The organism is Asticcacaulis sp. W401b (genome assembly GCF_046503825.1).
Taxonomy (GTDB): Bacteria; Pseudomonadota; Alphaproteobacteria; order Caulobacterales; family Caulobacteraceae; genus Asticcacaulis.
The window spans coordinates 221,839-332,840 of sequence record NZ_JBKFEE010000003.1; the positions used below are offsets into that span (position 1 = coordinate 221,839).

Genomic DNA, 111,002 nt, shown 5'->3' on the forward strand with positions numbered 1-111,002 from the left:
ACCGAACCGCCCTGACGGCGCAGGCGCTCGGTGGCCTGATTGAGGCGATCGGTGAACAGAGTGCGGTTGGGCAGGCCGGTCAGGCCGTCGTGCAGCGCCATGTGCTTGGCGCGCGCTTCCGAAGCGATCAGGCTGCGCGCAGTCTTCTGGCTGCGGTGCAGCAGCGCCAGCGCCACGCCCCCCAGACCGGCCGAAACCAGCAGGGACGGGATCAGGGCGCGCATGAACAGGTCAAGCCCCGGACGCGACGGCTGCCACGTCAGTTCGGCCTTTTCCTGACCGGTCGAGTCGGTGAACACGGCGCGCGCCGAACCGGGCTGCACGTTCTGACCGCTGCGCAGTTCGGTGATGGTGCTCAGCAGATGCCCCTGCGACAGGGCCGCCAGTTCGCCATAGCTCAGCCGGTGCACGCCTACCACCAGATAGGGGGTGTAGCGCGCCAGGTCCTGTCGCGTGCTGTCGGGCAGGATCAAGCTGGCCCCCAGCAGATAGACGTGGCCATCCAGCACGGTCAGCCGCGCAATGGCGTTGGTCTTCGACGTGAAGCCTATGCCGGAGGCGGTATAGACATAGTGGCGTTCACGCAGGTCTTTCGACAGGCGGGTGATTTCACCGCTCAGGCGGTTATAGGCGGAAAGCGAGGTTTCCTGCTTGCCTTCCCACGCCAGCACCGGACGATTGAGACCGTCCAGCACGAAGGTCTGCTCGTAATTCAGATATTCGGAAAAATAGCTGCCGTAATTGTCGGCGACGAACTGATGATCGAATTTGACCACCGTCCGGTTGACCGCTTCGTTCCAGATGGTCATGGGAGCCATCAGGCGCGCCTGCGTCTCCGCCAGATGCATCAGCCCGCTGCGCACGTAATTTTCTTCGCGCTCGCGGCTCGACTTGTCGATTTCGGCGGCCCAGATCCACAAGGACCCGATCAACGCACACACGGCCCCGACCACAACAATGGTCATGGGGGCCAAAAGTCTTAATTCACTCCGGTCTCGTTTCACGAGGCGTACTCATTCTGAGGGCGGTTACCTGAGGTGCCACCATACGGTAAAAGCCTTAAATTAAGGCAAATGGAAAACTCTTTTGTAATGAAGGGGTTGCGTGCCTATGTGCAGATGTGTGCAATGGTTTTTCCCTTGACCATCAACAGGTTGGGCTGCATCTATGCAGGGCTGTAACGGAGGCTGTTATGCGGTTGTTCATCAATTCAGGTTCGCCTTTTGCGCGAAAATGCAGAATTCTGGTTCGGGAAATGGGGCTGACCGACCGCGTGGAGGACGTGCCAACGGTAACTTTGGACAGCGTTCCGGAGCACGTCGCCGTTAACCCTTTTGCGCAGGTGCCGGCCTTGGTGACCGATCACGGGGCGTTTGTGGACTCGACGCTGATCTGCGAATGGCTGGCGGCGCATTACGGGCCTTACCCGCTCTATCCCGAAGGCGAGGCGCAGTGGGCGGCGCGTCAGGCGGAGGCGCTGGCCGACGGGATTCTCGAAACCGCCGTAAAGATGGTGATCGAACACCGCCGCCCGGAACACGAACGCTCCGCCGCCTGGCTCAAGCGCTGGGAAGAGGGGCTGCGCCGGGCCCTGAAGGCCGTGGATGGGTTGTGCGTACTGTCCGACGCGCCGCCGGGGCTGGCCGAAATCACCCTGGCTTCGGCGGCGACCTATATTGATTTCCGTTTCCCCAAACTCGACTGGCACGCCGAGGCTCCGCGCCTCGTGGCCGTGCGCGATCAACTGGAAAAACGCCAATCCTTTATCGACACCTATCCGTCTTAAAGGTAAGAAGCGCGTTTTCCCCCTCCCGGCATTGCGGGGGAGGGAGCCACGAAGTCTTTTGAGGTCGTTCCTTTGATACGTCTGCCGCAGGCCAAGCTCGATCAGGTCGTCGATCGTTTCCGCATGATCGAAGCGCGCATGGAAAGCGCCACCGATGGCACAGAGATCGTCAAGCTGTCGAAGGAGCACGCCGAGCTGAAACCCGTGGTCGATGCGGTCTCGGCCTTGCTCAAGGCGCGCGCCTCCGGGCCTGAGCTGGAAGAACTGATTGCGCTCAATGATCCCGAACTGTCGCCGCTGGCGCAGGAGGAGTTTCAGGAGCTGAAAGAACGCCTGCCGGAGCTGGAACGCGGGGTGGCGCTGCTGCTGGCGCCCAAGGACAAGGACGAAAACGCCTCGGCCATCCTCGAAGTGCGCGCCGGGACCGGCGGTGACGAGGCGGCGCTGTTCGCTGGCGACCTGTTCCGCATGTATTCGCGTTATGCGGCGTCGCAGGGCTGGCGTGTTGAGATTGACTCCATCAGCGAAGGTGATGCGGGCGGCTACAAGGAAATCATCGCTTCGGTGACGGGCGACGGCGTGTTCGGCAAGCTGAAGTTCGAATCGGGCGTGCACCGCGTGCAGCGCGTCCCGGCCACCGAAGCGGGCGGCCGCATCCACACCTCGGCGGCCACCGTCGCCGTGCTGCCCGAAGCCGAGGATGTCGAAATCGACATTCAGGACAAGGACATCCGCATCGACACCTACCGCGCGTCGGGCTCTGGCGGTCAGCACGTCAACAAGACCGATTCGGCGGTACGTATTACCCACCTGCCGACGGGGATCGTGGCGACCTCATCGGAAAAGTCGCAGCACATGAACCGGCAGATCGCCATGCGCAACCTCAAGGCGCGCCTGTACGACATCCAGCGTCAGGCGCTCGATGCCGCGCGCTCCGATGCCCGCAAATCGCAGGTTGGCTCCGGCGACCGCTCGGAACGCATACGCACCTATAACTACCCGCAGGGTCGGGTATCCGATCACCGCATCAACCTGACCCTCTATAATCTGGCGCAATTTATGGAAGGCGAGATGGATCAGATGATCAACGCCCTGATCGCCGACGATCAGGCGGCGCGTCTGGCTATGCTTGAAGAGGAACTGGGGTAAATATCTCCTCCCTGCGCGTGAGCGTGGGGAGGTGGCATTTTGAGCGCTAGTGAAAAATGACGGAGGGGGGTAACACCAGAATTACAGGCGTCGCAGCGCCTTGAGGTCGTGTCGCCGCCCCCCTCCGTCGCCTCGCTTCGCTCGTCGCCACCTCCCCATTGCTGCGCAACAGGGAGGAGAATGCCGCGTCACTTACGCAAGGATATAGTAGCAAGGCTCATCCATGCACCCGACTAATGGTAAAATCGACTCCCTGTGGCGGCACCCGGTCAAGGGCTTTACGCCCGAACCTGTGGCCGAGACCTGCCTGACGGTCGATGGTTTTTTCCCTTTCGATCGCCTGTTTGCGCTGGAGGTCGGGCCATCGGGCTATGACCGCGACGATCCGCAATTCCTGTCGAAGATGAAATACGCCGTGCTGGCGCGCTTTCCCGCCGTGGCGCGGTTGCGCACCCGCTATGATGAGATCACTGAGCGCCTGTTCGTCGATGATCGCCCCTTCGATATCGCGCAACCCGCCGGGCGTCACGCGCTGGAGCGGCATATCGAAACCGTGCTGGCGGCGCATGAGGATTACGACCCGGTGGCGCAACCCCTGCGGTTTCTCGATATCCGCGAAGGTGCGGTTGATCATTACCGCTTCACCGACTCCTCGAAAGGCTTTGTCTCGATTCTCAACCTGAACAGCGTGCGCGACCTGTCCGAGCGCATGGGCATCGACCTCGATCCGTTTCGGCTGCGCGCCAATATCTGGGTCGAAGGGTGGTCAGCGTTCGAAGACCACGCCTTTGTAGGCAAGACGCTGCGCATCGGCGAAGAGGGTCCGCTGCTGGAGGTGCTGAAACCCATTGTGCGCTGTGTGGCGACGCACGTGAACCCGCAGACGGCGCAGCGCGATGCAGAGATGGTGCAGGCGCTGTGGACCCACTATGGTCACTGCGACTGCGGCCTTTATTGCCGCGTTGTGTCGCCGGGGCTGATCCGCGTCGGTGATGCGGTTGACCCGCAGGTGGCCTGATCCTATAGCAGAGACATTCTTTATGTTTTTAAAGGTGTCCGGATGCCCAAACTCATTCTCCTCCGTCACGGCCAGAGCCAGTGGAACCTCGAAAACCGCTTCACCGGCTGGGTGGACGTCAATCTGACGGCCGAAGGCGAAGCGCAGGCGGTCAAGGGCGGAGAGCTGATCAAGGCCGAGGGGATCGAGATCGACCGCGCCTTTACCTCGGTCCTGACGCGCGCCATCCGCACCTGCAATCTGGCGCTGGACGCGGCCGGGCAATCCTACGTGCCGGTGATCAAGGACTGGCACCTCAATGAGCGCCACTATGGCGGGCTGACGGGGCTGGACAAGGCCGAAACCGCCGCCCTGCATGGCGACGAGCAGGTGAAGATCTGGCGCCGGTCCTACGACGTGCCGCCGCCCGAACTGTCGGCCGACAGCGCCTATGACTTCTCGAAGGATCGCCGCTACGCCGGTTCGGTCCTGCCGCTGACCGAGAGCCTGAAGACGACGCTTGACCGCGTGCTGCCCTTCTGGGACGGGTCGATCGTGCCGGCGCTGAAGGCCGGGGATACGGTGCTGGTGGCGGCGCACGGCAATTCGATCCGTGCCATCATCAAACTGCTGTTCAACCTCGGTGAGGCCGAGATTCTGGAGGTCGAAGTGCCGACCTCGAACCCGCTGGTCATCGACCTCGACGCGGCGCTGAAGCCCATTTCGGCCAAGTATCTCGATGCTGAGCGTGCCAACCCCGTGCCCGTTTTACAAGGGTAGGGGAAGGGCGGGGCGATGAGCGACTCCCGCCTTATGGCGCGTGCCATCGCGCTGGCCACCGCACAACTTGGACGCACCGTGCCCAATCCGCCGGTCGGCTGCGTCATCGTCAGGGACGGCGTGGTTATCGCCGAGGCGGCCACAGGTGACGGCGGACGGCCGCACGCCGAAGAGGCGGCGCTGGCGCAGCTCGATAACCGCGCTGACGGTGCGACGGCCTATGTGACGCTGGAACCCTGTGGCGCGCGCTCTCATGGTGGCCTCTCCTGTTCGCAGCGACTGGTCGAAGCGGGCGTAAGCCGCGTCGTCTTCGCCTGTCATGACCCGTCGCCCTATGCCTCGCACCTCGGCATTGCGCGCATGAGCGAGGCCGGCCTTACGGTCGAAACCGGACTGATGGCCGCAGAGGCCGCGAGCCTGATTGTTGATTTTGTGAATAATCTGCCGGTTAAGCCCTGATTTAGGCTTTTTCAGTAAGGTTAACCGTAAAATCTCATCGAAAGGTCCGTCCCCGCGCATGAGCGCCACCACCGGACAGTCACGCTACACCCGCCTGACCCAGGCGCAGGTGGACGCGATCTGCCAGAAGCACGAGCGTCTCAAGGCCATGAAGCCCGGAGGTGCGCGGGCTGTTTTCGCGTGGATGGACGTGTCGGGGCTGGATTTTCGCGGGCGTGACCTGCGCGACGCCGACTTCACCGCCGCCATCATGGTGGGCGCGGATGTGTCCGGCGCGCTGCTTGATCAGTCGAACCTCTATTGCGTCGATATGCAGATGGCCAATCTGACCCGCGCCTCCTTGCGCCGCACGGATTTGCGCGGGGCCTGCCTGCGCGGGGCCAATCTGGCCGATGTGGACCTGTTTGAGGCCGACCTGCGCGAAGGGGCGCTGGCCTTGCCGGACAAGGCGGCGGGGCTTGCCTATGTCGAAGTCTCCACGCGCGTGTCGGACGCCGGGTTTACCAATCTGCGCGGGGCCAATCTGGAGCGCTCCAAGCTGTCGGGGATTCAGGCCATGAAGGCCGATTTCACCGACGCCATCCTTAAGTCGTGCAAGCTGGTCCGCGCCAACCTCAAACAGGCGATCATGGACAATTGCGACCTGTCCGGGGCCGATATGTCGGGCTGCGACGTCAGCGGCGCCTCGCTGAAAGACGCGGTGATGATCGGCACCAAGACCGAAAGCTGGAACGCCTCACAGACCAATCTGAGCGGCGTTTTGACCGAAAAGGCCGCCGGTACGGACGTCAGCCGTCTGCCCTATGATGAGATGATCCGCGACCACGCCGAATGGGTCGATAGTGTGGGCAAGGCGGGCAAGCCGTCGGCCTTTGACAAGGCCGATCTGCGCGCGCTCAAATCCATCAAGGGGCTCAATCTGGCGGCGCTGTCGGCCAAGGGGGCGGTGTTTTACGGTCTCGATATGCGCGGCATCCAGTTGCAGGGCGCGCACCTCGAAGGGGCGGACCTGCGCAATTGCGATCTGAGCGGGGCTGACCTGCGTGGCGCGCAGATGAAGGGCGTGCGGATGGATGGCGCCAATCTGGAGGGGGCCAATATCGGACCGCTAAAGCTCTCCGGTGACCGCCTGTTCCCGGCGGACCTCAGAGAGGCGCGCATCCGCGGGGCCAATCTGCAACGCGCCGATCTGCGTCAGGCGCGCCTCGACGGGGCCGACCTGTCGCGCTCTGACCTCGACAAGGCGCAGATGACGCTGGAAAGCCTCGTCAATGTCGTCTGCGTCGGCCTTAAGGGCAAGATCGCGGAAAAGCAGAAAAGTTTAACCACGGATACACACGGATGACCGCCTTCGGCGGCCCCACGGATATCAGCGCTTAAAACGGACACACATGTCTCTGTTAAAACGGACACATATGTCTCTGTGACGTATATCCGTGTCAGGACCCGCGCAGCGGGTCCATCCGTGTCTATCCGTGGTTCAAAACCTAAAACGCTTCAGAAACAATATCGCCATCGCCGCTGAAATAAGCGCGCTTCATGCCCGCCGAGCGGAAGGGCGCGTGCACCTCACCTGAGCGGGTGACGACGATCAGCCCGCCTTCGCCGCCCATGCGCGCGATCTGCTCCAGCACCTGACCGGCGCTTTCAAACGCGCCCTGTCCGGCCCCGATGCGGAAGGCCACCTGTGCGGCGGCCTGAACGCGCAGGAAGTATTCGCCCTGACCGGTGCAGGAAATGGCGGCGTGGTCGTCGGCCCAGGTGCCCGCGCCGATGATCGGCGTGTCGCCGACGCGGCCCGGCAGCTTGCCGAACACGCCGGCCGTCGAGGTCGCCGCCGCCAGATCGCCATAGGAATCGAGACATACGCACCCGACCGTCCCGTGCGCCAGCGTCCCCGGCGGATAGTTGGATTCAAAAGCCCCGGCGCGGGTGAAATAGTCGTCGGTCACCGTCTCAAAGCCCTGTGCCTCGGCAAATTGCCGCGCGCCATCGCCGGCCAGCAGGACGTGCGGCGTCTTTTCCATCACGGCGCGGGCGATAGCGACAGGGTTCCTGTACCCGGCCAGCGCCGCCACGGCCCCGGCGCGGCGATCGGCGCCGCTCATCAGGCTGGCGTCCAGTTCAAACACACCGGCGGCATTGGGCGACGCGCCTTTGCCCGCCACATAGAGGCCGGAGTCTTCGAGCGAGCGCACGGTCTCGGTGACCACATCCAGTGCGCGGGCGCCGTTATGGAGGTTGTGCCGCGCGATCTTGGCCAGCCCCTTCATGTGGGTGATTTCGCGGCCATAGTCGCGGCCGGCCTTGGCCCCGGCGCCGCCATGCAGGGCGAATGCGATCATCAGACGTGTCCTTCGGGTCGTTTCGCGGGGTTTTAGGCGAAGAGACGGGCGAAAGCTACCCCTGTACCTCTCCGACGTGTCGGGGGAGAAGGAAGGCCGCGTCAATGGCGAGGTCCTGATCGCACAGCCGTCGCGGACCCGGACGGTGACTTATGAGGATCAGGCCCTGACCGGTGCGCTTAAGATGCGCCTCGACCGCCTCGGTGACGGCGGCTTCGGTGGCGGCGTCCAGCCCCTCGGTCGGCTCATCCAGCACCAGCACATCGGCCTGACGCAGCAGGGCGCGGGCGAGGCTGAGACGTTTGCGCTCCCCACCGGACAGGGTCACGCCACCGTCGCCGATCCATTGGTGCAGACCCTTGGGCATGGCCGCGACGCGGGCCTTCAATTGTACCGCCTCCAGCGCGGCCCACACGCGCGCCGTCAGGGTTTCCGGCGTTTCCGCCGCGATCTCTTCCGGTGACAGGGCCATCAGCAGAGTGTCGCCAATCGTGCCATTGAGCACCGGCGCGTCCTGCGGTGACAGGCTGAAACGCAGGGCGGGCAGGGCGGTGAGTCCCGGCACCTCGTCCATCGGGCGCAGACCGATCAGGGCTTCGATCAGGCGCGTCTTGCCCGATCCCGACGCGCCGTGGATCAGCAGGCGTGTCTGGGGGCCGAGGTCGTACTCGTACCCGCCAAAGCGCAGAACCGACCCCGTGAGCGGGGCGAGTTGTGCGGCCTCTGCGTCGCCCAGTTCCGCCACCCGCGCCTCGGCCTCGGCGAACAGGCGTTTTTGCGCCATGGCTTTCAAGAGGGGGCCGGTCGCTTCGAAGGCCACCGTCGTCACCAGCAGACCCAGCGCCAGCATCGGCATGGCCGCATGCGTATGGGTGAGAACGATCAGGCTCAGGGTGGCCGCCAGCACGCTGAGGTTCAGCAGGACCGGCAGGCTTTCGGTGTGCGCCTGCGCCTCGCGGGCGGTGCGCAGGGCGGCCTCCTGCTCTGATAATCGCGCCATAAACCGCTCCGACAACCGATAGGCGGCGATGTCGGGCAGGAAGGGCAGGGTTTCGTGCACGCTGTTTTTCAACGCCCCCAGTTCGGGCAGGCCGGTCGTTGACGTGGGCGCGACACGGCGCGACAGGCCGATCAGCGCGCCGATGCCCGCCGCCACGATCAGGGTCGCCCCCGGCGACAGGAGCAGGGTCAGGATCAGCGCGGCGATCAGCCCGCCCAGCGCCGAGGCCCAGTGGCTTTGTGCCACCAGCGCGTTTTCCAACTGCCCGACATCCTGCACCAGCCGCGCCGAGGCCTCACCGCGGCTGAGCCGCAGCGGCGTATGGCTCACCCGCTCAAACAGCCACGGGCGCAACTCCGCCAGGGTGCGCAGGGCCGCCGTATGGCCGCTCAGGCGCTCGAAATAGCGCATGACGGTGCGCGCAATGGCCAGCCCGCGAATGGCTGCCGACGGCAGCAGATAGTTGAAAGCCATCATCACCGCGCCGCCCGCTGCCCCGGCTATGGCCGCCCCGGCCAGAAACCAGCCGGACAGGCCGAGCAGGGTGGTGGCCGCGATGGACACCCCGGCGGCACAGACGGATGCGACGATCAGGGACGAACGCTGACGGCGTTTCAGGTCGGCAAAATAGACTTTGAACGCGCTCACAGCCGCACCTCCTGCGTGGCGATGGCGGCCAGCGCCTCGGAATGGGTGGCCATGATCACCGTGCGGCCCGTGGCGGCGCTGCGGATGGCGGCGATCAGGGCGGCCTCGGCCTCCGGGTCGAGATCGGCGGTCGGCTCATCGAGCAACAGAAGCGGCGCGGGCTTGAGCAGGGCGCGCGCCAGACCGATGCGCCGCCGCTCACCGCCCGACAGGCCGGAGCCGCGCTCATCCAGCGGCGTTTCAAGCCCGCGTGCCGACACCAGCGCCTCCAGCCCGGTCAGGCCGATCACCCGCTGCACCTCGGCGTCGCTGGCCTGCGGGTGCGACAGGCGCAGATTGTCGGCCAGGGTGCCGGGCAGGATCGGCGTGTGCTGCGACATCCACGACAGGCCGGGCGACAGATCGTGCGCGGGCGTCAGCGGCTGACCGTCGATTTCGATGAGGCCGCACGCCTCCACATCACCGCCGCGCCCCAGCAACAGGCGCAGCAGGGTGGACTTGCCCGACCCCGTTTCGCCGCGCAGGGCGATGATGGCTCCGCTGTCGGCGCTGAAACTGACCGGGGCGAAGACCGGCGCCGGATCGTCGGCAAAGACGGCGCTGACCTGATCAAAGCGCAGGGCGGGGGCGGTCGTGAGCGTCAGCGGCACCGGGTCTGGTGTTTCCAGCCGTGCCTCCAGCGCCATCAGGGCTTCGGCGGCGGCGCGCGCCTGCTGCTCCTCGTGATAGGCGGCGCTCAGACGGCGCAGCGGGAAATAGACTTCGGGGGCCAGAGCCAGAGCGAAGAAGGCCGGGGCAAAGGCATCGCCACCGAACAGGCCTCTGTTGAAATCGAGAATAGCCGGCACGGGGAAGGGCAGCAGGCCCAGCAGGGCAAACCCGCAATAGACGGCAATCAGGGCCACGGAAAGGGCGGCGAAAAATTCCAGTATGGCTGACCCCGTGAAGGCCATGCGCAGGACCGACAGGGTGCGCTCTGACACATCGCGGGCGGCGCGCCGCACCTTTTCGACCTGCGCGGCTTCGTTATCAAAGGCGCGGATCAGGGGCAGGTGGCGCAGGCGGTCGGCGAACAGGCCCGACAACCGCGTCAGGGCCGCAAGCTGACGCCGCGATTCCGCAGCCGTGGCCATGCCGGACAGGGCCATCAGTGTGACAAAGGGACACAGGGTGAAGAGGATGATGGCGGCCGCCAGAGGCGAGGCCACACCAATGGCCAGCGTCACAAGAAGCGGCGTCAGGGCGGTTGCCTGCCGCGCCGGAACGAAGCGCGCATAATAGCCTTCGAGCGCTTCGGTATGCTCAAACAGCGCCGTCATGCGCCCCATCTGCGAGGCTCCGACGCCGCGTCCGGACAGGGCCTTGCGCATCAGAGACAGGCGCAGATTCTCGATGATCAGGCGCGCCGATTTGAGGCTAAGGACCTGATTATAGTAGGAAAGAACGCCTCTGAGGCACAGGCTGATGAGCAAGAGGGCCAGGCCCGTCAAGGGAAACTGACCGCCGCGCACCGCCTGAAGGATCAGGGCCAGTCCGGCGGCAAAGCCTGTAGCGCACACCACTGACCCGACCTCAAGCTGTCGCACAAGTGTGACTTGTCTTTTCGCCGGATCGGCCCATAGTTTCAGCGCCTGACGCACAGCCCTGGCGCGACTCTGTTCGGCGTCGCGGGCAGCATCCTTAAAGGTCTCAGGGGTACGGGGACGTGGGTGCGACATTTGGTGCGATAGGGCGTTTCAGGGGCGGGGCATATACTCAGGCCCAGCTTAGTTGTTATGGCAAGTAAGCCGGAATGGGTTTTCTCCTAGCCCATTTCGGACATCAAGGGGCAAATTTCCACTCCACTGCTGCACCTTGCCGCAGGAGAGCGCGATCTAAAAACCCCAATAACCCGAGGGATATATCTCAAATGGATATGATGACGGTCGATCTATCAAGGCTACAGTTCGCCTTGACGGCGCTGTATCACTTTCTGTTCGTCCCGCTGACGCTTGGCCTTTCCTTCATGCTGGTCATCATGGAAAGCGTCTATGTGCTGACGCGGCGCGAAATCTGGCGCACCATTACCCGTTTCTGGGGCACGCTTTTCGGCATCAACTTCGTGCTGGGCGTGGCCACGGGTCTGACCATGGAATTCCAGTTCGGAACCAACTGGTCCTATTATTCACACTTTGTCGGCGACATCTTCGGCGCGCCTCTGGCGATTGAAGGCCTGATGGCCTTCTTCCTCGAAGCGACCTTTGTCGGCCTGATGTTCTTTGGCTGGGACCGCCTGTCGCGCGTCGGGCACCTGATGGTGACCTTCCTTGTGGCGCTGGGCACCAACCTGTCGGCCCTGTGGATCCTGATCGCCAATGGCTGGATGCAGAACCCGGTCGGTGCGGATTTCAACCCGGCCACCATGCGTATGGAAGTCTCTGACTTCATGGCCGTGCTGTTCAATCCGGTGGCACAGGCCAAGTTCGTGCACACCGTGTCGGCGGGCTATGTGATCGCGGCGGTCTTCGTGCTCGGCATCTCAGCCATCTATCTGCTCAAGGGCAAGTGGGTGTCGGTCGCCAAGCGTTCGATGGCGGTGGCGGCGGCCTTTGGTCTGGCCTCCTCGCTGTCGGTCGTCGTTCTGGGCGACGAGTCGGGCTATGCCCTGACCGATAACCAGAAGATGAAGCTGGCGGCGCTTGAAGCCATGTGGCACACCGAGCCGGCCCCGGCGGGTCTGACCCTGTTTGGCATCCCCAACCTGACGACCCAGCACACTGATATGGAAGTCAAGGTGCCCTATGTTCTGGGCCTGATCTCCACGCGCTCGCTCGACCGTCCGGTCATCGGCATCCTTGACCTCGTCGAAACGGCGGAACACCGCATCCAGTCGGGTGTGGCGGCCTATGACGCCGTGGAAAAGCTGAAGGTCAACCCCGAAGACCTCGCCGCCCGCGCGCAGTTCGAAGCGCACAAGCGCGACATCGGTTATGGCTATCTGCTGAAAAAGTACGTAGCTGATCCGCGCACGGCGGACGCAGCCCTCATCCAGAAGGCCGCCCTTGATACCATCCCCAACGTGCCGGTGATGTTCTGGACCTTCCGTCTGATGGCCGCGATTGGCTTTGCCATGATCGCCCTGTTCGCGGTGGCCTTCGTGCTGGTTAGCTTGCGCAAGGCCGAGCATAGCCGCTGGTTCCTGCGCCTGTGCGTGCTGGCCATCCCGCTGCCGTGGCTGGCGGCGGAAGCCGGGTGGGTGCTGGCTGAGCTGGGGCGTCAGCCCTGGGCCGTCGAAGGCGTCCTGCCCACCTTTATGGGCGCGTCCAGCCTCACCGTCGGGCAAATCTGGGTGACCATAGTCGGCTTCACCCTGCTGTACGGCACGCTGGCCGTCATCGAGGTCGGCCTGCTGGTCAAGACGATCAAGACCGGTCCCTATGCGTCGAAATTCGGTCGTATGCACGATGCCGAAGAAGCCAGCCCGCTGCAAAGCGGCGGCCTCGCCGGTCCGGCAGAATAACGCGCAGACAAAGGAGTAACCCTTATGGAACTACCTATCGACTACATGACCTTGCGGGTCATCTGGTGGCTGCTCATGGGCGTGCTGCTGATCGGCTTCGCCATTATGGACGGCTATGCGCTGGGCACGCTGGCGACCCTGCCGTTCGTCGCCAAAACCGACGAAGAACGCCGGGCGGTGATCAACACCGTCTCGGCCACCTGGGAAGGCAATCAGGTGTGGCTTATCCTGGGGGGCGGCGCCATCTTCGCCGCCTGGCCCTACGTCTATGCGGTGAGCTTCTCCGGCTTTTATCTGGCTATGTTCCTTGTGCTGTCGGCGCTGATCCTGCGTCCGGTCGGCTTCAAATACCGCTCCAAGCGGCCGGGCAAGGCGTGGCGCAACAACTGGGACTGGGCGCTGTTTGTCGGCGGCTTCGTCCCGGCTCTGGTCTTCGGCGTGGCCGTCGGCAATGTGCTTCAGGGCGCGCCGTTCAGCCTCGATAGCGACCTGCGCATCACCTATCACGATCAGTTTCTGGGCGGCCTGCTCGGCCTGTTCAGCCCCTTCACCGTCCTGTGCGGCCTGACCTCCGTGGCCATGCTGCTGCTGCAAGGGGCGACCTGGGTGTCACTGAAGATCGAAAAGGGTGCCCTGCGTGACCGCGCCATCACCTACGGCGTCTATGCGGCTCTGGCGGTGATCGTCCTCTATGCGCTGGGTGGCGTCTATCTCGCCTATGGCGGTCTGGGCTTCAAGGTCGTGGGCGACGTCGCCGTAAATGGCCCGTCCAATCCGCGCAATGCCGAGGTCGTCAAGGAGGCCGGCGCGTGGCTCCTCAACTACGGCACCTATCCGTGGATGATCGCGGCTCCGGTGCTGGGCTTTGTGGGCACGCTGCTGGCGCTTCTGGGCCTGAAGACCAAGGCCGATCCGTGGGCCTTCATCGGGTCTTCCATCGGCGTGCTGGGCATTATCGGCAGCGTGGGCGTTTCGATGTTCCCCATCATCCTGCCCTCGACCATTGACGCCCGCTCCAGCCTGCTGGTGTGGACGGCCTCCAGCTCGCACACCACCCTGTTCATCATGCTGGGTGTGACGCTGGTCTTCCTGCCCATCGTTCTGCTCTACACGGCGTGGGTCTATAAGGTGCTGTTCGGCCGCATCGAAGTGAAGGCGTTGAAGACGAATCCGGACCTCTATTGAGAGCATGGGGGAAACCCGGTTTCCCCCATGTGCCCCCTTCTCAGGATGGCGAAAAATTTTCTTGGGGCGGCCCTGCGAAAATTTTTCACATCTTTCTTGAGCCTGACGTCGTCAGGCAAGGAGTTGCAAAATGTGGTATTTTACCTGGGTGCTGGGCCTCGGTCTGGCCGTGACCTTCGGGATTTTGAACGGGATCTGGTTCGAATTCCTCACCACCGATGATCCCGATGCCGAAGACCCGCATAAGGATTGAGATGCAAAAACCCCGCTGGCGACAGCGGGGTTTTTCTAAACCTCTTCGGTGTGTGGCGTCGGCGGAGGCGGGGAGTAGTCGCGCAGGGTTTTGACGAAGCGGAAGACCTGCGCCTTGACGATTTCGTCCTCGCCGCGTTCGGCCAGCGTGAACAGTTCGCTCATCAGATTGGGCGGCAGGTGCAGGTCCATGGCCTGATTGACCACCTTGAAGATGCCCGGCCGCAACGGCTCACGGATTTCGTTGTCGTCCAGCAGCGCCTCGGTGATCTTTTCGCCGTCGCGCAGGCCGGTCAGGACGATCTTGATGTCCTTATCGACCTTGAGGCCGTACATGTCGATCATGCGCTTCGCCAGATCGTAGATACGGATCGGCTCACCCATTTCGAGGATGTACAGGCTCGATTTTTCCGACAGGTTTGTTGCGTTGTGCATGGCCGCCGTCATGACCAGCTGCACCGCCTCGAAAATGGTCATGAAGAAGCGCTCGACCTTGGGGTCGGTCAGCGTAATCGGCCCACCGCGGTCGATCTGCGCGCGGAACAAAGGCACCACGGACCCTGTCGAGCCCAGCACATTGCCAAAGCGCACAACGCAGGCCTGATTGAGATGGCCCATTTGCGACGAAATCAGGTGTTCGGCCAGACGCTTGGTCGCCCCCATCATCGAGGCCGGGGCCACGGCCTTATCCGACGAGATAAGCACCAGTTGTTTCACATTGGCGGCCTGAGCCGCGTCGATGACGTACTGCGTGCCCATGACATTGGTCAGCACGCCTTCCGACGGATTGATCTCGACCATCGGCACGTGTTTGAGCGCCGCCGCGTGGAAGATGACGTCGGGCTTCTGCGCCACGAAAATGGCCTCAAGGCGCGCCTTGCGCCGGATGGAGCACAGGATCAGGCTGACCGGCGGCTTGCCAAACTCCAGGTTCAGCGACTGCTCGACATCGTAGAGCGCCAGTTCGCTGTGGTCGATCAGGGTGACGTGCGCCGCCCCCAATCGCAGGGCCTGACGCGCGATCTCAGAGCCGATGGAACCACCGCCGCCGGTAATCAGGATGCGCTTGCCGGCATAGAAGGCGTTCAGCGCCGCGTGGTCCAGATGCACCTGCGGGCGTTGCAACAGCGACTTGTACGAAATCTGATCATTGGGATCAGCCAGCGTCAACTTCACGTTGCGCCGTCCCATCAAGCCGGACTTGGCCAGAAATCGCAAAATACGATAATTAAAAATGGCCATACGAACCTAATACCGGCCCCGAAAAAGAATAAAACCTACAGGCATTGACACCCCCCGCGTCGTGCGTGCATGGCGATAAAAAAAGCGTTCACCCACACACAACTTACAGCTTTTCGTGAAAAAAGAATAAGGTAATTTTGTGGGCGGCCGATTTTCCCCAACAGTTTTCCACCGGTAGCTTTATGAAGGTCACAGTTCTCTTTTTTGGCAAGGTGGCCGACGTGATGGGCGAGCGGCGGCGCGTGTTGGACCTTGCTGATACGTCGGGGCGGCTGTTTGACCTGCGCCAAAGCGTTCTGGAACCTGCCTTTGCGTCTGGCGGGCTGGAGGCGCAGCGGGTGCTGATGAGCGTCAATCAGGTGCTGACCAACGATGACCGCGCGTTGCAGGATGGCGATGAGGTGGCCTTTTTTCCTGTCTTTTCCGGAGGCTGAGGGCATGGCGGTGGTCGAAACCCTGTTGCTGCCGCAGGCGCTGGACGGGCAGGCCCTCTATGGCCGCTTTGTCGAGGCCAATCGCGGGGCCGGGGCCATTGTCACCTTTTCGGGCCGGGTGCGCGGTGAGACGACCGCGGGCGCGGTGTCGCACCTGTGGCTCGACTGGTATCCCGGCATGAGCGAGCAGAGCCTCAAGGCTATTGCTGAGGCCGCCGCTGAGCGTTTCGATGTGCAGGCCCTGCTGGTGGCGCATCGCTGTGGCGAGGTGAAGGCCGAAGACGAGATTGTGTTTGTGGCGGCCGCTTCTGCGCATCGGCGGGCGGCCTTTGAGGCGGCGGACTATCTGATGGACCGGCTCAAGTCCGAGGCGGCCCTGTGGAAGCGTGAAGTCGGTGAGGGCTTTGCGCGCTGGGTGGAACCGACGGCCAAAGACGCCGAGGATCTGAAACGGTGGACATCATGAGCGAAAACAGTCTGTCACACATAGGCAAGGATGGCCGCGCCCACATGGTCGATGTCGGCGCGAAGGCTGTCACGGTGCGCAAGGCGCGGGCTGAGGGGCGGCTGATCTGCGCCGCTGAGACGCTGAGTATTGTGCGCGACGGCAAGGCCCCCAAGGGGGCGGTGATCGCCACGGCCGAGATCGCGGGCATCATGGCGGCCAAGAAGACGGCGGACCTGATCCCCCTGTGCCACCCTTTGAGCCTGTCGAAGGTCGGGCTGGAGATCGTGATGGATGAGGCCCTGCCGGGCTTTCGCCTCAGCGCCGAGGTGAAGACGTCGGGGCTGACGGGCGTCGAGATGGAGGCCCTGACCGCCGTCTCGGTGGCAGCCCTGACCCTCTACGACATGCTGAAAGCCGTCGATAAGACCATGCGGATCGACGGCATAGAGGTGGTGGCCAAGGCCGGCGGCAAGGCCGATTACGGGTATTAACCGCCGCGCCGCATAACCAGCGTGCACCACGCATCACGATGGATGCGGCGCACGACGCGGAAGCCCTTGGACAGGTAGGCGGCTTTGACGAAGCGCTCCTGCGTGCGCAGCAGGCCCGACAGGATGACCGTGCCGCCCGGCTTGAGCGCTGACTTGATCGACTGCGACAGACCGACCAGCGGACGTGCCAGAATATTGGCGAAGACCAGATCGTAGGGAGCGTCCTTGCGCACGTCCTTGTGGTTCAGGCCGTTGGCCCACACAAAGCGCGCGGCGGCCGAATTGAGCTTGGCATTTTCGTTGGAGATGCGCACGCTGATGGCGTCGATATCGGTGCCGACGGCGTATTTGGTGCCGGTCTTGGCGGCGGCGATGGCCAGCACGCCGGTGCCCGCACCGACATCCAGCACGCGCTCATAACGGTGCTTTTTCAGCAGGTCATTATAGGCCCACAGGCAACCGACCGTCGTGCCGTGATGCCCTGTACCGAAGGCCGCTCCGGCTTCGATGCGCAGATTAACCGCATTGAGCGGCTTTTTGCCGCGATCGTGAATACCGTACACGAAGAATCGTCCGGCGCGCACGGGCGGCAGACCCGACAGGGCCATGGCCAGCCAGTCGGCATCGGCCAGTTGATCCGCCGTAACGACCAGTTCCGGATATCCTGCCAGAAGCTCTTGTAAACGCTGATCTTCTTCCTCAGTGGTGGGGAAGGCGTCGATGCGCCAGATATTGCGGTCCTCATCCTCTTCGAGGATCGAATAGGTCGCGCCTTCGAGCCAGGCATCGTTGTCGATGGCCTCCGCAGCGGTTTCTGCCACCAGACGGGGGCCTTTTGCGATGATTTGTTGTGGATTATAAGTCATTGTAGGCTTTGCAGATCGTCCGATTCGATGTGACGGAAGCGTTTCAACGGTCTTTTATGCGTAAGGGGGCCCTTACGCCAATGGGAAAGTAGGCAATGGCGACGGAAAAAAAGACGAAGACGGTAAAAGCGGCGGAAATTCCGGCGGATGCCGGGGTGAAAAAGACCATCGCCCGTAAGGCTCCGGCGCCGAAGCCTGCGGCGGAAGCCGCTGTGAAGGCAGCGACCGAAAAGACCGTCAAGGCTGCCGATGCTACGGCCAAGAAGGCGGCAAAGACGGCCGCCGCTGTGACGAAGAAGGCCGAAACCGCCACCAAGGCCGCAACGGCCAAGATCGAAAAGGCCGCCAAAACCGCCAAGGCCAAGGTCGAGAAGGCCGAAAAGGTTGTCGAGGCTGAGGTGAAGAAGGCTGCCCGCTCCACGACCCGCGCCGCCAAGACCGTTGCCGCCGTTGAGCCCAAGGTGACAAAGGCCCGCACCCGCGCGGCTAAGGCTGTCGAAGCGGCACAGGGCGAGATCGACAAGGCCGTCAAGCGCGCCAAGCCGGCGCTCGACAAGGCTGCCCAGACCGCCAGCGCCGCCGCCGCCGTGGCTAAGGAAAAGCTGGAAGACGCCGCCGAGGCTGCCAAGCCCGTCGTGGAACAGGCGAAGGCCAAGCTCGACGACGTCGTCGAGGCTGCCAAGCCGAAGATCGAGGAAGCGGTACACAAGGCCGAAGAGGTCGCCGCCGCCGCCAAAGACAAGCTGGATGAGGCCGTGGAAAAGGCCAAGCCGGTGCTGAACGAAGCCAGGGAGGCGGTCGAAGAGGCCGTGGCCAAGGCCCAGACCGAAGCCCATAAGGTGCAGGAAGAGGTCAAGAAGGCGCAGGCGCAGGTCAAGAAGCGCGGGTTCTTCGACTGGCTGTTCGGCCGCAAATAGGCAAGGGGGCAGAGCGGCGGATGCACGAAGCCCTGCCGGTCATCGGTATCACCTGCTGCCATCGTGACTTCGGCGTCGAAATGGCGCAGGCGGTTATGGACCGTTATGTTCGCGCCGCCACCACCTACGCTGAATGCTCTGCCGTGCTTATCCCGGCCATCACTGGTTTCTTTGACGCCCGTTCCGTCGCTACGCGACTGGACGGGCTTTTGCTGACCGGGTCGCCTTCCAACATCGAAGCGCGCCGCTATGGTCAGGCCGAAGGGGAGGGGCCGTTCGACGCCGAACGCGATGCGGTGTCGTTGGCGCTGATCGAAAGTCTGACCCTTATGGGCAAGCCGGTCTTTGGGATTTGCCGCGGCTTTCAGGAGATCAATGTGGCGCTGGGCGGCACGCTGCGCCGGGATCTGGGGACGGCATCTGAGGGCTCCGGGCGGCTTGATCATCATGCGCCCGCAGAAGCCCGTTTCGCCGACATGTTTGACCACGGGCATCCGGTGGCCCTCACCCCAGACGGCGTGCTGGCGCGGTCGGTCGGTCGCGAGACGCTGACGGTTAATTCGGTGCATTTTCAGGGGGTTGACCGGCTGGCCGAGGGCTTAAGCGTCGAAGCCGTGGCCCCGGATGGCGTGGTCGAGGCCTTCAGCGCCAATATCGGCGGCGCGCAGGTACTGGGGGTGCAGTGGCACCCGGAATGGCAGCCGGAGCTTTATCCTGACCGTCAGGCCTTTTTCCGCTTGCTCGGCGCCGCGGTGCGCGGAAACGCGATTTAACTTGGCCTCCTCTGATAAGGCTTGCAGCGTTCAGTTTAGAGCTAGCGCCAGTAAGGTTAGAACCACAGATTACACAGATTGCACAGATGGGCGCTGCGCGCCGGTGCGGGGCCCGAACGTCCATTTATCTGTGAAATCTGTGTAATCTGTGGTTCCTATCATTTCCAGTAAACCCCTTCCGCAAATTGTGATCACAATTTTGCGCGGCCCGTGATTTGGCCATTCCGCTTTTAGCGGGGCGGGGCTATAGTCCCGTGAAAACCTTTCCGCCACGGAGCGCCCGTCATGAATCTTCCGCTCAAAAACAACGACTCCGCCGAACTGAAGGCGCTCGATCTGGCGCACCACCTGCCGGCGCAGGCCGACTATGCGCTGCTGGAGCAACTGGGCGGCAGCCGTATTATCACCCATGCCGAAGGCTGTGTGATCACGGATATTGACGGTAAGTCTCTGCTGGACGGCATGGCCGGGCTGTGGTGCGTCAATGTCGGCTATGGGCGTAGCGAACTGGCCGAAGCGGCCTATAAGCAGATGCTGGAACTGCCCTATTACAACACCTTCTTCAAGACGGCGACCGCCCCCGCCGTGCGGCTGGCGGCCAAGATCGCCGAGAAGATGGTTCTGGGCAATCCGGACCTCAAACACGTCTTCTTCAACTCGTCGGGGTCTGAGGCCAACGACACGGTCTTCCGTCTGGTGCGTCACTACTGGACGCTGAAAGGCGAACCGGGGCGTCAGGTTTTCATCTCGCGCCGCAATGCCTATCACGGTTCGACCGTCGCCGGCGCGTCGCTGGGGGGCATGACCTTTATGCACGCGCAGGGCGGTCTGCCCATTCCCGGCATCGAGCACGTGCGTCAACCCTATCTGTTCGGCGAAGGCTTTGGTCAGGACCCGGACGCCTTTGCCGACGCCTGCGTTCAGGACATCGAAGACCGCATCCTCAGCGTCGGGCCGGACAAGGTCGCGGCCTTTATCGGTGAGCCGGTGCAGGGTGCCGGCGGCGTGGTCATCCCGCCGGAAAGCTACTGGCCCAAGGTCGAAGCCCTGTGCCGCAAGTACGGTATCCTCCTGATATGCGACGAAGTGATCTGCGGCTTCGGGCGTCTGGGTCAGTGGTTCGGCCATCAGCATTACGGCGTCAAGCCGGATATCATCGCCATGGCCAAGGGGCTGTCGTCGGGCTATCTGCCCATTTCGGCGGTGGGCGTGTCGTCGCATATCGTCGAGGTGCTGAAAACCGGCGGCGACTTCGTGCACGGCTATACCTATTCGGGTCACCCGGCGGCCTGCGCCGTGGCGTTGGCGAATATCGGCATTATCGAGCGCGAGGGCCTGATCGAGCGCACGCGCGAGGTGACCGGCCCCTATCTGGCAAAGGCCCTCAAGCGCCTCGACGGCCATCCGCTGGTCGGCGAAGCGCGCTCCATCGGGCTTCTGGGCGCGGTGGAAATCGTCGCCGAAAAGGGCACCAACCTTCGCTTCAAGGGCGCCGAAGGTCATGCCGGTCCGGTGGTACGCGACATCTGTATCAAGAACGGTCTGATGGTGCGCGGCATCCGTGACACCATCGTCATGTGCCCGCCGCTGATCATCACCGACGCCGAGATCGACCGCATCGTCGATATTCTGGAGGCTTCGCTGAACGAGGCCGAGCCGGTATTGCGCGCGCTCTGATCGCTTTCTTATGAAGCGGTAACGCCTCGCCTCGCGCCTTTTGATGCCAGGCAGCCTAAGCTGTCGAGGCATGAAACGAGCAACCCTGTCCTGCGCACGCCGCCTCTGACAGCGCGTGCAACATAATCGGCCCGGTCTGAGTGTCCCCCGGCTCAGACCGGGCTTTTTTGTCTCAATCGTAAGCAAGGAAACGCCTATGACCGCCCCACATAAGACCGACGATCCGCAAAAGGCCGAAACCGCCGATGTCCGCGAGCACTTTTCACGCGATAAACCGTCAAGTGGCGAAGCGGGCGAATCCTATGGCGACGAAAAAGACAGCAAGGACGAGCGGATGCAGCCCAAGACGCCGAACGGCAAGGGGCTGGCCAACGAGCACTATGTCAAAAGCGACTCTGATCAGCCGCGCGTCGCCGAGGAACCCGGCTCCTTAAGTGGCCGCAGCTAACCCCGCATACGTATTCATCCACCGGGTGTCTGTTCGCGAATGAGCGCCTGTGTTTTCCTGCGTCAAAAGACAGGGAGACAGAGCATGGTATTTAAATCGCTGACAGGCGCGGCGCTGGCGTGTGCGCTGCTGGCCACGGTCGCGCAGGCGCAAACCGCCAAAATCGACGTATCAAAGGTCGCTGCTCAGCCGCGCGACAATGGCCTGCCCGTCCACTGGAACCGCAGCGCCACCTTTATGGAGATCTTCGTTCGCTCCTATCAGGACTCCGACGGCGACGGCATCGGGGATTTCAACGGCCTGACCTCCCGGCTCGACTATTTGCAAAGTCTGGGGGTGACCGGCATCTGGCTGATGCCTATGCACCCGTCGGCGGACAAGGACCACGGCTATGCCGTCAGCGACTATCGCGCCGTTAATCCGGCCTATGGGACGATGGCCGATTTCGAGCGCTTCGTAGCCGAGGCGCACAAACGCGGTATCGGCGTCATCATCGACTATGTGATGAACCATTCGGCCAACGACAACCCGATCTTCCTCAGCGCCGCGCAATCGAAAACCTCGCCCTATCGCGACTGGTACATCTTCGCCGACAAGGACCCGAAGTGGGAGGGTTTTTCCTGGGGGCCGTGGCGCCAGAACAAGGTCGGCAAAGGCTATTTCTATGGGCTGTTTGACGATCAGATGCCGGACTTCAACCTGAAAAATCAGCGGGTGATTGACTATCACGCCGACAATTTCCGCTTCTGGCTGAACAAGGGCGTGGATGGCTTCCGCATCGACGCCGTGACCATGCTGGTCGAAAACGGCCCCACCGCCTATATGGATCAGCCGGAAAACCTTGAGGTGCTGAAACAGGTCAATGCGGTCGTCAAGTCCTACCCCAACCGTTACCTGATCTGCGAAGCCTCCGAACAGCCTGCTCTCTATGCCGGTGAAGCCTGTACGAACTCCTTCGCCTTCGGCACGCAGAAGGAAATCAAGTCCAGCGCCCGCGACGGCAAGCTGTCGGCAAAGCTGGCGACGCAACTGGCCTCGGACACGCGCGCCCTGATGCCGCTGGTCCTGCAAAGCCATGACTCCTATGTCGGCGACCGCCTGATCCACGACCTTGATGCCGGCAGCTATCGCGTGGCGGCGGCCGTGTCGGTGCTGGCGTCTGACACGCCGTTTTCCTACTACGGCGAAGAGATCGGGCTGGCCAATAATGGCAAGTATGACGACCCCGGCCTGCGCGCCCCGATGAGCTGGGACGGCGAGGCCGGGCACGGCTTTACTACGGCGGCTAGGCCCTATCGCGCCTATGCCACCAATGCGGCCAGCCATAATGTCAAGGCCCAGACCGGCGAAGCCGGCAGCCTGCTGGAATATTACCGCGCCCTCTATCTGGCGCGGCAGGCGCACCCGGTGCTGGCCGACGGCACCTTTACGCTTCTGTCGAAGGCCGGGGATGAGACGCTGGTCTTTGCACGTCAGAAGGCCGGGCAGAAGGGGCTGGTCTTCATCAACCTGTCTGCCACGCCGCAGACGATTGAGACGAAAGGCGAGGGGGTGTGGACCTCGGCTCTGGACCTCGGCGCGCCGGCGCAACTGACGGCGCAGGACGGTCGGCTGCGCCTTGTCCTGCCGCCCAAGAGCGTGGCCGCCTATGTGGCGGCGGGCAGGCCGTAGTCGTCCTGCCCGTGCCCGCCGCCCTTTGGTGGTCCCGGCGTGAATCCCGCTTGACCCGTCGGGGGGGCTCCTGTATAGCCCCCCAATCTTTTTTGAGGCGGGACCTGCAAGGGTCCGTTTTCAGAGCGATTGAGACAAGGGCCTGCGTGCCCGCCGTAACCCCCAAAGCGCGGGTTGCGGCTTTTGTGTTTGTCGTTTCCGATGCTTCTGAAGGCTACATCCCAACCGAGGTCGCCCGGCCAAACGGCACAGGCCTCCCCATCTAAGGCAAGAGATTAAATGCCCACGATTAACCAGCTTATCCGCAAGCCGCGCAAGCCGAACCCGAAGCGCAACAAGGTGCCGGCCCTGAAGGGCTCGCCCCAGCGTCGCGGCGTTTGCACGCGCGTTTACACCACGACCCCGAAGAAGCCGAACTCGGCTCTGCGTAAGGTCGCCAAGGTCCGTCTGACCTCCGGCATCGAATCGGTGTGCTACATCCCCGGCGTCGGCCACAACCTTCAGGAACACTCCGTGGTTCTGATCCGCGGCGGCCGCGTGAAGGACCTTCCGGGTGTCCGTTACCACATTCTGCGCGGCGTGCTCGACACGCAAGGCGTCAAGAACCGTAAGCAGCGCCGTTCGCACTACGGTGCGAAGCGTCCGAAGTAAGGATAGACTCATATGTCCCGTCGTCACCGCGCAGAGAAGCGTGAAGTTCTGCCCGATCCCAAGTTCGGGGATCTGGTTGTCACCAAGTTCATGAACTACGTCATGTACGAAGGTAAGAAGGCCGTCGCCGAAAACATCGTTTACGGTGCCTTCGACATCCTCGAAGCCAAGAAGAAGGACGCGACCGCGGTCGAGACCTTCCATGCGGCTCTCGACAACGTCGCCCCGTCGATCGAAGTGCGTTCGCGCCGCGTCGGCGGTGCCACCTATCAGGTGCCCGTCGAAGTCCGTCCGGACCGTCGCCGCGCCCTCGCCATCCGCTGGCTGGTCAACGCCGCGCGCAAGCGTGGTGAAAACACCATGACCGAAAAGCTGGCCGGCGAGCTGCTCGACGCCTCCAACAACCGCGGCACCGCGGTCAAGAAGCGCGAAGACACGCACAAGATGGCCGAAGCCAACCGCGCGTTCGCGCACTACCGCTGGTAATTCCTTGCGGGACAGGGCTGTCACGGTCCTGTCAAAAAAGGTCTATAAGGCGCGGGCGACTTTATTCATTAAGTCTCCCGCGCTTACGCATAGTGCCTACACACTTTTTTTAAATCCCCTTTTTGTCTGAGGCCCGTACAATGCCCCGCAGTCACAAAATCGAGGACTACCGTAACTTTGGTATCATGGCGCACATCGACGCCGGCAAGACCACGACCACGGAACGTATCCTCTACTATACCGGCAAGAGCCACAAGATCGGCGAAGTCCACGATGGCGCTGCCACCATGGACTGGATGGAGCAGGAGCAGGAGCGCGGCATCACCATCACGTCCGCCGCGACGACCGCCTTCTGGCAAGGCAAGCGCCTGAACATCATCGACACGCCGGGCCACGTGGACTTCACCATCGAAGTCGAGCGTTCGCTCCGCGTCCTCGACGGCGCTGTGGCCGTGCTCGACGGTAACGCCGGTGTTGAGCCGCAAACCGAAACCGTCTGGCGTCAGGCCGACAAGTACAACGTGCCGCGTATCGTCTTCGTCAACAAGATGGACAAGATCGGCGCCGACTTCGACAAGTCGGTCGAGTCGATCCGCGACCGTCTGGGTGCCAAGGCTGTGCCGATCCAGTTCCCGATCGGTGCCGAATCCTCGCTGAAGGGCCTTGTGGACGTCGTCCGCATGAAGGCCGTGGTGTGGGACAATGACGGTCTGGGCGCGTCGTACCACGACGAAGAGATCCCGGCGGATCTGGTCGAAAAGGCCAACGAAGCCCGTCAGTACCTCATCGACAACGCCGTCGAACTCGACGACGAGGCGATGGAAGCCTATCTCGAAGGCAATGAGCCGTCGGAAGAAACCCTGAAGAAGTGCATCCGTAAGGCGGTTCTGACCTCGGCCTTCTTCCCGATCCTCTGCGGTTCGGCGTTCAAGAACAAGGGCGTTCAGACGCTCCTCGACGCCGTTGTGGATTATCTGCCGTCGCCGGTCGATATCCCCGCGACCAAGGGCATCGACTACAAGACCGAAGAAGAAGTCACCCGCAAGGCCTCGGACGATGAACCCCTGTCGGTTCTGGCGTTCAAGATCATGGACGACCCCTTCGTCGGCTCGCTGACCTTCTGCCGTATCTATTCGGGCAAGCTCGAAGCCGGTATGGGCCTGCTGAACTCGACGCGCGACAAGCGTGAACGGGTTGGCCGCATGCTGCTCATGCACTCCAACAACCGTGAAGACATCAAGGAAGCCTTCGCGGGCGACATCGTCGCTCTGGCGGGCCTGAAGGATACCCGCACGGGCGACACGCTCTGCGATCCGCTGAAGTCGCCGGTCATCCTGGAGCGCATGGAGTTCCCGGCCCCGGTTATCGAAATCGCCGTCGAGCCCAAGTCGAAGGCCGACCAGGAAAAGCTGGGCGTCGCCCTGTCGAAGCTGGCCGCCGAAGACCCGTCCTTCACCGTTTCGACCGACCACGAGTCGGGCCAGACGATCCTGAAGGGCATGGGCGAACTGCACCTCGACATCAAGATCGACATCCTGAAGCGCACCTATAAGGTCGAAGCCAATATCGGCGCGCCGCAGGTGGCCTATCGCGAATCGATCACCCGCAAGGCGGAAATCGACTACACGCACAAGAAGCAAACCGGTGGTACCGGCCAGTTCGCCCGCGTCAAGCTGGTGTTCGAACCGGGCGAGCCGGGCACGGGCTTCGTGTTCGAGTCGGCCATCGTCGGCGGCGCGGTGCCGAAGGAATATATTCCGGGCGTCACCAAGGGCCTCGAATCGGCCAAGGAAAACGGTCTTCTGGCCGGCTTCCCGCTGATCGACTTCAAGGCCACCCTGATCGACGGCGCCTTCCACGACGTTGACTCGTCGGTCCTGGCCTTCGAAATCGCCTCTCGCGCCGCCTTCAAGGAACTGCGCGAAAAGGGCGGCCCGAAGCTGCTTGAGCCGATCATGAAGGTCGAAGTCGTGACTCCGGAAGAGTATCTGGGTTCGGTCATCGGCGACCTCAACGGTCGTCGCGGCATGATCCAGGGTCAGGACATGCGCGGTAACGCCATCGTCGTTGACGCCTTCGTTCCGCTGGCGAACATGTTCGGTTACGTGAATACCCTGCGTGGTATGTCGCAAGGCCGTGCGCAGTTCACCATGGTGTACGACCACTACGAGCCCGTGCCGCAGCACGTCGCCGACGAAGTGATCAAGAAGTACGCCTAAAAACCATTTGGCCCGTAGCAAAGACTATGCTACGGGCCTTCCCCACTGCGCCCCGAACCGGAAATCCGCAAGGATGACGACACGGATTTCCGGGGCGGAGTGCCCCCAGTTTCCAACCCCTAACCGAGTGAAGGCCCGCATATTTGCGGGGATTTGAAATGGCCAAGGAAAAATTTAACCGTACAAAGCCGCACTGCAACATCGGCACCATTGGTCACGTTGACCACGGCAAGACCACCCTGACCGCCGCGATCACGATGACGCTGGCCAAGTCGGGCGGCGCTACCGCCAAGAAGTACGAAGACATCGACGCCGCTCCGGAAGAAAAGGCCCGCGGCATCACCATCAACACCGCCCACGTTGAGTATGAGACGGAAAACCGTCACTACGCTCACGTTGACTGCCCGGGTCACGCCGACTACGTGAAGAACATGATCACCGGTGCCGCTCAGATGGACGGCGCTATCCTGGTCGTGTCGGCCGCTGACGGCCCGATGCCGCAAACCCGTGAACACATCCTGCTCGCCCGTCAGGTTGGCGTGCCGGCTCTGGTCGTGTTCATGAACAAGGTTGACCTGGTTGACGACGAAGAGCTGCTCGAGCTCGTCGAAATGGAAGTTCGTGAACTTCTGTCGTCCTACCAGTTCCCCGGCGACGATATCCCCATCACCAAGGGCTCGGCCAAGGCCGCGACCGATGGCGTGAACCCGGAAATCGGCGAAACCCAGATCCTCGCTCTGATGAAGACCGTGGACGAGTACATCCCGCAGCCGGCTCGCCCGGTTGACCAGCCGTTCCTGATGCCGGTCGAAGACGTGTTCTCGATCTCGGGCCGTGGTACGGTTGTGACCGGCCGCGTCGAGCGCGGTATCGTGAAGGTCGGTGAAGAAGTCGAAATCGTCGGCATCCGCCCGGTTCAGAAGACGACCTGCACGGGCGTCGAAATGTTCCGCAAGCTGCTCGATCAGGGTGAAGCCGGTGACAACGTCGGCGTTCTGCTGCGCGGCACGAAGCGTGAAGACGTTGAGCGCGGTCAGGTTCTCTGCAAGCCGGGCTCGATCACTCCGCACACCAAGTTCGTTGCCGAAGCCTACATCCTGACGAAGGAAGAAGGCGGCCGTCACACGCCGTTCTTCACCAACTATCGTCCGCAGTTCTACTTCCGCACGACCGACGTGACCGGCATCGTGACGCTGAAGGAAGGCGTTGAGATGATCATGCCGGGCGATAACGCCGAGCTGAACGTCGAACTGATCACCCCGATCGCCATGGAAGAGAAGCTCCGCTTCGCTATCCGTGAAGGTGGCCGCACCGTCGGCGCCGGTGTTGTGGCGAAGATCCTTGCTTAATCGCAAAGGTCTCGGACCCTGCTCTTAGTCGGGCAGGCCACACCGATCAGACTAAGGAAACCCCCTGAGGCAACTCAGGGGGTTTTTCGTTGTGTCCCAGCAAGCGTCCATTTCCGCAAGATCGGGAACGACGCCCCGCACAGAGCGTGGCACAGTGAGGCCTGATGTTTTCAGGGGAGCCTTATATGACCGCTCAATCTCAACTGACGCCGTCCGTTGACTATGCTCAGCGCATCGAACGGGTGCTAAAACACCTCGAAGCCACTGATTTCACAGAGGTCCCGGACCTTGATGAAATGGCAGGTATTGCGGCCCTGTCGCCCTTTCATTTTCACCGCATATACCGGCTCATGACCGGTGAGACGCCGGCGGAGACAATCCGGCGTATCCGTCTGGCACGGGCGACGGGCGCCCTTGAACACTCTATCGGGGAGGCGACACAGGCGGCGGGCTATGCCACTTCGCAAGCCTTTGCCCGTGCGCTGAAATCCGAAACCGGCCACACGGCCAGCGAGATACGTCAGTCCGAGTCCCTGCGCGAAGGCCTGAGCCATCAGTTGCGCCGCCCCGCGATTGCGCAATCTCCGCTGGCCGTCGAAATCGTCGAAGCCGAACCCCTGACGCTTACCGCTTTGCGCAACACCGGGGCCTATCCGCAACTGAACGCCGTCTATCAGCGTTTGTTCGATCTGGTTTTTTCACAGCTTCCCATCGAAGACCTTGGCGGCCTTTATGGCTATCAGCACGACGATCCGCGGTGTACGCCGCTGGAAGCCTGCCGTGCCGAAGTCGCCGTCGATGTCGGGGGCAAGGCGGAACTGATTGAAGACCTTTATCACATCGTTGTACCCGGCGGCCTCTATGCCCGCCTGCGTCATTACGGAGACTATGATGCGGTGCAGCCGACGATGGATGCGCTCTACCTCGCGGCTATAGACGCGGGCTATGCACTGGCTGACCAGCCGCTGCACCTGCATTTCCTCGATGATCCGGAAGAGGTGGCGACGGCGGATTTGCGCTGCGATCTGTACCTGCCACTTAATGTTAACCCTTCGGCTTAGGCCAATATCAACCTTATCACTGTACACCCGGTTGCATACACGCATTGGGGAGCCGTATGGCCAGACTGACACGCATCGAAAGCGTCGCGCCCGAAGCGCTTACGCCCGAAGATATCGCAGCCTGGGAAGGGTTTACCTCGCGGCGGCCCGATCTGATCGGGCCCTATTTCGACGTGCGCTACGTCATGGACATCGGCCAGAGCGTCCCGGATGCCCACATTGCGCGTCTTTATGATGAGCAGGGGCAGGTCGCTGGCTATTTGCCCTATCAGGTGCGCGGCCGCACGCTTCAGCCGCTGGGCGCCCCCCTGACCGACTATCACGGCGTCATTGCCGATACGGGCTTTGTGATGGACTACCCCCTGCTGCTGCGCAGTCTCAAGGCGAACCGGCTCGAATTCATGGGCTGGGTCGGGGAGATGACGGCGGACAATGTCCATGCCCGCACCATTGAGGCCATCACGCAGATTGCCGACCTGAGCGACGGCTATGACGCCTATCTGGCGCGCCAGAAGGCGCAGCATCACAAATTTTATAAAAATGTCGGCCGCTGCCAGCGCAATGTCGAAAAGGACTTCGGCGGCTTCGCCTTCAGCTTTGAACGCGTTACGCCCGATCTGCTGCAATGGGTCATCGACCAGAAGCGCCAGCAATATAGCCGTTCCGGGATGCACGACGTGTTCGGCTGCGGCTGGACGCTCAATCTTCTGAGCCAGCTCGCCAAACGTCAGGACGAGGGGTTCGGGCTGAGGGTAGGGGTGTTCCGCGATGTCAGCGGCCCTGAACCGGTGCTGGTGGCGGCGGAGATCTGCCTGATGCGCGACGCTTGCGTGCACTTCTGGTTTCCGGCCTATGCCGAAAGCTATTATCGCTACAGCCCCGGCATCCTCCTGTCATTGCGCATCATGCAGCACGTGGCAGAGATGGGCGTGACCCAGATTGATTTCGGCGCGGGTGGCGAATGCTACAAACACACCCTGACCTCTCCGGCGCGGGTCTGTCTGGAAGGGACGATCGAGTCGCGCACCAGCCTAATGACCGTGCTTGTCGATGCGGTGGTCGCCCTGTCGCCCTCTGCGCGTGAAAAGCTGGGGGGCATTCGCCTCAGCCTGCAACGTCGCCTGCGCACCATCCGCGCCTGTGAGACCGAGCCCAAGGGCAAACGTGACGCTTTTCAGGCGCTCTTGCGTCGCGGTATAAGCCGTCTGCGCAGTCCGGCACCCACCGCCAACGACGTAGCGGCTTAAACTCTCAAAGAATTATAGTTGCAGGGGTTGACGCGGGACGACTCCTTCGGCATATACGCCACCTCTGTTGGATCGGCCGTGAGGTTCACGCTTCATACGCGGTCCGCATATTACGAAATTAAGTCGGCGGCCTCGTCTTTATATATTAAGTGACGCTTCCAGACTTTCCGAATGGCCACGCAGCTCACGCTGCGCGGCTTTGTTTTTGCGGATAACGCGTCGGTCTCTGTTTATGGATCGAAGCTGGTCTTTGAAATGGTTCAACGGACGCGGGATACGCAACCCCTTAACTTGGAATAAGAGCGATATGGATCGTCAGAATATCCGCATCAGGCTCAAGGCCTTCGATCACCGCGTGCTGGACCATTCCACACGTGAAATCGTGAACACGGCCAAGCGCACCGGTGCTACCGTCCGGGGGCCGATCCCCCTGCCGACGCTGATTGAGCGCTTCACCGTGAACCGTTCGCCGCACGTCGATAAGAAGTCCCGTGAACAGTTCGAAATCCGCACGCACAAGCGCGTGCTGGACATCGTCGATCCCACCCCGCAGACCGTTGACGCGCTGATGAAGCTCGACCTGTCCGCCGGTGTGGACGTCGAGATCAAGATTTAAGGGGCCCGGTCATGAGAACAGGTCTCCTCGCCAAAAAGCTCGGCATGACGCGTTATTTCGACGCGCAAGGCCAGCACGTCCCCGTCACCGTCCTTTCGCTCGAAGGCTGCCAGGTTGTGGCCCAGCGCACCAAGGACAAGGACGGCTACACCGCCCTGCAACTGGGTGCCGGCACCCGCAAGGCCAAGAACGTTTCCAAGCCTGAGCGTGAACGCTTCGCCAAGGCTCAGGTTGAACCCAAGGCTATCCTGTCCGAGTTCCGCGTCTCCGAAGACGCCCTCGTCGAAGTTGGCGCCGAATTTTCGGCCGATCACTTCGTCGAGGGTCAGCGCGTTGACATTCAGGGCACGACCATCGGTAAGGGTTTTGCCGGTGCCATGAAGCGCTGGAACTTCGGCGGTATGCGCGCCACCCACGGTGTGTCGGTCTCGCACCGCGCCCACGGTTCGACGGGTAACCGTCAGGATCCGGGCCGCACCTTCCCCGGCAAGAAGATGGCCGGTCACTATGGTGTGGAAACCGTCACGACGCTCAACCTCGAAGTCGTTCGCATCGACGCCGAGCGCGGCCTGATCTTCATCCGTGGCGCTGTGCCCGGTGCGGAAGGCTCGTTCGTCAAGATCCGCGACGCCGTGAAGAAGTCGGCCCCGCAGGCTCTGCCGTTCCCGGCCGGCCTCAAGAAGGCGGCTGCCGCTCCGGCTCAAGCTGAGGAAGCGCCCGCTCAAGAAGAGGGTGCTGAATAATCATGAAACTCGACGTTATCACTCTCGACAACGGCACGGCCGGTTCGGTTGACGTCTCTGACGCCGTTTTCGGCCTCGAAGAGATCCGCAACGACATCCTGGCCCGCGTCGTCAACTGGCAACTGGCCAAGCGCCGCGCCGGTACGCACAAGGTTCAGACCCGCAACGAGAATTCTCGCACGGGTAAGAAGATGTACAAGCAGAAGGGCTCCGGCGGCGCCCGTCACGGTTCGCGCCGTGCGCCGCAATTCGTCGGCGGCTCGCGCGCCTTCGGTCCGGTTGTTCGCTCGCACGCCTTCGACCTGCAAAAGAAGGTCCGCGCCCTGGGTCTGCGTCACGCCCTGTCCTCGAAGGCCAAGGCCGGTGCGCTGATCGTCCTCGATCAGGCCACGCTCGACACGGCCAAGACCGCCGCGCTTCGTGCCAAGTTCGAAACGCTGGGCCTGAAGAACGCTCTCATCATCGCGGGCCCGGAAGTTGACACCAACTTCGCGCTTGCTTCGCGCAACATCCCGAACATCGACGTCCTGCCGTCGGCTGGTCTGAACGTTTACGACGTTCTGCGCCGCCAGACGCTGGTTCTGACGAAGTCGGCGGTGGAAGCGATCGAAGCCCGCTTCAAAGTGGAGGCCTAAGTTATGGCTGCTACTATCCGCAATTACGACGTCATCCTGGCGCCGCACATCACCGAAAAGGCGACCGTTCTGTCTGAACAGAACAAGGTGGTCTTCAAGGTGTCGCTCGACTCCTCGAAGGACGAGATCGCCTCGGCCGTTGAAGCTCTCTTCAACGTCAAGGTTGTCAAGGTGAACACGGTTGTCACGAAGGGCAAGACCAAGCGCTTCAAGGGCATCATGGGCCGTCGCAACGATGTCAAGAAGGCGATTGTCACCCTCGAAGAGGGCCAATCCATCGACATCACCACCGGTCTGTAAGGAGAGGATTGAACAATGGCTTTGAAGCAATTCAACCCCACCTCGCCCGGTCGTCGCGAACTGGTTCTCGTTGACCGTTCCGAGCTGCACAAGGGCCGTCCTGAGAAGGCTCTGGTCGAAGGTCTCACCAAGTCCGGCGGCCGTGGTGCCGGCGGTCGCGTGGCCGTCCGCTTCCGTGGCGGCGGCGCCAAGAAGCTCTATCGCATCATCGACTTCAAGCGTCGCAAGTTCGACGTGGCCGGTACGGTGGAGCGTCTGGAGTATGACCCGAACCGCACCGCCTTCATCGCGCTGATCAACTATGCCGACGGCGAAAAGGCCTACATCCTGGCCCCGCAACGCCTCAAGGCCGGTGACACCATCATCGCCTCGGAAAAGGTGGACGTGAAGCCGGGTAACGCCGCGCCGCTGCGTTCGCTGCCGGTCGGTACGATCATCCACAATGTCGAGCTGAAGCCCATGAAGGGTGGTCAGCTGGCCCGTTCGGCCGGGGCCTATGCCCAGCTCGTTGGCCGCGACGCCGGTTACGCCCAGATCCGTCTGGGTTCGGGTGAACTGCGCATGGTGCTCGACACCTGCATGGCCACCGTCGGTGCCGTGTCCAACCCGGACCACATGAACGAAAGCCTGGGTAAGGCTGGTCGCGCCCGTCATAAGGGCTGGCGTCCGCACGTTCGTGGTGTGGCCATGAACCCGATCGACCACCCGCACGGTGGTGGTGAAGGCCGCACCTCGGGCGGTCGTAACCCGGTCACCCCGTGGGGCAAGCCCACCAAGGGCCGCAAGACCCGTACCAACAAAGCGACGGATAAGTTCATCATCCGCTCGCGTCACCTCAAGAAGGCTCGCTAATCCATGGCTCGCTCCGTATGGAAAGGTCCCTTTGTCGATGGCCACCTTCTTAAGAAGGCGGAAGCGGCTCAGGCCGGCGGTCGCAAGGACGTCATCAAGACGTGGTCGCGCCGCTCTGTCATCATGCCCCAGTTTGTGGGGCTCACCTTTGGTGTTTATAACGGTCAGAAGCACGTGCCGGTGCTGGTGTCGGAAGACATGGTCGGCATGAAGCTCGGTGAATTTTCGCCTACGCGGAACTTCCCCGGTCACGCCGCTGACAAGAAGGCGAAGAGGAAGTAAGCCATGTCGCAAACGTCCAATCCTCGCCGCGTAAAGCCGACCGAAGCCCGCGCCAAGCTGGTCTCCATCCGCATCAGCCCTTACAAGCTGAATCTGGTGGCCCAGTCGATCCGCGGCCTGAAGGTCCAGCGCGCGCTCAACGAGCTTGAGTTCTCGCACAAGCGCATCGCCGGCGACGTTCGCAAGGCCCTGTATTCGGCGATCTCGAACGCTGAAAACAACCACAACCTCGACATCGACAACCTGTTTGTCGCCGAGGCCTATGTGGGCAAGAACATCGTCATGAAGCGCTTTGCGTCCCGCGCCCGCGGTCGCTCGTCGCGTATCCTGAAGCCCTTCTCGGAACTGACCATCGTCGTCCGTGAACTTGGTCAAGAGGCTGCCTAATGGGTCAGAAAGTCAATCCGATCGGTCTGCGCCTTGGCGTCAACCGTACCTGGGACTCGCGCTGGTTCGCCGCCCGTCAGGAATATGCGAAGCTGCTGCACCAGGACCTGAAGATCCGTAAGGAACTGAAGGAAAAGCTGAACGCCGCCGGCGTGTCGCGCATCATCATCGAGCGTCCGCACAAGAAGTGCCGCATCACCATCTATGCCGCCCGTCCGGGCGTGGTGATCGGCAAGAAGGGTGCCGACATTGACAAGCTGCGTAAGGACATCTCCGCCCTCACCGAAGGCGAAGTGTTCCTGAACCTGGTCGAAGTCCGCAAGCCGGAAGTCGATTCGCAACTGGTCGCCGAATCCATCGCTCAGCAGCTGGAGCGCCGCGTGGCCTTCCGCCGCGCCATGAAGCGTTCGATCCAGTCGGCCATGCGTCTGGGCGCCAAGGGCATCCGTATGAACCTGTCGGGTCGTCTCGGCGGGGCGGAAATCGCCCGTATGGAATGGTACCGTGAAGGTCGCGTGCCGCTGCACACCCTGCGTGCGGACATCGACTTCGGCTTTGCCGAAGCCCTGACCACCTACGGCATCATCGGCGTCAAGGTGTGGATCTTCAAGGGCGAAGTCCTTGAGCACGATCCGATGGCCCAGGACAAGCGCTGGTCGCAGGAAGCTTCGGGCCCGTCGTCGAACGAGCGTCCGGAGCGCGGCGAGCGTAACAACCGTGGCCCGCGCCGCGATCGCAACAATAAGGAGGCCTGATCGCTATGCTGCTTCCTAAGCGCACAAAATACCGTAAGGCCTTCAAGGGCCGCATCCACGGTAATGCCAAGGGCGGCTACACGCTGAACTTTGGTTCCTATGGTCTGAAGACGGTCGAGCCCGAGCGCCTGACCGCCCGTCAGATCGAAGCCGCCCGTCGGGCCATCACGCGTCAAATGAAGCGTCAGGGTCGCGTCTGGATCCGTATCTTCCCGGACCTGCCCGTGACGGGCAAGCCCGCCGAAGTCCGGATGGGTTCCGGTAAGGGTTCCGTGGATTACTGGGCGGCCCGCGTGGCCCCCGGCCGTATCCTGTTTGAAATCGACGGCGTCGCGGACGACATCGCCCGTGAAGCTCTGCGCCTCGGCGCGGCTAAGCTGCCGGTTCGTACCCGCGTCGTGACCCGTCTCGACGCCGGCATTGCGGCGGAGTAAGGACCATGACCAAGATTGCCGACCTGCGGGGCAAGACCCCCGATCAGCTTCAGGAAGAACTGCTGAACCTCAAGAAGGAACAGTTCAACCTTCGTTTCCAGAAGGCCACTGGCCAACTGGAGAAGACCCACCGTGTGAACGAAGTCCGCAAGGACATCGCGCGCATCAAGTCGCTTCTGACCACTCAGAAGTCTGCCTAAAGGAATAGACCATGCCCAAGCGCATTCTTGAAGGTCTGGTTGTTTCTGACAAGGGCAACAAGACCATCGTCGTGAAGGTCGAGCGTACCGTTCTGCACCCGGTTCTGAAGAAGCCGGTGCGCGTTTCGAAGCGCTACCACGCTCACGATGAGAACAACACCTACAAGGCTGGCGAAGTCGCTCGTATCATCGAGTGCGCGCCGAAGTCCAAGCTGAAGACCTGGGAAGTGCTTCCCAAGGACGCAGCCTAAGACATCAGAGGCCCGGAAGGTGATTTCAGCCTTCCGGGTTTCGGTCTTTTGACATTTGCGATCCGGTTCCGCCTGCCTTCGGGATTTTGCGGAATACCCTTCGCAGACGTTGAACCGGAGAAATGCTCACGGAACCTCCACCCCAAACGGGCGGAACGGCTTCGTTGAGCATTTTTCTGTTTGCTTATTCGGAGGAAATAGGGTTTAAGGCCCGCTTCCTCGGAATCCTTCGTGATTTTCGTGGGCGCAAGCCCGCGAAATTCTCTGAAAAAACGCAATCCGAAGCGAAGAACCGCTTCGAGCTTCGGATTGTCCGTACAGATGAACCCGGATCATAAAACGGACGGCTTGCCGGCCGGTTTCTGATCCGAACCATTCGAAAGTTTGAATTATGATTCAGATGCAAACTAATCTGGACGTTGCCGATAATTCGGGCGCGCGCCGGGTCATGTGCATCAAGGTGTTGGGCGGCTCCAAGCGCCGTTACGCCTCGGTGGGTGACCTGATCGTCGTCTCGGTTAAGGAAGCGATCCCCCGTGGCCGCGTGAAGAAGGGTGACGTTCTGCGCGCCATTGTCGTGCGCACCTCGAAAGACATCCAGCGCAAGGACGGGTCGGTGATCCGTTTCGACACCAACGCCGCTGTGATCGTGAACAAGTCGGGTGAGCCCATCGGCACCCGTATCTTCGGGCCGGTTCCGCGCGAGCTGCGCGCCAAGAACCACATGAAGATCATCTCGCTGGCGCCGGAGGTCCTCTAATGGCTGCGAAGGTTAAGAAGGGCGACAAGGTCGTCGTCCTGACGGGCAAGGACAAGGGCCGCACCGGCACCGTCCTGAAGGTTCTCCCGACCGAGAACCGCGTCGTCGTTCAGGGTATCAATATCGTTCAGCGCCACACGCGCGCTTCGCAAACGAACCCGCAAGGCGGCATCATCAACAAGGAAGCCTCGCTTCACCTTTCGAACGTCGCCGTGGCTGACGCCAACGGCAAGCCGACCCGCGTCGGTTTCCGCGTCGAAGGCGACAAGAAGGTGCGCTTCGCCAAGAGCACCGGTGAGGTCATCAATGGCTGATCAAGCTTATACCCCGCGCCTCAAGGCCGTCTATCAGGACAAGATCCGCGCGGCGCTGAAGGAAGAGTTCGGCTACACCAACGAAATGCAGGTCCCCAAGCTCGACAAGATCGTCGTGAACATGGGTATCGGCGAAGCCGTTGCCGACTCCAAGAAGGTCAAGGCCGCGATCGCGGACCTGGCGGCTATCACCGGTCAGAAGCCGGCTGAAACCAAGGCCCGTAAGTCTATCGCCGGCTTCAAGCTGCGCGAAGGCATGGTGATCGGCGCCAAGGTGACGCTGCGCAAGCACCGTATGTATGAATTCCTGGACCGCCTGATCACGATCGCGCTGCCGCGCGTGAAGGACTTCCGCGGCCTGAACGGTAACTCCTTCGACGGTCGTGGCAACTACGCCATGGGCCTGAAGGAACACATCGTGTTCCCGGAAATCAACTACGATCAGATTGACCAGATGTGGGGCATGGACATTGTTGTCTGCACCACGGCGAAGAGCGACAAGGAAGCCAAGGCTCTCCTGAAGCACTTCCAGTTCCCGTTCATTTCGTAAGGGGAAAGGTACAGAACAATGGCTAAGAAATCGGCTGTAAACCGTAACGAGATGGTCAAGAAGCTCGTTGACAAATACGCTGCCAAGCGCGCTGCGCTGAAGGCGGCGGCTGTTGACGAATCCCTTCCCCTGGAAGAGCGCTTCGAAGCTCGTCTTGCCCTCGCCAAGCTGCCCCGCAACTCGGCACCCACCCGCATCCGCAACCGCTGCGAAGTCACCGGACGTCCGCGCGCCTTCTATCGCAAGCTCAAGATGAGCCGCGTCAGCCTGCGCAAGCTGGCCAATGAAGGCCAGATCCCCGGCATGACCAAGGCCAGCTGGTAAGGGAAGATCACACACATGTTCATCTCTGATCCCCTGAGCGATATGATCGCCCGCATCAAGAACGCCGCCCAGCGCCAGCGTTCGAAGGTGCTCACCCCCGCGTCCAAGCTGCGCGCCCGCGTGCTCGACGTCCTCAAGGACGAAGGCTATATCCGCGGTTACGAGCTGCTCGAAGTGCCGGGTGAATTCCCGCAGTTCGAAATCGAACTGAAGTACTTCGACGGTCAGCCTGTCATCGCGGAAATCGCCCGCGTGTCCAAGCCCGGTCGTCGCGTCTATTCGTCGATCAAAGATCTGAAGCCGATCAAAAACGGCCTCGGTATCGCGATCCTGTCCACGCCCAAGGGCGTCCTGTCTGACACCGCTGCCCGCGAACTGAACGTTGGTGGCGAAGTCCTCTGCCGCGTCTACTAAGACCGGCGGGACTTACTTAAGACCATAGGAACACATAATGTCTCGTATTGGGAAAAAGGCCATTGCAGTACCGAAGGGCGTGACCATCACGCTCGACGGTCAGGCCATCACGGTTAAGGGGCCCAAGGGCCAGCTCAACTGGACCGTGGTTGAAGAAATCGAAGTCACGCACGAAGCCGACAACCTGTCGGTTGCGCCGCGTGGTGAAACCGCTCGCCACCGTGCGATGTGGGGTCTGTCGCGCACGCTCATCGCCAACATGGTGAAGGGCGTGACCGAGGGCTTCGAGTCGAACCTTGAACTGGTCGGCGTCGGTTACCGCGCTGCCATGAAGGGCAACAACCTCGAACTGTCGCTCGGCTTCTCGCACCCGGTCGAAGTGGCTCCGCCTGCCGGCGTCACCTTCGTCGTGCCGAAGCAGACCGAAATCAAGATCCAGGGCATCGACAAGCAGGTCGTCGGCGAACTCGCCGCCAAGATCCGCAAGATTCGTCCGCCTGAGCCGTACAAGGCCAAGGGTGTCCGTTACGCCGGCGAGAAGGTTCGCCGCAAGGAAGGGAAGAAGAAGTAAGCCATGGCTCTCTCTCCTCGTGAACAAATGGCTCGTCGGGCGCAACGCAACCGCACCCGCCTCAAGAGCCTCTCCAACGGCCGCCCGCGTCTGTCGGTCTTCCGTTCGGACAAGAACATCTACGCTCAGGTCATCGACGATTCGAAGGGCGTTACGGTTGCGGCCGCTTCGTCGCTCGAAACGGCTGCCAAGCGTGGGTCGAACGCCGCTTCCGCCACCGAAGTGGGCAAGCTGGTCGCCCAGCGCGCCATCGAAGCCGGTATCAAGGACGTTGTCTTTGACCGTGGCGGTTACATCTATCACGGCCGGGTGAAGGCGTTGGCAGATGCCGCGCGCGAAGCCGGTCTCAACTTCTAAGGGGTACGTTCAATGGCTCGTCCCAGCGAAAACCGCAACGATCGTCGCGAACGCACCGAAGAACCTTCGGAGTTTGTCGAAAAGCTCGTTCACATCAACCGCGTCGCCGCCACCGTGAAGGGTGGCCGTCGCTTCAGCTTCGCTGCTCTGATGGTCGTTGGTGACCAGAAGGGCCGCGTCGGCTTCGGTCATGGCAAGGCGCGCGAAGTGCCGGAAGCCATCCGTAAGGCGACCGAAGAAGCCAAGAAGTCGATGGTTCGCATTCCGCTGCGCGAATCCCGCACCCTGCACCACGACGGTTACGGCCGTTGGGGCGCCGGCAAGATCCAGCTCCGCGCGGCCCCTCCGGGCACCGGCGTGATCGCGGGTGGTCCGATGCGTGCCGTGCTCGAAACCCTGGGCGTCTCTGACGTCGTGGGCAAGTCGCTCGGTTCGTCGAACCCTTACAACATGGTGCGCGCCACCTTTGAAGCTCTGAAGGTGCAGTCTTCGCCCCGTCAGATCGCCGCCAAGCGCGGTAAGAAGGTCGGCGACATCCTGACGCGTCGCAACGATGGCGCTTCGTCGCCTGAATCGATCGAGGGCTAATCATCATGGCTCAAGTCACTGTCAAGCAAACCGGCAGCCCCATCCGCCGCACCAAGGACCAGCGCGCTACGCTCGCCGGTCTCGGTCTCAACAAGATGGGCCGTGTCTCGACTCTGGAGGATACCCCTTCGGTGCGCGGCATGATCGCCAAGGTCGCTCACCTCATCGAAATCGTTGAGTAAGCGGCTCTGCCGAGATTAAAATAAAGACGCCCCGGCCTTCGTGTCGGGGCGTTTTGCTATTTATGAGAGCCGTATTTCTTAACGGTTTCCGTTTTTCCAGCCGAGTTGGCCTCCGTGCCAGCGCATCTTATCAAGAAAGGCATCCCAGATGACCAAGCTGAATGAAATCCGTGACAATGAAGGCGCCGCCAAGGGCCGTATGCGCGTTGGCCGTGGCCCCGGTTCGGGCAAGGGCAAGACGTCCGGTCGCGGTGTAAAGGGTCAGAAGTCGCGTACCGGCGTGTCGCTGCTGGGCTTCGAAGGCGGTCAGATGCCGCTGTACATGCGTATGCCGAAGCGTGGCTTCAACAAGCGCAACCGCGCTGAATACGCCGAAGTCAACCTGTGGCGTCTGCAACAGGCTGTGGACGCGGGCAAGCTCGACGCCGCCGCCACCATCGACGCTGCCGCTCTGAAGGCCGCCGGTGTCATCCGTCGTGAACTCGACGGCGTGCGCCTGCTTGGCGAGGGCGAACTGACGGCCAAGCTGAGCCTGTCGGTCTATTCGGCCACCGCTTCGGCGGTCAAGGCGGTCGAAGCCGCGGGCGGTTCGGTCGCTCAGGCGCGTCCGGCCAAGACCGAAGCCTAAGTCAAAAATGTCACGCACCCTGATCTTTCGGGATCAGGGTGCGGCATTTTCGGTTTCGCTTCCCCATATGCGACCAAAGCCGGAGGTCACTCGCTTTGACAACGGCTTGCGGGGCCCGTAAGGGTGGTACAGACAGGACGGAATCATCGGTTTCGTCCGCGACTTGAGGTTTTCATGGCATCTGCGGCTGAACAATTAGCGGCCAATCTGAACTTCAGCGCCTTTGCCAAGGCGACGGAGCTTCATAAGCGTCTTCTCTTCACTCTGGGCGCGCTGATCGTCTATCGTCTGGGGACCTATATCCCCATTCCGGGTATTGATCTGGCGGCGTTCGAGCGGGCCTTTTCGGGTCAGTCCCAGGGCATTCTGGGCATGTTCAACATGTTCTCCGGCGGTGCCGTTGAGCGCATGGCGATTTTCGCCCTGAACATCATGCCGTATATTTCGGCGTCGATCATCGTTCAGCTGATGGGTTCGGTCTATGCGCCGTGGGAAAAGCTGCGCAAGGAAGGCGGCGAAGCCGGCCGCAAGCAACTTAACCAGTATACCCGTTATCTGACGCTCATTCTGGCGCTGGTCCAGTCCTTCTCCATCGCTGCGGGTATGCAGGCGTCGGGTCTGGCGCTCGATCCGGGGCCGATGTTCCTCATTTCTTCGGTCGTCACCCTGACGGGCGGCACCATGTTCCTGATGTGGCTGGGTGAGCAGATCACGGCGCGCGGCGTCGGTAACGGCACCTCGCTGATCATCTTTGCCGGTATCGTCGCGGTTTTGCCGCGCACCATCGCTAACCTGCTGGCTCTGGCCAAGGAAGGGCAGATTAATGCCGGCGTCCTTCTGCTGATTGTGCTGGTTCTGGTCGCGGCCATCGTCTTTATCGTCTTCATGGAACGCTCGCAGCGTCGTCTGCTTGTGCAGTATCCGAAGCGTCAGGTCGGCAACCGCGTCATGGGCGGCGAATCGTCCTTCATGCCGCTGAAGGTCAACACCGCGGGCGTTATCCCGCCGATCTTTGCCTCGTCGCTGCTGCTGATGCCGACCACGGCCGCGGCCTTCCTTGCGCAGGACCCGTCCAAGGTGCCGGAATGGCTGTCGTGGCTGCCGGGCGTGACGGCTCAACTGACGCACGGTCAGCCGGTGTTTATGGCGCTCTATGCCGCCATGATCATCTTCTTCTGCTTCCTCTACACCTCGCTGGTCTTCAATCCGGACGAAACGGCGGAAAACCTGCGCAAGTATGGCGGCTTCCTGCCGGGCATCCGTCCGGGCAAGCGCACGGCGGAATATCTCGACTTCGTGCTGACCCGCATTACGGTCATCGGCGCGGCCTATATCACCATCGTCTGTCTGCTGCCGGAATTCCTGATCTCGAACCTGGGCAACAGCTTCTATTTTGGCGGTACCTCGATCCTGATCGTCGTGACCGTGACCATGGATACGGTGGCTCAGATTCAATCGCATCTGCTGGCGCACCAGTATGATGGCCTGATCAAGAAATCAAAAATGCGGGGAGCGCGCGGCAGATGAACCTGATTCTTTTCGGACCTCCGGCAGCGGGCAAAGGCACGCAGGCCAAGCGTCTGGTTGTGGCGCACAATATGGTGCAGCTTTCGACCGGTGACATGCTTCGCGCCGCCATCGCGTCGGGTTCCGAGCTGGGCCAGAAGGTCAAGTCGATCATCGACACGGGCGGGCTGGTGTCCGACGATATCGTGATCGACCTGATCAAGACCAATCTGCCGGCGGCCGAAGCGGCGGGCGGCGCTATCTTTGATGGTTTCCCGCGCACCGTGGCTCAGGCCGAGGCGCTCGACGCCATGCTGGCCGAACGCGATGCGACTATCGACATCGTCGTCCGCCTCAAGGTCGATGACGACGCTTTGATTGGGCGTATCGAAAAGCGTTTTGCCGAGCAGGGGCGTTCGGATGACAACCCGGAAACTTACAAGTTTCGCCTTGGGAAGTACAATTCCGAGACCGCGCCTCTGCTGCCCTATTACGCCGCGCAGGGCAAGCTGGTCGAGGTCGATGGCATGGGATCGGTCGAAGAGGTTTCGGCCCGTATCGAAGCCGCGCTGTCAGAGCATGTAAATTAACTGAGATTCGGAAACCTCGGTTTCCAATGCCTTCACCCCAAAACAGGGGCGGGGGCAGCCCTCCGGCTCCGGCTGGAACCCAACCCTACCGTCTTTTTGGGGCTTGCAACGGCTTTCACCTCCCGTTAACGGCTTCGGACAACGGAACTCACCGGGACATTGTCAGATTCAGTTTGAATCTTGACAATATCTCAATCCTACCCATTGACGGGAGCCAAACCCTCTGTATAAGGGGCAGCTTCCGCGAAAGGCGCTTGTGCCCGCTCACCCGCCATCCCTGAGGGATGGGGTGGCAGGCGCGTCCCTTTCGCCTTTTAACGTGTCAACGCACGTTCAGGAGATTCAGACGTGGCCCGTATCGCAGGCGTCAACATACCGACCAACAAGCGCGTTGTGATCGCGCTCCAGTATATCCACGGCATTGGTCAGCAAAAGGCCAAGGAAATCGTGGAAAAGGTGGGCATCGAAGACGCCCGCCGTGTGAACCAGCTTTCGGACGCCGAAGTGCTGCAGATCCGCGAAACCATCGACCGTGACTATCTGGTCGAAGGCGATCTGCGTCGCGAAACGTCCATGAACATCAAGCGCCTGATGGACCTGGCCTGCTACCGCGGCCTCCGTCACCGTAAGGGCCTGCCGGTCCGCGGTCAGCGCACCCACACCAACGCCCGCACCCGCAAGGGTCCGGCGAAGCCCATCGCCGGCAAGAAGAAGTAATCGGGATCTGATTTATGGCCAAAGAACCTTCCCGCGTTAAAAAGCGCGAGCGTAAAAACATCACCTCGGGCGTGGCGCACGTCAATGCCTCGTTCAACAACACCATGATCACCATCACGGACGCGCAGGGTAATGCGATTTCGTGGTCGTCGGCCGGTCACATGGGCTTCAAGGGTTCGCGTAAATCGACCCCTTACGCGGCTCAGGTTGCGGCTGAAGACGCCGGCAAGAAGGCGATTGAGCACGGTGTGAAGACGCTGGAAGTCAGCGTCGCCGGTCCGGGTTCGGGCCGTGAGTCGGCTCTGCGCGCGTTGCAAGCCGTCGGCTTCACGATCACCACCATCCGTGACGTGACCCCGATCCCGCACAACGGCTGCCGTCCGCCGAAGCGTCGTCGCGTTTAATACCGATTTCTACCCCTTTTCCGTTGCCCTCGGCGTGAAGCTGAGGGCAACCTTTCTCGTCTGAGGGACGCAATGATCGAAAGAAACTGGCAGCAGCTTATTCGTCCCGAGAAGCCCCAAATCGAGTCCGGTCAGGATTCCCAGCGCAAGATGCGTCTTGTTGCGGAACCCCTGGAACGCGGCTTTGGCGTGACGCTCGGCAATGCTCTGCGCCGCGTGCTCCTGTCCTCCCTGCAAGGGGCGGCGGTGACGGCGGTACAAATCGACGGCGTTGTTCACGAATTCTCCTCCATCGAGGGTGTTCGTGAGGACGTGGTCGATATCATCCTCAATATCAAGCAACTGGCGCTGCGTATGCACGCCGAAGGCCCCAAGCGCATGGTTCTGCGCGCGTCGTCGGCTGGTCCGGTGACCGCGGGCATGATCGACGTCCCGTCGGACATCGAAGTGCTGAACCCCGACCACGTCATCTGTACGCTGGACGAAGGCGCTTCGGTGCGTATGGAGTTCACGGTTCAGACCGGTAAGGGCTACGTCCCCGCCGACCGTTTGCGCCCGGAAGACGCGCCGATCGGCCTGATCGCCGTTGACGCCCTCTATTCGCCTGTCAAGAAGGTGGCTTACCGCGTCGAGCCGACCCGTCAGGGTCAGTCGCTCGATTACGACAAGCTGGTGCTCGACGTTGAAACCAATGCGGCGGTGACGCCGGTGGACGCCGTGGCCTATGCCGCGCGCATCCTTCAGGATCAGCTTCAGATCTTCATCACCTTTGAAGAGCCGAAGCCGGCCATCGTCGAAGAAGGCAAGCCTGAGCTGCCGTTTAACCCGGCCCTGCTCAAGAAGGTCGATGAACTGGAACTCAGCGTCCGTTCGGCGAACTGCCTGAAGAACGACAACATCGTCTATATCGGCGACCTGATCCAGAAGACGGAATCGGAAATGCTCCGTACCCCGAACTTCGGCCGCAAGTCGCTGAACGAAATCAAGGAAGTCCTGCAATCTATGGGTCTGTCACTCGGCATGGATGTGCCGAACTGGCCGCCGGAGAATGTTGAGGACCTCGCCAAGAAGTTTGAAGACCAGATCTAAGACTTCTGAAAAGAGAAATGAGAGGCCCGATCCGCAAGGTTCGGGCCTCTTGCCCTTTTATGAGAGGGCGATTCTGCGAATTGCCTGATCACTTACCGGGAAAGACCAAAACCTTGTCCCGGTAATTTCCAAAGGACGCATCGTCCGGCGGACGTTCGGAGCGGGCAGGGGTCACGAAGGCCCTTCGACCTTGAGCTTCGGGCCTGTTTTTGGGGCCATGCTAGCCGAAAGTAGCGGCGTGGTCTTATGGAGAAACTATTATGCGTCACGGTTCCGGTTACCGTAAACTCGGTCGTACCACCTCGCACCGCATCGCCATGTTTGCCAACATGTCGGCCTCGCTGATCAAGCACGAGCAGATCGTCACCACCCTGCCGAAGGCCAAGGAACTGCGTCCCTTCGTCGAAAAGCTGGTTACGCTGGCCAAGTCGGGCACCCTGCACGACCGTCGTATCGCCATCTCGCGCGTCCGTGACGTGACGCAGGTTGGCAAGCTGTTCGACGTGCTGGCCAAGCGCTATGCCGACCGCAACGGCGGCTATATCCGCATCATGAAGGCCGGTTTCCGTCACGGCGATAACGCCGCCATGGCCGTCATCGAATTCGTCGATCGCGACGAGTCCGCCAAGGGTCAGGATTCGGGCCCGGTCTTCTCCGCCGACGCTGGCGAAGAATAGGTCAAACGGCACACAGCCCTTTGAATACAGGCCTCCGGAGCGATCCGGAGGCCTTTTTTACGTTCGATCAACCTCTGTTAACGCGCCTGTGAACGTTTGAGGCGCAACTGTGACTGTCTTAGCGCCACTTTATTCCCTATCGTTCAGATGCAGATTTCGTCTGAGCGTGGCTTAGAGCGATATGTCGAAAAATGTGAGCGGTTTTCCGCAAAAACATCGCGGCAAAGCAAATATTTAGAGCGAGATGGCGATTCCGCTTAAAGCCATTTCGCTCTAGAGACGAAATTGGCAGACGTTCCCAAAGCCCAACCGGAGGTTTACATGCTGAGTGATACCCGGACCACTGATGTCGGCGGCGCGCTCGCCCTGTCCGAAGCGATGACGGAATACGCCTACCCCGACCAGACCGAACCGAGCCATGCGACGGAAGTCTTCGATCAGCCCGTGCTCGATGCCCGTCGCGCCTGCGATTGAGGCCTCCGCCTTTCTGAACACAGGCCTCCGGTTCTGCCGGGGGCCTTTTTGTTGCGCATAGGCCTCTTGTCATCGACCTGTCATGCCCGCTAGTTACCTATGAAAGCAGATGTGTGAAAGGCGTTGACGATGCGAACTCTGTGGCGGTTGTGGCTTTGCGGTTTGGCCGCGCTTATCCTGTCGGCCTGCGCCAGTGTGCCGTTGCAAACGCCGACCCCGCGCCACACCCTGATCCTGATTTCGATTGATGGCTGGCGCGCCGACTATCACACGCGCGGCCTGACGCCCAATCTAAAGTATCTGGCCGACAATGGGGCGACCGGCCCGATGCGCCCCAGCTTTCCGTCCCTGACCTTCCCCAACCACTACACGCTGGTGACGGGCAAACGGCCGGACCACCACGGCATTGTCGGCAACACCATGCGCGACCCGCAACGCCCCGGTGTGACCTTCAGGCTATCGGACCGCGAGCAGGTAACCGACGGCTTCTGGTGGAACGACGCCGAGCCCTTCTGGGTGACGGCGAATCGTCAGGGCGTGAAGGTGGCCACGATGTTCTGGCCCGGCTCGGAGGCCGAAATCCACGGGGCGCGGCCCTATAAATACGCCGCTTTTGAAGATCATCTGCCGCCCACTACGGTGGTTGATCGCGGTCTGGCCTGGTTCGATGTACCTGAGGCCGAGCGTCCGCAGGCCCTGACCCTCTATTTCAGCGACGTTGATCATGCGGGGCACGACTTTGGTCCCGACAGCCCGGAGGTCGCCGCCTCGCTGAAAGCAGTGGACGAGGGGATTGGCCACCTGATCGCCGGTCTCAAGGCGCGTGGCCTGTGGGGCAAGGTCAATATCGTCATCGTCGGCGACCACGGCATGACGCAGCACAAGCCGGAAACCTTTATCAAGGTGGCGGACCTGCTGCCACCCAACAGCGCGACGGTCTCTGGCGGTCAGGCGGCCGGTTTCACCCCCAATGTGGGTCAGGAAAAGATCGTCGAAGCCGCGCTGTTGAAACCGCACGCCCATATGCAGTGCTGGCGCAAACAGGACATCCCGGCGCGCTTCCATTACGGCACGCACCGCCGCGTGCCGCCGATCGTCTGCCTCGCCAATCCGGGCAGCTACATCGTCGCTCCCTCGCGCGACGACTGGATGCCGAAGCCACAGGGCGGCAGCCACGGTTATGATCCCTATAATCCGGAGATGTTTACGCGCCTGATCGTTTTCGGGCCGGATATCCGGCCGGGCGTGACGCTGAAGACCTTTGACAATGTCGATGTCTATCCGCTGATCATGCGCCTGATGCACCTGAAGGCGCAGCCATCGGACGGCCATTTGCGCGATGTGGCCCCTGCCCTCAGATAGGTGCGGGATGACGCGCAATGGATTTCACAGAATAACTCATAAAAAACAATCTGTTGATCGAACAAAATGCCGCGTCGAAAACGCAGGCCGCACTAGCCAAGCGTAGCGAATTGACCTATGTAGGTCCGCTGTTTTATTTCGTCTGCAAGGCTGGAACGTGAGCGGAATCCCCGAACTGTCGCGCCCTCACAAGGCGGCGGTCCCGTTTATCTTTGTCACCATCTGCCTCGATATCGTGGCGCTGGGGCTGATTATTCCCGTGACGCCCGCCCTGATCGCGGACTTTGTGGGTGATGTCTCGGCCGCCGGTTACTGGGTGGGGCTGTTCGGCTCGCTGTGGGGCGTGATGCAGTTCATCTCCTCACCCATCGTGGGCGCGCTGTCGGACCGCTTCGGGCGTCGGCCCATTGTGCTTTTGTCGAACTTCGGTCTGGGCTTTGACTACCTGCTGATGGCCATGGCGCCGGGGCTGGGCTGGCTGCTGCTGGGGCGGCTGATCAACGGCATCACCTCGGCCAGTATTTCCACTGCCTATGCTTACATTTCCGATGTCACCCAGCCGGAAAACCGTGCCAAATATTTCGGCATGATGGGGGCCGCCTTTGGTCTGGGCTTTGTTCTGGGGCCGCTGCTGGGCGGCGTGCTGGGCGATGTCGATCCGCGCCTGCCGTTTTACGTCGCGGCGGGCTTAAGCCTGCTGAACTTCTGCTACGGCCTGTTTGTCCTGCCCGAATCGCTACCACCGGAAAACCGCAAGCCCTTCTCGCTGCGCACCGCCAATCCACTGGGCGCGCTGGCCTTCCTCAGCCGGAATGCGGATGTTTTGCGCCTGTCTCTGGTCAATCTGACGGTCAATTTCGCGCATCAGGTCCTGCCGACGACCTTCGTCCTTTATGCCGCCCTGCGCTTCGGCTGGGGCCCCAAGGAGGTGGGCTGGACGCTGGCGGCGGTGGGCGTGTGCAGCGCCATCGTGCAGGCGGGTCTGACCGGGCGCGTGGTGCGCGCCATCGGCGAAAAGAAAGCCATGCTGGTGGGCCTGAGTTTCGGCGTCATCGGTTTTCTCGGCTACGGCCTTGCCCCCACCTGGCAGGCCTATGTCATCTTTATCCCCCTGATGAGCCTGTGGGGGCTGACCGGTCCGGCGGCGCAGGCCCTGATGACCTCAAAGGTCGCGCCGCAGGAACAGGGCACCCTGCAAGGGGCCAATATGAGCCTGATGTCGGCGGCGGGCATCTTCGCGCCCCTGACCTTCGGCGCGGTGTTTGCCGTGGCCTCGACCCACGGGCCGGTGACCGCCGGTGCGCCCTTTGTGCTGGCGGCCGCCATTCTGGGCATCGCCCTGCTGATCGCCGCCGGCGTCAAGGCCGCCATTCGCCACAACGGCAACGGCGCGCCGCCGTCCGGCCCCGTACACTGACCGAGGCGACATGGGGGGCGTGAAAGCACATCTCAAACCGGGGGTGATGTTCATCTTCATCACCGTCTGTCTTGACATGATGGCGCTGGGGCTGGCCATACCGGTCCTGCCGCGCCTGATTGAAACCTTTGTCGGCTCGGTGACGGCGGCAAGCTGGTGGAGCGGGGTGTTCAACTCCCTATGGGGCTTCACGCAGTTCGTCTGCTCGCCCATACTGGGGTCGCTGTCCGACCGCTTCGGCCGCCGCCCCATCATCCTGATGTCCAATCTGGGGCTGGCGCTCGACTATCTGATCATGGCGCTGAGCGGCAATCTGATGTGGCTTCTGATCGGACGGCTGCTCAATGGCGTCACCTCGTCCTCGATCACCACGGCCTATGCCTATATCAGCGACATTTCCGAGCCGGACGAACGCGCGCAGATGTACGGCTATATCGGTGCGGCCTTTGGCGTCGGCTTCGTCATGGGCCCGGCGCTGGGCGGGATGCTGGGCCATATCGACCTGAGACTGCCCTTCTGGGTGGCGGGCGGCTTAAGCCTGCTCAATGCCCTCTACGGCGCGCTGGTCCTGCCGGAATCGCTCGATAAGGATCACCGCAAGCCGTTCAGCCTGAGAAACGCCAATCCCATCGGCTCAATCCTCTTCCTGTGGCAGGCCAAAAGCGTAATGCGCCTGGCCCTGATCAGCATGGTGTCGAACTTCGCCCACCACGTCATCCCGGCGACCTTTGTGCTGTATGCCAGCTACCGTCTGGGCTGGGGCGGGCGCGAGGTCGGTCTGGCCATGGCCTATTACGCCGTGTGGGCGGTGATCGTGCAGGGCGGACTGACCGGCATGGTCGTCAAACGCATTGGCGAAAAGGCGACTCTGGTCATTGGCCTTTTGTGCGGCGTCGTGGGCTTTATGAGCTATGGCTACAATACCGACTGGCGCGTATTTCTGATCACCATTCCGATCATGAGCTGCTGGGGCATGACCAATGCGGCCCTGCAATCGCTGATGACGACGCGCGTGGGTGCGGGCGATCAGGGCCTGCTGCAAGGGGCGGTCAACAGCCTGATGTCGCTGTCGGGGATTATTGCGCCGTTTGTCTTCGGCTATATCCTGTCGGTGATGACGCGACCGGGCGTCGAAAAGCTATGGTCAGGGGCGGCCTTCTTCTCGGCGGCCGTGGTGCTTCTCGTGGCCTTCCTGATGGCACTGGGCGTGCGCGACCGCTCAAAGGACGAACCGGTGCCGACGACAGCCAAGCCCGTGCACCACGACCACGAACCGCTGTTCTGAGGGTTTAGCCACCAAAAACACGAAAAGCACGAACGCCAGAACCCCTGCCTTTTGCCCGGTTTGCGGCACGCGCCTCCCAAAGGCGCTTCGCGCTGTCGGCAAAAACCGTATTCGTGTTTTTCGTGGCCAAACCTTGCGGCCTTGAAGTCGCCATTTTGGTTTTTACATTAGTCCCTATGACGATAAGAGCCAAAGAGATCACCATGACCTTGAAATCTGCCCTGCTGGTGTTCGTTTGCGCCGTGCTGGCCGCCTGTTCACCGGGGGAGGGCAAGTCGCAGGACTATCAGGGCTTCAATCAGGCCCCGGCCCCGGCGACGCGCAAGGTGCCGGGCGATGCCGGTGCCATGAAGTCGTCCTTCTCGCCCGTGGTCAAGCAGACGGCGCCTGCCGTGGTCAATGTCTATGCGCGCCGCGTAACCCGTCAGCAGGTCGATCCCTTCTGGCAGTTGTTTGGCGGCGGCGTGCCGCAGGCCCGCGTCGAGCAGTCGCTGGGGTCCGGCGTCATCGTGCGCGCCGACGGCATTGTGGTCACCAACAACCACGTGGTGCAGGGCGGTCAGGAATTCATGGTTGTGCTCAATGACCGCCGCGAATTCCCGGCCAAGGTGCTGCTGGCCGATGAGCGCAGCGATCTGGCCATCCTCAAGCTCGACACCACCGGGCAGAAATTCCCGACCATCAATCTTCAGGAAGGCCACGACCTTGAGGTCGGTGATCTGGTGCTGGCCATCGGCAATCCGTTCGGCGTGGGGCAGACCGTCACCAACGGCATCATCTCGGCGCTGGACCGCACCGATGTGGGGCAGGGCGAGGGGGCCTTTATCCAGACCGACGCCGCCATCAATCCCGGCAATTCCGGCGGGGCGCTGGTCGATATGGATGGCCGCCTGATCGGTATTAATTCGTTCATCCTGTCGCGTTCAGGCTCCTCAGCGGGCGTCGGTTTCGCCATTCCGGCGGCCATGGTGCGCCGCGCGGTCGATACGGCGCTGGGCGGTAAGTCCACGCTGGTGCGGCCGTGGCTGGGGGCCAAGGGCGATGGCATGACCACCGAAATCGCCCGCTCACTGGGCCTGTCGCGTCCGGATGGTATCCTCGTCTCCGACGTCTATCCCGGCGGTCCGGCGGACAAGGCAGGGCTGAAGACCGGCGACGTCATCCTTGGCATCAATGGCGAGGCGGTCAACGACCCCAAGGCGCTGAACTATCGCGTCGGCCTGCTCAATCCCAATGACGCGGCGGCGCTGAAGGTGCTGCGCGCGGGCAAGGAGCTGAGCCTGACGGCCCGCGTGTCTCCGCCCAGCGGCGCACCCAAGGACCAGCGCGCCCTCAGCGGCAACTTCCCGCTGAATGGGGCCACCGTCGTCAATCTGTCGCCGGCCGTCGCCGATGAGATCGGGCTCGATCCGTTTGTGGCGTCGAAGGGCGTGATGATCTATGCCCTGTCCGGGCGTTCCTACGCGGCGGCAGCGGGGTTCCGGCCAGGGGATATCGTCAGGGAGGTCAATGGGCAGGCCATCACCTCGACGGCGCAACTGGAGTCGGTGATGAAGTCGGCGCGCCGCTTCACCATCACCATCAGCCGCGGCGGCCAGAATATTACCGCTCAATTTTAACCGGGGAGCGTCGGGCCAATGAAAAAGTTGGGGGGCTATGTTCTTGGTTTTGCCACGTTAATCTTGGTGTCAATGGCTTGGTTTTATATGAAGGGCAGTACGCTGATATCCGGTGATACCGATAAAATTGCGTTTGCCGAAATCGTCAGCGGTGTTCGCACCCAGAAGCTGACGCGGTTGCCCGGCGGTATATTCTTCGCTTTTCCGCGTATTGAAGGTGGAATAGAAACTATTTGCAGACAGGGAGGTCAGGTGAAAGCCGGGTATGCAACGCCGCATCTTCATACGCGGCTCGTCGCTAGAGTCGATGGCACGTGTGTTAAATTTGTTGAGGATTGATCACTCTGCGAAATGGCACGCTACGCATAGCTTGTTGCCGTCCGGATCACGCACATAGGCCCCGTAATAGTTCGCGTGATACTGCGGACGCAGGCCCGGCGGACCCTCGCAGGTGCCGCCGTTGGCCAGAGCTGTAGTGTAAGTTCTATCTACCGTGGCACGATCCTTGGCCATAAAGGCGACCATCTGGCCATTGCCTGCTGCGGGCTCGCCATCGAAGGGTCTGCCTATCAGGAACAACGGGCGTGGGCCGGGCTCGGATTGCCACCCGGCCCACGGCCGCTGATCATCGCAGAAGCGTTCCGGCGTCCCCAGTACCTGCATCAGCGGGCGGTAGAAGGCCAGCGCCCGCTCGAAATCGCTGATACCGATAAAGACGTGCGAAAACATCAGTCGCGTTTCGCCAGTTCGGCCCGCAGCGCGCGGTTATCTTCGATCAGCGCCTCGACCAGTCCGATCAGCCGCGCCACGTCCTGTTCGCGCAGCAGGTCCATCTTTTCGTGCAGGCCACAGATGTCTTCTTCGGCCTTGATATTGACGTGGTAGTCGGCGTCGGCCTTCTGACGGTCCACCTCGGCCTGGCGGTTTTGCGACATCATGATGATGGGCGCGGTGAAGGCCGCCTGAAACGATAGGACCAGATTGAGGAGGATAAACGGATACGGGTCCCAGCCGCGCATCCACGCCACGCTGTTGACCGCGATCCAGCCAAACAGCAGGGTCGACTGAATGATGATAAAGCGCCACGATCCGACGATGGAGGCGATGCCGTCGGCTGCCTTGGCCCCCAGAGTGCGCAGGTCTTCGGCGCGGTGCGGCGGCAGCGGGACGGGACTCATATCTTCTCGCTGATCTTGATGGCCAGCTTGCAGCCGCCCTTGATCACTGCCGACAGCAGGGGATAGAAGGGGGCTTCGTGCGCCCCTTCTTCGATGGCGTGGTCGTGGTGGCGCAACTCATCGTCGCGGAACTCCGTCAGTTCGGCGGCCAGTTCAGGGTCGCGTGCCTGAGTCTCGGCGATCTGCTCAGCATAGTGTTCCGAGATAACGCTTTCGACCGCCTCGGTGCAGGCGTGGGCGGCCTTTTCGCCCAGCAATGCCGTCGCGGCCCCCAGGCCCAGCGCCGCCATGCGCCACACGGGCGTCATCACGGTCGGGCGCACCTGATGGTCGCGCATCAGGGCTTCAAAGCGGTCGAGGTGCACCTGCTCCTCGCCCTCCATGCGCTTGAGATCGTCGCTTAAGCCTGCGTGCGGCGTGGCGGCAAAAACGGCGGCCTGCGCGCGATAGATATGCACGGCCGCCAGTTCACCGGCGTGATCGACGCGCAAAATCTCGTGCAGGCGGCGCTGACGCTCGCCCGCGCCGGGCTTGGGAGGAGTTTGGCGGAGCGCGGCTTCGGTCATGTTCAGGCCTCTCAGGCTTCGCTCGCCTGCCGCTGGGACAGGCGGTAATAGAGTTGCAGGCGCAGAGACGCGATCAGGCTGAGGATCGCCAGCGCACCGGAAATGATGGCGTTCCACCCTGCCATACTCAGGCCCAGAAAGCGCCACGCCACAATGTCGCACTGCGGGGCCTTGAACTTGCCACCGGACAGCATGGCGGCGATGGAATCAATCGACACCTCGTCCGACACGCCGGTGCAGGTGGCCGGCAGCGCCCACCACTTTTCTTCGCCGCCCATGTGGAAGATGGCGATGGCGCAGCCCGTGGCGAAGATGGCAAACAGCACAAAGGAAAAGACGCGCGGCGGACCCTTGGCCCCCGTAAATACCGCCCATACCGTGGCCGCCAGCGACACGCCGACGGCGATCCAGTAGATGTCGCGCTGCTTCAGGCACAGATGACAGGGATTGAGATTGCCAAAGGTCTGAAAGGCGTGCGCCGCGCCCAGAAGACACAGGGCGCTGATCAGGGCGATGACCGACCACCAGCGGCTAAAAAACAGCACAGCTTTCATCACAATCGGTCACCTCTGGTTACGCAAAGCGATCACACCTTAAATGCTTCGCACGACCGGGGCAATCGGCTGTGTGAGGGGTTTATAGCGGAATGATTTCTATAGTCATTCCGCTCAAGCCGCCACGGAGGCGGCGGCCAAGGTGGCGAAGCCACCGCCCGGCGAGGGGCAAAACAAAACCTAACTCATTAAGTTTCTAGCAGAAACCATAATGAGTTAGTGCATGAATTTGACGGCGACGATCCCCAGCACGATCACCGCCACGCCAACGATCGCCACCAGATTGATGCGCTTTTCGATCAGTTCGCGCGCCTGCGGGCCAAAACGCTTGAGCAGAAAGGCCGTCAGATAAAACCGCGCGCCGCGGGTGATGACGCAGCAGATGAAGAAAATCGCCAGATTGAGCTGACCCATGCCCGACGCAATGGTGACCAGCTTGAACGGAATAGGCGTCAGGCCCTTGATCAGGATGGCCCAGGCGCCCCATTCCTGAATAATGGCGTGAAAGCTGTCGAGATTGCCCGAATAGCCGAACAGGCCCAGAATTTTGAGCCCTATATCGGCCAGATAATAGCCGATGGCATAGCCGAACAGCCCGCCCAGCACAGACGCCACGGTACAGATAAAGGCGAGACGATAGGCCTTTTCCGGCTTGGCCAGCGCCATCGGTGCCAGCATCACATCGGGCGGAATGGGGAAGAAAGAGCTTTCGGCAAACGAAATCGCGGCCAGAACTTTTTCAGCATTGGGACGGGCCGCCTGTTTCAGGGTCCAGTCGTAAAGCGGGCGCAGCAAGGGATAAATCCGTAACTAGAAGATATTCCTGCTGCCATAACAGCTTGCACGGGGCTTGTCGCCTCACACCCTGTTGCGGCGCGAAATAAATAAAGAGCGTGCTCTCTGCGCCGCTACCGTGTCGAAAACAAGGCCATCGCGCATTAGTCGGGGTTTATGACGAATTAAAAAATTCTCATTTGTATTTATGACATTAAAACGGCAATAGCAGAGTTACCTTTTGAGAGGATATCCGATGCCCTATAGCAAGCTGTCGCTCGATAATTACCTGCCTTATCGCCTGTCTGTGGCCTCCAACGCGGTATCGGGGCTGATTTCGACGGCCTATGACAGCCTCTATGGCCTGAAGATTCCGGAATGGCGGTTGATCTGGGTGCTGAACGAAGACGGCCCTTCGACCCAGCAGGCGCTGGTCAAGCGCACCGGCATGGACAAGGTGACCATTTCGCGCGCCGCTCAGGCCCTGGCCAAGCGCCGCCTGATTACCCGCGCCCCCCACGAGCACGATGGCCGTTCGCACCACCTTATCCTGACGCCGGAAGGCCAGCGCCTGTTCAACGATGTCGCCCCGTCGGCGGTGGAGTTTGAAAAGGAAGTGCTGGCCAATCTCAGCGTCGAAGAGATCGAGCTGATGAAGGACCTGCTACGCCGCATCGAAGACGCCGCCACGAAAACTCAGGGCCGCAGCGCGCGTTAGTGGCCATTTTCGCACTGAAATCATGGGCTCATCCTTTCGGGTGTGAGCCCTTTTTGCAGCGACAGTGTGAATTCGATCTACCCCGCTGGTGCAAAGCGTGGCAATCTGTTAACCCTTTGGCACGTTAACCACTTTGGGGGAGGTTTTCAGGGTTCATGCGCTACACCGGGGACGATTACGCCACGCCGCCGGACGGCTTTTATGACCCCAGCCTGTGGGATACGCTGGTGCGGCTGTGGTACAGCGGCGGCCTGTTGTGGATGATCGGCATTGGCTTCTGCGTGCTAATGCTCGTTGCGGGCCTGATCGTCGGGGCCCGTCGCCGGACGGGGCTGCCGCCGGCGCTCAATCGCAATGTCGATGCGCTGGGGGCGGTGATCGGTGACGCCGTGCGCGGCTCGGCGGCCAATGTGCGCGATAAATCAAACGCCGCCATCGACGCCAATCAGGAAATTTTCGGGAATACGACCGAACTGATGGACCTTATCGGTAAGCATCACGCCGCGCTGAACAAGGCCAACAGCGCCGTCAAAGAGGTCGAGCCGGACAAGAAGCCGGAGGCGGCCAAAGGGGACGTGAGTGGAATGTCGGGCGGTACGGTCATCAATATCGCTGTCAATAATGGTCAGCCGGGTGTGGCGGAATCGGGGGCGACAACGGGCGCCGTGGCTGCGGTCGGTGGTGAGGTGGTGGGCCTGCCCAAGGCCGAAGAGAAAAAGGCTCCCAAACCGGGCTTCGATACCACCACAAAAGTTTGGCTGACTCTGCAAAAACTGGCCGCGCCGTGGCGGGATATCGGTCTGATGCGTGAGCACTATGCGGCGGTGTTCCGGCAATTGACGACGGCGGAATGGCGTGACCCGCGCAACCTCTATGGGGCGGGTGAGCCCGGCGGCGAGGCGGCCCGTCCGAGGTGGAAGAGATGAGATATTCGGACGCGCCTGAGGATTTCGGCGATCCCTTCGGAGAAGGCCCGCGCGCGGTGGCGACAATCGTGCTCGATGGTCATACGCTGATGCTTTTGCTGGGTTTTTTGATCGCGGGTGTGGTGCTGTTTGCCCTGACCGTATGGCTGTCGGGACAGTTATCAATGGCCGGGCAGCAGGCGCGTTATCGTGCCTCGGCGAAGGCGATCTACGACAGTGTACGCTACAGCCTGCATCTGGCGGTCAGCGCGTCAGGGGCCTTGCAGCTTGAGCGGGCGCGCGAATTGTCAGCCGTGATCGAGGCCAAGCTGGGGACGCTGCTGGCGCTGAAAGACAAGTCGGGCAAGCCTTTCGACGACCTCAAAAAAGCCCTGTCCGAGCCGGAGCCCGATCCGGATAGCCCCAAGAAAGACCCTCCGGCCAAGATCAAGGTCGATATGACCACGGACGAGCATCGGGTGGCCGTGTGGCGCGCCTTGCAGGACTTTCACGAGGCGTGGAAGGATGAGGCGCATATCCTCAACCTGCTTGAAGGGGCGCAGGCCGAACTGGGGCGCAAGAGCGTGACCTCGGCCTTCTTCCATAGCCGGGGTCTGATTGATCCGCGCCATCCGTGGGGCGGCGCGCCAACGCCGAAAACGCCCCGACCGGAAAAGAAAAAGGCAAAGACGCGGCAGCCGGACGAACTGGTCGTGGTCACCGTGGCGGAAACGACGCCCATCGGCCCGGACGACCTGCCGCCGCCCGCCCCGCGCCCGACCAAGGGCAAGCTGGCCAAGCACAAGCGCAATATGCTGGCATAGAAAAACCGCCGGAGTTTGAAACTTCGGCGGTTTAATCTTTTCCAACAATCTGGTGCAGGGGCGGCTGCCCCTGCATTCTTTGTGGCCCTACCGCGCGAACTTCTGGAACTTGATGCGCTTGGGGATCAGGCTGTCGGTGCCCAGGCGGCGCTTCTTGTCTTCTTCGTACATTTCGAAGTTGCCTTCGAACCATTCCACGTGGCTGTCGCCTTCGAAGGCGAGGATGTGGGTGGCCAGACGGTCGAGGAACCAGCGGTCGTGGCTGATGACCACGGCGCAGCCCGCGAAGTCTTCGAGCGCCTCTTCGAGGGCCTGAAGCGTTTCGATATCGAGGTCGTTGGTCGGTTCGTCGAGCAGGATGACGTTGCCGCCGGATGCCAGTGTCTTGGCGAGGTGGACGCGGTTGCGCTCACCACCGGACAGCAGGCCGACCTTCTTTTGCTGATCGCCGCCCTTGAAGTTGAAGCCGCCGACATAGGCGCGCGAATTGATTTCGCGCTTGCCGACGATCATCACGTCGGTGCCGCCGGAAATGGCCTGCCAGACATTGTGATCGGGGTTGAGGTCGTCGCGCGACTGATCGACATAGGCGAGCTTGACGGTTTCCCCCAGCTTGATCGTCCCGGAATCGGGCTTTTCCTGACCGGTGATCAGCTTGAACAGGGTGGACTTACCCGCGCCGTTCGGGCCGATGACGCCGACAATGCCGTTGGGCGGCAGTTTGAACGACAAATCCTTGAACAGCACCTTGTCGCCGAATTCCTTTTCGAGGCCGTTGACCTCGATGACGACGTTGCCGAGGCGCGGGCCGGGTGGGATCTGGATGGTGGCGTAGGTCTGGGCCTTGGTGGCGTGTTCCTGTTCCTCGACCATGCGCTCATAGGCGGCGAGGCGGGCCTTCGACTTTGCCTGACGGGCCTTGGCACCGGAACGCACCCATTCCAGTTCGCGGGTGAGCGCGCGCTGACGGGCTTCGGATTCGGACTGCTCCTGCACGACGCGCTTTTGCTTCTGCTCCAGCCAGCCGGAGTAGTTGCCCTCATAGGGCACGCCCTTGCCGCGGTCGAGTTCCAGTGTCCACTTGGTCACCTGATCGAGGAAGTAACGGTCGTGGGTGACGAGGATGACGCAGCCGGGGAAGTTTTCAAGGTGGTGCTGAAGCCAGGCGACCGATTCCGCATCCAGGTGGTTGGTCGGTTCGTCGAGCAGCAGCATGTCGGGCTTTGAGAGCAGCAGGCGGGCCAGCGCCACGCGGCGCTTTTCACCGCCCGACAGCTTGGTCACGCCGGAATCGTTCGGCGGGCAGCGCAGGGCGTCCATGGCCATTTCGATGCGGCTGTCGATGTCCCACAGGTCACCGGCGTCGATCTTCTCCTGAAGGGCGTTCATCTCCTCCATCAGTTCGTCGCTATATTCTTCGCCCATCAGGGCAGCGACTTCGTTGAAGCGATCGACGATCTTCTTTTCTTCGCACCAGTCGATGACGTTTTCCCAGACGGTCTTCGTCTCGTCCAGCTTGGGCTCCTGCTCCAGATAGCCCATCTTGGTGCCTTCGGCGGCGCGCGCCTCGCCCGAAAATTCCTTGTCGATGCCGGCCATGATCTTCAGCAGGGTGGACTTACCCGAACCGTTGACGCCGACGACGCCGATCTTGGCATCCGAATAGAAGCTGAGCCAGATGTTTTCAAAGACCTTCTTACCGCCGGGGTAATGCTTCGTCAGGCCCTGCATCTGGAAAATATATTGTTGCGCCATGCGAGGAGGCACCCTTTGTTTCACATGTATGGAATGGTGCGGCGGGTTTAGCCGAGGGGGGGCAAAATCACAACCTGAAAATAGGGTTCAGCGCCGCAGGGGTGGGTTGGGATTAAACCCCGAACACGGCCTGCATCAGGTCTTCGAGCGCCACACGGTCGGTGTCGTCAAACGCGCCATAGCTTTCCGAATCGACGTCGAACACGGCGATCAGTTCGCCTTTGGCGTCGAATACCGGCACGACGATTTCGGAGTTGGAGCGCGAGTCACACGCGATGTGCCCCGGAAAGGCGTGCACGTCCGCCACCACCTGCGTGGCGCGTTCGCGCGCCGCCGCGCCACACACACCGCGCCTGAAATCAATGCGCAGGCAGCCGAGCGTACCCTGATAGGGGCCGACCACCAGCTCATCTATGCCCTGCGCCTTTTTGGTGTCATCGACGACATAGAAGCCGGTCCAGAACCAGGTCTCAAAGGCCTGAGCGCCCAGACAGGCCACGGTTGCCATGCGCGCCACGCGATTGGGCTCAGAATCGAGCACCGACAGAATCTCTTTTTTAAGCGACTGATAGATTTCTTGTTTCTGTGACGCGGTAAGCATGACGGACCTGTGCGGGGCGAATTTCGCCTTATGGGCGAAATCATAAAGGGCGGATATGGATTTTGTCTCCGAGGCAGGGAAAAGTGTCCCGGAACGGGCAGCTTTTAACACTTTTCTCTGGCCAAGGCGCGGAAATTAACGCTATCATGAGGGCGTTATACGGGGGTTGACGTACCGCTCAGGGGCTGGGTTTTTCCATCTGGGTTTCGTCAGGGTCCGCGACAATCCGGCAACGCTTTGCCGGTATCGCGAATGGACCGGATGGGGGCGCTTGACAGGTCGCACGATCCCTAACACAAGATTTGTTAACCATAATTTTGCCGGCATTCATGTCGGGGCGATGCGTGATGTCAATTAGCGAAGACATGAGGTGCAACGGCGCCGGTGATAAGACCGCCCGTCGTACCGGCCGGAAGCTGATGAGCCGCGTGCCGTTCCGCGCCGCGGCGGCGGTTGTGCTGACGGCGGCGCTCAGCCTGCCCCTGACGGCTTGTGATGTGTCGGTGGACTGGCTGGGCGGTGGCGGCGACGGACCGCGTGGCGTCAGCGGCTGTCCGCGTCCGCCCATGGCCGATAATGGCGGGGCCGGCTTCAATGAGCAGGAGCGGGCGGTTCGCTATTTCCGCAAGCACGCCTTTGCCAACGACTTCTTCTCGCAGCTTGAACTGGCCAGCCGCTATATGGCCGAACGCGCCACGGACAAGAACCTCGAAGACCCGACCGAGGCGTCGGTGTGGCTGGTCATGGCCCTGACCAACCCCGAAGGGTTCGCGCCGATCAACCGCACGCTCAAAAACGGTCAGATGGCCTCACGCTTTGACAAGTGCCGGGCGGTGGAACGCTCCGTTGCCTATCGCAAGCTGGAGACGCTTCTGGCGCGCATGGACAATTCAGAGCGCGACAAGGTGCGCGACCGCGTCATCTATATTCAGGCGCAACTGGGCGCGGATGGCTTCCGCACGCTCGGTCGCCTGTATGACGATCAGTACGGCCCGATGGGTGAGCCCGTTGATAACCGCGAAGCGGTGCGCGCCATGATGCGCAATCCGGTCGATGGTCGTCCAAACGTCATCAGCCTGTTCCCGCGCAACGACGTCGATGCCTATCTTTATAATTATAAGGCGGCGGAAACCGGTGATGTCGGGGCCTATGTGATGCTGAAGGACTTTGAGAAGTCCGCGCCCGAACGCAGCCGTTACGGGGCCTTTGTCGAGGCTAAGGCCAAGCGCTGGGTCTCGCCGTTTGAATTCTACCCGCCTGACGCCCCTGCCGGGGGGGTGCCGCATTCGGACGAGAGCCGTCCGCGCACCGACGCTTATGAATACGCCCTGTCGCGCATGGATGAGCTGCCGTTTATCCACGTGTGGCGCGCGCTGGTCTATCTCGATCTGGCGCAGGGATCGGCGCCGGTTCAGCGCGTCAGCGGCGGAGCGGACAGCGACGGCAATCCGGGTCAGGAACGCTACCCCGTCGGGCCCAATGATGCCGACATCGCTCAGGTTTCGGGCGGTTCGCGTCCGACCGAGGCCGTCTATTCGGCGGGCCGCGTGCCGCCGCAGACCCTGTCGGCCCTGCGCGCCATACTGGGCCGCCCCGACGGGTCGCGTATGACCAATCTGGATAAGGTACGCGCCATCCAGTTGGCGGCGACCAATGGCTCGTCGCAGGCGCAACTGGTGCTGGCGGTCATGTATTCCGAAGGGGTGGGGGTGCCGACCGACTATGCCCGCGCCTACTACTGGTATCAGCAGGCCGAAAAGCAGGGCTCGGCCGAGGCGCGCTTTGCCATGTCCACCTATTTCGCTCTGGGCCTGAGCGGCGTCGCCGATCAGGATAAGGCGCAGGCCGTGGTGTTGCGTCTCGACTCGGCGCTGGCCGGGTTCCGTCCGTCGGCTTCGCGTCTGCAAGCCGTACTCAACCAGATTTCGACCAATCCGGGGCGGTGAGGGAAATGACCATGCGCTCAGTTGTTACCTTTGCCGCTCACCTCGCCTTTGTTGTGGTCGCCCTGTTCGGCGGGGTGTCCGCCGCTTCGGCCCAGACGGAAACCCGCTATGGCGGCAGCTACAGCAACGGCTATAACGCGGCGCGCACCGAGGCCCTGACCCGGCCGTGCTTCGGCGTCCTGCTGGATGCGCAGCTCAAGACCTGCCACGGCAAGTCTTACAAGCCGCATAACCGCTACGGCTATTATGGCTCGAAGTGGAGCGCGACCATCAATTGCGACACCGCGCGTCAGGCCTATGTCGAAGACGTGGTGCGCCGGATGCGCCCCGGCGGCGTGCTGAAACTGGTGGCGCGCAACCGCTCCTGCGTCGCCAGCCTGATGATCAATCAATCCTTGACGATTGTTGGCGAAAGCAGCGACTCACGTCTGCCGGTGCTGGTGGCCCCCGATGGCGAATCCTGCCTGCGCATCAACCCGCAGGCCAGCAAGGTGATACTGAAAAACATGCTGATCGCCTCGCGTCGCGGGGGGCAGTCGGCCTGTATCTACAGCTCCGGTTCGGAGCTGACGCTGCAAAATTCGACCGTGCGTTATGAGGGCGACTCCGCCGCGGTGCACGTGTCCGGCGGGCGTCTCAACCTGTTGTCATCCTTTGTGGTGGCCAAGACGCGCACGGTCGCCGTCGCCGTCAATTCGGCGCAGCTCTATGCCGAACAGGCGGGCGTGACCTCGACGGCGGGCGGCCTCTACGCGGTGCTCAGCGGCGACTCGCAGATGACCGGCGTGACGGTGCAGCAACTGGCTGACTGGCGCGGGTTTGAACGCGGTGCCGGGGCGGTAGGCATGGAAGTCAAGCTCGATTCCGGCGACTCCATCCTGTCTATGGACGATCTGCGCATCGAATTCTTCGCTTCGGCCCTGAGCCTGTCCGGCGGCGGCGAAGCCCTGCTGTCGCGCTCGCTGATCGACTTCTCGGAACATGGTGTGACCTCCAGCCTCAACCGTCTGCGCGTCATCGACAACAAGATTCTGTCGAACGAAATCGCCATCAATATTGAGGACGGTACGGGCTTCATCGGGGGCAACCAGATCGCCCGGATTCGCACGGCGGGCATACTGGCCTCCTCGCGCGGCGAAATCCGCGCCGTGGACAATCTGATCGACCCGTCAAACGAGCCGTGTCCGAAGCTGCAATGGGGTAATCTCGACCCGGCGCAACGCACCTGCACGCCGTGGTATAAGGGGTCTGAGTTCGATATCCCGGCCGACGCGACGCGCCAGTACATGTTTGCCGACTACTGGCCGCGTCTGCTGGTCGCCTCGAAATAGGCTTCACCGGATTATTACCAAATTTTAACCCGGACTCCGGCGGGCGGACTCGACAGGTCAGCGAAAGCGCGGTCTAACAACGCTTCCTTTCTGTTGTAACCAACGGGTTTCCGATGAAGTCTCGTCTCCTTGCTACGGCTGGTCTGGCCGCCGCGCTTCTTTTCCCTGCGCTTTCCGTTCAGGCGCAGGACAAGCAACCTTTCACCTATGACGACCTCGTGTCGATGCAGCGTCTGTCGGGGCTGACGGTGAACAAGGCGGAAACCCACGCGGCGTTTCAGGTGCGCACGCTGAACGCCGAAAAGACCAAGGGCGTCAATGCCCTGTGGCTAACAGACCTCAAGACCGGCACCTCAAGGCCGCTGACCACCGCGTCGAAGGGCGGGGCCCTGTCGCCGCAATGGGGGGCCGATGGGGCGCTGTATTTCCTGTCGGCGCGATCGGGTTCTATGCAGGTGTGGAAGACCGATCTCAACGACGCCGAAGCGGTGCAGGTGACGAAACTGCCACTCGATGTCGGGTCGTACAAGCTGTCACCGGACGGTAAGGGCGTCGTGGTTTCGGTGGCGGTCTATCCCGACCCCGGTTTTAAAATAGACCTCAATGAAATCGACTATACGGTCAAGCGTCAGGCCGCGCAGAAGGCTGATAAGTCCACCGGCGTCATCTATGACCGCCTGTTCGTGCGCCACTGGGACACCTGGGCCGACGGGACGCGCAACCACCTGTTTTACGTGCCGCTGAGCGGCGGCGCGACCGTGTCGCTGACCGCCGGGGTCGATGGCGACGTGCCGTCCAAACCGTTCGGTGACGAAGCCGAATACAGCTTTTCGCCCGATGGCCAGACCGTCTATTACTCCGTGCGTATCGCCGGAAAGGACGAGCCGCGCTCGACCAATTTCGACATCTATAAGGTCGATCTCGCCAACCCGTCCACGCAAACCAACCTGACCGAGGCCAACAAGGCTTGGGATACGGGGGCCGAGGTGTCGCCCGACGGCAAGTGGCTGGCCTATCGCGCCATGAAGCGCCCAGGCTTTGAGGCCGATCAGTTCGAAATCTTCCTGCGCAATCTGGCCACCGGTGAGACGAAGCAGATTGCTGCCGACTGGGACCGCTCGGCCGACAGCCTGAAATGGGCGGCCGATGGCAAGAGCCTCTACGTCGTCGCCGGTGACGTGGGTAAGACGCCGCTGTTCCGCGTCGAAATCGCTTCTGGCAAGGTGACGCCTCTGTCGAAGGGCGGTCATATGGACGCCTTCGTGCCGCTGAAAGATCGCTTTGTTTTTGCCAAGAGCGGGCTTGATTATCCGTCGCAACTGTTTGTCTCCAAACCGAAAGCCAAACTGATTGATGACGGGGCCACGGCTCTGACCACCCTCAATGATCCGGTGCTGCAAAACCGCGCCTTCGGGGCGTTCGAGCAGTTTGCCTTCAAGGGCTGGAACGACGAAACCGTGCATGGGTATATCGTGAAGCCCGCCAACTATGTCGAAGGCAAAAAGTACCCCGTGGCCTTCCTGATCCACGGCGGCCCGCAGGGCTCGTTCGGCGAAAGCTGGTCCTATCGCTGGAACCCCCAGGCCTATGCCGGGGCAGGCTATGCGGTCATCATGATCGACTTCCACGGTTCGACCGGCTACGGGCAGGCCTTTACCGATGCCATCAGCCAGCACTGGGGCGACCGCCCGCTGGAAGACCTGCAAAAGGGCTATGCCTACGCCCTGTCGAAATACAGCTTCCTCGATAAGGACAATGCCTGTGCGCTGGGGGCTTCCTATGGCGGCTTCATGATCAACTGGATTGCCTCGCAGTGGAAGGCCCCGTGGAAGTGCCTGGTCAATCACGACGGCCTGTTTGACAACCGCTCCATGGGCTATGCCACTGAGGAACTGTGGTTCTCGGAGTGGGAAAACGGCGGCAGCGTCTATGAGAAGCCGGAGAACTACGACAAGTTCAACCCGGCTTTGCACGCCAAGGACTGGTCGGTGCCGATGCTGGTCATCCACTCCGATCAGGACTTCCGCGTCATACCGGAACAGGGGATCGGCACCTTTACGGCGCTTCAGATGAATGGCGTGAAGTCAAAGTTCCTGCGCTTCCCGGATGAAAACCACTGGGTGCTGAAGCCGCAGAATTCCCTGAAGTGGCACAGGACGGTGTTTGACTGGCTGGACGAACATACGAAGGCGAAATGATGCTGACGCGGCGGGGTATTGTTATGGGCGGGGCCGGTCTGTGCCTCGCCGGTTGTTCTGAAAAGGTCAATCAGGCCATCGGTCTGGGCCAGCGCCTGATGGAGATTCAGAAACGCCACGGTGGCCGGGTGGGCGTCAGCGTCCGCACCGGCACCGCCGTCGTTCAGGGAGACACCGCCGCGGATGGCAGCCTGAATATCAATTCCAACCAGCGCTTTGCCCTGTGTTCAACCTTCAAATGGGTACTGGCGGCGGCGATCCTCAAGGCGGTGGATGAGAATAAACTCACCGTCGCGCAGGAAATCCGCTACGGCAAGGCCGACCTGCTCGACCATTCACCGGTGACGGAAAAACACGTCGCCAGAGGCCGCATGACCGTGGGCGATCTGTGTTCTGCGGCGGTGGCCGTCTCCGACAATGCCGCCGCCAATCTCTTGTTGCCGCTGATCGGTGGCCCGGCCGGGCTGACGGCCTTTGTGCGCGGGCTGGGCGACACGGTGACCCGCCTTGACCGCAACGAGCCTGAACTGAACAGCAATATCGAGGGCGATGAACGCGACACCACCACGCCGGACGCCATGAGCAGCCTGTTGCGCACCGTCTTTACGGGAGCCGTACTGCAACCCCAAAGCCTGTCTCTGTTGCGCGACTGGATGGTGGCCACGCTGACGGGCCCCGACATGATTCCTGCGGGCGTGCCGAAGGGGTGGACCGTCGGGCACAAGACCGGACGCGGGGCCAATGGGGCGGTCAACGACGTGGCAGTGCTGTGGCCCAGCGGGGGGCAGCCGCCGATCTTCCTGTCGATCTATACCACTGGCGGTACCTTGGATGACATGGCGCGCAACGCTGTCGTTGCCGACATCGCGCGGCTGGTCATAGATACGCTGGCCTTTGCCGAAAGCCTCGACAGCGAAAGCGCTTCATCCTAAACCCTTCCCCCTCATCGGGAGGAGGGGGTATAGAGGCGCCATGAAACACGAACTGTCCCTGCCCGAAGTCCTGTCGCAGATCGAAAAGACGGTGAAGCCGCAATTCGGCAAGGGGCAGGTGGCCGACTATATCCCCGAACTGGCGACCGTCGATCCGAAGAAGTTCGGCATGGCGGTGCGCACCGTAAACGGCCAGGAATACGTTATCGGTGACGGCGATGAGCCCTTTTCGGCGCAGTCGATCACCAAGCTGTTTGCGCTGGGCATTGCGCTGAATCGCATAGGCGATGAGGTATGGACGCGGGTGGGCAAGGAGCCGTCGGGCACGCCCTTCAACTACCTGTCGCAGCTTGAGCACGAGGCCGGGTTTCCGCGCAATCCGTTTATCAATGCCGGGGCGCTGGCGGTGGTCGATATGCTGCTCAAAGGGACGCGGCGGCCGGACCTGACGGTGCGCGACTATATGGGCTTCCTGTGCCAGAACGCCCTGACCATAGATGAGGCCGTGGCGCGCTCGGAAATTGAAACGGCGCATAAGAACCGCGCCATCGCCAACCTGATGAAGGGGGCGGGCACGCTGCATCATGAGGTCGAAACCGTCATCGCCGCCTATTGCCGTCAATGCGCCATTACCCTGTCGTGCCGCGATCTGGCGCGCGCGGCCCTGCCTCTGGCGGCGGGCGGGTTTTCGCCGGTGATCGAAGAGACAGTGTTCCCGGCGCGGCAGGCACGGCGGCTTAATGCCCTGCTGCTGACCTGCGGCGTGTACGATTCGGTGGGGTCGTTTGCCTATCGCGTCGGCTTGCCGGCCAAAAGCGGCGTCGGGGGCGGCATCGTCGCCATCGTGCCGGGACAGGCCGCCATTGCCGTGTGGTCGCCGGAGCTGGATCGCCACGGCACGTCGGTGGTGGGCTTTGCGGCGCTGGAGGCCTTCAGCCAGATCACCAATTGTTCGGTGCTGTGAGTGGTGGTATAAATTGCTACTCGTTCGTACCGGAGGTGCCTCATGGCCGATGACAAGCCACGCGTGGAAAAGGTCAGTATTGCCCTGACGGTCGATATGGCGGCCATGGTGCGCGACGCCGTCGAGAGCGGCGAATACGCTTCAGCAAGCGAAGTGATGCGCGAAGCCCTGCGCGACTGGAAGTACAAACAGCAGGCCCGCGAACGCCAGATCGCCGAGCTTAAGGCGCTGATCGACGAGGGCCGCAACAGCGGATATGTGGACGCCGAAGAGGCGTTTGACCGTTTGATCGCCAAGTATCAGGCGATGATTCCGGCTGATGCCGCCACATGAAAGTCCGCTTTTCAGAGCAGGCATTGCGCGATCTCGAAGGCATTGCCGATTTCATCGCGCAGGATAACCCGCGACGGGCCGTCAGTTTTGTGAGCGAGATTCATCAGGCCTGTTTGCGTCTTGTCGATGCGCCGCGTGGTCACCCTTTGATCGAACACCCTTGAGCGATGTGCGGAAAAGTGTGAACGGTTTTCCGCAAAAACATCGCGATAAAACAAAAATTTAGAGCGAAATGGCGATTCCACCTAAAGTCATTTCGCTCTGGCGGTGATATCTGGAGGGCGGTTTATAAGCCGTATTCGATATTTTACATGCTGGACGGTGAGGATGTACTGATTGACCGCATACTTCACGGGGCCCGCGATATTGGACCGGATCTATTCGGCGTTTAACCCCAACCCCTCACGATAACGCTCGATCTCCGCCAGCTTTTCATAGAACAGCGACCAGTCGTCGTCTTCCGCTATGGGTTTCCACAGGGCTTCGATCTCATCATAGAGCAGGGTCGCCGGGGTGACTTGCGCGAACAGCGGGTGTGAGAGCGTGTCCGCGTCGGCGGGCGCATAGGCGCTGATCAACCTACGGAAGTCCGAGGCGTCGGGGTGCGTATAGACCTCGGCGCGCGGGCCATTGAGGGCGCGGGCTTCGCTGAGCGGGCCGCCGAACCAGTCGAAGAAGAATCCTTCAAAACTGCCGGGCGTTTTTGCGGCGCTCAACATGCGGAAGGCGGCCTGCATCAGGGGCGTCTCCGTCTCCATACCTTGCGGGATGAGGTTCAAACGACGGCAGAACTGTGTCGCCATGCCCGTCTGATAGCGCTCGGAAAAGGCGTTGAGGCTGTCGATCAGCGGCTGGCTGTCGCCGATCAGGCTGAGGCAGCGCGCCAGTTGCGTCAGGTTCCAGAACACCGCATCGGGTTGCCGCGCATAGGCATAGAGCCCGCCTTCGTCGAAATAGGCCGCCACCAGCCCCGGCTCATAGCGCGGCAGGAAGCGATAGGGGCCGTAGTCGAAACTTTCTCCCGTGATGTTCATATTGTCGGTATTGAGCACCCCGTGCACAAAGCCCGCGCACATCCACTGGGTCGTCAGGTGCGCGGTCTTCGTCACAACCGCGTCGAACAGGGCGTGCGTCAGGTCCGGGCCCTGATACGCGCTGAGTTCGGGATAGTAGGTGTCGGCCACATAGCGCACCAGCGCCGTCATGGCGTCGGTTTCGCTGTGATAGGCCAGCCGCTCGAACGTGCCGAAGCGGATATGCGAATGCGACAGGCGCACCAGCACTGCCGCCCGCGTCGGCGACGGCTCGTCATAGCGGCGCAGGGACTCGCCCGTTTCGATCAGCGAAAAACTCTTCGATGTATTGACGCCCAGCGCCTCCAGAAGCGCGGTGGCCAGCACTTCGCGCACGCCGCCTTTCAGCGTCAGGCGGCCATCGCCACCGCGCGACCACGGCGTCGTACCGGAGCCCTTGGTGCCGAGATCGAGCAGGCGGTCGCGCGTATCGCGTATCTGGGCAAACAGGAAGCCGCGCCCGTCGCCGAGGTCGGGATTGTAGTGGCGGAACTGATGACCGTGATAGCGCAGGGCCAGCGGTTCGGCCTGATTCTCGGGCAGGGGCGTGAAACGCCCGAAGTGCGCGATCCATTCGTCGTGGCTTAACCCCTCAAGGCCGACCGAGGCCGCTGCGCGGTCATTGCGGTATCTTAAAACCGTCTGCGGGAAGTCGGCGGCACGCACCGCATCGACCAGCGGCAGGCCAGAGGCTGCAAGGCGCGGATCGGGACGATATCGGGCGGAAATCGGCATGAGACAGACCGGTTTTGCTTGGGACAGGGCGTCTGGTTTGCTACGGTTCTCCGCAATAGTCGATACCAAACATTACTATTTCGAGCGGAAGGACACCCTTCCGCTCAAGCCGCCATTGAGGCGGCGGCCAAGGTGGCGGAGCCACCGCCCGGCGAGGGAAGCCAACAAAAAATCCCTATCCGGACTTAACCCTCGCATGGTCTTTGACCACGCCCGCGGAAAAGGAGACCGCCGATGAAGTTCACCCTCGAATTTCTCAAAACCGAAGCCGGAGCCGGCTTCATTCTGGGGCTGTCGGCCCTGATCGCCGTCATCTGGGCCAATTCGCCGTGGGCCGCGATCTATTTCGACTTCATCAACGCCCATATTCCGGTGCAGATCGGCACCTTTGTCGAAGACAAGTCGGTGCTGAAATGGACGAAGGAAGGCCTGATGGCCATCTTCTTCTTCGTGGTTGGATTGGAAATCAAGTACGAGATTTTCCGTGGTGAACTGTCGAACCCGAAGAAACTGGCCCTGCCGGTACTGGGGGCGATCGGCGGTATGGCGGCCCCGGCTCTGGTCTATGTGGCGCTGAATGCGGGCCTGCCCGGTGGCGATCTGCGCGGCTGGTCCGTGCCGATGGCGACCGATATTGCCTTTGCTCTGGCCGTGTTCGCGGTGGTCGGCCGCGGCTTGCCGGACAGCCTGCGCGTCTTCCTGCTGACGCTGGCCATTGTCGATGATCTGGGGGCGGTGCTGGTCATTGGCCTCTTCTATTCGTCGGGGATCGACCTGCTCATGTGCCTGTGGATCGCCGGTTTGCTGGCGGTGATGGGGCTGGCCAAATACGCCCTGCGCGATCATGCGCGCGGTCTGAAAGCCGTCTATCTGGTGCTGTTTATCGCGACCTGGGCGCTCAGCCTGAAGGCGGGACTGGCCACCTCCCTGACGGCGGTGGCGGCGGCCTTTATGGTGACGCTGGACGCGCCGGCGCGCGGCGAAGAAAGCCTTTTGAAAACCATCATGCACGACCTGCATACGCCGGTTTCCTACGGCATTGTGCCCTTCTTTGCCTTCGTGGCGTCGGGCTTTTCGTTCGCGGGGATGAGCTTCGCCTCGCTGGCCGATCCCCGGATGCTGGGCGTGGCGCTGGGCCTTTTTGTCGGCAAACAGATCGGCGTTTTTGGCCTAGCCTGGCTGGCCATCCGCCTGAAAATCGCCCGGGCCCCCGAAAACAGCGGCTGGGCAGCCCTCTATGGCGTCAGCCTTTTGTGCGGAATCGGCTTTACGATGAGCCTGTTTCTGGGGGCACTGGCCTTTGCTGACCATGCGGAAAGTGCTCAAAATGCCATAAAGCTTGGTGTAATTACGGGATCGTTACTTTCGGCCTGTGCAGGCGCAATAGTTCTGTCGCGTCGCCGCATCGCAAGTTGACGTTTGCGTAACCGTCAATATTTACAGGCCTTTTTGGCCGCTGTGGTGCTACTGCTAACGCCGCGTAAGCCTTGTATGACAAGGTTTGCGCGGTTTTTTCATGTGCGCTTGCGAGATGAATTTGAAATTGTCTTTGTCCCCACATGTGTCATATCATGCCACGTAGCGGACCGTACTAAGTAAACCCTTGGGCGAGTCTGCATAAAACAACGTCAAAGACAAAACCGGCAAATACAGGGACCGCCGTTTACACTGTAAAATCTTCCCTTGCGGAAGAGGCGGCCTGCTTGACCTAGGGGAAACACATGCGCGTAAAGGCACACACACACAATCGCTTCTCCCTCAACCGCACACTGATGGTAACCTGTTCCGGTATGGTCATGGCGCTCAGCGCGGCATCAGCCATGGCTCAGACCGCCCAGCCTGAGGAAGAGGTTCAGGTCATCACCGTCACCGCCCAGAAGCGCGAGCAGTCGCTTCAGGACGTGCCGATCGTGGTCACCACCCTGTCGGCCAAGCTGCTGCAGGACGCTGGCGTGAAGGACATCAAGGACATGCAGGTCCTGACGCCCGGCCTGACCGTCACCTCGACCCAGAACGAAACCCTGACCACCGCCCGTATCCGCGGTGTCGGCACGGTCGGCGACAACCCCGGTATGGAATCTTCGGTCGGCGTGGTCATCGACGGCGTCTATCGTCCGCGCAATGGCGTCGGCTTCGGCGATCTGGGCGAAATCGGCCGCATCGAAGTGCTGAAGGGGCCGCAGGGCACCCTGTTCGGTAAGAACACCTCGGCCGGCGTTATCAACATCATCACCAAGGAACCGTCCTTCACCTTCGGCATGGACGGCGAAGCCACGGTGTCGAATTATGACGGCAAGGGCGTGTCGGCCTCGATCACCGGGCCGCTGTCCGAAGACCTTGTTGCCGGACGCCTGTTTGTGGCCAAGCGCGAGCGCGGCGGCTTCTACGACGTCAATACCGGCATTGGCCCGCGCGCCCTCAAGGAAGACGCCGATCAGAACTTCTACACGGTGCGTGGTCAGTTGCTGTTCACGCCAGGCGCGCACAAGATCCGCGTCATCGCCGACTATTCGAAGCGCGACGAAAACTGCTGCGCCGTGGTGCAGACCCGGACCGGTCCGACCGGCGCGGCGCTCAACACGCTGACGGGCGGTAACGGCGTGGCGGCGACCGCCAATCCGGAAGCGCGGCTGGCCTATTCCAACCGCCCGACCACGCAGCAGATCACTGATGGCGGCGTCTCGGTCGAAGCCAATATCAAGCTGGACTGGCTCGACTCGACCCTGACCTCGGTCACCGGCGTGCGTAAGTGGAAGAACACCAATGGTCAGGACATCGACTATTCGGGCGCTGACATCCTCTATCGCCGCGACAACGGAGATTTCAAGGCGGATTTTGACACCTTCTCGCAGGAACTGCGTCTGGCCGGTGGCGGTGAAAAGCTGAACTGGCTGGTTGGTGCCTTCTATGCCGACGAAGACCTGAAGCGCACCGACTCCTACGTCTATGGCTCGCAGTACGAAACCTATCTGTCGATCCTGCTGGCGCAGGCGCTCGGTCTGCCCACCACGACCCCGACGGTCTCATTGCTGACCGGCCGCGCCGCCGGCACCTCCTACGCGGCGGGTGAAGGCGCGCTCGACTACTATACGCAGGAGTCGAAGTCGCTGGCCCTGTTCACCAACAATGGCTACAAGTTCACCGACAAGTTCGAGGTCACGATGGGGCTGCGCTATACGCAGGAAACCAAGAAAATGACCGCCATCTACACCAATTCCGACAGTGGTGTGGGCTGTGCCTCGGCCATTGCGCGTTCGGGCCTGATGGGTAATGCTCCGGTCGGCACCTGGGCGGCCATCCCGGCGGCCTCGCGTTCGACCGTGGTCGGCAATATGTGTACCTTCTGGGGCAATGCGGCCTTCAATAACCGCCGCATCGCCAACGAAGTGACCGAGAAGGAATGGTCGGGCACGCTGAAAGGCGCCTACCGCTTCAACGAAAACGTCATGGCCTATGCCTCCTACGCCCGTGGCTATAAGGGCGGCGGCTATAACCTCGATCGCGCCCAGACGGGCATCACGCCGGACGCCTCGCTCTACTTCAAGCCGGAAACGGTGGACTCCTACGAAGTCGGTCTGAAGACCTCGATGCTGAACAACAAGCTGCTGTTCAACATCACGGCCTTCGATCAGACCTTCCAGGACTTCCAGCTCAACACCTTCCTCGGCACGGCCTTCGTGGTCGAGTCGATCCCGGAGCTGAAGTCGAAGGGCTTTGATGCCGATGTCTACTGGTCCACGCCGATCCGCGGCCTGTCGGTGCAGGGCGGTGTCGCCTATGCCGACACCAAGTACGGCAGCTTCACCGCCTCTGACCTGTCGAACCCGGCGCGCTTCCCGCAACTGTCGCTCCTGCCGGGCGCGCGCATGTCCTTCGCTCCGGAATGGACGGGCTCTCTGGCCGTCACCTGGTCGGGCAATATCGCCGAAAACCTGCGCGCAACGGGCAATATCGCCGCCAAGTATTCCTCGGAATACAACACCGGCTCCGACCTGATCCCGTTCAAGATGCAGGACGGCTACACGCTGCTCAATGCCCGCTTCGGCATCGGTGCGCCGGATCAGGCCTGGACGCTGGAATTCTGGGCGCAGAACCTGACCGACGAAACCTATAAGCAGGTCGTCATCAACGCCCCGCTGCAAGGCAATGGCTTCCAGTCCACGGTGCAGTCCAACGGCACCTATTACAATCAGGCGCTGGACACCAACACCTACGACGCCTTTATGGGCCAGCCGCGTACCTATGGCGTCACCCTGCGCGTTAAATACTGATCCATTTTTCCTGATCAGCAGAGGCAGAGGCCCCGGTGACTGCCGGGGCCTCTTTTTTGCCTAAGCCTTATATTTTGGTGTATCGGTTGCCGTATTTTCACCCTCTTGTGGGATGCAATATTTCGATAGAACGCATATATCTATATTCCAGCCAAAGGAGACCGCTCATGGCCGACAAAGCCCCTGCCGAAGCTATTGCCGAAAAGACCACGCGCTCGATCACCGACGCGCTGGAGTACCTCGAAGACAAGCTGAAGGTGTCGCAGGACACCCGCGACAAGATCAATGGCAGCATCGACCGCCTTCAGGTCATCCTCGAAGAAGCCCGCGATGAGGCCGAAGACAAGACCAAGGTCGTGCGCCGTCAGATCCGCCGTCACCCCGGCACCTCGGTGGCCATTGCCGCGGCCGCCGGTGTGGTCATCGGCCTGCTGTTGTCGCGCCGCGACTAAGACGGTTACAGACATAAACAAACCGCGCCGTTTCAAGCGAAGCGGCGCGGTTTTGTGTGGGAGGGGCAATGATCTATTGGGTCGTGATATGTGTGGCCACGCCGGGCCTCTGCTATTGCGCTTTTCAGCTCTATCGTGGTCTACGTGACGGGGAGATGAACGGGCTGGGCTTTGTGCCGATCTTCAATCAGGAGCCACCGCTGGATCGCAAGGAAGACTTCCGCGACTTCTGGATCACGGCCGCAACGCGCGCCGGGACCCTTCTGGTCGGCATTCCCTTGCTTATCAAGACGCTCAGCGTCGCCCTCATGACGCTGTGACTACATCCTGTACTGACCGCTTTCGATCAGGCTCAGGCACTCCGCCGTCAGAGGCTTATAGCCGCTGTCGTCCGTCCGCATCACATAGAGCGGATCGCTGACCTTTGCCGGATCAAAACCGGCCAGAACAAGGTCCATCTTCTTGTATTTGAAGGTGCCGGTCGTTTCGGCATTTTGCAGCAGGCGCACAAAGCGCGGCCGGGCATAGACGGGCAGGTGGCTGTTTACATGCTGCGCAAAGGCGTCGATCGAGAAGCCTTCACCGGTGATCAGCGCCACCATCCCGGCCTTGCCGTCATAGTGCGGCACGGGCACGCCATAGACAATCGCCTCATCGACGCCTTCGGCGCGGGCGCAGCATTCGCCCACCTCTGAGGTCGAGACGTTCTCGCCCTTGAAGCGGAAGGTGTCGCCGATACGGTCCACGAAATAGATATAGCCGTCCTTGTCCATCTTCATCAGATCGCCGGAACGGAACCAGGCGTCGCCCTTTTTGAAGACGTCGCGCATAACCTTCTTCTCGGAGGCCGCCTTGTCGGCATAGCCAGTGTAGAAGTGGCGGGCGTCGGTGCCGATGGCGCCGATGGCTTCGCCGACCTCGCCGGGCTTGCACTCGATACACAGGCCGTTCGGCCCGCGCACCGGGGTTTCGCTCTCGACATCGAACTGCACCAGCCGGATGTTGAAGGCGTTGCGCAGGTAAGCCGGCGCGCGGCCAATGGCTCCGGCCTGACCGTCAAAATTGAATAGCGACACATTGCCTTCGGTCGAGCCGTAGAATTCGATGATCACCGGCACCTTGAAGCGCGATTTGAACTCCGTCCACACCTCCGGCCGCATGCCATTACCGAAGGCGACCTTCAGACGGTGCTTGGTCTCATCGTCCGGATTGGCCGCCACCGGCGCGTTGACAAGGTAGCGGCACAACTCCCCAATATAGACGATGTGGGTGCAGTTGAGGCTGCGCACATCAGGCCAGAAGGCCGAGGCCGAAAACTTGCGCTTGATGACCATGGAGCCGCCATTGAGCAGCGCCGCGCCCACACCGCACAGGCCGCCGGTCGAATGGTACAGCGGGAGGGCGTTATACAGGCGGTCTTCCTCGCTCATGTGCGACACGCCGCGGAACGCCTTCATGTACAACTGAGCGCGGGCATGGGTGATCTTGGCCGCCTTGGGCAGGCCGGTGGTGCCGGAAGTATAGATGTAGAGCGCCGGGTTGTGCGCGACCATGCCTTGCCGGATCTTGCGGTCCGGGCGTACAGAGCTGACGCCTTTCAGCGCCTGGGTCAGCGAATGGTGATGCGAGGTTTCGTCACCCTGCGCCAGATCGAGCACAAACACCTCCTGATGGCGGCTCAGGCTGGCTTCGATTTCGGCAAAGGCGGGCAGGGTGGTGGGATCGACGATCGTTAGGCTGGCGGTCGAGATGTTGATACAGTGGGCCAGACCCTGACCAGTCAGGGCGTTGTTGATCAGGGCGCTGATCACGCCGATCTTGCTCAGCCCGTACCAGATAGGGATGTATTCGAGGCGATTGGGCAGGAAGACCGCCACCGTATCGCCGGGTTTCAGGCCGCGCGACAAACCCCAGTTGGCCACGCGGTTGGCCAGAACGTCCATCTCGGCATAGGTGAGGCTCTTGTCCTCGAACAGCAGGGCGATGCGCGCCGAATGGCGATCTACCGAGGCTTCGAGATCGTCGCACACCAGCACAGGCGAGTTTGAATCCACCTCGCGGATATGGCGCAGCAGCCGCAGCAACCGCTTGATGAAAATGAATTCGCGCCTGGCCCTGTCAATCAGGTTCATGGAACGTCTCCGGATACCCTGTGCCTCATGACGTCTATGGTGACGCCTTATGATTCAGCATATCCCGGAATAACCGTTTCGCCAGCATAAAATTGACGTGAACGGAAAGTATTTTCCCTTACCGCAAGGGAAGGCGCGGTTATGTCAGAGTGTGAAAACGATTGAATTTACGCGAAGAGTCCGGGGTCAGTTGACCCCGGACCCCGGATATGGGTGCGCGATTTCTGCGGGCGGTGTGTGTGTGTTTTCGGGCAGGTTTTTAGCCACTAAAAACACAAAAAGCACGAACGGGAGCCTGTGGCACAGGTCTGCGCCTGACCTATCAAATGCAGCGCTGTGCTACGCGAGATTTATAGGAACCACAGATTACACAGATTTCACAGATTATCCGTGTCTGCGTCACGCGCAGGCGCGTAGCGCCAATCTGTGAAATCTGCGTAATCTGTGGTTCAAAGCCCTTCGGCGTGCAGCGCCCATCATCCATGGTCCCCCAGCAAGCAGTGGAGGCAGGATGGAGGTTTTCGCGCCCCTAAACCGAGTGCAGGGGCCGTGCCCCTGCCCGCCGGAGGCTCTTGGTTGCCTTGGGAAAGCCATATTAGCCACTAGGTTTGGAAACGGAATTGTAGGGGGTAAAAATGCGTGTGTGGGTTTTGGCTCTGGGGCTGCTTTGGGCAGGGACAGCGCACGCGGCCGCTGTCATGGACGGGGTGCGTCCGTGGTCCGGCGGGGCTGTGCCCTATCATTTTGAACCGGCGTTGCTGCAACAGGCGGGGGCCAAAGAGGCTGATTGCGGCGAATGGAGCCGATGGCGCGCTGGACCGGCGAAACAGGCCTGTCAGGCCATGGCCGAATGGGAGCGCGTCAGCGGCGTGCGCTTTGTGCCTGACGCCAAACGGCTCGACTCTGTCAGCATTGTCAGGGGGTCCGCTACGACCGGCACGATGGGGCGCTTGCCTGCGGGTAATCGTGTAACCATCGAGCCGGGTGTCACCTATGGCAGCGTCCTGCACGAGTTTGGCCATGTATTGGGGCTGATGCACGAGCATCAGCGACCCGACCGCGATGACTATCTGCGTCTTGAGCCGTTTCTGACCGCGCTCTTGCAGCGTTGTACCTTCCTGACCGAGGTGTGTCGGGATGTAAGGCTGGCCTTTCCCAAGGTCGGGGTACGGGCAAGGACCGACTATGATCCGTGCTCCCTGATGCACTATCTGGCCAATCAGGCACCGCGCCATCCGCAGGACAAGCGCTGGGCGCGTATCTTTAGCCTGACGGACAAAGGGCAGGCCAGACTCAAGGCCTGTCAGGGGCAGTTTGCGGCCCTGCCGGCGCGCTGCCGTAAGGTGGGGCAGAAATGCGCGGTGTCAAAGCTGGATGCCGAACTGGTACGGCGCTTCAACGGGGTTGTGGGCTAGGCCGTGATGACAATTTAAGATTTAACACGACTATTTTCCCCTCCCTACGAAGTGGGGAGGTGGCAGCGAGCGAAGCGACGCTGACGGAGGGGTATAACGACCCTTGTAGATACCCCTCCGCCTCGTAAACTCGGCACCTCCCCATGAAATGGGGAGGAGAAAGATCGCGAAGGTTAAATCGTCACCACAGCCTAGCGTCTTGTTGGACTTTTGATAAGCCGGGCGGTATGGCGCGGCGAAACCTTAGACAGGGCGTTGTATCCTCCGGACTTCACTGAAAGGAGATACGACATGAACCGCAATCGCATCGAAGGCAGCTGGGAGCAGCTCAAGGGTCACGTTCAGAAGGCCTGGGGCAAGCTGACCAATGACGATCTCGATCAGATCGAAGGCGACCGCAAGCTGCTTGCCGGCAAGATTCAGGAACGCTATGGCGTCGCTCAGGATGAGGCGGAGCTTCAGATTCGCCGCTGGAACGACGAAGACGACACGGTGGATTCAGTCATCCCCGACGTTCGCTAGACCATGTGTCTTGTGCAAAAAAGCCCTCCGAAGTTGCTTCGGAGGGCTATTTTTCAGGCCATTCGGGCGAAGGTCAGGCAGGTTTTCAGGCCGCGGTCGCTGGTGAAGGCCACATCGCCTTTCAGCGTGCGGGCAAAGCTGTGCAATATCCGCATCCCCAGACTTTTGGAGGCCGCGAGGTCGAAGCCGCTGGGCAGGCCGGGGCCATCGTCGCGGATCGACAGCACAAACACGTCGGGCTTCGTGTCATCGAGGCGGATGGTGACCGCGCCCTGACCGGCGCTGAAGGCGTGTTTCAGCGAATTGGTCAGCACCTCCACCACGAACAGCGACAGGGTCATCACCTGTTCGGCGGGCAGGGTGATGTCGGGCACCTCGACCTCCAGCCGGATGCGTCCGTCGCGGGTGTGAAGCACGTCCTCGGCAATGTCGCGCAGCAGAGTGCGCAGCGGCACATTGACATTGTCCGGGTCGTACAGCTTGCGATGGATGCGCGACAGGGTTTCCAGACGCAGGCGCGCGTCGGTCAGGGCGTCGGTGGCCTCGCGATTGCCTTCCAGCTTTTTCGATTGCAGGGTGAGCATACTGGCCACGAAGGCCAGATTGTTGGCGATGCGGTGCTGAAGCTCGGCATAGAGCGTCTTTTGGTGCACCACCAGGGCAGCATTGGTGTTGCGCTCGGCTGACAATTTTTCCTGCGCCAGGCGCATCCCGTGGATGACGGCGATATCGACGGCGGAGACGATCAGGAAAAAGCCCAGCGCCACCAGCACCGGCGGGCTGACGTCCAGACTGAAAACCGGCGGGATGAAAAAGAACCACGCGGCCAGCGCGCTGAGCCCCGCACAGACAATGCCCGGCCAGAGGCCGACCAGCCACGCCGTCAGCATGACGGCCGGGAAGAAGGTCAGGAAGGGAAAGCCGGGCGGCAGGGCCTTGTCACTGACGAAGCGCAGGCCCAGCGCCACGCCGAAGAAGGCCACGGCCACGCCATAACGAAACGCCGTCTGGTCCTCGCGTTTGCGGAACCAGCGCGTTATCTCCCGGAAAAAGCCCTCAACCCTGTACATGAGACCGTTATTCCGGGGGTTTCGACGGGCGTCAAGCCACTAGTGCACGGTAGAGGCAAGCCCTCATACGTTATTTATTATCGCGTCTGGCGGTGAGTTCGGCGGCGATCATCAGGCCCAGCGCCGCCAGCGAACCGACTACGACCGCCGGGCCCAGCGCCGCCCAGCCCCAGTGCCCGGCAATGGCTGCGAGTAACGGCGGGCCGATCAGCGAGCCGCCCGCCCCGAACTGCGTCAGCACGCCATTAGCGGCAGCGACATTAAGGCCGGGGCTCATATGCGGCAGGCGGGCGAAGACGAGGCTGGAGCCTATGCCGGATAAGGCGTTGAGCGCGATAATCAGCCCCGCCAGCCACAGCGGATGACCGCCGATAAAGATCAGGCAGGCCAGAACGGCGGGCACAAGCAGGCCTGCGCATAAGGCGTTCCAGCGCGCCCGCTCCCCGCGGTGCAGGGCCTGCGCGGCGGCCCACGCCCCGCCTAAGGTCGCGGCCGAGGCGAGGCCGGTAACGGTGGCGGCGACCGATGGCGACTGCCCCTGTTCGGTGAGGAACAGCGGGAACATGGCGATCAGACCGACGAACAGGGTGGTGTAGCAGCCAAACCCGGCGCACATCAGCCAGACGGGCAGGGGCGGCCATACGAGCCGGGTTTCACTTTTCGTCTCGACCACCGGGGTGCGGACGGCGGCGAACAGGGCGGCCCCGGCCAGCAGCGCCCACACGACCAGCACGGCGCGCCAGCCGGTAAAGAGCAACAGAACGCCGCTCAGGCCCATGCCGATGGCAAAGCCTGCCGGAACAAAGGTGCTCCACAGGGTGAGCGCTGCGCCCTGATCCTGCGGCCGCGCGACCGTGGCGATCAAGGATGGCGCGGCGATGACCACCATCAGATAGCCCGCACTTTCGATCAGGCGGGCGGCAAACAACGTCCACAGGCCGGGGATCAGCGCGCCGATCAGACCGCCGGCGGTCAGTAACCCCATGCCGTACAACAGCGCCTTGCGACTGCCCAGTCGGGCGATGAGGAGGCCGGCAATGATGCCGAGGCTGGCCCCGCCGGTCTCGATCAGCGACACCAGCCAGCCGGCTTCGACGCGCGACAGATTAAGATCGGCGGAGATGACCGGGCTTAGGGAGGCAAACTTGCCCAGTGCGGCAGCGGCCAGCACGCCGGTAAACCACAGGAGCAGGATGGGACGCCAATGCGAGTCGATGCGGATCATGCCTGCGTCGATACGGGCGTGTGCGCGGGGGATCAACGCATATTTTATGCGGTCTTTTTCGGCTCAGACGCCGGCAGAAAGTGAAGATGGGGCTCCTCGCAAGCTCAGGCGGCCGGTCGGCCTTGCCAAGTCTCTTTGAGACTTGGAGCTATAGCGTCGTCACCAGCCGCGCCGCGCGTCCGTCCGACAGCAAGAGCCGTTCCCAGATCAGGCGGCTCTGGACGATAGGGACGATGGGATGGTGGTTGGGGCCGGTAGCGACCTCGATGCGGCTGAGGCGTCCGTCGCGCCAGCCCAAACCCTCCAGCGAGGCTTCGGCGGCCAGTATGTCCTCAGAGGCATAGCGGATCAGGGACTTGCCCAGAAACGCCCCCCGCTCGGCCCGCCACAGGCCTTCGCGCGACGGCGAAACCGCCAGCAGATCGTGCGTGCGGTCGTCAATCAGGTGCACGCTGAGCTGCGACGTTTCCACCAGCCGTTTGAGGATGGCGTCCTGCGCCGAGTCGGCCAGAAGCCGTTGCGCCCGCTGCCACTGATCATCCGGCAGGGCCAGAGCCCCGCTTTCCCAGCGCGACACCGTCGTCTGCGTCACGCCCATCAGCTCTGCCAGATGGCTCTGCTTGAGGCCTTTCAACAGCCGCAGACGGCGGAGCGGGGAATGGGGGCGGGACATAGCCCGACTGTGGCAGGGGCGCGGGTCAAGATCAATACCCCCCGATCACCGGCAGGACTTCACCCGTAATGTAGCTGGAGCAGTGGTTCGAGGCCAGAAACACATAGGCGGGGGCCAGTTCTTCTGGCTGGGCCGGGCGCTTCATCGGGGTCTGCGCGCCAAACTGTTCGACCTCTTTCGATGGCTTTTCCGCCGGGTTGAGCGGCGTCCAGACGGGGCCGGGGGCCACGGCATTGACGCGGATGCTTTTGGCGAGCAACTGCCCCGACAGAGCGCGCGTAAAGGCGTGGATGCCGCCCTTGGTCATCGAGTAGTCAATGATGGATTTTGAACCCTCTATGCCGGTGATCGAGCCGGAATTAACGATGGCCGCCCCGGCCTGCATGTGGCGCAGCGCCGCCTGGGTCATATAGACATAGCCGTAGAGATTGGTCTTCAGCGTCGTGTCGAGGTGTTCGGGACTGAGCTTTTCAAACTGCATCTCGTGCATCTGAAACGCCGCATTATTGACCAGCACATCCAGTTGGCCAAAGGCTTCGACGGTAGCGTCCACCGCCGCGAAACAGAAGTCGCGATTGGTGACATCACCGCAAAACAGCAAGGCCTTGCGCCCTTCGGCCTCGATCAGCGCCCTGGTCTTTTGCGCATCCTCGTGCTCATTGAGATAGACAATGGCCACATCCGCCCCTTCGCGGGCAAAAAGCACGGCGACGGCGCGCCCGATGCCGGAATCGCCGCCGGTGATGATCGCCACCTTGTGCTTCAGCTTGTCCGAGCCCTTGTAATAGGGGGCGTCATACATCGGTTGCAGCTCAAGATCGGCTTCCTGACCCGGCTTGTCGAGCGTCTGGTCGGGCAAGGGCGGCACGGGATAGGGCCGCGCCCCGGTCTGCGGCACGGCGTCTTCGTCCGGCGCGGTCTGTTCCTGACCCACGGCGTGCTGAAGGGCGCGGTGACGTTCGGCGGTCTGTTCGGCTTCGGCGGCGAAGTACGTAAAGCGGTCATCGAGGGTCATGCGGTGCTCTTTCTTGAAAGGCTGACCCCGCCCGCCCTTCCTATGCCCGTCAGGGCGTCAAAAAGCGATGGCGCTTACATCGCCCCAGAGTTCAAAGCCGTAAAGCCCATCCACAAAGCCATGGCGACCATCATCACATTCTCCGTCAGTGAGACAAAGCCCAGCGGCACATGACTGTCGCCGCCGACGCAGGCGCATTTCAGTTCGCGCCGGTCTATATAGACGGCCTTGAAAACCGACACAGCCCCAATGCTGCCGATCAGCAGCGCCACCGGTACGGACAGCCAGCTCAGCGCCCCTGCGGCCATCAAAAGGCCCGCGCCGCCTTCGGCAAAGGGAAAGATATAGCCATAGGGCACCCAGCGTTTGGCCAGCAGGTCGTAGTTGAGGAACATGGTGGAGAAGGTTTCGACATTCTGGAGCTTCAGCATCGACAGGGCCACCATGCTGAAGGCGATAAACCATTCCGCCGCCCGGCCGGTAAAGGGTGTGCCAAACACCGCATAGGACACGCTCAGCGCCAGCAGTGCCATCAGGGCAAAAACGGCGATCACCGGGGTATAGGTGGGTGTCTTGGGGTCCGGAACGCGCTGCCCGAAATACCGCCGCAGATCGTCATAACCCCCGATGCGCTCGCTGCTGATAAAGGTTTGCGGTGTGGTTTTGACCTCATGCCGGGCTTTGAAGGCGTCGGTCTCTTCGCGGGTTTTCAGCCAGTGATCTTCGACCGTAAAGCCTTTGGATTTCAGCAGGTGTAACGCCTTCAAGCCGTAGGGACAGGTGTGCGTCGGCATGACCATGCGATAGAGCGTGGCGATTTTGGGCTGATCTTTCATCGTGCCCTCCTTTTGATGGCCTCTGCGCGAGCCTTATACCCTGTGGCGGCGAAAGCCATGCGGATGGGTACGTGATCTGGCAAGAGATGTGAAAGGGTAAGGCACTCACCTGTGGCCGGCTCTGGCTCAGGCGTCATCTGTCGAAGGCCCCCCACCGTCCCGGCACCTGTCGGTGCCGGTCCACCTCCTCCAGTAAACTGGGGGCGTAGGTTTAAGGCAAGCCCTTATCCCTACTCCCCCGGCGTGCCGGGGGAGGTGGCATCTGAGCGCAAGCGAAGATAACAGAGGGGGGGCTCGGGCCGCACAAGAAAAGGGCGCAGATGGTACCACCTGCGCCCGATCATGAAGTTAGCTCTTGGCGGTGATCAGGTACAAGGCGTCTTGATCGCCTCTGCCATAGACTTGAGATTTACATCCATCTGCTCGATCTGGGCGTTCATCTTGTCCTTATCGGCCCCCGCCGGAGCGTAGGTCGCCATTTCTTTTAAGCCGTCGCGCAGATCGACCATGTGCGGATACATTTCCTTGGTCAGATTGCACACAGTTACCCCGTCGTTGGCCTCCATGGCGGGCTTCATCTTTTCTGCAATTTCTTTCAGCTTGCTCGCCGTCGCCTGCATGCGGGTGACAAGCGCCTTCATTTTTGCCTCAATATCCTCCGGCAATGCGTTTTGCTCCGTTGCCGGTGAGGTCGGCTTGTTCTGCGCCAGCACAGGCTGGGTGAGCATGACCATGCCAAGGCCGAGCGCCACAGCGCTGAGTGATTTACGCATTGAGTATCCCCCTGAGAAAGCGTCCGCCCTTCGGACGGTTCTGATTTAAGGGCGCAATGATCCCGTTGGCCAGTGAAATTTTTACTCCCCATCGTCTCGCAGAAAACGAGGGCGTAGAATTCGGGCAAGCCCTTTCCTCATTCCTACTCCCCCGGCGTGCCGGGGGAGGTGGCGCGCAGCGCCGGAGGGGGGCTCGGGCCGCACAAGAAAAGGGCGCAGATGGTGTCACCTGCGCCCGGTTATGGGGTTTGGGGCCAACCGGCCCCAAGACCTTTTCCTTTTCGTCTTTCCGATCACTCCGCCGGTTCGGCCGGGATATAGACCTCTGAGCCCATATCCTTGAACTTCTGAGACATTTCCGCCATTCCCGTCGCAGCTTCGAGGTCTGCCTTTTCGTTGTCGGTCATGTTGGCGGCGTAGTCGCGGACCTCCTGCGTGATCTTCATCGAGCAGAATTTCGGCCCGCACATCGAGCAGAAGTGCGCCGTCTTGTGCGCCTCTTTCGGCAGGGTCACATCGTGGAAGGCGCGCGCCGTGTCCGGGTCGAGGCCTAGGTTGAACTGATCCTCCCAGCGGAAGTCGAAACGCGCGCGGCTCAGCGCATCGTCCCAGGCGCGGGCGGCGGGGTGGCCCTTGGCGAGGTCGGCGGCGTGGGCGGCGATCTTATAGGTGATGACGCCCGTTTTCACGTCGTTACGGTCGGGCAGGCCCAGATGCTCCTTCGGTGTGACGTAGCACAGCATGGCCGTGCCGAACCAGCCGATCATGGCCGCCCCGATACCGGAAGTGATGTGGTCGTAACCCGGCGCGATGTCGGTGGTTAGTGGCCCAAGCGTATAGAAGGGCGCTTCGCCGCAGGTGGCCAGTTGCTTGTCCATATTGGCCTTGATCTTGTGCATCGGCACGTGGCCGGGGCCTTCGATCATCACCTGACAGCCCTTGGCCCATGCCACCTTGGTCAGTTCCCCCAGCGTCTCCAGCTCGGCGAACTGCGCGCGGTCATTGGCGTCGGCGATCGAGCCGGGACGCAGGCCGTCGCCCAGTGAGAAGGTGACATCGTACTCACGCATGATGTCGCAGATTTCCTCAAAGTGGGTGTAGAGGAAGTTTTCCTTATGGTGGGCCAGACACCACTTGGCCATGATCGAGCCGCCACGCGACACGATGCCCGTAACGCGATTGGCCGTCAGGTGGACATAGGCGAGGCGCACGCCCGCATGGATGGTGAAATAGTCCACGCCCTGCTGCGCCTGCTCGATCAGGGTGTCGCGATAGACTTCCCAGGTCAGGTCTTCGGCGACGCCGTTGACCTTTTCCAGCGCCTGATAGATGGGCACGGTGCCGATGGGGTTCGGCGAATTGCGCAGGATCCACTCGCGGATATTGTGGATGTTGCGGCCGGTCGAAAGGTCCATGACGTTGTCGGCGCCCCAGCGGATCGCCCACACCATCTTGTCCACCTCTTCCTCCATCGAGGAGGTGACGGCGGAATTGCCGATATTGGCGTTGATCTTCACCAGGAAGTTGCGGCCAATGATCATCGGCTCGACTTCGGCGTGGTTGATATTGGCCGGGATGACGGCGCGGCCGCGGGCCACTTCGTCACGGACAAATTCCGGCGTGATGAAGTCGGGGATCGAGGCCCCGAAGTCTTCGCCGTCGCGGATGACTTCGGCTTCTTGCTTGCGGCGGATGTTTTCGCGGATAGCGATATATTCCATCTCGGCGGTGATGATGCCGGCGCGGGCGTATTCGAGCTGCGTCACCTTGTGGCCGGGCTTGCCGCGCATCACCTTGGGCAGGTTGGGGAATTCCGGCGCCAGACGCTCGGCCGAGACATTGCCATTGTCTTCCGGTTTGACCTTGCGGCCTTCGATAAATTCGACGTCGCCGCGATCGAGTACCAGCTTTTCGCGCACGCGCGGCAGGCCTTTGTCGATCTGAGGCACAAAGCCTTCCTCGGTGTAGGGGCCGGTCGAGTCGTACAGGCTGACCGGCGGCTCATTGGCCTCTTTTTGCAGGGCGACTTCACGGAACGGCACGCGCAGGTCGGGGAAGCGGACGCCGGGTTCATAGACCTTTTTCGAGCCGGGGAAGGGCGAGGCTTCGACCTTGATCGGCTTTAAGTCCTTGATGGGCTTGTTCATTGGATAATCCCTTTCTGAGCCTGTGGTTTGCAGGCGTGTCAATAAAGGGATCATGCGCGTCAGGTGTCTGGCCAGATGGCGGGTTGTCAGCGGAACGCAGACGCCAGAGGCTTACTCACTCCCTTCGCCGGCATGACCCGGATCAGGTTCGGCGGGTTTACGGACGCTGGTCCGATTCTCAGCCCGCTTGCGCGCGGACACCCCGGTGAACGATGGCCGGAATTTAGAGGAACGGGCGCAGGGGAGCAAGGGGGAATGTCGCATTGCTGAGGGCCTCACCCTCTTTACCCATTGGTAAACTTCCGGGCGCAAACTTATCCACAGGGGCGGCTTAACGCCCGGAGGAAAGACGATGCCCGCAGGTGAGCCTCTGCGTACCGTATCGGAGCAGGAACTGCATATGAAGGTCGGCGCCTATGACGAATTGCGCCACCCCCACGGCTATGTCTATGCCAAGGAACGCCATCACTGGTACTGGTTCGCCGGGATAGCGGCGTCGCTGGTGCTGGTGGGGGCCGTCTTCTGGGGCTATGCGTTGTATGCGCGCGGGGCGGCGCCTGTGTGTACGTCCAGCTTTGTCGATCGCTCCGTTTCCCCCAGCGGTGGCCGCATTGCCGAGGTGCGCCAAGTGTCCTGTCTGGGTGGTGCACCGGATTTGCGGCTGATCGTGCATAATGCCGGAGACAGCGCCGAAGCGCCCGCCGTGTCGGCGTTTGAGGCCGGGACCGAGGTCAAGCTACGCTGGGTGTCGGATGGCGAACTGGCCGTCGCCAAGCAGGGCGGGCGGGTGTGGTTCTTCAAGACCCACTGGAAAGAGGTGCGCGTGCATCTGGCGCAGTAGCGCTACTCGCTAAAAAAGTCTTTGAGAGGCTGACTTTCGAACGTCGGCAAGGGTCTGTTGCCGGGTTTAGGGTCATCGGCGTGCACAATCCAGCGCGTTGCCGTCAATGTCCACTCTGCAACGCCGACGCGCTCAGCTGTCGCGTCGAAGCGCCATACCCTGGGTTCACCTTCCATATACGCCGGATAGTGTTCGCAGCTCACGCTCAGGCTTGTGGCGCTGATCCATTTGACCGGTCGGCACGAGGGTTGAAAGACAATAGCCTCTTCGCCTCCAAGCCAGTCCTTGATGGACAGTGTGGACGAACCGTTCATTTCGTCCATCTCCTCGGACCCGGTGGCGATGAAGCGTCCGTCGGGGGCGGCTTTGGCGTTATATCCCCACAGCGGGAAGTCCTTGCCCGCCTTGTCAATGACCACTTCGTTGCCGCCTTCGCCGTGCTCAAATTTCAGCAGGGCAAAGTCCGCCAGCGTGATGGCCGGGCGATCCTGAAGGCGGATGGGGCCTATGAAGCGCCAGATTTCGCAAGTTGCGAATCCTTCGCAGTCTATCGGATTGCTTTTGCGATGACCTATAACCTGCCCGTTGTTGAACAGGGTCAGTTCGTCACCTGTCTGCACCGCCAGAGGGGCGGCCTTATCCAGTGCGGGCCCGGTGGTGCTGCACCCGGCCAGCAGCAAGGCGACCGATACGCCCCCCAGCCATTTCTCACAAGATCGCATCTTAACCCCCCCCCAATGCACCCCCATTTTGGGAGCGAAGGCAACAAAGTCAATTGCAAACGATATTACGAGGGCAGCTGAGCGATTTGGGTCTTCCTTTTGCGCCCGTGCACGCTACATCTTCTGGGTCAGTCACAGGAGATACCCATGTTCGGCAATGCGTCCGTTCCCACCACCCACCATCGTCAGGCCGGGGTGGCCGACGACATCGACTTCGAGATCAAGGGCGAAGAACTGCAATTCGTCGAGATCGAACTGGATCCCGGCGAAAGCGCCATCGCCGAAGCCGGCGGCATGGTGTGGAAGGATGCCAGCGTCGGCATGACCACGGTGTTCGGCGACGGATCGGGTCAGCAAAAGGGCTTTATGGGCGCGCTGCTGGGTGCGGGCAAGCGCCTGATTTCCGGTGAAAGCCTGTTCACCACCGTCTTCACCCACAATGGTCAGGGCAAGGCGCGCGTGGCCTTTTCGGCCCCTGTGCCCGGCTCGATCATCCCGCTCAAACTGTCGGACGTCGGCGGTCGCCTTATCTGTCAGAAGGACTCTTTCCTCGCCGCCGCCAAGGGCGTGTCGCTGGGCATCGCGTTTCAGCGCAAGGTGATGACCGGCTTATTCGGTGGCGAAGGCTTCATCATGCAGAAGCTGGAAGGCGATGGCTGGGTGTTCGTGCAGTTTGGTGGCGCGGTCATTGAACGCACGCTGGCCCCCGGTGAGCAGCTTCACATTGATACGGGCTGCGTGGCGGCCTTCACCGATACGGTCGATTTCGATCTGGTGCAGGCGGGAGGTGTCAAGTCGATGCTGTTCGGTGGCGAAGGCGTTTTCTTTGCGCAACTGACCGGGCCGGGCAAGGTGTGGATTCAGTCGCTACCCTTCTCACGTCTGGCCGGTCGCGTGCTGGCGGCCGCCAGCGGCGCAGGCCCCAACCGTGGCGAAGGCTCGGTCCTTGGCGGCCTTGGCGACCTGATCGGTGGCAATAACTAATCCTGCTGAGCCTCCGGCGTCGTGCCGGGGGCTTTTTCAGGTGTCTTTTGCGGGCGCGTGGCCGGAACATACAGGCCGGTCACACGGTCGATAATAAAGCCCGTTTCGTTGATCCGCCCGCCATAGGCCGCGCAGGGATCGGTTGCCGACGTATAGCTGCGGCTGGGCGGCAGGGGCTCCGGCGACATGACGCGCGCCGCATCGTCACCGAAGGGCTCGGCAAATTGCAGCGCGTCCCCCAGCCGCGACAGGGACGGCGAGTCGGTGCCCAGGGCCTGCGCCTGACGCGCCCAGACGATGGCGGCGACCTGACGGTCCTTGACCTTCATTTCGGCCTCGGCCCCCAGACCGCCCAGAGACCCCGGCAAGCGGATACCCAGAGGCCCCGGAATGAAGAAGTTGGCGACGGCCGCAGCGCCTGAGCCCGCTGTGCCGGTCGGTTCAAACCACGTCACGGCCGAATGCACTTCGGCATCGGACTGCGTGCGGTCGCTGACCATCTCATAGCGCTCGGCCAGTTCGAAACAGAGCTGCGCCTCGACCTCGGTCAGGACCAGCGCTTTCTCATTGTCTTTCAGCATATAGCGCGTGGTTTTGCCGGTCGCCAGTTGGGTGGGGTGCAGATAGACGCGCTTCACCTGATTGAGCGCCGCCGTATCGCGGTATTCGCGCGTCGTGGTGCGCCCGCTCTTGCCGGGTTTCAGTTGTTCGGTCGAAGACAGGCTGGAGTCGTGGCCATCCGGGGCACTGGCGCAGGCGGCCAGACCGAGGGCGAGGGCCGTGAAGGTGAGCGCAAACCGCATGTCTTTTTCCTGTGTTTATTTGAGTTTATACGCGCACGGATCGCATTCGGATTGCAAGGGCTTAATAATACCAACGGCCGAAGATGCTCACCGCATCCGGGCGTATAAAAGGGCGATTGCGCGGTGGGGCGGCGTCTGCCATTAGGGTGATATGGAAACCGAGACCCGCCCGGCGACGCCGTTGAATTTTATCGTCCTGCTGGCCCTGTTCGGAGCGGCGGGGCTTGTGCTGTGGATGCGCCCGGAAGTGTCGGGGCTGGCCACCTTTGGCTTTGTGCTGCTGGGCTGGGTGATCGGCCTGTGCCTGCATGAGTTCGGCCACGCCGCCTCGGCGGCGGCCTTTGGCGACTATTCAGTGAAGGCGCGGGGCTATCTGACGCTCGATCCGGTCGTCTATATCAACGGTCCCAACAGCATCGTTTTGCCCGTTTTGATCCTGGTGCTGGGCGGCATCGCCCTGCCGGGGGCGGCGGTGCTGATCCGGCCCGACCTGATACGTTACCGCTGGCAGTCGTCGCTGATCGCGCTGGCCGGCCCGGTAATGAGCCTGATCTTCGCCCTGATCAGCTATGGCGCGGCGCAGGTGGCCTTCGCGCAGGCGGCACCTGACGTGTTTTGGCAGGCGCTGATCCTGCTCAGCTTTTTCAACCTGATGGCCTTTGTGCTCAACCTGCTGCCCATTCCGGGCTTTGACGGGTTTGGGGTGATTACACCGCTGCTGCCGCAGCCCCTGCGCAGCATGGCCGAGCGTCTGGAGCGCCTGCCGTGGATCAGCCTGCTGGCCGTGGTGCTGATCTTCTTCTTCGGCTTTCCGCTAATCTATGCGCTGCTGGGGATAGTGGCGGGCACGCTGGGGCTCGATCTGGACGGGATGCGCCCGGCGTTTGATCGCTTTACCTTCTGGAACTGAGCTTTTACCCCTCCTGAACGATTACCCCGTACCAGCCCAGCCCGGCATAGGTTTCGTAGCCCGGTGTGCGGTGAAAGGCCACCAGCCGCTCGTGGCGGTCCACGTAGTGACCGGAGGTGCGGCCCTGCGTATCGAGCGGGATGCGCTCATTCAGGCTGCCGCGGCCATCGGAGGCGGCGATGACAAGGCCCTGCGCGTCGGTCAGCAGGACGCGCGTGCGGCGCTTTTCGGCCTCGCTCAGGCGCACCCCCTTGACGATGGTTTCCGCCTGCGGCTGCCAGTCGAAATGCACGCCCAATATGCCGATCAGCTCGCCATCGGCCTGACCGCCGACGCGCACGCCGGTGGCGTAGGACGCGACCTGTGCCCCCTTCAGCAAGGGTTCGGTGGTGATGTCGGCGACGGCGAAATCATTGCCGCTGCCAAGGCTCAGCGCCTTCTGGAACCAGTCGCGCGAGGCAACGTTCTGACCTGTCGCAGAGAAGCGATCGGGGCGGCCATTGGCCAGAATGTTACCGTTAAGGTCGCACAGCCACAGGTCGATATAGACCGTGTAGGCGTCGAGAATGACCCCCAGACGCGAAGAGGCGTAGTGGCCATTGTCCTTTGTTGGATGCGACGCCGCCTCCCACACGGCGGAGTCGGTGGCCCACCAGCGCACATCGCAGGTGCGCTCATACAAATTCCGGTCGATCAACTCGATGGCATTGAGCGCCAGATCGGTCAGTCGCGCGCCCTGCGCCTGCCGCGCCATGTCGCGCGTCAGCTTTTCCAGCGCCTCGATCTCACCGCCCAGTTCCGAGGCCAGTGACGAAGACAGGCCTTCGACCTGAGTAGAGATGTTGCGCACCTCATCGGCGACGACGCCGAAACCGGCCCCTAGCTCACCGGCGCGGCGCGCTTCGATCAGGGCATTGAGCGCCAGAATACGCAGGGTGTTGGTCACCTGACGGATGTCGCGGACCTTATGCTGGGTGAGGTCGCGCGCCCGCGCGGTGCGGGCGATGATGTCGTTGACCGAAACCGCTTCGTCGGAGCCTGCGGTCTGCGTTCCGATTGCGCTGATCGTCGAAAGTGCGTCCACGAATCACCCCTTGTTGTCACTGCGGACGAGAGACAACAAGGGTTTGAGGATGGTTTCAAGTCCAACCAACGCCCAAAATATACAATTTATATGTATACGATGTAACGCGAACCTGCGGAGGACTCACTGGGGTTGTACAATAACCCCATACCACCCCAGCCCCTGATAGGTTTCGTAGCCCGGCGTGCGGTGGAAGGCGACCAATGCGCCACTGTGCGGATCGCTGTAATGGCCCATGACGCGCCCTTCGGTCAGCAGGCGCACCCGCTCGCTCAGCAGGCCCTGACCGTCGGAGGCGGCGATCACCAGCCCCTGCGCATCGGTCAGCAGGACGCGCGTGCGGTCCCGTTCCTCTTCGGACAGGCGCGCGCCCTGCGTGATGGTCAGGGCCTGCGGTTGCCAGTCGAACTGGATGCCCAGCACCCCCAGAAGCGCGCCATGGGGGTCGCCGTCCTGCCGCACACCCGTCGCATAGGTGGCGACCTGTGCGTTACCCAGCAACGGCTCGGTCGTAATGTCGGCGACGGCGAACTCCTGACCGTTGCGCAGGCTGAGCGCGCGGCTGAACCAGGTGCGGTCGCGCACATTCTGCCCCTGCACGTGGTGGCGCTCCGGCCGGCCATTGGCGAGGATATGGCCATCGAGGTCGCACAGCCACAGGTCGATATAGACGGTGTAGGAGTCGAGTATGACCCCCAGCCGTCGCGAGGCATAGGCGGTGTGCGCCGGGGTGGGGTCGGCGGCCGCCTGCCACAGGGCCGAGTCGGTGGCCCACCAGCGCACATCGCAGGTGCGCTCATACAGATTCCGGTCGATCAGCTCGATGGCGTTGAGCGCCATGTCGGTCAGACGCGCCCCCTGACTGGCCATCGCCATGTCCTGAGTCAGGCTGTCGAGATTGATGATCTCGTTACCCAGATCACGCGCCAGCCCCTCGACCTCCGTCGATATGGCGCGCACCTCATCGGCGACCACTGAAAAGCCGGCCCCTTTATCGCCCGCGTGTTTGGCCTCGATCAGGGCGTTGAGCGCCAGTATTCGCAGCTTGGCCGTCACGGCGCGGATGTCCTGCACCTTGGTGTGGGTGATGGTCTTGGCACGGCGGGTTTGCGACAGGATATCCGACAGGGTGATGGCGGAGGACATGAAGCGGCTTCCTTCGTTGCAAGCGTATCATGTGCAGTGGCCCGATGGTCATCGGGTACGCGGCAGGCGATAGGCAAAAAATGGGTGTGTGGGCAGGTGCGTATCCGCGTTATGCGAACGACCCGCGTCACAACCTATGCGGTTCGCAGGTGCCGCATCGCAAGGGCCAACAAGGATTTTTGAGACGTTTCGGGTCAATCTGTCGGGGAATGTTTCCCCAGGGACACGCTATGGTATCAAGCGCAACTTTTCCGGGTGCGGGTGAAACTATCTGAGCCGCAGATATGAATAAGTTATAATCTATCCCTTAGGGCGTACCAGCTCAGACCGGCGATCATGGCGGGGGTGCGCAGCCATTTTCCGCCCGGAAAGGGCGGCGTGCGCAACCGCATCAGAAGCTCGGCGTCGCGGCGGTCGCCCGTCACGGCGCGCGCCAGCAGTGTGCCGAAGTAGGGGGCCAGAACCACCCCCTGACCGCTATAGCCGGCGCTGACCCAGACGTGGGGCGACAACTGGCGCACATAGGGCGAGCGGCTCAGCGTGATAGCCAGAGTGCCGCCCCAGCCGTGGGTGATTTCGATGTCGGCCAGTTGCGGATAGACCTTCAGCATGTTGCGGCGGACGAAGGCGCGGATGTCCTTTGGAAACCACGGCGTATAGTTTTCGCCGCCACCGAACAGCAGGCGGTTGTCCGGCGTCTTACGCCAGTAATTGACCACGAAGCGCGAATCCGCCGCGGCGACCTTGTTAGGCAGAATCAGATCATCGGTCAGGGGGGCGGTGGTCAGGATGAAGTTGTTGATGGGCAGCACATGCGCGTCGATATCGGCATCGAGCCCCGGCATATAGCCATTGCCGCAGATCAGCAGGTGGCGCGCCCGCAGCCGTCCGTTTGTGAGAAAAAGCGTCACGCCGTCTGCCGTCGTCTCATAGCGCTCAACGCGGCTGTGCTCGTAAAGGCTGGCCCCCGCCGATAGGGCGGCCTTCGCCAGACCCTGCGCCAGTTTCAGCGGGTGCAGATGCCCGCCGCCCGCGTCAAACGTGCCGCCGTGATAGACCTCGGTGCCCAGCTCGGCGGCGACCTCGGCCTTATCCATGAAGCGCACCTGATCATAGCCGTAGCGGCGCGACACGAAGTCGGCATAGGCGCGGTCTTCGTCGGCAAAGCGCGGGCGGTGCCAGGCGTGGATCAGACCGGGGCGCAGGTCGCAGTCGATAGCGTGCGTGGCGATCAGCCCTTTCAGGTGCGCCTTGGCGGTTTCGGCCATCTCCCACAGTGCGCGCGCCGCATCGGCCCCCAGTTGGGTTTCCAGGGTTTGCGGATCGACGCGCTGACCGGTATGCAACTGCCCGCCATTGCGCCCGGACGCGCCTGAGCCGATCTCCGCCCCTTCGAGCAGGGTGACCGACACACCCTTATGGGCCAGTTCCAGCGCCGCGCCTAAGCCCGTATAGCCCCCGCCGATAATCGCCACATCCGTATCGGCCTCACCGGCAAAGGCAGGCCGGTTCAGCAGGCCCGCCGTATCGGCGTACCAGCAGCCTTCGGGATGGCCGGTATTGCGAGCGGTCGCCATCACACATTCAGCAGCAGGAACTCGCGCTCCCACGGGCTGATGGTGCGCATGAAGGTCTCATACTCGTGGTGCTTGACGCGGGCATAGGCGGTCACAAAGGCCGGGCCCAAAATGGCGTTCAACGCCTCCGAGCGTTCCAGCTTGATCACCGACTGGATCAGCGAATAGGGCAGTTCCGCCGACGGGTCATTCGACACGTCCGTGTCGACCGGGGCGGAGGGTTTCAGCCCTTCGACCATGCCCAGATAGCCGCAGGCCAGCACTGCCGCGATGGCCAGATAGGGGTTGGCATCCGACGAGGGCAGGCGGTTTTCCAGACGGCGGTTGTCGGCGTCCGACGGCGGCACGCGCAGGCCCGCCGTGCGGTTATCGAAGCCCCAGTGCGTGTTGACGGGCGCGCCGGAGCCCTTGGACAGGCGGCGGTAGGAGTTGACATAGGGCGCCAGCAGCGACACGGCGGCGGGCATATAGGTCTGCTGACCGGCGATGAAGCTGAAGAAGAGGTCGGTCGGCTCACCGGTCTTGGGGTCAGAAAACAGATTGCGCCCGCTGCTGTCCACGATCGACTGGTGGATGTGCATGGCCGAGCCCGGCTCCATGGCCATCGGCTTGGCCATGAAGGTGGCGTAGATGTCGTGCTCCAGCGCCGTTTCCTTGATGGTGCGCTTGAACATAAAGACCTGATCGGCCAGCTCCAGCGGATCACCGTGGCGCAGGTTGATCTCCATTTGCGCCACGCCCGATTCGTGGATCAGGGTGTCGATCTCTAACCCTTGCGCCTCCGAATATTCGTACATGTCCTCGAACAGGCCGTCAAACTCATTGACCGCCGAGATGGAATAGCCCTGACGCCCGGTTTCCGGGCGGCCTGAGCGGCCCACCGGCGGTTTCAGCGCATAGTCCGGGTCGATGTTCTTTTCGACGAGGTAGAATTCCAGTTCCGGCGCGATGACCGGCTTCCAGCCCTTTTCGTGATAGAGGCTGATGACGCGGCGCAGCACCTGACGCGGGCTTTCCTCGACCGGGCGGCCATCGGGATGGAAGGCGTCGTGGATGATCTGCGCCGTCGGGTCGGTCGCCCACGGCACGGCGGCGAGCGTGCGGAAATCCGGGCGCAGGAAGATGTCGGTATCGGACTGCACCGTGCCGACAATGCCCTCCAGATCGGGGAAGTCGCCGGTAATGGTCTGATAGAAGATCGACAGAGGCAGGTTCATCGCCGCCGTGGTCAGGAATTTGCGCACCGGCATGATCTTGCCGCGCGCCACCCCGGCCAGGTCAGGCACCATGCATTCGATCTCTTCGATATTCTGCTCGGCCAGCCAGCCGGCCGCTTCGGAGACGTCGGCGGCCCCGCGCTTGGAAAAGCCGGACTGCGGACGTTTGGACTTCGATTTCATGGGTCACCTGTGGAATGAGGCCCTGACGGCAGAGACGAACGCATGGATTTTTGATCCGGGCCCCGGTTGGGTGCGATCATGATGGCGCGGGTCGCGCGGTTTTGGCAACCCTCCATCCGGTCGTGCCCAAATTGTGATCACAATTTCGGGCGTTTGTCGAGCCTCGGAGGATGACCGCATGCGCTTTGATATCCGGGACGTGTTCACCGGCCTGCCGGTGTGGGTCGGGGTGGTCAGCGTGGCCGTCATGGCCGGCGTCGCGGCTCTGGCCGTCGCCTTTATGATCATGGGGGTGGCGCGCTGGCGGGCCAGACGGCACCTGACGGCGCTTTATCGCTTTGACGTCAACCGGTTGAAAAAGCCGCTCTACACGGTGTGGCCTTTGCTGGCGGCGGCGATTGCCGTGCGCGTGGTGTGGCCCGACGCGGTGCACGTCGAAGCCTTCGTAACGCTCACCAAGTTCCTGACCATCCTGCTCATCTACTGGCTGGCCCTGTGTGGCATCGACATCGTGACGGCCAGCGTGTCGCGGCGTTACGACATCACGGTGAAGGACAATCTCAAGGCGCGGCGCGTCCATACGCAGATCACTCTGGCGCGGCGGCTGGCGACCTTTCTGCTGGTCCTGCTGACTCTGGCGGCCATCTTCCTGCTGTTTGATGAGTTGCGCGGTCTGGGCGTCAGCCTTCTGGCATCGGCCGGGGTGGCGGGCATTGTCATCGGCTTTGCGGCGCAGAAGACTTTGGGCAATCTGCTGGCCGGTATTCAGATCGCCCTGACCCAGCCCATCCGGCTGGAAGACGCCGTGGTGGTCGAAGGCGAGTGGGGCTGGATCGAGGAAATCACCCTGACCTACGTGGTGGTGCGCCTGTGGGACTTGCGGCGGCTGGTCCTGCCGATCAGCTATTTCATCGAAAAGCCGTTCCAGAACTGGACGCGCACCTCGGCCAGCCTGATCGGCACGGTGGAGCTTTATACCGACTACAGCGTGCCGGTGGAGGCCTTGCGCGCGCACCTTACGGACCTTCTGGCGCGCACCGACCTGTGGGACGGGCAGGTGCAGGTGGTGCAACTGACCGAGGCCCATCCGCAGGTGGTCAAGATCCGCATTCTGGTCAGCGCCGCCGACTCACCCACCGCTTTCGACCTGCGCTGCTATGTGCGTGAAAACATGATCGCCTTCCTCAGCACCCACTACCCCGAAGCCCTGCCCAAAACGCGGGCGCGCATCGAAGAGGGTGGCGCGACGCCGGATAAGGCCGTAAAGCCCGATATCCGCCATCCTGCCGACTCTGCCGCGCCTGTGACCCATGCTGTTTGAGATAACCGACCCCGACGACCCTCGCCTTGAACTGTACCGCGATGTGAAGGACCGTGATCTTACGGGTAGGCAGAGCCTGTTCATGGCCGAGGGCAAGGTGGTGCTGGAGCGTCTGTTCACTTCGCCGGTGGCCGAGACGGTCAGTGTCCTGACGACGCCGGAGCGTCTGGGCGGTCTGGCGTCCTTGCCCGACGCGCCGGTCTATGTGGTGCCGCAAGGGGTGATGGATCAGGTGGCGGGCTTTCCTATCCATCGCGGCTATCTGGCGCTGGGGCGCTATGCCCCGAAACAGTCGTTGGCCGAGCGGGTCAGCGGCGCCACGGCGCGCGTTCTGGCCCTGCACGGCATCGCCAATACCGACAATATGGGCGGGCTGATGCGCAATGCGGCGGCCTTTGGCGTCGATGCGGTGTTGCTCGATACCACCTGCTGCGATCCCCTGTACCGCAAGGCGATCCGCGTCAGCGTCGGCGGTGCGCTTGAGGTGCCGCATTATCGCACGGACGATATGGTGGGCACGCTGAATGAGCTGGGCCTGACTCCCTTTGCCCTAAGCCCGTCTGGAGCCGTGACTCTGGAAGAGGTAACCCCTTCGCCGCGCTCCGCCGTGCTGTTCGGGGCCGAAGGGCCGGGCCTGCCGGCGGCGCTTATGGCGGCGTGTCAGACCGTGCGTATCGACATGCACGGCGGCTTCGACAGCCTCAATGTGGCGACCACCAGTGGCATTGTGCTGTATCGCTTTAGAATCTGACGCAACACCCTCTCTTGCGCCCTTGAGAGAATTGTGACTTAATGATGCTAAGTTAGAATTACTCAAGGGGAGGGAAAACTTATGAAACTCTGGCTGTGCGTCGCTACTCTGGCGGCAGGCGTTTTGATATCGGAAGTCGCCACGGCATCGACCTTTTTTCCCGAAGAGGTCGTCTGTGTGGTGGGCGGTGAAAAATTCACGCATCGGGCCCATATGTCCTATTCAACATGGGGCGGACGTCCTGATGGCAAGCCTTATGGCTCGGCGGTTTTTCCCATTCTACCGCCCGAATGCCCCGGTAATGGATTGTTCATGTACCGGGAGTTTTCGAAAGCCGAACTGACGCGGCTGAAGGCCCTTCTGGCATCGGCGGATTATCAGGCGCAACGCGCCAATGAAACGCCTTTCGCCCGTATTGCGTGGCTGGAAACGGCGCTCAACCCCGACTCGGAGGACTTGCCGGGTATCTGGTTGCAAGCGTCCTGGGAGGCCGATGAAGCGCCGAGGCAAAAGGAAACGTATCAACGCGCTTTTATCGCAACGGCAAAGGTGCGCCTCTCAAAAATGAAAGAGCCGGAGACGCGATGGCTCATCCTGCGCATGATGAATGCCTATCGTGAGTTGGGTGAATTTGATGCGGCCCTGGCACTCTATCAGACGCTTAATCCTGAGGCGTTGATGAAGGGCTTACCCGACAATGCGAAAGCCTTGGATGCGCTTGATGAAGACAAGCAGGCGCGGTGGTATACGGCACGTATGGCGAATATGCTGCGCACGGCTATTCTGCGTCAGGATCGGTCTGCTGAACCGCTAGACTTGATTCCGGAACGAGTGGCTGCGGAATTGTGTTTCTTTGAGCCGGAGACCGTTGGGGATTTTGGACGGACCTATTGTGATATGCCTGCCATCAAAACCGTGATTGAGGAGAATCGTGAAAGCTGGGCGGGGATCAAGGCAGAGATGGCAGCGGCCCCAAAAGAGAAATAGTCGGCTCATTGAGATCGCCTCCCTCTGGCGACCACCAGCGGCATTGTGCTGTATCGCTTCCGCGCGTGATGTGGTATTGTCACACAAAAGCGCTTGATTAAATAAAATTGATATATTTAATGGGCGAAAACAATAGAGGGAGCTGAAAATGAAAACGACCGCCTGGTTGCTGGCCGCTGGCCTGAGTGTGAGTCTGTGTCTGGCGGGCGGTGTGGCCACCGCACAGGCGCATGAGACGCTGAAGCTGGAAGCGCCGAAACCCAACCTGCTGCCCACCCCACCTATGGGGTGGAATTCGTGGAACAAATACGCCTGCAATATCACTGAGGACATCGTGCGCAAGCAGGCCGATGCCATGGCGGCGTCGGGCCTCAAGGACGCGGGCTATCAGTATATCGTCATCGACGATTGCTGGCAGAAAAGCCGCGATGCCGACGGCAATATTCAGGTCGATCTGGAGCGCTTTCCGTCCGGCATGAAGGCCCTGATCGACTATGTGCACAGCAAGGGATTGAAGTTTGGTCTTTATTCTGACGCCGGTTCGCTGACCTGCGGCGGCCGTCCGGGCAGTGCCGGGCATGAGTTTCAGGACGCCCGCCAATACGCCCGATGGGGCGTCGATTATCTGAAATACGACTGGTGCTACACGGGCACGCGCGATGCCGAAGCGGCCTATACGATCATGGCCAAGGCGCTGCGCGAGTCCGGGCGCGATATCGTCCTGTCGATCTGCGAGTGGGGCGACAACTATCCGCAGCGCTGGGCCGCGCCCATCGGCCACCTGTGGCGCACAACCGGCGACATCTATGACGCCTGGGAGGGGAAGAAGGGCTATTCGATCGGCATGGTTAACATCCTCGACAAGCAGGTGGACCTGTGGCGCTATTCCGGCCCGAACCGCTGGAACGATCCCGACATGCTCGAAGTCGGCAATGGCGGCATGACGACGACCGAATACGAGTCGCATTTCTCGCTGTGGGCCATGCTGGCCGCGCCGCTGATCGCCGGGAACGACCTCTCCACTATGGACGCCGATACGCTGCGCATCCTGACCAATAAAGACGTCATCGCTGTCGATCAGGACCCGCTGGGGCAGCAGGCCAAGCGCATCTGGAAAGAGGGCGACCTCGAAATCTGGGCGCGTCCGCTGAAAGGCGGCGATCAGGCGGTGGTGCTGTTCAACCGCGGGGCCGCGCCGGCGGAGATGAGCGTCACCTGGGAACAGCTCAACCTGCCGGCCGGTCTGAAGGTTCAGGTCAAGGATCTGTGGTCCAAAAAGGTGACGAAGAACGTCAAGGCGCGCTTTGGCGGCACCGTGGCTTCGCACGGCGTGCTCATGGTGCGGTTGACGCCGATCATTTGATCACACGTTTGTGAACGGCAGGATCAAGCGCTTTCGCCCTCGGTTTCATCGGACATGCTGCCAAAATCTGTCACCATGTTGCGGTTGGACTGTTCCGGCATCATCACCTCGCCCTCGCGCAGCGTGTCGCGCCACGCCTTCAAGAGCGCGGCGCGGCGGCGCGGGAAGGGGATGTCAAGCGGCTTCCAGCTCAGTATGCGTTCGGTGCGGAAGTGCCGAAACGCCTGTTTCAGTTCGCACCACACCACCAGTATGCGCAGGTGGTCGAAGAAGCCGAGCGCGATGGGCCAGACGGTGCGTTCGCTGACCGTGCCCTTGAGGTCGATATAGCTCATATAGACGCAGCGTTCCGAACGGATGGCCGATCGGATCAGGGCCGGGTCGATATGGGCTTCGGGCACTGCCAGACCGCGTCCGACCAGCAGGCCGCGCTGCGTAAGGTCGTCACGGATGGCGGCGGGCAGGTGCGGGCTTAAGGCCTGAATCAGGCTTTGCGCCGCTTCGCCTAAGCGCGGTTCGGCGCGATCGGCGACCCACAAGGCTCCGGTGATCAGGGCTTCGATCTCTTCCGGCGACAGCATCAGCGGCGGCAGGCGATAGGCCGGTTTCAGCACATAGCCGATGCCCGGCGCGCCTTCGATAGGGGCCCCTTGCGCCTGCAAGGCGGCGATGTCGCGGTACAGCGTGCGCAGCGACGTCCCCAGCCGGGCGGACAGGGCGCGTCCGCTGATGGGGGCGCTGTGTTCGCGCAAGGCTTCAAGCAGGTCGGCGTGGCGGTCGGCGGTCTTCATGCGGCGAGTGTAACATGCTGCCAAAAGATTGCAGCATGTATTGGCGAACGCGCGTTTTTTCAGTCCCGAAAACGTGTCCGGCGCCTGCATTGACTCCCGTTGCGGCAAGGAGTTAGGCCTTGTCTCAAACGCAACTGACGCAGAAGCGGTTGCGACCTAAAAAGGGAGCCCACACCATGCACGCAGCGGCCATTGTCGGCTGGGGTCATACGCCGTTCGGACGGCTGGACCTGTCGCTCGAAGCGCTCATTCAGTCGGCGGCGCGTGAGGCGCTCAGTGACGCCGGGATCAGCGGGACGGACGTCGATGCGGTGTTTCTGGGGCTGTACAATGCCGGTCTGACGCCCGACGGTTTTTGCGCCTCGATGGTGCTGGGGGCCGATGAGGGCCTGCGCTACACACCCGCCACGCGGCTGGAAAACGCCTGTGCGTCGGGATCGGCGGCGCTCTATGCGGCGATGGACGCCATTGCCTCGGGGCGCATAAACACGGCGCTGGTCGTCGGGGCCGAAAAAATGACGGCGCTCGACGGGGCGGGCGTCACCCGCGCTCTGGGGGCCGCCAGCTATCAGGCCGAAGAGGCCGGCCTGTCCTTCCCCGACATCTTTGCCCGCTTTGCCCGCGCCTATGGCGAACGCTACGGCGATCCGACCCTGGCCATGGCGCATATCGCCGCCAAGAACCACGCCGCCGCGATGAATAATCCGCTGGCGCAGCTCAAAAAGCCGCTGTCGGTCGAGTTCTGCGCCACGGTGTCCGAAAAGAACCCGCTGATTTCCGATCCGCTGAAAATGACCGATTGTTCGCTGGTGTCGGACGGGGCGGCGGCCATCGTCCTGACCCGCGCCGACCGGGCCAGTGATTTCCGCCGCGCCGTCGGGTTCCGCGCGTCGGTTCAGGTCAATGACCTGCTGCCTTTGTCGGCCAAGGACATGACGGACTTTACCGGCCCGCGTCTGGCCTTTGAGCGGGCCTATGCGCAGGCCGGCGTCTCGGTGGCTGACCTCAGCTTTGCCGAGGTCCACGACTGTTTCACCATCGCCGAACTGCTGGTCGCCGAAGCCATGGGGCTGGCCCCCAAAGGGCAGGGGGCAGAGTTCATCATCGCCGGAGGCACGGGTCGTCAGGGGCGGTGCCCCACCAATATGTCCGGTGGGCTGAAGGCCAAGGGCCATCCGGTCGGGGCCACGGGCGTCTCCATGCACGTTATGGCCGCGCGGCAACTGTGTGGTGAGGCGGGTGAGATGCAACTGCCTGACCCGAAGCTCGGTCTGGCCTTCAATATGGGCGGCGGTGCGGTCGCCAACTATGTGAGTATTCTGGAGAGACTGTCATGACCTCACCCGGTGCCCGATTTCGTGCGGCGCTCAAGGCCGAAAGCCCGTTGCAGGTCATCGGCGCGATCAATGCCAACCACGCGCTTTTGGCCAAACGCGCCGGTTACCGCGCCATCTACCTCAGCGGCGGTGGCGTAGCGGCAGGGTCGCTGGGGATGCCCGATCTGGGGATCAGCGGCCTTGAGGACGTGCTGATCGACGTGCGGCGCATCACCGATGTGTGCGACCTGCCGCTGATGGTCGATATCGACACGGGCTTTGGCCCCTCGGCCTTCAATATCGAGCGCACGGTCAAGGCCCTGATCAAGGCGGGGGCCGCCGCCTGCCATATCGAGGATCAGGTGGGGGCCAAGCGCTGCGGCCACCGGCCGGGCAAGGAGATCGTGTCGGTCGCGGAAATGGTCGATCGCGTCAAGGCCGCCGCCAATGCCAAGACCGATCCGGACTTCTTCCTGATTGCCCGCACCGATGCCATCGCGGTGGACGGGGTTGATGCGGCGATTGAGCGGGCGCTGGCCTGCGTCGAAGCCGGGGCGGACGGCATATTTGCCGAAGCCGCCTATGACCTCGACACCTATCGCCGCTTTACCGCCGCCGTAAAGGTGCCCGTGCTGGCCAATATTACCGAATTCGGCAAGACGCCGCTGCTTACGCGCGAGGAACTGGCCTCTGCCGGCGTGGCCATTCAGCTCTATCCGCTGTCGGCCTTCCGCGCCATGAACAAGGCCGCCGAGACCGTCTATGAGGCCATCCGCCGCGACGGCCATCAGAAGACTGTGCTCGACCTGATGCAGACGCGCGACGAGCTGTATCAGCGCATCGACTATTACGACTACGAACAGCGCCTCGATGCGATGTTCAATAAAAACAAATAACCGGAGGGAACACCCATGAATGCCGTCAGCGAGCTGCCCAAAGGGGAGGCGACCACCGCCTTCAAGCCCAAAAAGTCGGTCGCCCTGTCGGGTATGGCGGCGGGTAATACCGCCCTGTGCACGGTGGGGCGGACGGGGAATGATCTGGCCTATCGCGGCTACGATATTCTCGACCTGGCCCAGACGTGCGAGTTCGAGGAGGTGGCGTACCTGCTGGTGCACGGCACCCTGCCGACCGTTTCGGAGCTGGCGGCCTATAAGAGCAAGCTGCGCGCCTTACGCGGCCTGCCGGTCAGCCTGAAGTCGGTGCTGGAGCAGATACCGCCCTCGGCGCACCCGATGGATGTGATGCGCACCGGCGTGTCGCTGCTGGGGTGTCTGGCGCCGGAAAAGGACGACCACAATGCGCCCTCGGCCCGCGACATCGCCGATAAGCTGATGGCGTCTCTGGGGTCGATGCTGCTCTACTGGTATCACTACAGCCACAATGGCAAGCGCATCGAGGTCGAGACGGACGACGACTCTATCGGCGGGCACTTCCTGCACCTGCTGCACGGTGAAAAACCGCGCGAGAGCTGGGTGAAGGCCATGCACATTTCGCTGATCCTTTATGCCGAGCATGAGTTCAACGCTTCGACCTTTGCCGGGCGCGTGATCGCCGGGACGGGCTCGGACATGTATTCGTGCATTGCCGGGGCCATTGGCGCGCTGCGCGGGCCCAAGCACGGCGGGGCCAATGAGGTGGCCTTTGAAATCCAGAAACGCTACGCCACCCCGGACGAGGCCGAGGCCGACATCCGCGCCCGCGTTGAGCGTAAAGAGGTGGTGATCGGCTTTGGCCACCCGGTCTATACGGTCTCCGACCCGCGCAATGTGGTGATCAAACAGGTCGCCCACGAACTTAGCGTCGAGCAGAGTTCGCTGAAAATGTACGCCATAGCCGAGCGGCTGGAGCGCGTGATGTGGGAGGTCAAAAAGATGTTCCCCAATCTCGACTGGTTCTCCGCCGTCTCCTACCACCGCATGGGGGTGCCGACGGCCATGTTCACGCCGCTGTTTGCCATAGCGCGCACCGCCGGCTGGTCGGCGCACGTGATTGAGCAGCGCATCGACGGCAAGATCATTCGCCCCAGCGCCAACTATACCGGCCCCGAAGACCGCGCCTTCGTCAGGATCGAAGACCGGCAATAACCTCCTCCCTGTCGCGTAGCGATGGGGAGGTGGCTGCGAACGAAGTGAGCAGACGGAGGGGGATAACGCCCCAAAATCCAGCGCACTCGATCTTCACAGTCAGCCCCCGTAACCGCTTCGCAGTCTGGCACTGGCCGCCCGGCCCTCCCCATCGCGGCGCGACAAGGGAGAAGAAAGAAGAAACCATGTCCACACATATCCCCAATATCCGCCCTGAACCCGACAGCGTGTTTGTCGATATCGCCGACTACGTGCTGAACTATAAAATCCACTCCGACCTCGCCTATGAGACGGCGCGCAACTGCCTGATCGACACGCTGGGCTGCGGGCTGGAGGCGCTGGACTATCCCGCCTGCACCAAGCTTTTGGGGCCTATCGTGCCGGGCACCACCGTGCCCAATGGTGCCAAAGTCCCCGGCACCCAGTTCCAGCTCGACCCCATACAGGCGGCCTTCAATATCGGGGCGATGATCCGCTGGCTCGATTTCAACGACACCTGGCTGGCGGCGGAATGGGGGCACCCGTCGGATAATCTGGGCGGCATCCTCGCCGTCGCCGACTGGATATCGCGCAATCGCGTAGCGGCGGGCAAGGCACCGCTGACTATGCGCGACGTCCTGACGGCCATGATCAAGGCGCATGAGATTCAAGGTGTACTGGCGCTGGACAACAGCTTCAATCGCGTGGGTCTCGATCACGTCATCCTCGTCAAGGTCGCCTCGACGGCGGTGGTGGCCGGGATGCTGGGCCTGACGCGCGATGAGATCATCGACGCTGTGTCGCTGGCCTTTGTCGATGGGCAGAGCTTGCGTACCTATCGCCACGCGCCCAATACCGGCTCGCGCAAGTCGTGGGCGGCGGGCGACGCCACCAGCCGTGCCGTGAGGCTGGCTTTGATGGTGCAGAAGGGTGAGATGGGCTACCCCTCGGCCCTGACCGCGCCAGTGTGGGGCTTTTACGACGTGTCCTTCAAGGGCAAGCCGTTCAGCTTCCAGCGCCCCTACGGCAGCTATGTGATGGAGCACGTGCTGTTCAAGATCAGCTATCCGGCGGAGTTCCACTCGCAAACCGCCGTCGAAGCGGCCATGCGCGTGCATCAGGAACTGCGGGCCAAGGGCGTGTCTGCGGACGACATCGCGTGCATCGACGTGCGCACCCATGAGGCCTGCGTGCGTATCATTGACAAGAAGGGGCCGCTTCATAACCCGGCCGACCGCGACCACTGCATCCAGTACATGATGGCCGTACCCATCCTGTTCGGGCGTCTGACGGCGGCGGATTATGAGGACGAGGTGGCGCAGGACGCGCGTATCGACGCGCTGCGCGACAAGATCATCTGCACCGAAGACCCGCAGTTCACCAAAGACTATCACGACCCGGACAAACGCTCGATCGCCAATGCGGTGACCGTCACGCTTAACGACGGCACGGTGTGGGAGGAGATCGTGGTCGAATACCCCATCGGCCACAAACGCCGTCGCAAGGAAGGCATCCCGCTGCTGGAGGCCAAGTTCCGCACCAATCTCAACCGCCGCTTCCCCAAAAAGCAGCAGCAGGCCATTTTCGACCTCAGCCTTGATCAGCAGGCGCTGGAGGCCACGCCGGTGCATGAGTACGTCGATATGTATGTGATCTGACGCGGGAATTGGATCTTTATGCCTCTGGGCGCAGCCTATGCGCCTTTCAAAGAGGTGGTAAGGCCATGTCACAAGACGCGGAAAACGCCCATAAAAAGGGCTGGTTCGTCTGCTTTGCTCAAAAGGCAGCGGTGGCGACGGGCAGCCCCTGGGTTTTCGGACTGGCGGTCGCGGTGGTGGTGCTATGGATCGTCACCGGCCCGCTGTTCAAATTCTCCGATACCTGGCAACTGGTCATCAATACGGGCACGACCATCATCACCTTTCTGATGGTGTTTCTGATCCAGAATACGCAAAACCGCGACGCCCGCATCATGCAGCTCAAGCTGGATGAGCTGATCCGCGCCGCGTCGAAGGCCAATACGGCCTATATCGACATGGAAAATATGAGCGAGGCCGAACTGGCCGAGCTTCAGAAGCATTATGAAGCTCTGGCCAAAAAGGCGCGCGATGAGGGCGATCACAAGGCCGCCGAAGCCCACTCGGACGCCGGTGCCAAGGCCGCGCAGGTGCTGGGGTGAGGGGGCACGCCGTCCTGCTGGTCGTCGATGTGCAGAAAGGCTTCGTCACCCCGGCGTCGGCGCACGTGGTGGCCCCGATTGAGGCACTTCAGGCGCGGTTTGAGCGGGTGGTTTTTACGGCCTTTGAAAACCCCGATCCGTCGCCGTTTCGCGACATTCTGGCCTATGACAAGCTGTCGCCCGACGATCCGGACACCGAACTGGCCTTACGACCGCGCGACGATGCGCTTATTCTTACGCGCTGTGCTTATGGGGGCGGGCGCAGCCTGATCGACAGTCTGCGCGGTATGGACGCCGAGACGGTCTATCTGTGCGGCATCGCCACCGAGGCCTGCGTACTGAAGACCGCGCTTGATCTGTTCGAAGCCGGTATAACGCCCCTGCTGCTGGCGGACCTGTGTGCCTCGGACAAGGATCGCCGCTATCATGATATGGCGCTGGAGATCCTGTCGAAGGCTATCGGTCCGCACAATCTGCGGCATTCGGGTACTGTGTTTGAGACATAGAGCGGAATGATTTCAAATGGCATCATTCCGCTCAAGCCGCCATTGAGGCGGCGGCCAAGGTGGCGAAGCCACCGCCCGGCGAGGGGCTAAGCAAAAATCTAGGCTGTGGTGACGAATTAACGTTTGCAGCCTCCCTCCTCCCCATATCATGGGGAGGTGCCGAGTTTACGAGGCGGAGGGGTATCTTACGGACGGTTATACCCCTCCGTCAGCGTCGCTTCGCTCGCTGCCACCTCCCCATAAAATGGGGAGGAGAAAATAGCCGCAATAAATCTTAAATCGTCACCGCAGCCTAGATCATTATGTTTCTACCGGAAATCATAATGATCTAGGCACGAAAAAACGCCGCCCGGTGAGGGGCGGCGTTCTTCATTACCGGTGAAAGTCCGATTAATATTTCTCGTCGAGCTTTTCGATATCGGCCTTGTGCATCTTGAGCGTCGGCAGGGTCTTGGCGGCAAAATCCTTGACCGGACCGGCCTGACCGTCCTTGGCTTCCTTTTCAAACAGGTTGATCGTCTTGTCGTGCGCCTTTTGCTGAGCGTCGATATATTTGGCGTCGAAATCCTCAGCCGAGGCGTTCTTCAGGTCGTTCAGCATGTCCTGATGCTCCGAATCGAGCCCTTCAGCCGGCGGCGTCAGCCCGGCAGCGGTGATGGCGGCCTTCAGTTCGGTGGCGGCCTTGGTGTGGTCGGTCACCATCTTCTGCGCAAAGGCCTTCAAATCGGCCTTCTTGGTGCGCTCGATGGCCAGCTTGCTCGACTCGATTTCAAAGACACCGGCGACCGTGGCGCGACCCGCAAAGTCGATATTCTCCGAGGCGCTGGAAGAGGCGCTGTCAAAGACGCTCGACGAGCTTTCAGACGCGCTCTCGGCGGCCTCTTCGGCGGCGTTTTCCTGCGGCGATCCGCAGGCGGCCAGTGGCAGGATGAGCACGCCAGCCAGCGTAGCGGCGGTAAAGGCTTTCTTAGAAAACATCAGTCTCTCCAATGTGATAACGGAACTGTGATGGCTCAGGACCGTATCAGCGCGGATGTAAGAAGGTTGCGCCGCTTTTGCCGCAACACATGAAAAAGCCATAAAGTGCTGCCCGCCCCAAGATCGTATTGTCCGGTTACAGGCTTTAGGGTTAGCATCGCCGCGATTTGCAGATTCCCGTACGGCAGGTGCTTCATGCATACTGGCCGACCCACCTCCGGAGCCTCGGTTTTGACGGACGACACCCTCTCTGAGGCGCAGCACCACAGCGCGCTGCTGGCGGCGATTGTCGCCTCGTCGGATGATGCCATCGTCTCCAAGACGCTCGACGGTATCATCACCACCTGGAATGCCGGGGCCGAGCGCATTTTCGGCTATACCGCCGCCGAAGCAGTCGGGCAGCACATCACCCTGATCATTCCTAAGGATATGCACGATGAGGAATACGTCATCATCGGCAAGGTGCGCAGCGGTCAGCGCGTCGAACATTTTCAAACCGTGCGCCGCACCAAATCCGGGGCCCTGATCGACATTTCGCTGACCGTGTCGCCGGTGCGCGATGAGGCCGGGCGCATCATCGGCGCCTCCAAGATCGCCCGCGACATCACGCGCCAGAAGGCCATCGAGGCGCAACTGGCCGAAGCCAACCGCCGCCGCGACGAATTCATGGCCAATATGAGCCACGAACTGCGCACCCCGATGAACGCCGTAATCGGTCTGGCCCATATCCTCAGCCTGTCGCCCAACCTATCCGAGCGCGAACAGAGCTATGTCAGTGTGCTGAAACAAAGCGGAGAAAACCTGCTGCACCTGATCAACAACCTGCTGGATGTGTCCAAGATCGAGGCGGGGGCTATCGAGCTGGAGACGCGCGACTTCAACCTGCCCGAACTGATCGAACAGACGGTGGCCGCGCCGCGTGTCCACGCCGCGGAAAAGGGTGTCGGCTTTGGCGTGACCTATGGTGCGCAACTGCGCGAATACTACCGCGGCGATCCGCTGAGGGTGCAGCAGATACTGAGCAACCTCCTGGCCAACGCCGTGAAATTTACCGATACCGGCCGTATCGACCTGCGCCTGTCGGTGGTGCACGCCGATGCCGACAGCGCGCGTCTGCGTTTTGAGGTGATGGATACCGGCGTCGGCATTCCCCCGGACAAGCTGAACGCCATCTTCGAAAAGTTCACGCAGGCTGATGCCTCGATGACGCGGCGCTATGGTGGCACGGGTTTGGGCCTGTCGATTGCCCGCGCCCTGGCCGAACAGATGGGGGGCACGCTGAGCGCCGCCAGCACGCCGGGGCAGGGGGCGATCTTCACCGCCGAGCTGCCCTTAACGCACGATCCGGCCCGTCCGCAGACGCTTGAGGCCGCAGAACCGCTCTCGGAAGGGCGGCGTCAGGTGCTGATCGTCGAAGACTATGAGCCGAACATCGTGGTAGTCTCCACGCTGCTCGATCAGATGGGGCTGAATTACGATGTGGCGCGCACCGGCACCGAGGCCCTGCGCCGCGCCGAGATGCGTACCTACGACCTGATCCTGATGGATGTGCAGATGCCTGGCATGGACGGTTTTGAAAGCACGCGCCGCATCCGTCAGATGGAAACGCAGCGTGCCCTGCCGGCCACGCCGGTGGTGGCCATGACGGCGCACGTGCGCGATGCCGATCGCCGCCGCTGCTTCGAGGCGGGCATGACGGGCTTCATCCCCAAACCCTTCGAACCGCAGACCTTCATGCAGGTGGTGGGCGAAGCCATCGCCGCCGCCTGAGCGACGAGGTGAAGGGGCGGTTTACGACCGTCCACAGGCTTTGTGCGCAAAAAGCAAAATTAGCGCTTGCAAGGGCGGAAAAAATTCGTATGTTCCGCCCCTCACCGCCGGGGCTCGCCAACAGCCCCACCTTGAAAGTGGTGAACAGTGGGTGTGTAGCTCAGTTGGTAGAGCAGCTGACTCTTAATCAGCGGGTCCACGGTTCGAGTCCGTGCTCACCCACCATTCCTCCTTCCGCCAACGTCCGGCGAAGTTGAAAAAATCCTTAAAATATGGTATGTTGTCGGAGTGCTCATCCGAGGTCATCCGCTTCTGTCCGCCGTTATCCGGGCAAATTGGGGGTATTTCTGGGGGTACGCGGTAAACTCCAATTTTGCGATACCCCCAAATGGCGCTCACAGACTCCGCGATCCGTTCGGCGAGGCCAAAGGCCAAACCCTACAAGCTCTCAGACGGCGAGGGCATGTTTCTGCTGGTGACGACCTCCGGCGGAAAGCTCTGGCGATTGAAATATCGCTTCTCCGGGCAAGAGCGGTTGCTCGCTATCGGGCAATATCCTGTCGTCGGTCTTAAAGAAGCGCGGAAACGACGAGACGAGGCAAGGGAACTGCTTGAAGAGGGCATTGACCCTTCTCTGGACAAAAAGCGCAAGGCTGTTGCTGCCGCTATACAGGCCAGCAACACGTTCAAAGTTGTCGCGCTGGAGCTTTGTGAAAAACTTGAGCGCGAGGGAGTGGCCAAGGTGTAGTTCGGCGTCAAAAGTGGGACCACAGTAATTTCAATTATTATTTGATTTCGATGAGACATTTGGAATGCCCGGGTTCCGATCGGCGCCGGTTAGGACCCGGGCATTCCAGAGTTTACCGTTGCAAATCAGCCGGTTAAAACAGGATGAAGACGTCCCGGGGTGGACGCCGATCCACAGCCACTCGGTATTTGAGCGGTCCGACTGGCACACCTGGGCGACGTTTTCCTCCATGAGGTAACCTCGAGATTCAGCACGTAGGTTCTTTGCCCAAATTAATCCATTTTGGACGATAACGCTGTTTCTGCGGTGGAACTGATCTTCACCGGCGCGCATGGCATAGACCCGCTCCCTCTCTGTGTTTGCAGCCATTGCGCGGCGAAAGGCGCCAACTGTGGCACTGTAGGCGGGGTCGATATCTTCACCCACCTTTAGGCGGGCAAATGTGTCGTTGCGTTTTTCGATCGCGGCGGCAATTTCAGTTGTATGTGCCAACCATTCCGTCTCTGAAGCTGATGTCCGTAAGAGCGTGAACGCGGGGTTCTCAAATAGGAACCAGGTCGGCAACACTCAACTCGGCACGACACCTTCGAAACTCACGCCCGCTTCTTTACGTGCCCTGACAGAAGCCTCGGCCTGAATTGCGGCAATTTCCGCCGGGGCCGTTTTGCGTCTGAGTTCATAAAAGTCGTTCAAATTCCGGGGAGTGACATTGGCTTGACCAATACCCACAGGGGCGGGTGGTTCGGCAGCACACGCGGAGAGTTGCCCCCATGTCAGAACGCCACAAAGCGCAAGCGTTGAAATTCTCATTTGTGATCTCCCCTCTAAATGGGATAACCTCCGAATTTCAGAACTGCAACTAAAAAGTGTCCCCTGTCGCTGGCATCTGGAATTGGTGCGGTCGCGTAATCGGCGAGGTACGCCCCCATACGTGGCTTGTGTAGGATCTACCTGCAAGACAGGACAGGGCAGGGCAGGGCAGGTTCTGACGGACCGATACCTTCAAGGCCGCAATCACCCGATCAACGAACTCAAACCTGCCGACAGGCCTCAGGGCTTTAACCTGAACCCTTACGGCAAACCTCGACAACCGCCACGCGGCGGCCCGTAGGCTTCAAATGAACGCAGTTTGCGACTTGGTGAACTTCGACTTCTTTATGAAATTCGCCTCGTCCCGCATCAGGGACTGTAATGGAAAATTCCAGTTTTAAACGGTCTCGATTTTTTAGAGCGGAATGATTTCTACTGGAATCATTCCGCTCAAGCCGCCATTGAGGCGGCGGCCAAGGTGGCGAAGCCACCGCCTGGCGAGGGGCTAAACAAAAATCTAGATCATTATATTTCTACCAGAAATCATAATGATCTAGAGAGCCGGTCAACTCCAGATAAGGCTTCGGCCCGGCACTGTGATAGCTGTAAACAAAAACGGCGGCAGGTGGCCCTGCCGCCGTCTTCAAACACAGGCCCGAAGGCTTAGC

General features: G+C 61.7%; 118 protein-coding genes, 1 tRNA gene, 1 pseudogene and 1 riboswitch (2 of these 121 only partly in view). Of the genes and pseudogenes, 88 read left to right on the forward strand and 32 right to left on the reverse strand.

Translation table 11 applies throughout. The features are described 5' to 3' along the window. Positions 1-965, reverse strand: the beginning of a protein-coding gene (locus ACK8OE_RS08565) for a putative bifunctional diguanylate cyclase/phosphodiesterase (protein WP_290796437.1). It extends 1,216 nt beyond the left edge of the window; the window shows 965 of its 2,181 coding nt (coding positions 1-965); its start codon is at positions 963-965; its stop codon lies off the left edge, out of view. A gap of 227 nt (positions 966-1,192) precedes the next feature. On the opposite strand from ACK8OE_RS08565, the gene ACK8OE_RS08570 reads away from it, so the two are divergent. From ACK8OE_RS08570 to ACK8OE_RS08595, 6 genes are all read left to right on the forward strand, one after another. Then, positions 1,193-1,786 (forward strand): glutathione S-transferase N-terminal domain-containing protein, encoded by a 594-nt coding sequence (locus tag ACK8OE_RS08570; protein WP_410272205.1) that lies wholly within the window; start codon positions 1,193-1,195, stop codon positions 1,784-1,786. Between the two features lie 75 nt (positions 1,787-1,861). Further along, positions 1,862-2,935 carry a peptide chain release factor 1 gene (gene prfA / locus ACK8OE_RS08575; RefSeq protein WP_410272378.1) on the forward strand — a complete coding sequence of 358 codons (1,074 nt, stop codon included), beginning with the start codon at positions 1,862-1,864 and terminating at the stop codon, positions 2,933-2,935. Between the two features lie 223 nt (positions 2,936-3,158). Further along, a complete protein-coding gene (locus tag ACK8OE_RS08580; RefSeq protein ID WP_410272206.1) occupies positions 3,159-3,953 on the forward strand; it encodes an MOSC domain-containing protein in 795 nt (264 codons plus the stop codon). 42 nt (positions 3,954-3,995) lie between these two features. Then, positions 3,996-4,712: a 2,3-diphosphoglycerate-dependent phosphoglycerate mutase gene (gene gpmA, locus ACK8OE_RS08585; RefSeq protein ID WP_410272207.1), complete on the forward strand. Its 717-nt coding sequence runs from the start codon at positions 3,996-3,998 to the stop codon at positions 4,710-4,712. A gap of 15 nt (positions 4,713-4,727) precedes the next feature. Continuing rightward, complete coding sequence (locus ACK8OE_RS08590) at positions 4,728-5,171, forward strand: bifunctional diaminohydroxyphosphoribosylaminopyrimidine deaminase/5-amino-6-(5-phosphoribosylamino)uracil reductase RibD (RefSeq protein WP_410272208.1); 444 nt, start codon at positions 4,728-4,730, stop codon at positions 5,169-5,171. A gap of 58 nt (positions 5,172-5,229) precedes the next feature. Further along, a complete protein-coding gene (locus ACK8OE_RS08595) occupies positions 5,230-6,516 on the forward strand; it encodes a pentapeptide repeat-containing protein (protein WP_410272209.1) in 1,287 nt (428 codons plus the stop codon). Between the two features lie 142 nt (positions 6,517-6,658). Here ACK8OE_RS08595 and ACK8OE_RS08600 read toward each other — a convergent pair whose 3' ends face one another. From ACK8OE_RS08600 to cydD, 3 genes are read right to left on the reverse strand one after another with little or no spacing between them, the layout of a single operon-like run. After that, positions 6,659-7,516 (reverse strand): isoaspartyl peptidase/L-asparaginase family protein, encoded by an 858-nt coding sequence (locus ACK8OE_RS08600; protein WP_410272210.1) that lies wholly within the window; start codon positions 7,514-7,516, stop codon positions 6,659-6,661. A gap of 55 nt (positions 7,517-7,571) precedes the next feature. Beyond that, positions 7,572-9,164 carry an ATP-binding cassette domain-containing protein gene (locus ACK8OE_RS08605; RefSeq protein ID WP_410272211.1) on the reverse strand — a complete coding sequence of 531 codons (1,593 nt, stop codon included), beginning with the start codon at positions 9,162-9,164 and terminating at the stop codon, positions 7,572-7,574. Beyond that, entirely contained in the window at positions 9,161-10,882 is a 1,722-nt protein-coding gene (gene cydD, locus ACK8OE_RS08610) for a thiol reductant ABC exporter subunit CydD (RefSeq protein ID WP_410272212.1), read from the reverse strand. The genes ACK8OE_RS08605 and cydD overlap by 4 nt, the downstream gene beginning before the upstream one ends. Before the next feature lie 191 nt (positions 10,883-11,073). Between cydD and ACK8OE_RS08615 the strand changes: the two genes are divergently transcribed. The 3 genes from ACK8OE_RS08615 to cydX all read left to right on the forward strand — a co-directional run bounded on the left by ACK8OE_RS08615 (position 11,074) and on the right by cydX (position 14,101). After that, the gene (locus tag ACK8OE_RS08615; protein WP_290796462.1) at positions 11,074-12,663 is read left to right on the forward strand and encodes a cytochrome ubiquinol oxidase subunit I; all 1,590 of its coding nucleotides are present in this window, start codon (positions 11,074-11,076) and stop codon (positions 12,661-12,663) included. A 24-nt stretch (positions 12,664-12,687) separates the two neighbouring features. Continuing rightward, the gene (gene cydB / locus ACK8OE_RS08620; protein WP_410272213.1) at positions 12,688-13,848 is read left to right on the forward strand and encodes a cytochrome d ubiquinol oxidase subunit II; all 1,161 of its coding nucleotides are present in this window, start codon (positions 12,688-12,690) and stop codon (positions 13,846-13,848) included. Positions 13,849-13,978: 130 nt separating this feature from the next. Further along, on the forward strand, positions 13,979-14,101 hold the full coding sequence (gene cydX, locus ACK8OE_RS08625) for a cytochrome bd-I oxidase subunit CydX (RefSeq protein ID WP_126419631.1): 123 nt from the start codon (positions 13,979-13,981) through the stop codon (positions 14,099-14,101). Between the two features lie 35 nt (positions 14,102-14,136). On the opposite strand, the gene ACK8OE_RS08630 is transcribed toward cydX, so the two are convergent. Then, positions 14,137-15,342 (reverse strand): polysaccharide biosynthesis protein, encoded by a 1,206-nt coding sequence (locus tag ACK8OE_RS08630; RefSeq protein WP_410272214.1) that lies wholly within the window; start codon positions 15,340-15,342, stop codon positions 14,137-14,139. 137 nt (positions 15,343-15,479) lie between these two features. On the opposite strand from ACK8OE_RS08630, the gene ACK8OE_RS08635 reads away from it, so the two are divergent. The 3 genes from ACK8OE_RS08635 to moaC are packed head-to-tail and all read left to right on the forward strand — an operon-like array spanning position 15,480 to position 16,715. Beyond that, positions 15,480-15,776 carry a MoaD/ThiS family protein gene (locus ACK8OE_RS08635; RefSeq protein ID WP_410272215.1) on the forward strand — a complete coding sequence of 99 codons (297 nt, stop codon included), beginning with the start codon at positions 15,480-15,482 and terminating at the stop codon, positions 15,774-15,776. Next, entirely contained in the window at positions 15,739-16,242 is a 504-nt protein-coding gene (locus tag ACK8OE_RS08640; protein WP_410272216.1) for a molybdenum cofactor biosynthesis protein MoaE, read from the forward strand. The genes ACK8OE_RS08635 and ACK8OE_RS08640 overlap by 38 nt, the downstream gene beginning before the upstream one ends. After that, complete coding sequence (gene moaC, locus ACK8OE_RS08645) at positions 16,239-16,715, forward strand: cyclic pyranopterin monophosphate synthase MoaC (protein ID WP_410272217.1); 477 nt, start codon at positions 16,239-16,241, stop codon at positions 16,713-16,715. The genes ACK8OE_RS08640 and moaC overlap by 4 nt, the downstream gene beginning before the upstream one ends. On the opposite strand, the gene ACK8OE_RS08650 is transcribed toward moaC, so the two are convergent. Beyond that, positions 16,712-17,581 carry a 50S ribosomal protein L11 methyltransferase gene (locus tag ACK8OE_RS08650; protein WP_410272218.1) on the reverse strand — a complete coding sequence of 290 codons (870 nt, stop codon included), beginning with the start codon at positions 17,579-17,581 and terminating at the stop codon, positions 16,712-16,714. The two genes, moaC and ACK8OE_RS08650, sit on opposite strands and share 4 nt — an antisense overlap. Positions 17,582-17,676: 95 nt before the next feature. On the opposite strand from ACK8OE_RS08650, the gene ACK8OE_RS08655 reads away from it, so the two are divergent. From ACK8OE_RS08655 to ACK8OE_RS08870, 44 genes are all read left to right on the forward strand, one after another. After that, on the forward strand, positions 17,677-18,498 hold the full coding sequence (locus ACK8OE_RS08655; protein WP_410272219.1) for a hypothetical protein: 822 nt from the start codon (positions 17,677-17,679) through the stop codon (positions 18,496-18,498). Between the two features lie 20 nt (positions 18,499-18,518). Next, complete coding sequence (locus tag ACK8OE_RS08660; RefSeq protein ID WP_410272220.1) at positions 18,519-19,271, forward strand: gamma-glutamyl-gamma-aminobutyrate hydrolase family protein; 753 nt, start codon at positions 18,519-18,521, stop codon at positions 19,269-19,271. Between the two features lie 285 nt (positions 19,272-19,556). Beyond that, complete coding sequence (locus ACK8OE_RS08665) at positions 19,557-20,948, forward strand: aspartate aminotransferase family protein (RefSeq protein ID WP_410272221.1); 1,392 nt, start codon at positions 19,557-19,559, stop codon at positions 20,946-20,948. A gap of 196 nt (positions 20,949-21,144) precedes the next feature. Next, a complete protein-coding gene (locus ACK8OE_RS08670; protein WP_410272222.1) occupies positions 21,145-21,396 on the forward strand; it encodes a hypothetical protein in 252 nt (83 codons plus the stop codon). Positions 21,397-21,480: 84 nt separating this feature from the next. Continuing rightward, positions 21,481-23,067, forward strand: coding sequence for an alpha-amylase family glycosyl hydrolase (locus tag ACK8OE_RS08675; protein WP_410272223.1), 1,587 nt, complete (start codon positions 21,481-21,483; stop codon positions 23,065-23,067). A gap of 279 nt (positions 23,068-23,346) precedes the next feature. Continuing rightward, positions 23,347-23,718 (forward strand): 30S ribosomal protein S12, encoded by a 372-nt coding sequence (rpsL, locus tag ACK8OE_RS08680; protein ID WP_013478452.1) that lies wholly within the window; start codon positions 23,347-23,349, stop codon positions 23,716-23,718. A 12-nt stretch (positions 23,719-23,730) separates the two neighbouring features. Beyond that, on the forward strand, positions 23,731-24,204 hold the full coding sequence (gene rpsG / locus ACK8OE_RS08685; protein WP_013478453.1) for a 30S ribosomal protein S7: 474 nt from the start codon (positions 23,731-23,733) through the stop codon (positions 24,202-24,204). A gap of 140 nt (positions 24,205-24,344) precedes the next feature. Then, positions 24,345-26,423, forward strand: coding sequence for an elongation factor G (fusA, locus tag ACK8OE_RS08690; RefSeq protein ID WP_272740530.1), 2,079 nt, complete (start codon positions 24,345-24,347; stop codon positions 26,421-26,423). 158 nt (positions 26,424-26,581) lie between these two features. Further along, the gene (gene tuf / locus ACK8OE_RS08695; protein WP_013478455.1) at positions 26,582-27,772 is read left to right on the forward strand and encodes an elongation factor Tu; all 1,191 of its coding nucleotides are present in this window, start codon (positions 26,582-26,584) and stop codon (positions 27,770-27,772) included. A gap of 185 nt (positions 27,773-27,957) precedes the next feature. After that, positions 27,958-28,833 (forward strand): GyrI-like domain-containing protein, encoded by an 876-nt coding sequence (locus tag ACK8OE_RS08700; RefSeq protein WP_410272224.1) that lies wholly within the window; start codon positions 27,958-27,960, stop codon positions 28,831-28,833. 56 nt (positions 28,834-28,889) lie between these two features. After that, a complete protein-coding gene (locus tag ACK8OE_RS08705; protein ID WP_410272225.1) occupies positions 28,890-30,080 on the forward strand; it encodes a GNAT family N-acetyltransferase in 1,191 nt (396 codons plus the stop codon). Positions 30,081-30,387: 307 nt separating this feature from the next. Next, on the forward strand, positions 30,388-30,696 hold the full coding sequence (gene rpsJ, locus ACK8OE_RS08710) for a 30S ribosomal protein S10 (RefSeq protein WP_006273890.1): 309 nt from the start codon (positions 30,388-30,390) through the stop codon (positions 30,694-30,696). Between the two features lie 11 nt (positions 30,697-30,707). Further along, entirely contained in the window at positions 30,708-31,439 is a 732-nt protein-coding gene (rplC, locus tag ACK8OE_RS08715; RefSeq protein WP_013478458.1) for a 50S ribosomal protein L3, read from the forward strand. A 2-nt stretch (positions 31,440-31,441) separates the two neighbouring features. Continuing rightward, positions 31,442-32,074, forward strand: coding sequence for a 50S ribosomal protein L4 (gene rplD / locus ACK8OE_RS08720; protein ID WP_126420982.1), 633 nt, complete (start codon positions 31,442-31,444; stop codon positions 32,072-32,074). A 3-nt stretch (positions 32,075-32,077) separates the two neighbouring features. Continuing rightward, positions 32,078-32,374 (forward strand): 50S ribosomal protein L23, encoded by a 297-nt coding sequence (locus ACK8OE_RS08725; protein ID WP_107874122.1) that lies wholly within the window; start codon positions 32,078-32,080, stop codon positions 32,372-32,374. A gap of 15 nt (positions 32,375-32,389) precedes the next feature. After that, on the forward strand, positions 32,390-33,226 hold the full coding sequence (gene rplB, locus ACK8OE_RS08730; protein WP_013478461.1) for a 50S ribosomal protein L2: 837 nt from the start codon (positions 32,390-32,392) through the stop codon (positions 33,224-33,226). 3 nt (positions 33,227-33,229) lie between these two features. Beyond that, the gene (gene rpsS / locus ACK8OE_RS08735; protein WP_013478462.1) at positions 33,230-33,508 is read left to right on the forward strand and encodes a 30S ribosomal protein S19; all 279 of its coding nucleotides are present in this window, start codon (positions 33,230-33,232) and stop codon (positions 33,506-33,508) included. 3 nt (positions 33,509-33,511) lie between these two features. Then, on the forward strand, positions 33,512-33,895 hold the full coding sequence (rplV, locus tag ACK8OE_RS08740) for a 50S ribosomal protein L22 (protein ID WP_013478463.1): 384 nt from the start codon (positions 33,512-33,514) through the stop codon (positions 33,893-33,895). Next, complete coding sequence (gene rpsC / locus ACK8OE_RS08745) at positions 33,895-34,650, forward strand: 30S ribosomal protein S3 (RefSeq protein ID WP_013478464.1); 756 nt, start codon at positions 33,895-33,897, stop codon at positions 34,648-34,650. Before rplV ends, rpsC begins: the two co-directional genes overlap by 1 nt. A gap of 5 nt (positions 34,651-34,655) precedes the next feature. Next, positions 34,656-35,084 carry a 50S ribosomal protein L16 gene (rplP, locus tag ACK8OE_RS08750; RefSeq protein ID WP_013478465.1) on the forward strand — a complete coding sequence of 143 codons (429 nt, stop codon included), beginning with the start codon at positions 34,656-34,658 and terminating at the stop codon, positions 35,082-35,084. A 5-nt stretch (positions 35,085-35,089) separates the two neighbouring features. Further along, a complete protein-coding gene (rpmC, locus tag ACK8OE_RS08755; protein ID WP_013478466.1) occupies positions 35,090-35,284 on the forward strand; it encodes a 50S ribosomal protein L29 in 195 nt (64 codons plus the stop codon). 11 nt (positions 35,285-35,295) lie between these two features. Then, entirely contained in the window at positions 35,296-35,535 is a 240-nt protein-coding gene (gene rpsQ, locus ACK8OE_RS08760) for a 30S ribosomal protein S17 (RefSeq protein ID WP_013478467.1), read from the forward strand. A 391-nt stretch (positions 35,536-35,926) separates the two neighbouring features. Then, entirely contained in the window at positions 35,927-36,295 is a 369-nt protein-coding gene (gene rplN, locus ACK8OE_RS08765) for a 50S ribosomal protein L14 (protein WP_013478468.1), read from the forward strand. Next, a complete protein-coding gene (gene rplX, locus ACK8OE_RS08770; RefSeq protein ID WP_126420980.1) occupies positions 36,295-36,609 on the forward strand; it encodes a 50S ribosomal protein L24 in 315 nt (104 codons plus the stop codon). The genes rplN and rplX overlap by 1 nt, the downstream gene beginning before the upstream one ends. Next, positions 36,602-37,159, forward strand: a complete 558-nt coding sequence (gene rplE / locus ACK8OE_RS08775; protein WP_126420978.1) for a 50S ribosomal protein L5 — start codon at positions 36,602-36,604, stop codon at positions 37,157-37,159. The genes rplX and rplE overlap by 8 nt, the downstream gene beginning before the upstream one ends. An 18-nt stretch (positions 37,160-37,177) precedes the next feature. Continuing rightward, positions 37,178-37,483 carry a 30S ribosomal protein S14 gene (gene rpsN, locus ACK8OE_RS08780; RefSeq protein WP_013478471.1) on the forward strand — a complete coding sequence of 102 codons (306 nt, stop codon included), beginning with the start codon at positions 37,178-37,180 and terminating at the stop codon, positions 37,481-37,483. 15 nt (positions 37,484-37,498) lie between these two features. After that, the gene (rpsH, locus tag ACK8OE_RS08785) at positions 37,499-37,897 is read left to right on the forward strand and encodes a 30S ribosomal protein S8 (RefSeq protein WP_126420976.1); all 399 of its coding nucleotides are present in this window, start codon (positions 37,499-37,501) and stop codon (positions 37,895-37,897) included. 37 nt (positions 37,898-37,934) lie between these two features. Beyond that, positions 37,935-38,468 carry a 50S ribosomal protein L6 gene (gene rplF, locus ACK8OE_RS08790; RefSeq protein ID WP_013478473.1) on the forward strand — a complete coding sequence of 178 codons (534 nt, stop codon included), beginning with the start codon at positions 37,935-37,937 and terminating at the stop codon, positions 38,466-38,468. A gap of 3 nt (positions 38,469-38,471) precedes the next feature. Then, complete coding sequence (gene rplR, locus ACK8OE_RS08795; RefSeq protein WP_013478474.1) at positions 38,472-38,825, forward strand: 50S ribosomal protein L18; 354 nt, start codon at positions 38,472-38,474, stop codon at positions 38,823-38,825. 12 nt (positions 38,826-38,837) lie between these two features. Continuing rightward, complete coding sequence (rpsE, locus tag ACK8OE_RS08800; protein WP_013478475.1) at positions 38,838-39,413, forward strand: 30S ribosomal protein S5; 576 nt, start codon at positions 38,838-38,840, stop codon at positions 39,411-39,413. 5 nt (positions 39,414-39,418) lie between these two features. Further along, the gene (gene rpmD, locus ACK8OE_RS08805) at positions 39,419-39,595 is read left to right on the forward strand and encodes a 50S ribosomal protein L30 (protein WP_013478476.1); all 177 of its coding nucleotides are present in this window, start codon (positions 39,419-39,421) and stop codon (positions 39,593-39,595) included. Between the two features lie 148 nt (positions 39,596-39,743). Beyond that, entirely contained in the window at positions 39,744-40,223 is a 480-nt protein-coding gene (gene rplO / locus ACK8OE_RS08810) for a 50S ribosomal protein L15 (protein WP_410272226.1), read from the forward strand. A gap of 174 nt (positions 40,224-40,397) precedes the next feature. Further along, positions 40,398-41,750, forward strand: coding sequence for a preprotein translocase subunit SecY (gene secY / locus ACK8OE_RS08815; RefSeq protein ID WP_126420972.1), 1,353 nt, complete (start codon positions 40,398-40,400; stop codon positions 41,748-41,750). Next, entirely contained in the window at positions 41,747-42,319 is a 573-nt protein-coding gene (locus ACK8OE_RS08820) for an adenylate kinase (protein WP_410272227.1), read from the forward strand. Before secY ends, ACK8OE_RS08820 begins: the two co-directional genes overlap by 4 nt. 348 nt (positions 42,320-42,667) lie before the next feature. Beyond that, a complete protein-coding gene (gene rpsM, locus ACK8OE_RS08825; RefSeq protein ID WP_126420968.1) occupies positions 42,668-43,036 on the forward strand; it encodes a 30S ribosomal protein S13 in 369 nt (122 codons plus the stop codon). Positions 43,037-43,050: 14 nt separating this feature from the next. Further along, positions 43,051-43,440, forward strand: a complete 390-nt coding sequence (gene rpsK, locus ACK8OE_RS08830) for a 30S ribosomal protein S11 (RefSeq protein ID WP_013478481.1) — start codon at positions 43,051-43,053, stop codon at positions 43,438-43,440. A 72-nt stretch (positions 43,441-43,512) separates the two neighbouring features. Then, positions 43,513-44,529, forward strand: coding sequence for a DNA-directed RNA polymerase subunit alpha (locus ACK8OE_RS08835; RefSeq protein ID WP_013478482.1), 1,017 nt, complete (start codon positions 43,513-43,515; stop codon positions 44,527-44,529). Positions 44,530-44,789: 260 nt separating this feature from the next. Next, positions 44,790-45,206, forward strand: a complete 417-nt coding sequence (gene rplQ, locus ACK8OE_RS08840) for a 50S ribosomal protein L17 (protein WP_410272228.1) — start codon at positions 44,790-44,792, stop codon at positions 45,204-45,206. 321 nt (positions 45,207-45,527) lie between these two features. Then, the gene (locus ACK8OE_RS08845) at positions 45,528-45,680 is read left to right on the forward strand and encodes a hypothetical protein (protein ID WP_410272229.1); all 153 of its coding nucleotides are present in this window, start codon (positions 45,528-45,530) and stop codon (positions 45,678-45,680) included. 129 nt (positions 45,681-45,809) lie between these two features. After that, the gene (locus tag ACK8OE_RS08850) at positions 45,810-47,042 is read left to right on the forward strand and encodes an alkaline phosphatase family protein (RefSeq protein ID WP_410272230.1); all 1,233 of its coding nucleotides are present in this window, start codon (positions 45,810-45,812) and stop codon (positions 47,040-47,042) included. 157 nt (positions 47,043-47,199) lie between these two features. Next, positions 47,200-48,459, forward strand: coding sequence for a TCR/Tet family MFS transporter (locus tag ACK8OE_RS08855; RefSeq protein WP_290796512.1), 1,260 nt, complete (start codon positions 47,200-47,202; stop codon positions 48,457-48,459). 10 nt (positions 48,460-48,469) lie between these two features. Further along, positions 48,470-49,744 (forward strand): TCR/Tet family MFS transporter, encoded by a 1,275-nt coding sequence (locus ACK8OE_RS08860; RefSeq protein ID WP_410272231.1) that lies wholly within the window; start codon positions 48,470-48,472, stop codon positions 49,742-49,744. A gap of 203 nt (positions 49,745-49,947) precedes the next feature. Further along, the gene (locus tag ACK8OE_RS08865) at positions 49,948-51,363 is read left to right on the forward strand and encodes a Do family serine endopeptidase (RefSeq protein ID WP_410272232.1); all 1,416 of its coding nucleotides are present in this window, start codon (positions 49,948-49,950) and stop codon (positions 51,361-51,363) included. Between the two features lie 18 nt (positions 51,364-51,381). Beyond that, on the forward strand, positions 51,382-51,702 hold the full coding sequence (locus ACK8OE_RS08870) for a hypothetical protein (protein ID WP_410272233.1): 321 nt from the start codon (positions 51,382-51,384) through the stop codon (positions 51,700-51,702). Here the strand turns inward: ACK8OE_RS08870 and ACK8OE_RS08875 are convergent, their stop codons facing one another. From ACK8OE_RS08875 to ACK8OE_RS08895, 5 genes are all read right to left on the reverse strand, one after another. Then, a complete protein-coding gene (locus tag ACK8OE_RS08875; RefSeq protein ID WP_410272234.1) occupies positions 51,703-52,092 on the reverse strand; it encodes a VOC family protein in 390 nt (129 codons plus the stop codon). Further along, the gene (locus ACK8OE_RS08880; protein ID WP_410272235.1) at positions 52,092-52,541 is read right to left on the reverse strand and encodes a DUF1003 domain-containing protein; all 450 of its coding nucleotides are present in this window, start codon (positions 52,539-52,541) and stop codon (positions 52,092-52,094) included. Before ACK8OE_RS08880 ends, ACK8OE_RS08875 begins: the two co-directional genes overlap by 1 nt. Next, complete coding sequence (locus ACK8OE_RS08885) at positions 52,538-53,107, reverse strand: demethoxyubiquinone hydroxylase family protein (protein ID WP_410272236.1); 570 nt, start codon at positions 53,105-53,107, stop codon at positions 52,538-52,540. Before ACK8OE_RS08885 ends, ACK8OE_RS08880 begins: the two co-directional genes overlap by 4 nt. An 11-nt stretch (positions 53,108-53,118) precedes the next feature. Next, positions 53,119-53,661, reverse strand: a complete 543-nt coding sequence (locus ACK8OE_RS08890) for a disulfide bond formation protein B (RefSeq protein WP_126422914.1) — start codon at positions 53,659-53,661, stop codon at positions 53,119-53,121. Between the two features lie 216 nt (positions 53,662-53,877). Beyond that, the gene (locus ACK8OE_RS08895; protein ID WP_410272237.1) at positions 53,878-54,456 is read right to left on the reverse strand and encodes a YqaA family protein; all 579 of its coding nucleotides are present in this window, start codon (positions 54,454-54,456) and stop codon (positions 53,878-53,880) included. Between the two features lie 235 nt (positions 54,457-54,691). Here ACK8OE_RS08895 and ACK8OE_RS08900 point away from each other — a divergent pair, with 235 nt between their 5' ends. The 3 genes from ACK8OE_RS08900 (at position 54,692) to ACK8OE_RS08910 (ending at position 56,882) form a co-directional block, all read left to right on the forward strand. Next, positions 54,692-55,153 (forward strand): MarR family winged helix-turn-helix transcriptional regulator, encoded by a 462-nt coding sequence (locus ACK8OE_RS08900; RefSeq protein WP_290796534.1) that lies wholly within the window; start codon positions 54,692-54,694, stop codon positions 55,151-55,153. Positions 55,154-55,308: 155 nt separating this feature from the next. Then, on the forward strand, positions 55,309-56,079 hold the full coding sequence (locus tag ACK8OE_RS08905; RefSeq protein ID WP_410272238.1) for a hypothetical protein: 771 nt from the start codon (positions 55,309-55,311) through the stop codon (positions 56,077-56,079). Beyond that, positions 56,076-56,882, forward strand: a complete 807-nt coding sequence (locus tag ACK8OE_RS08910; RefSeq protein WP_410272239.1) for a hypothetical protein — start codon at positions 56,076-56,078, stop codon at positions 56,880-56,882. Before ACK8OE_RS08905 ends, ACK8OE_RS08910 begins: the two co-directional genes overlap by 4 nt. Positions 56,883-56,969: 87 nt before the next feature. On the opposite strand, the gene ettA is transcribed toward ACK8OE_RS08910, so the two are convergent. Both ettA and ACK8OE_RS08920 read right to left on the reverse strand, forming a co-directional pair. After that, entirely contained in the window at positions 56,970-58,637 is a 1,668-nt protein-coding gene (gene ettA, locus ACK8OE_RS08915) for an energy-dependent translational throttle protein EttA (RefSeq protein WP_410272240.1), read from the reverse strand. Positions 58,638-58,749: 112 nt separating this feature from the next. After that, positions 58,750-59,238 carry a GAF domain-containing protein gene (locus ACK8OE_RS08920; protein ID WP_410272241.1) on the reverse strand — a complete coding sequence of 163 codons (489 nt, stop codon included), beginning with the start codon at positions 59,236-59,238 and terminating at the stop codon, positions 58,750-58,752. 347 nt (positions 59,239-59,585) lie between these two features. On the opposite strand from ACK8OE_RS08920, the gene ACK8OE_RS08925 reads away from it, so the two are divergent. The 7 genes and pseudogenes from ACK8OE_RS08925 (at position 59,586) to ACK8OE_RS08955 (ending at position 67,334) form a co-directional block, all read left to right on the forward strand. After that, entirely contained in the window at positions 59,586-61,184 is a 1,599-nt protein-coding gene (locus ACK8OE_RS08925) for a tetratricopeptide repeat protein (RefSeq protein WP_410272379.1), read from the forward strand. Between the two features lie 11 nt (positions 61,185-61,195). Next, positions 61,196-62,515 carry a hypothetical protein gene (locus ACK8OE_RS08930; RefSeq protein WP_410272242.1) on the forward strand — a complete coding sequence of 440 codons (1,320 nt, stop codon included), beginning with the start codon at positions 61,196-61,198 and terminating at the stop codon, positions 62,513-62,515. Positions 62,516-62,628: 113 nt separating this feature from the next. After that, on the forward strand, positions 62,629-64,713 hold the full coding sequence (locus ACK8OE_RS08935) for a prolyl oligopeptidase family serine peptidase (protein WP_410272243.1): 2,085 nt from the start codon (positions 62,629-62,631) through the stop codon (positions 64,711-64,713). Continuing rightward, positions 64,710-65,645, forward strand: a complete 936-nt coding sequence (bla, locus tag ACK8OE_RS08940; protein WP_410272244.1) for a class A beta-lactamase — start codon at positions 64,710-64,712, stop codon at positions 65,643-65,645. The genes ACK8OE_RS08935 and bla overlap by 4 nt, the downstream gene beginning before the upstream one ends. Before the next feature lie 40 nt (positions 65,646-65,685). Next, positions 65,686-66,609 (forward strand): glutaminase, encoded by a 924-nt coding sequence (locus ACK8OE_RS08945; RefSeq protein ID WP_343684057.1) that lies wholly within the window; start codon positions 65,686-65,688, stop codon positions 66,607-66,609. Between the two features lie 42 nt (positions 66,610-66,651). Further along, positions 66,652-66,942 (forward strand): type II toxin-antitoxin system ParD family antitoxin, encoded by a 291-nt coding sequence (locus ACK8OE_RS08950; protein WP_410272245.1) that lies wholly within the window; start codon positions 66,652-66,654, stop codon positions 66,940-66,942. Beyond that, a pseudogene (locus ACK8OE_RS08955) lies at positions 66,939-67,334 on the forward strand (type II toxin-antitoxin system RelE/ParE family toxin). The gene ACK8OE_RS08950 and the pseudogene ACK8OE_RS08955 overlap by 4 nt, the downstream one beginning before the upstream one ends. Here ACK8OE_RS08955 and ACK8OE_RS08960 read toward each other — a convergent pair. Beyond that, the gene (locus ACK8OE_RS08960) at positions 67,320-68,750 is read right to left on the reverse strand and encodes a protein adenylyltransferase SelO (protein ID WP_410272246.1); all 1,431 of its coding nucleotides are present in this window, start codon (positions 68,748-68,750) and stop codon (positions 67,320-67,322) included. The pseudogene ACK8OE_RS08955 and the gene ACK8OE_RS08960 overlap by 15 nt on opposite strands. 234 nt (positions 68,751-68,984) lie before the next feature. Here ACK8OE_RS08960 and nhaA point away from each other — a divergent pair, with 234 nt between their 5' ends. From nhaA to ACK8OE_RS08980, 4 genes are all read left to right on the forward strand, one after another. Then, positions 68,985-70,166 carry a Na+/H+ antiporter NhaA gene (nhaA, locus tag ACK8OE_RS08965; RefSeq protein ID WP_410272247.1) on the forward strand — a complete coding sequence of 394 codons (1,182 nt, stop codon included), beginning with the start codon at positions 68,985-68,987 and terminating at the stop codon, positions 70,164-70,166. A 305-nt stretch (positions 70,167-70,471) separates the two neighbouring features. After that, positions 70,472-73,021 carry a TonB-dependent receptor gene (locus ACK8OE_RS08970; RefSeq protein WP_410272248.1) on the forward strand — a complete coding sequence of 850 codons (2,550 nt, stop codon included), beginning with the start codon at positions 70,472-70,474 and terminating at the stop codon, positions 73,019-73,021. A 167-nt stretch (positions 73,022-73,188) separates the two neighbouring features. After that, positions 73,189-73,473 (forward strand): glycine zipper domain-containing protein, encoded by a 285-nt coding sequence (locus tag ACK8OE_RS08975; RefSeq protein ID WP_013478508.1) that lies wholly within the window; start codon positions 73,189-73,191, stop codon positions 73,471-73,473. 68 nt (positions 73,474-73,541) lie between these two features. Then, positions 73,542-73,793, forward strand: coding sequence for a hypothetical protein (locus tag ACK8OE_RS08980; protein WP_410272249.1), 252 nt, complete (start codon positions 73,542-73,544; stop codon positions 73,791-73,793). On the opposite strand, the gene ACK8OE_RS08985 is transcribed toward ACK8OE_RS08980, so the two are convergent. Then, positions 73,794-75,605: a long-chain-acyl-CoA synthetase gene (locus ACK8OE_RS08985; protein WP_410272250.1), complete on the reverse strand. Its 1,812-nt coding sequence runs from the start codon at positions 75,603-75,605 to the stop codon at positions 73,794-73,796. Between the two features lie 635 nt (positions 75,606-76,240). Between ACK8OE_RS08985 and ACK8OE_RS08990 the strand changes: the two genes are divergently transcribed. Together ACK8OE_RS08990 and ACK8OE_RS08995 are read left to right on the forward strand one after the other, a co-directional pair. Beyond that, the gene (locus tag ACK8OE_RS08990; protein WP_410272251.1) at positions 76,241-77,020 is read left to right on the forward strand and encodes a M12 family metallopeptidase; all 780 of its coding nucleotides are present in this window, start codon (positions 76,241-76,243) and stop codon (positions 77,018-77,020) included. 291 nt (positions 77,021-77,311) lie between these two features. Further along, positions 77,312-77,542, forward strand: a complete 231-nt coding sequence (locus tag ACK8OE_RS08995) for a CsbD family protein (protein WP_290799525.1) — start codon at positions 77,312-77,314, stop codon at positions 77,540-77,542. A gap of 53 nt (positions 77,543-77,595) precedes the next feature. Here ACK8OE_RS08995 and ACK8OE_RS09000 read toward each other — a convergent pair whose 3' ends face one another. The 7 genes from ACK8OE_RS09000 to thiC form a co-directional block, all read right to left on the reverse strand. After that, on the reverse strand, positions 77,596-78,612 hold the full coding sequence (locus ACK8OE_RS09000; RefSeq protein WP_410272252.1) for a sensor histidine kinase: 1,017 nt from the start codon (positions 78,610-78,612) through the stop codon (positions 77,596-77,598). A gap of 70 nt (positions 78,613-78,682) precedes the next feature. After that, positions 78,683-79,873, reverse strand: coding sequence for a CynX/NimT family MFS transporter (locus tag ACK8OE_RS09005; protein ID WP_410272253.1), 1,191 nt, complete (start codon positions 79,871-79,873; stop codon positions 78,683-78,685). 112 nt (positions 79,874-79,985) lie between these two features. Then, entirely contained in the window at positions 79,986-80,510 is a 525-nt protein-coding gene (locus ACK8OE_RS09010; protein ID WP_410272254.1) for a helix-turn-helix domain-containing protein, read from the reverse strand. 31 nt (positions 80,511-80,541) lie between these two features. Then, the gene (locus ACK8OE_RS09015; protein WP_410272255.1) at positions 80,542-81,525 is read right to left on the reverse strand and encodes an SDR family oxidoreductase; all 984 of its coding nucleotides are present in this window, start codon (positions 81,523-81,525) and stop codon (positions 80,542-80,544) included. Positions 81,526-81,599: 74 nt separating this feature from the next. Next, on the reverse strand, positions 81,600-82,361 hold the full coding sequence (locus ACK8OE_RS09020; RefSeq protein WP_410272256.1) for a MauE/DoxX family redox-associated membrane protein: 762 nt from the start codon (positions 82,359-82,361) through the stop codon (positions 81,600-81,602). Positions 82,362-82,726: 365 nt separating this feature from the next. After that, a complete protein-coding gene (locus ACK8OE_RS09025) occupies positions 82,727-83,134 on the reverse strand; it encodes a hypothetical protein (RefSeq protein WP_290799520.1) in 408 nt (135 codons plus the stop codon). Between the two features lie 293 nt (positions 83,135-83,427). Continuing rightward, on the reverse strand, positions 83,428-85,281 hold the full coding sequence (gene thiC, locus ACK8OE_RS09030) for a phosphomethylpyrimidine synthase ThiC (RefSeq protein ID WP_410272257.1): 1,854 nt from the start codon (positions 85,279-85,281) through the stop codon (positions 83,428-83,430). A 102-nt stretch (positions 85,282-85,383) separates the two neighbouring features. Further along, a riboswitch (TPP riboswitch) is annotated at positions 85,384-85,496 on the reverse strand. A 137-nt stretch (positions 85,497-85,633) separates the two neighbouring features. On the opposite strand from thiC, the gene ACK8OE_RS09035 reads away from it, so the two are divergent. Continuing rightward, the gene (locus ACK8OE_RS09035; protein ID WP_290799518.1) at positions 85,634-86,122 is read left to right on the forward strand and encodes a hypothetical protein; all 489 of its coding nucleotides are present in this window, start codon (positions 85,634-85,636) and stop codon (positions 86,120-86,122) included. A 2-nt stretch (positions 86,123-86,124) separates the two neighbouring features. Here the strand turns inward: ACK8OE_RS09035 and ACK8OE_RS09040 are convergent, their stop codons facing one another. Continuing rightward, the gene (locus tag ACK8OE_RS09040) at positions 86,125-86,844 is read right to left on the reverse strand and encodes a hypothetical protein (protein ID WP_410272258.1); all 720 of its coding nucleotides are present in this window, start codon (positions 86,842-86,844) and stop codon (positions 86,125-86,127) included. Positions 86,845-86,991: 147 nt separating this feature from the next. Here ACK8OE_RS09040 and ACK8OE_RS09045 point away from each other — a divergent pair, with 147 nt between their 5' ends. Beyond that, the gene (locus tag ACK8OE_RS09045) at positions 86,992-87,828 is read left to right on the forward strand and encodes a TIGR00266 family protein (RefSeq protein ID WP_290799517.1); all 837 of its coding nucleotides are present in this window, start codon (positions 86,992-86,994) and stop codon (positions 87,826-87,828) included. Here ACK8OE_RS09045 and ACK8OE_RS09050 read toward each other — a convergent pair. Further along, complete coding sequence (locus ACK8OE_RS09050; RefSeq protein WP_410272259.1) at positions 87,825-88,631, reverse strand: DUF3313 family protein; 807 nt, start codon at positions 88,629-88,631, stop codon at positions 87,825-87,827. The genes ACK8OE_RS09045 and ACK8OE_RS09050 overlap by 4 nt on opposite strands. 151 nt (positions 88,632-88,782) lie before the next feature. Here ACK8OE_RS09050 and ACK8OE_RS09055 point away from each other — a divergent pair, with 151 nt between their 5' ends. Then, positions 88,783-89,541 carry a site-2 protease family protein gene (locus tag ACK8OE_RS09055; protein WP_290799515.1) on the forward strand — a complete coding sequence of 253 codons (759 nt, stop codon included), beginning with the start codon at positions 88,783-88,785 and terminating at the stop codon, positions 89,539-89,541. A 4-nt stretch (positions 89,542-89,545) separates the two neighbouring features. Here the strand turns inward: ACK8OE_RS09055 and ACK8OE_RS09060 are convergent, their stop codons facing one another. The 4 genes from ACK8OE_RS09060 to ACK8OE_RS09075 form a co-directional block, all read right to left on the reverse strand. After that, on the reverse strand, positions 89,546-90,625 hold the full coding sequence (locus tag ACK8OE_RS09060; RefSeq protein WP_410272260.1) for a methyl-accepting chemotaxis protein: 1,080 nt from the start codon (positions 90,623-90,625) through the stop codon (positions 89,546-89,548). Positions 90,626-90,748: 123 nt separating this feature from the next. Next, positions 90,749-91,771, reverse strand: coding sequence for a methyl-accepting chemotaxis protein (locus ACK8OE_RS09065; RefSeq protein ID WP_410272261.1), 1,023 nt, complete (start codon positions 91,769-91,771; stop codon positions 90,749-90,751). A 293-nt stretch (positions 91,772-92,064) separates the two neighbouring features. Next, positions 92,065-93,348, reverse strand: coding sequence for an NAD(P)/FAD-dependent oxidoreductase (locus ACK8OE_RS09070; RefSeq protein WP_410272262.1), 1,284 nt, complete (start codon positions 93,346-93,348; stop codon positions 92,065-92,067). After that, positions 93,348-94,748 carry a glutamine synthetase family protein gene (locus ACK8OE_RS09075; protein ID WP_410272263.1) on the reverse strand — a complete coding sequence of 467 codons (1,401 nt, stop codon included), beginning with the start codon at positions 94,746-94,748 and terminating at the stop codon, positions 93,348-93,350. The genes ACK8OE_RS09070 and ACK8OE_RS09075 overlap by 1 nt, the downstream gene beginning before the upstream one ends. A gap of 178 nt (positions 94,749-94,926) precedes the next feature. On the opposite strand from ACK8OE_RS09075, the gene ACK8OE_RS09080 reads away from it, so the two are divergent. From ACK8OE_RS09080 to ACK8OE_RS09095, 4 genes are all read left to right on the forward strand, one after another. Next, positions 94,927-96,069, forward strand: coding sequence for a mechanosensitive ion channel family protein (locus ACK8OE_RS09080; RefSeq protein ID WP_410272264.1), 1,143 nt, complete (start codon positions 94,927-94,929; stop codon positions 96,067-96,069). Further along, a complete protein-coding gene (locus ACK8OE_RS09085) occupies positions 96,059-96,820 on the forward strand; it encodes a TrmH family RNA methyltransferase (RefSeq protein WP_410272265.1) in 762 nt (253 codons plus the stop codon). Before ACK8OE_RS09080 ends, ACK8OE_RS09085 begins: the two co-directional genes overlap by 11 nt. A gap of 81 nt (positions 96,821-96,901) precedes the next feature. Beyond that, a complete protein-coding gene (locus ACK8OE_RS09090; protein ID WP_410272266.1) occupies positions 96,902-97,807 on the forward strand; it encodes a hypothetical protein in 906 nt (301 codons plus the stop codon). A 148-nt stretch (positions 97,808-97,955) separates the two neighbouring features. Then, a complete protein-coding gene (locus tag ACK8OE_RS09095; RefSeq protein WP_410272267.1) occupies positions 97,956-99,170 on the forward strand; it encodes a glycoside hydrolase family 27 protein in 1,215 nt (404 codons plus the stop codon). Between the two features lie 23 nt (positions 99,171-99,193). Here the strand turns inward: ACK8OE_RS09095 and ACK8OE_RS09100 are convergent, their stop codons facing one another. Continuing rightward, positions 99,194-99,961, reverse strand: a complete 768-nt coding sequence (locus tag ACK8OE_RS09100) for a helix-turn-helix transcriptional regulator (protein WP_410272268.1) — start codon at positions 99,959-99,961, stop codon at positions 99,194-99,196. Between the two features lie 119 nt (positions 99,962-100,080). Between ACK8OE_RS09100 and ACK8OE_RS09105 the strand changes: the two genes are divergently transcribed. The 6 genes from ACK8OE_RS09105 (at position 100,081) to ACK8OE_RS09130 (ending at position 106,028) form a co-directional block, all read left to right on the forward strand. Further along, entirely contained in the window at positions 100,081-101,298 is a 1,218-nt protein-coding gene (locus tag ACK8OE_RS09105) for a thiolase domain-containing protein (RefSeq protein WP_410272269.1), read from the forward strand. After that, on the forward strand, positions 101,295-102,173 hold the full coding sequence (prpB, locus tag ACK8OE_RS09110; RefSeq protein WP_410272270.1) for a methylisocitrate lyase: 879 nt from the start codon (positions 101,295-101,297) through the stop codon (positions 102,171-102,173). The genes ACK8OE_RS09105 and prpB overlap by 4 nt, the downstream gene beginning before the upstream one ends. A gap of 15 nt (positions 102,174-102,188) precedes the next feature. Beyond that, positions 102,189-103,364 carry a 2-methylcitrate synthase gene (prpC, locus tag ACK8OE_RS09115; RefSeq protein WP_410272271.1) on the forward strand — a complete coding sequence of 392 codons (1,176 nt, stop codon included), beginning with the start codon at positions 102,189-102,191 and terminating at the stop codon, positions 103,362-103,364. A 185-nt stretch (positions 103,365-103,549) separates the two neighbouring features. Then, positions 103,550-105,001, forward strand: a complete 1,452-nt coding sequence (locus ACK8OE_RS09120; RefSeq protein ID WP_410272272.1) for a bifunctional 2-methylcitrate dehydratase/aconitate hydratase — start codon at positions 103,550-103,552, stop codon at positions 104,999-105,001. A 65-nt stretch (positions 105,002-105,066) separates the two neighbouring features. Beyond that, positions 105,067-105,522, forward strand: coding sequence for a low affinity iron permease family protein (locus ACK8OE_RS09125; RefSeq protein ID WP_410272273.1), 456 nt, complete (start codon positions 105,067-105,069; stop codon positions 105,520-105,522). Next, on the forward strand, positions 105,519-106,028 hold the full coding sequence (locus ACK8OE_RS09130) for an isochorismatase family cysteine hydrolase (RefSeq protein WP_410272274.1): 510 nt from the start codon (positions 105,519-105,521) through the stop codon (positions 106,026-106,028). Before ACK8OE_RS09125 ends, ACK8OE_RS09130 begins: the two co-directional genes overlap by 4 nt. A 390-nt stretch (positions 106,029-106,418) precedes the next feature. Here the strand turns inward: ACK8OE_RS09130 and ACK8OE_RS09135 are convergent, their stop codons facing one another. After that, positions 106,419-107,006 carry a DUF4142 domain-containing protein gene (locus ACK8OE_RS09135; RefSeq protein WP_410272275.1) on the reverse strand — a complete coding sequence of 196 codons (588 nt, stop codon included), beginning with the start codon at positions 107,004-107,006 and terminating at the stop codon, positions 106,419-106,421. Between the two features lie 231 nt (positions 107,007-107,237). On the opposite strand from ACK8OE_RS09135, the gene ACK8OE_RS09140 reads away from it, so the two are divergent. From ACK8OE_RS09140 to ACK8OE_RS09150, 3 genes are all read left to right on the forward strand, one after another. After that, complete coding sequence (locus ACK8OE_RS09140) at positions 107,238-108,776, forward strand: ATP-binding protein (RefSeq protein WP_410272276.1); 1,539 nt, start codon at positions 107,238-107,240, stop codon at positions 108,774-108,776. Positions 108,777-108,925: 149 nt separating this feature from the next. Continuing rightward, a tRNA-Lys gene (locus ACK8OE_RS09145) sits at positions 108,926-109,001 on the forward strand. Positions 109,002-109,164: 163 nt separating this feature from the next. Continuing rightward, a complete protein-coding gene (locus ACK8OE_RS09150) occupies positions 109,165-109,524 on the forward strand; it encodes an Arm DNA-binding domain-containing protein (RefSeq protein WP_410272277.1) in 360 nt (119 codons plus the stop codon). Positions 109,525-109,554: 30 nt separating this feature from the next. Here the strand turns inward: ACK8OE_RS09150 and ACK8OE_RS09155 are convergent, their stop codons facing one another. Both ACK8OE_RS09155 and ACK8OE_RS09160 read right to left on the reverse strand, forming a co-directional pair. Next, positions 109,555-110,016, reverse strand: coding sequence for a hypothetical protein (locus tag ACK8OE_RS09155; protein WP_410272278.1), 462 nt, complete (start codon positions 110,014-110,016; stop codon positions 109,555-109,557). Between the two features lie 981 nt (positions 110,017-110,997). Continuing rightward, positions 110,998-111,002 carry the final stretch of a TonB-dependent receptor domain-containing protein gene (locus ACK8OE_RS09160; RefSeq protein WP_410272279.1) on the reverse strand. 3,334 nt of this gene lie beyond the right edge of the window, so 5 of the gene's 3,339 nt are visible here — the last part of the coding sequence; the start codon falls outside the window, past its right edge; its stop codon occupies positions 110,998-111,000.

Bases quoted from the DNA above. Each gene is read 5' to 3' on its own strand.
- gpmA (WP_410272207.1), top strand. From the start codon at position 3,996: ATGCCCAAACTCATTCTCCTCCGTCACGGCCAGAGCCAGTGGAACCTC.
- ACK8OE_RS08925 (WP_410272379.1), top strand. From the start codon at position 59,586: ATGTCAATTAGCGAAGACATGAGGTGCAACGGCGCCGGTGATAAGACC.
- rpmD (WP_013478476.1), top strand. From the start codon at position 39,419: ATGGCTCAAGTCACTGTCAAGCAAACCGGCAGCCCCATCCGCCGCACC.
- ACK8OE_RS09040 (WP_410272258.1), bottom strand. From the start codon at position 86,844: ATGCGATCTTGTGAGAAATGGCTGGGGGGCGTATCGGTCGCCTTGCTG.
- ACK8OE_RS08580 (WP_410272206.1), top strand. From the start codon at position 3,159: ATGCACCCGACTAATGGTAAAATCGACTCCCTGTGGCGGCACCCGGTC.
- ACK8OE_RS09070 (WP_410272262.1), bottom strand. From the start codon at position 93,348: ATGGCGACCGCTCGCAATACCGGCCATCCCGAAGGCTGCTGGTACGCC.
- ACK8OE_RS09125 (WP_410272273.1), top strand. From the start codon at position 105,067: ATGTCACAAGACGCGGAAAACGCCCATAAAAAGGGCTGGTTCGTCTGC.
- fusA (WP_272740530.1), top strand. From the start codon at position 24,345: ATGCCCCGCAGTCACAAAATCGAGGACTACCGTAACTTTGGTATCATG.
- rpsK (WP_013478481.1), top strand. From the start codon at position 43,051: ATGGCCAAAGAACCTTCCCGCGTTAAAAAGCGCGAGCGTAAAAACATC.
- rplP (WP_013478465.1), top strand. From the start codon at position 34,656: ATGCTGCTTCCTAAGCGCACAAAATACCGTAAGGCCTTCAAGGGCCGC.
- rpsG (WP_013478453.1), top strand. From the start codon at position 23,731: ATGTCCCGTCGTCACCGCGCAGAGAAGCGTGAAGTTCTGCCCGATCCC.
- secY (WP_126420972.1), top strand. From the start codon at position 40,398: ATGGCATCTGCGGCTGAACAATTAGCGGCCAATCTGAACTTCAGCGCC.
- rpsJ (WP_006273890.1), top strand. From the start codon at position 30,388: ATGGATCGTCAGAATATCCGCATCAGGCTCAAGGCCTTCGATCACCGC.
- ACK8OE_RS09080 (WP_410272264.1), top strand. From the start codon at position 94,927: ATGCGCTTTGATATCCGGGACGTGTTCACCGGCCTGCCGGTGTGGGTC.
- ACK8OE_RS08590 (WP_410272208.1), top strand. From the start codon at position 4,728: ATGAGCGACTCCCGCCTTATGGCGCGTGCCATCGCGCTGGCCACCGCA.
- ACK8OE_RS09135 (WP_410272275.1), bottom strand. From the start codon at position 107,006: ATGTTTTCTAAGAAAGCCTTTACCGCCGCTACGCTGGCTGGCGTGCTC.
- ACK8OE_RS08675 (WP_410272223.1), top strand. From the start codon at position 21,481: ATGGTATTTAAATCGCTGACAGGCGCGGCGCTGGCGTGTGCGCTGCTG.
- rplV (WP_013478463.1), top strand. From the start codon at position 33,512: ATGTCGCAAACGTCCAATCCTCGCCGCGTAAAGCCGACCGAAGCCCGC.
- ACK8OE_RS09075 (WP_410272263.1), bottom strand. From the start codon at position 94,748: ATGAAATCGAAGTCCAAACGTCCGCAGTCCGGCTTTTCCAAGCGCGGG.
- rplX (WP_126420980.1), top strand. From the start codon at position 36,295: ATGGCTGCGAAGGTTAAGAAGGGCGACAAGGTCGTCGTCCTGACGGGC.
- ACK8OE_RS08570 (WP_410272205.1), top strand. From the start codon at position 1,193: ATGCGGTTGTTCATCAATTCAGGTTCGCCTTTTGCGCGAAAATGCAGA.
- rpsN (WP_013478471.1), top strand. From the start codon at position 37,178: ATGGCTAAGAAATCGGCTGTAAACCGTAACGAGATGGTCAAGAAGCTC.
- ACK8OE_RS09025 (WP_290799520.1), bottom strand. From the start codon at position 83,134: ATGCGTAAATCACTCAGCGCTGTGGCGCTCGGCCTTGGCATGGTCATG.
- ACK8OE_RS08725 (WP_107874122.1), top strand. From the start codon at position 32,078: ATGGCTGCTACTATCCGCAATTACGACGTCATCCTGGCGCCGCACATC.
- ACK8OE_RS08985 (WP_410272250.1), bottom strand. From the start codon at position 75,605: ATGAACCTGATTGACAGGGCCAGGCGCGAATTCATTTTCATCAAGCGG.
- rpsC (WP_013478464.1), top strand. From the start codon at position 33,895: ATGGGTCAGAAAGTCAATCCGATCGGTCTGCGCCTTGGCGTCAACCGT.
- rpsH (WP_126420976.1), top strand. From the start codon at position 37,499: ATGTTCATCTCTGATCCCCTGAGCGATATGATCGCCCGCATCAAGAAC.
- ACK8OE_RS08995 (WP_290799525.1), top strand. From the start codon at position 77,312: ATGAACCGCAATCGCATCGAAGGCAGCTGGGAGCAGCTCAAGGGTCAC.
- ACK8OE_RS08705 (WP_410272225.1), top strand. From the start codon at position 28,890: ATGGCCAGACTGACACGCATCGAAAGCGTCGCGCCCGAAGCGCTTACG.
- ACK8OE_RS08850 (WP_410272230.1), top strand. From the start codon at position 45,810: ATGCGAACTCTGTGGCGGTTGTGGCTTTGCGGTTTGGCCGCGCTTATC.
- ACK8OE_RS08975 (WP_013478508.1), top strand. From the start codon at position 73,189: ATGGCCGACAAAGCCCCTGCCGAAGCTATTGCCGAAAAGACCACGCGC.
- ACK8OE_RS08650 (WP_410272218.1), bottom strand. From the start codon at position 17,581: ATGACTTATAATCCACAACAAATCATCGCAAAAGGCCCCCGTCTGGTG.
- rplR (WP_013478474.1), top strand. From the start codon at position 38,472: ATGGCTCTCTCTCCTCGTGAACAAATGGCTCGTCGGGCGCAACGCAAC.
- tuf (WP_013478455.1), top strand. From the start codon at position 26,582: ATGGCCAAGGAAAAATTTAACCGTACAAAGCCGCACTGCAACATCGGC.
- rpsQ (WP_013478467.1), top strand. From the start codon at position 35,296: ATGCCCAAGCGCATTCTTGAAGGTCTGGTTGTTTCTGACAAGGGCAAC.
- ACK8OE_RS09090 (WP_410272266.1), top strand. From the start codon at position 96,902: ATGAAACTCTGGCTGTGCGTCGCTACTCTGGCGGCAGGCGTTTTGATA.
- ACK8OE_RS08835 (WP_013478482.1), top strand. From the start codon at position 43,513: ATGATCGAAAGAAACTGGCAGCAGCTTATTCGTCCCGAGAAGCCCCAA.
- ACK8OE_RS08600 (WP_410272210.1), bottom strand. From the start codon at position 7,516: ATGATCGCATTCGCCCTGCATGGCGGCGCCGGGGCCAAGGCCGGCCGC.
- ACK8OE_RS09000 (WP_410272252.1), bottom strand. From the start codon at position 78,612: ATGTACAGGGTTGAGGGCTTTTTCCGGGAGATAACGCGCTGGTTCCGC.
- rplE (WP_126420978.1), top strand. From the start codon at position 36,602: ATGGCTGATCAAGCTTATACCCCGCGCCTCAAGGCCGTCTATCAGGAC.
- rplB (WP_013478461.1), top strand. From the start codon at position 32,390: ATGGCTTTGAAGCAATTCAACCCCACCTCGCCCGGTCGTCGCGAACTG.
- ACK8OE_RS08595 (WP_410272209.1), top strand. From the start codon at position 5,230: ATGAGCGCCACCACCGGACAGTCACGCTACACCCGCCTGACCCAGGCG.
- ACK8OE_RS08980 (WP_410272249.1), top strand. From the start codon at position 73,542: ATGATCTATTGGGTCGTGATATGTGTGGCCACGCCGGGCCTCTGCTAT.
- ACK8OE_RS09095 (WP_410272267.1), top strand. From the start codon at position 97,956: ATGAAAACGACCGCCTGGTTGCTGGCCGCTGGCCTGAGTGTGAGTCTG.
- ACK8OE_RS08860 (WP_410272231.1), top strand. From the start codon at position 48,470: ATGGGGGGCGTGAAAGCACATCTCAAACCGGGGGTGATGTTCATCTTC.
- ACK8OE_RS09085 (WP_410272265.1), top strand. From the start codon at position 96,059: ATGCTGTTTGAGATAACCGACCCCGACGACCCTCGCCTTGAACTGTAC.
- ACK8OE_RS08865 (WP_410272232.1), top strand. From the start codon at position 49,948: ATGACCTTGAAATCTGCCCTGCTGGTGTTCGTTTGCGCCGTGCTGGCC.
- rplO (WP_410272226.1), top strand. From the start codon at position 39,744: ATGACCAAGCTGAATGAAATCCGTGACAATGAAGGCGCCGCCAAGGGC.
- ACK8OE_RS09045 (WP_290799517.1), top strand. From the start codon at position 86,992: ATGTTCGGCAATGCGTCCGTTCCCACCACCCACCATCGTCAGGCCGGG.
- rpsL (WP_013478452.1), top strand. From the start codon at position 23,347: ATGCCCACGATTAACCAGCTTATCCGCAAGCCGCGCAAGCCGAACCCG.
- ACK8OE_RS08920 (WP_410272241.1), bottom strand. From the start codon at position 59,238: ATGCTTACCGCGTCACAGAAACAAGAAATCTATCAGTCGCTTAAAAAA.
- ACK8OE_RS08670 (WP_410272222.1), top strand. From the start codon at position 21,145: ATGACCGCCCCACATAAGACCGACGATCCGCAAAAGGCCGAAACCGCC.
- rplC (WP_013478458.1), top strand. From the start codon at position 30,708: ATGAGAACAGGTCTCCTCGCCAAAAAGCTCGGCATGACGCGTTATTTC.
- ACK8OE_RS09065 (WP_410272261.1), bottom strand. From the start codon at position 91,771: ATGTCCTCCGCCATCACCCTGTCGGATATCCTGTCGCAAACCCGCCGT.
- ACK8OE_RS08910 (WP_410272239.1), top strand. From the start codon at position 56,076: ATGAGATATTCGGACGCGCCTGAGGATTTCGGCGATCCCTTCGGAGAA.
- ACK8OE_RS08845 (WP_410272229.1), top strand. From the start codon at position 45,528: ATGCTGAGTGATACCCGGACCACTGATGTCGGCGGCGCGCTCGCCCTG.
- ACK8OE_RS09035 (WP_290799518.1), top strand. From the start codon at position 85,634: ATGCCCGCAGGTGAGCCTCTGCGTACCGTATCGGAGCAGGAACTGCAT.
- ACK8OE_RS08935 (WP_410272243.1), top strand. From the start codon at position 62,629: ATGAAGTCTCGTCTCCTTGCTACGGCTGGTCTGGCCGCCGCGCTTCTT.
- ACK8OE_RS08630 (WP_410272214.1), bottom strand. From the start codon at position 15,342: ATGGCCATTTTTAATTATCGTATTTTGCGATTTCTGGCCAAGTCCGGC.
- ACK8OE_RS08665 (WP_410272221.1), top strand. From the start codon at position 19,557: ATGAATCTTCCGCTCAAAAACAACGACTCCGCCGAACTGAAGGCGCTC.
- ACK8OE_RS08875 (WP_410272234.1), bottom strand. From the start codon at position 52,092: ATGTTTTCGCACGTCTTTATCGGTATCAGCGATTTCGAGCGGGCGCTG.
- rpsS (WP_013478462.1), top strand. From the start codon at position 33,230: ATGGCTCGCTCCGTATGGAAAGGTCCCTTTGTCGATGGCCACCTTCTT.
- ACK8OE_RS08960 (WP_410272246.1), bottom strand. From the start codon at position 68,750: ATGCCGATTTCCGCCCGATATCGTCCCGATCCGCGCCTTGCAGCCTCT.
- ACK8OE_RS08885 (WP_410272236.1), bottom strand. From the start codon at position 53,107: ATGACCGAAGCCGCGCTCCGCCAAACTCCTCCCAAGCCCGGCGCGGGC.
- rpsE (WP_013478475.1), top strand. From the start codon at position 38,838: ATGGCTCGTCCCAGCGAAAACCGCAACGATCGTCGCGAACGCACCGAA.
- cydX (WP_126419631.1), top strand. From the start codon at position 13,979: ATGTGGTATTTTACCTGGGTGCTGGGCCTCGGTCTGGCCGTGACCTTC.
- ettA (WP_410272240.1), bottom strand. From the start codon at position 58,637: ATGGCGCAACAATATATTTTCCAGATGCAGGGCCTGACGAAGCATTAC.
- ACK8OE_RS08880 (WP_410272235.1), bottom strand. From the start codon at position 52,541: ATGAGTCCCGTCCCGCTGCCGCCGCACCGCGCCGAAGACCTGCGCACT.
- ACK8OE_RS09120 (WP_410272272.1), top strand. From the start codon at position 103,550: ATGTCCACACATATCCCCAATATCCGCCCTGAACCCGACAGCGTGTTT.
- ACK8OE_RS08905 (WP_410272238.1), top strand. From the start codon at position 55,309: ATGCGCTACACCGGGGACGATTACGCCACGCCGCCGGACGGCTTTTAT.
- ACK8OE_RS08615 (WP_290796462.1), top strand. From the start codon at position 11,074: ATGGATATGATGACGGTCGATCTATCAAGGCTACAGTTCGCCTTGACG.
- ACK8OE_RS08950 (WP_410272245.1), top strand. From the start codon at position 66,652: ATGGCCGATGACAAGCCACGCGTGGAAAAGGTCAGTATTGCCCTGACG.
- ACK8OE_RS08640 (WP_410272216.1), top strand. From the start codon at position 15,739: ATGAGGTGGCCTTTTTTCCTGTCTTTTCCGGAGGCTGAGGGCATGGCG.
- nhaA (WP_410272247.1), top strand. From the start codon at position 68,985: ATGAAGTTCACCCTCGAATTTCTCAAAACCGAAGCCGGAGCCGGCTTC.
- moaC (WP_410272217.1), top strand. From the start codon at position 16,239: ATGAGCGAAAACAGTCTGTCACACATAGGCAAGGATGGCCGCGCCCAC.
- rpmC (WP_013478466.1), top strand. From the start codon at position 35,090: ATGACCAAGATTGCCGACCTGCGGGGCAAGACCCCCGATCAGCTTCAG.
- ACK8OE_RS09015 (WP_410272255.1), bottom strand. From the start codon at position 81,525: ATGACCCTCGATGACCGCTTTACGTACTTCGCCGCCGAAGCCGAACAG.
- ACK8OE_RS08890 (WP_126422914.1), bottom strand. From the start codon at position 53,661: ATGAAAGCTGTGCTGTTTTTTAGCCGCTGGTGGTCGGTCATCGCCCTG.
- bla (WP_410272244.1), top strand. From the start codon at position 64,710: ATGATGCTGACGCGGCGGGGTATTGTTATGGGCGGGGCCGGTCTGTGC.
- ACK8OE_RS09100 (WP_410272268.1), bottom strand. From the start codon at position 99,961: ATGAAGACCGCCGACCGCCACGCCGACCTGCTTGAAGCCTTGCGCGAA.
- ACK8OE_RS09150 (WP_410272277.1), top strand. From the start codon at position 109,165: ATGGCGCTCACAGACTCCGCGATCCGTTCGGCGAGGCCAAAGGCCAAA.
- thiC (WP_410272257.1), bottom strand. From the start codon at position 85,281: ATGAACAAGCCCATCAAGGACTTAAAGCCGATCAAGGTCGAAGCCTCG.
- rplF (WP_013478473.1), top strand. From the start codon at position 37,935: ATGTCTCGTATTGGGAAAAAGGCCATTGCAGTACCGAAGGGCGTGACC.
- ACK8OE_RS09010 (WP_410272254.1), bottom strand. From the start codon at position 80,510: ATGTCCCGCCCCCATTCCCCGCTCCGCCGTCTGCGGCTGTTGAAAGGC.
- prpC (WP_410272271.1), top strand. From the start codon at position 102,189: ATGAATGCCGTCAGCGAGCTGCCCAAAGGGGAGGCGACCACCGCCTTC.
- ACK8OE_RS09055 (WP_290799515.1), top strand. From the start codon at position 88,783: ATGGAAACCGAGACCCGCCCGGCGACGCCGTTGAATTTTATCGTCCTG.
- prpB (WP_410272270.1), top strand. From the start codon at position 101,295: ATGACCTCACCCGGTGCCCGATTTCGTGCGGCGCTCAAGGCCGAAAGC.
- ACK8OE_RS08970 (WP_410272248.1), top strand. From the start codon at position 70,472: ATGCGCGTAAAGGCACACACACACAATCGCTTCTCCCTCAACCGCACA.
- ACK8OE_RS08700 (WP_410272224.1), top strand. From the start codon at position 27,958: ATGACCGCTCAATCTCAACTGACGCCGTCCGTTGACTATGCTCAGCGC.
- ACK8OE_RS09020 (WP_410272256.1), bottom strand. From the start codon at position 82,361: ATGAAAGATCAGCCCAAAATCGCCACGCTCTATCGCATGGTCATGCCG.
- ACK8OE_RS08900 (WP_290796534.1), top strand. From the start codon at position 54,692: ATGCCCTATAGCAAGCTGTCGCTCGATAATTACCTGCCTTATCGCCTG.
- ACK8OE_RS08945 (WP_343684057.1), top strand. From the start codon at position 65,686: ATGAAACACGAACTGTCCCTGCCCGAAGTCCTGTCGCAGATCGAAAAG.
- ACK8OE_RS08660 (WP_410272220.1), top strand. From the start codon at position 18,519: ATGCACGAAGCCCTGCCGGTCATCGGTATCACCTGCTGCCATCGTGAC.
- ACK8OE_RS08930 (WP_410272242.1), top strand. From the start codon at position 61,196: ATGCGCTCAGTTGTTACCTTTGCCGCTCACCTCGCCTTTGTTGTGGTC.
- ACK8OE_RS08655 (WP_410272219.1), top strand. From the start codon at position 17,677: ATGGCGACGGAAAAAAAGACGAAGACGGTAAAAGCGGCGGAAATTCCG.
- ACK8OE_RS08870 (WP_410272233.1), top strand. From the start codon at position 51,382: ATGAAAAAGTTGGGGGGCTATGTTCTTGGTTTTGCCACGTTAATCTTG.
- cydB (WP_410272213.1), top strand. From the start codon at position 12,688: ATGGAACTACCTATCGACTACATGACCTTGCGGGTCATCTGGTGGCTG.
- cydD (WP_410272212.1), bottom strand. From the start codon at position 10,882: ATGTCGCACCCACGTCCCCGTACCCCTGAGACCTTTAAGGATGCTGCC.
- ACK8OE_RS09050 (WP_410272259.1), bottom strand. From the start codon at position 88,631: ATGCGGTTTGCGCTCACCTTCACGGCCCTCGCCCTCGGTCTGGCCGCC.
- ACK8OE_RS08990 (WP_410272251.1), top strand. From the start codon at position 76,241: ATGCGTGTGTGGGTTTTGGCTCTGGGGCTGCTTTGGGCAGGGACAGCG.
- ACK8OE_RS08820 (WP_410272227.1), top strand. From the start codon at position 41,747: ATGAACCTGATTCTTTTCGGACCTCCGGCAGCGGGCAAAGGCACGCAG.
- rplQ (WP_410272228.1), top strand. From the start codon at position 44,790: ATGCGTCACGGTTCCGGTTACCGTAAACTCGGTCGTACCACCTCGCAC.
- rplN (WP_013478468.1), top strand. From the start codon at position 35,927: ATGATTCAGATGCAAACTAATCTGGACGTTGCCGATAATTCGGGCGCG.
- rplD (WP_126420982.1), top strand. From the start codon at position 31,442: ATGAAACTCGACGTTATCACTCTCGACAACGGCACGGCCGGTTCGGTT.